Genomic DNA, 115,343 nt, shown 5'->3' with positions numbered 1-115,343 from the left:
TGTCGCACTCGGCTGCACAGAAACTCGCATCAGCAATCCCGGAGATCCTTGAGAAGCTCCATTCTGAAGGAAGAATGGAGGCATATACTCCTCAGAAGGAGCAGGAAAGGGAGCTTTGAGGAGTAAAAACAGGCCAATGCTGACAAAAGCATTGTCTCAGGAGTATCTTTTCTTTTCGAGGGAGTGTAACCCTGCATACGATCAGATTTTGGCAGGAGTGTAATCATGCATACTGTGTGGAGTGGAGAGAGGAGGAGGGGTTTCTTACCAATGAATATATCATATCACAAAAAAAAGGAAAAGTATGCCCACCCCGGCAGCAGATGAGCCGAGGATCTCCCTCCTGTATGTTGATGACGAGCCCGCCCTCCTTGAGATAGCCCGGCTCTTTCTTGAGCGGACCGGCAATTATTCAGTTTCCACCTGTGATAATCCCCATGATGCCCTGAAGATCATCTCTCAGGATTCCTTTGATGCAATCATCTCCGATTACCAGATGCCGGAATGTGATGGTATTTCGTTCCTCAGATATCTCAGGAAGATCGGGAATAAGACTCCGTTTATCATCTTCACCGGGAAAGGGCGGGAGGAGGTCGTCATCCAGGCGCTGAATGAAGGCGCCGACTTCTATCTCCAGAAAGGAGGAGACCCGAAATCGCAGTTTGCCGAACTCTCGAATAAGGTACGGTATGCCGTCGCCCGGAAGCGGGGGGAAGAAGCTCTGCAGGGGAGTGAAGAGCGGTATCGGGCAATATTTGAACATACCGAAGCGCCGACCGTGATCCTTGAGGAGGATACCAGCATCTCGCTGGTAAATAGTGCGTTTGCGGAGATTTCCGGGTATTCACAGGAAGAGTTGATCGGCAGAAGCTGGACGGAGTTTGTCAGCAAACCCGATCTCGACCGTATGCTTGCACACCACCGTGCCAGGAGGGAGGAGGGGGCGGATGCGCCCACCAGGTACGAGTTCACGTTTCTCAATCGCCATGGCGAGGCTCATGAGATATCTCTCACCGTCGGGATGATCCCCGGTACACGACAGTCGGTTGCATCGTTCCATGATCTCACCGATGTGAAACTGGGGGAGAAGGCAGTCCGGGAGAGTGAGGAGCGGTACCGCCGGATCGTCGATACCTCGGCTGAAGGGATCTGGCAACTGGACCCGCTGTTTCGGATCACCTATGTGAACCGCCAGATGGCGGAGATGCTCGGCTACTCACCGGACGAGATGATCGGCATGGATGCTAACTCATTCATCCCTCCTGATGAACAGGCGGACGTTGAAATGAGAAAAGCCGGTGTGCGGAGAGGAGAGGTTGAGCACTTTGAGAGGCGCTTCATCAGGAGGGATGAAAGCAGCCTCTGGGCACAGGTTGCCCTCACCCCGATTATTGATGCAGATGGCGTGTACCAGGGCTCCTTTGCGATGATCACCAACATCACAGACCGGAAAGCGGCAGAGGAGGAGCTGCGAAAGCTCGCTTTGGTCGTTAAATACTCATCTGAGCTGATAAACCTCTCCTCGGCTGATGGAAGAATGATCTTTCTGAACGAAGCAGGCTCCAGGATGCTGGGCATCTCACCCGATAATGTGGAACAGCACCTCATTTGGGATGTCATTCCGGAGAAACTACAGCAGCTGGTTCAGAATGAGCTTCTTCCTGCTCTCATTGAGAAAAGCACCTGGGAAGGCAACCTGCAATACCGCAATCTCATGACCAATGCCCTGACCGATGTACATGCCCAGTGCTTTGGGATCAGGGATGAGAAGACAGGGGCTCCCCTCTTTATGGCGAATGTCTCACTCGACATCACGGACCAAAAAGCGGCAGAGGAGGCGCTTCTCCAGAAGAACGAAGAGCTCACCGCTGCCGAGGAGGAGCTCAGGCAACAGTTGGAGAAGCTTGAAGATACCAGACGTGCGATTGAGGAGAGGGAGGAGCAGCTACGGACGGTGAGCAATAATATCCCCGGCGGCATTGTGTACCGGATTGTGACAGATCCGGCAGGCAATCGTAGATTCATCTACGTCAGCGCCGCAATAGAGCGTATTCTTGGCATTACACAGGCAGAGGCGCTTGATGATGTGCAGAAGGTGTATGGCCTTGTTCTGGATGAGGACAGAGAAAAACTGATTGAAGCCGAAGAGATGGCAATTCGGACCCTTGATCCGTTCATATCTGAAGTACGGTTCCAGAAGCCAGATTCCACGATACGATGCGTGCAGATCCAGTCGGCACTGAAAGAATTACCGGATGGGAGCATCATTGGCGATGGAATCATTCTCGATATCACCGACAGGAAAGCGGCAGAAGTGGCGCTCAGGGAGAGCGAGGAGCGGTACCATTCCCTGTTTGACCAGTCGATGGAAGGCGTCTATCTTCATGATCCGCAAGGGCGTATTCTGGATATCAACAGGATGGCGTGCATTCAATCAGGTTATTCCAGAGAGGAGTGGCTTGAACGCACTATTTTTGACGGGCATCCGGAGAGTAGCAGATTGAACCCTCCCAAAGATGAGATCATCCGTAAATGGAGGGAGTGGGAGCCGGGGCAGCGATTCTTTTTCGAATCAGTTCATCAGCGCAAGGATGGCACAATCTATCCTGTCGAGATTTCAACGGGTCTGGTCCGCTATGGTAACCAGGATGCATTTCTCGCCATTGTCAGGGACATCACCGAACGGAAAGCTGCGGAACAGAGGCTGGTTGAGTCAGAGAACAGATTCAGGGTACTCTTTGAGGGGAGCCCCCAGGGAATCCTTGTGGCAGATGCCGGGACAAAACAATTCCTGTATGCCAACCCCGCCATCTGCAGCATGCTGGGATACTCAGAAGATGAACTGGCAGGGCTTGGGGTGCCGGATATTCACCCGGAGGAGTCGCTGGAGAGCGTGGCGTCTGAATTCGAGTCGCTCGTGCGGGCTGAGAAGACGCTGGCTCCGGACATTCCATGCCTGCGCAAAGACAAAACAGTCTTCTATGCCGATATCCACGCTGGAGCTATCGTCATTGAAGGCAGGAATCTCTTCGTTGCCTTCTTCGAGGACATCACCGAACGAAAAGCTGCGGAAGCTGTTCTCCGGGAGAGCGAACAGCGATACCGCGAGATCTTCAACTCCGTGAACAATGCAATCTGGATCCATGATATCTCGACATTTCGGTTTGTCTATGCCAATACCACAGTGGAGGAGCTGTTCGGGTACACACCTGACGAAAGTGTGGGCCTGAAGATATCAGCCATCAGTTCGAATGAGCCGCCATTCACGGAGGAGACGGGCATAGCGTTTCTCAAAAAAGCTGCCTCCGGCGAGCCACAGATCTTCGACTGGCACTGCCGGCACAAGGACGGCCACCTCTTCTGGAGCGAGATCAATCTCCGGCGTGGGACCATAGCAGGGAAGGAGTACATCTTCGCCATCCACCGCGATATCACCGACCGGAAAGCGGCAGAGGAGGCGATCCGGAAGAATGAAGAGCGTTTCAGCCGTGCGATCGCTGCGACAGGGGCAGGGCTGTGGGACTGGGACATGATCAATGACAGGGTGTTCTACTCGCACCAGTGGAAGAGCATGCTGGGGTATGATGATCATGAGATAGAGAATACATTCTCTGGCTGGAAGAGCCTCTGGCATCCTGATGACGCTTCCCGTATCGAGAGGGCAGTGAACGACTACCTGGAGGGAAGAACAAAAAGCTACGAGGTTGAGCACCGCCTCCGCCACAAGGACGGAAGCTGGCGCTGGATACTTACCCGCGGCGACATCGAAAGGGATGCAGAAAGAAGGCCTGTTCGCTGGACAGGAACCAATATCGACATCACCGAGCAGAAAACGCAGTCAGAGGAACTGGAAAACTTCTTCAGAGTCAATCTTGATCTGCTCTGCATCGCTGATCTTGAGGGGAACTTCATTAAGATCAATGAGACCTGGAGCGCTATTCTTGGGTATTCAACAGAAGAGCTGAATAAACGGAAGTTCCTTGAATTTGTGCATCCCGATGATATGCAGGCCACTCTCGATACCATTGCCTGTCTCGGGCAGGGCGAAGATGTCCTGAACTTCACCAACCGCTACCGCTGTAAAGATGGATCGTACCGCTCTATCGAGTGGCGCTCTCATCCAAAAGGCAACCTGATTTATGCGGCGGCACGGGATATTACCGAACGAAAAGCAGCAGAAGAGGCAATACAGACTGCAAACAAAAAGCTCCAGCTCCTCTCAAGCATCACCCGGCACGACATCCTGAACAAGATCATGACACTCCAGGGATACCTCGATCTGGCCATGCCTGAGATTCACGATCCCAGACTCTCCAGGTATCTCTCTGAAGCAGACAAAGCAGCCACTGCCATCCAGACACAGATCGATTTTACGAAGGTTTATCAGACCCTCGGTGTTCACGCCCCCACCTGGCAACCGCTATCACCTCTCATTGAGGCGATCGATGATTCAGAGCTCCCGATCCAACATGACTGTGGGGAGTTCGCTGTGTATGCCGATCCGATGCTTGAAAAGGTTCTCCATAACCTCTACGATAACACCATCCGGCACGCCGAGGGGGCAGACTGCGTCAGTATCCGGTGTGAGGAACGTGATTCTGATCTCATCATCATCTGGGAGGATAACGGCCCCGGCATCCCGGATGAACAGAAGAAGCGGATATTCGATAAGGGAGTCGGGAAGAATACCGGCCTTGGGCTTTTCCTCTCACGCGAGATCCTTTCGATCACGGGGATTGCCATCTCCGAGACCGGAGTGTATGGCGAGGGGGCACGGTTTGAGATTTCGGTTCCAGCAGGTGGATTCAGGGTCGCCTAAGGTTTCTGGTCAGGATGTTTCCGGGAGTAGAGAAAGGAATAACAGGTGAATTGTGCGTATTTTGGAGTCATCAGGGCGATAAAAGAAAAAGAGTGGGAACCGGGTATTTTCCAAGGTTTTAATCAGAATCCAGGCATTTTTCTCTATCCTCTCCATGGGATTCACGGGTGAAGTATTCAGTGAGGAGAAGGTTGATGAGGTCTGATGCAGATCCCCCCTCTCCCTCATACGCATTTATCATCGGGAGCAACTCATCGGGGAGATCAAGTACAAGATCAAATGCCATTCAGATCACACCTCCTTTCTTCTCTATTCCTGTTTCCAATGTCAGCCCCATCCCTGCTCCATCCCCCTTCACTCTGAGAAGCCCCGGAACTTCCTCAGCAATCATTCCAAGCACCCCGGATACTGGTACCACGAGCCGATCGGAGAGTGACTGTGCCCGGCTCCGGATGACCGCATCCGGGTCAAAGCCGTCGATCCTCAGGTCGGTTCTCCATCCATGTGGATTGTCGGTTGCATCAGCAAACTCGGCCCGGATCAGTGTTCTTTGCTCCTCTTGTATCGCCGCCTCTTTCCTCATCTGCTCCTCCTTTCTCTTTTGAGCTGACACAACGAGGGCAGAAAGGCGGTTCAGCTCGGCCTGTTCTTCTTCGATCTTTGCTTCCAGAAAGGAGAAACGGGCATATTCATCATCCACTCTGATCCCTCCTTCAAAGTAGAGGGAGAGAAGGCGGGAGGCAAGGGCTGAGGGATTGCCTCCATTCTTCCGGTAGTGCTCAATGGGCTCTGCAAGGGCAGGGATAAGGCTGAAGGTGACCCGGTACCGCCCCTTCTGAGGGGGGAGGGAGTATCCGTTCCCTGCTGAGGAGGAAGGCTGGGATCTGCATGATGTTTCCGGGCGAACCCCTATCATCTCTGTTTCAGAATGCCGGACGGTTGTCTTTTTGGTCATCTGTGGCATTAATCCAGTCAGCTGGTATGCCATCTTTTCAGAAGCAAGTGATTCCATGCAGAATAGATAATCCAGCCAGGGGTATCTATCTTTACCGTGCGGTCTGTGAGTGTTTTATCGGGAAGGGTTACATGGTGGCGAGAGAACGCTTCACGTGAAGAGAGCTTCTCCGGGTCAGGTTACCTCAAAGAAAAAAAAGCTCTAGTACCTATCCGGAGTATGATCTGTATGATGAGTATGATCGTTCATACGGGGAGAGAAGAATGGAGAAAATACAAAAAAAACACTTTCAGACCGGACAGCTTCCCTTAATATATATCCTCAAATAAACCAGAACACAGGAGTCTGAAGAAGAAGAGAAAGAAGAGTGGATACTCTATCTTTCCTGTTTCAGAAACATTTTGTATGATCTTTCATACTCGTCATATTCGTCATATGTACTAACCCCCCATAGAGTTTTTTTTGGGAGGTTTTTGTCCTTTTGGGAATCTTCAAACCCGGACTGAGGATCGTTCCGGTCACAAATACCCTTGAATTTTGGATCAGACCGGCATAAGAAGCCAGAAAAACGATGGGGTGAGTAGAGTTAATCCAATGAATATCCCTGCAACTGCCGCCTGCCTGTGATTCTGAGCTGTCAATACGAGGGCCATGAGGGAAGGGATCAGAAGGCCCAGGAGGAATCCTCCGAGGTGGGCATACACATTCACCCATCCCAGATGCAGCTCAGAGAAGATCTGGCAGATAACAAGGGTCAGTGTCAGAAAGGTTCCAGAAAAAAGAAGAAACATCGACCGGGAGGTCATATCCGATCTGCGCTTGAGTACTCTTCGATACACAAGTGAGAGCATCAGGAAGAAGAAGAGGCCAAGGAATGCATAGGTAATCCCGGAGAATCCCGAAGACCACTCTTTTCCCATGACAGGGGCGGACAATATCGAGATTCCTGAGATAGAGAACGGAAGTGCCAGGAGAAATACGAGGAATGTCGCAGGAAAGAATTTCGGAGGCATCGGAGATCCAAGGGCCGGCAGAATGACTGTACCGAGAATGAAGATGCAGATGATCAGAAGATAGGTCGAATAGAGATTATTCGTGATATGCGAGGAGTCCAGGGGATTATGCATGTAATTGCTGAGAAACATGGACGTGAGGTTCGGATCGTTCACATTGAGGTAGATATGCCGGAGGGTGAACTCAACTGGAATTACATGGATGATCGCATACTGAAAACAGAGTAAAAGGCTGAATAGAACTGCCAGAAAGATGAGATAGAGCAAAAAAATAGATTTTGGAATAGTTCTGGCATAGGAGAGGATTGTAGCTGGTGGGGGAGATGGTGGAGTGCCGTTTGCCATTCTACTTCAATCGATCACCATCTGCATAAGGATTCCCATCCAGTCGCCAGCACACCCCCACCATCGTCTGAATGAAGAACGCTGATCGGGGAGGGATGCCAGTCAAAATGAGGAGGAAAGAGATGAAGAGGAAATGAAATGAGGAGGAAAAGATCTCCTCAGTTCAGTCTATTGAGATCTCTTATGCTTCAGCTCAGTGACACAACCGTGTCTGCCCAGTCCTCGACGGCATCAAGGATCGCGTCATCCTCGTAGCCGGTGAGCCGGACGGCCTTTCTCCCAAACGTGAGCGTATAGGTCTCGCCGTTTGGATCATGGCACTTCAGCTGGCACGAGTAGGAATCCTTATTCGCATCACGCTGCGGGGTGCCGCCGACGGCTCCTGTGAGTGCGGCATCTGCGAGGACAGCATCAGCTGCTGCATTCATCCCGGCGGTTGTCCCGGCAGTGACGGTGGCTGCACCGACTTTTTTGCCGTCACCGTCCAGGTACACGATCCGGGCAGTATACTGCTCGCGGCCCCGGACCACGCCCGGGATCGTCTCGCCGCCGGACTCATAGGCGACACAGCCGAAGGGGTTGTCTGCAAGGATTGATCCGACCACAGCCTCAAGGGCCGCGGTATCTGCAAGCGGTGCCGGGAGGTTCCGGACCGCTGTTTTGTTGTTTCGTATCTGTTCGAAATCTACTGCCATTAGTGGTGGCTCCTGCCGGGCGGGGGGCTTCTGCACACAGAGGCAGCCCGCCCCCCTGCTCCGGCACATCATATGTCGGAGACAATGGCAATGGGGCTGAGCGGAGTCTGCGGGCCGGGAGTGTTTTTGTGGGGAATTAGGGGAGGGGGAGAGAAGGGAAGATCGTGATTCGTCGAGATCAACTATCGTGAGATATGAATATCGTGAAAAGTGAATATCGTGAAAAGCAAATATGATGGGGAGGGGGAAGGGAGAGGAGGTGTTTGGGGTCCGGGGGACCATTCCTGGAAAAGCGGGTACATTCAGAAATTCGGATTCATTTGGAGAGGGTTTATCACGCCAGCCAATTATCTGATAAGGCTGAGAAGATCCTCAATCATATTGTGTACAGCTTCCCGATCCATATGTCCGTACATCTGGATGGCATCCCGGTCATGAGGGATTATTGAAAGCACCTCTAAAAGAAACGGATATTCCTGCATCATTGAACCCAGATACATAAGATCAAGTTCCTTCCCCCCATGATGAGGATCGATCAGGGAGAGGATATCCGCCCGATCTTTCCTGAGCTTGCCTTTCTCCCAGTCTTCGTTGTCTGAGGTGTGCTGATGTAGCCTGTATGCACGATCCCATGCAGCTTTCACCTTTAAGAGCAACAGAAGCGTGCGTTCAGGGATGGTGACAGGTGAATCCGTAGATAGTGCTATTTCAATTGTTCTGCCATTCAGCAGAGTCATCGGGCAGGATTCATTCCGGCCCTCGAAACAATTCCTCTCATCCCGTGAGATGAAGTCGATGATGATCTCGCCTTTTTGAGGAGTGACCTTCACAATACTGTTCCGAAACGGAGGATTGCGCCTCCTGATGAAACCACAGGTCTCCACCAGATGACGCATAAGATGCTGTCTTGTTCTCGAATTTGTAACCAGATCAATATCGATTGACCCATACCACGGATTATAGCAGTACACTGCCCATCCTCCGATCAGAACCGTGACAGGATTGTTAGGATCTTCCCGATCATTAACCCAGCGATAGATCGCTGCGAGCTCCGCTAAAGACGCTTCGATCAGAGAACGGGGAACTTCATAAGCTGGCATAGTCCTCCACGAGTCGCAAGGTCAGGTCACGGCCACCATAGCCCATCCCAGCCAGATCAAGCAGAGCCTGTCCCGGTGATACAAGACGGATATCATCTATTTTTCGTGTATCAGAGAAGACATCCCGATCCGGCTTGTATACCCTTACATTAATTCCCTGCACATTTGCAGTCTCAAATGAATCAAGGAACTGATCGAGGTGTTCCTTCTGGATATAGACGTATACCGAGTCATGGCGGAACCCATAGTGTGTATAGATCCCTCCTGCCGTAAAACCCGTGAACCCGCACCCGACATTCTGGGAATCACACATACGTGTGATCGTCTGTGCAGCTAAGGTAGCATCAGTCTCCGGGAGAACTCTCTCATCATAAAATAACTTCTCAAATGGGCGTTCCCAGGCGATGCCGTTGAGCAGTTTGGGAAAATCGTTGATCTGGATATCGTTCTTTCCAATGACAATCCCTTTCGCAATCAGGCTCTTCACGGTAGCATGAGCCCAACCGTACGAGACGTTCGCTTTCATGGCGAGCTGCCGGATGGAAGTCCCCTTACAGGTGAGGAGTGTTGTCACGATCCTCCAGGACTTTGCGGAGCTGATCTTTTCGATCCGGCGTATATCTGATTTTTCATTTTTTGTGTCGATCTTTGAACGGTATGGTAATGTGATGATCCGGATGTCACAGGAGTTGGCAATCTTCTCGATCTCCGAAGGTATCAGCTTGCTGGCGATGATAAATTCCATGTTTTTTATATCGGGTTCTGTCGAGCCCAGAAGTTTTTTCAGGATCACCTGACGTCCGATGGTATCGATGGAGAGCCTGGGCGTGATCTCTATGATGTATTTTTTCGATGAATCCTCAATAACCATATCTGCTCTGAACGGGAATCCCTCCAAAACCAGAACATCCCATGTAATGGATGCGTTATCACTGAGCTCCAGTGTACGCTTTATATGGTTTAGTATCTGATCCTCGTCGCTGGTTATCATGCTGTTATGCTATCACTATAATGCGATAACCATATAAATGTATCAGTGATAATTGGAATGATAGAGATTATCGCATTTCAGTGATAGTATAATAAAGGTATCAGTGATAATTGAAGTAAAGAATTTGGGTTAGGGGAGAGGGGGTAGTGTGTGTGGGAGGTGAGAGGGGATGGAAGACGCGGATCGAAATTAAATGGTCGGATCACATTTCAGTGGGCGTATACAAGTGAAAAGATCAGTTGGCGAAAAGACCCGCCCTTTGAGAGCTGAAAGAAGTCAGAACCAACCATACCGTTTGTGAGCCTGCTCGATCGACATCACGGCAAGAATATGGACTTCCTTCTCCGGTTCATGGATGCGATAGAACGCCGTGAATGTCCGGCTGATGTGAAGCCGATAGGTATCTTCACGCCCGTGAACATATAGGCGTTCTTTGTCGCTATTACTGCGGGTTCCGCTGCCGCCAGCTCCGGGATATGGATCTTCCTGCAGGGTTTTCAGCTTCTCCTTAACTATCCACTGGCTCTTTTCACTCAGGCTATGGATACTCGCAAGGGTCTTCTTGTCAATCAGTATCCGAAACGTCAAAGTCCAACTCCACAAAATCCCCGTTGGCCTCGATGCGATCCATATCCTCAATGAAACGGCGTTTTTTCTCCTGCTCTGCCATAGAAGAGAGGAGGTCGTCGAAGGTCTGGCCGGGGTACTTCAGCTCAGAGATCTCCGCCCATACTCCTTCCGAGACGGGGATCCTTTTCGTTGCAGCCATACACTTATTGTAAGTATTTATTATATTTACAATGTTGCACGCGGCAAGTGGGGGTGGGGCAGAGGCAGATCACGTTTTGGTGAGGCAGATGGAGGACAATGAAATGGGCGGAAACAGGCGGCATACATGTATGTTTCGATGGGTTGTAACCCGTTGAAAAGTGTTGTTTTTGATGGGTTATAATCCGATGAAAGTATTCATCTCAATTTTGGTCTGCTTTTCACCGATTTCGTCGGGATAAAATTCCCCTGTTATGTCGGGATAAAAATACCCAAATTAGTCGGAATAAAAATCCCCAATGTGCAACCAGAGAGCATACGGAATTCATAGCCTCTCCACAATCTCTTTCATTGTGAGAGAGGAATCTGCCTGTATCAGCGTGACGATCTTCTCTCCGGTTTCTTCCCTGGCTTCTTCCCTATTACCCGCTGATCTTCCTTCCCTTACTGTGGGGTTATACATAGAATAACCACAATTTTCCGGGTAATTATCCTGGTACTTATCCGGGTACTTATCCGGGTACTTTTTGGGAACGTAATTGGGATGCTTTCAGGAGGATCTCCTTTATACATCATCGGTACGATCGATATTGTACCATCACATGCAAGGGTGCATTATGATGAGAAGCCTGAATTATCGTATTCTCCTCCGAAGAGAGCCTGAAGGCGGGTATACCGTCACCGTTCCAACGCTTCCCGGCTGTGTCACCTTCGGAGAGATCATCGAGGAAGCAATAACAATGGTACGAGAGGCAATCGAACTGTATCTTGAGGATTGTGCTGCTAATTCTGATTATCGTAAAGATGATCATTAATACATGATGAGACAGGGACCTGAGCCCCTTATCTACACACTATGGCAGGATACAGGGCAAATTTAAATTTTTCAGAAGATTATTTAGTTACCAATAAAACCATGGATTCATTTGAAAAAATACGTGAAATGGTGCATAGGCTTACCGGATTTGTGAATGTGGACAGGATCCAGGAAGGCTATTCTGATGAGCAGAAATACGTTCTCAGCCTGCAGAGCGGCGAAAAACGTCTCCTCCGGATCACCAGTCAGGCCGATGATGCGACCATCTGTAGAAAGCAGACCGAATTCAACGTTATTGGGGATCTCAGGCACTATTCGGATAAAATTCCAAAGACGCAATGCTTCGGAACATCCAAAGACAATACGCTCTGTTTCATGGTTTTACACTTCATCGAGGGGATGAATGCGGAGGAGTGCCTGCCTGATCTTTCAAACGACATCCAGTATTCTATAGGCGTTGCTGCCGGAGAAGAGCTGAAAAGAATGCATGCCATGAAAGCGCCTGCATGGTATCCGGGGTGGCATGAGGTGAAAACACGGAAACATTCATACTACCTCCGGTCGCTTGACGAGTGTACGACGATGCCACATGGTGTTGATCCTGATACTATCCAGGCGTACATCGAATCAGGTATGGATCTGATGAGGAATGTCGAATCGACATTTCAGCACGATGATTATCATCCCGGCAACATTATTATTCAAAATGGATCATTCGCCGGTGTGATCGATTTCAACCGCTACGACTGGGGAGATCCTATCCACGACTTCTATAAGGTGGCACACTTTTCACGGAATGTCAGCGTTCCGTTTTCTGCAGGGCAGATCGACGGGTATTTCGGGGGATGCATTCCGAATTCGTTCTGGAGGAGATACGCCTTATATGTTGCAATGAGCATCGTTGCAGATTCCGTCTGGTCATATCGCTACTCAATCCGCACCGGCACCACCGACCAGATTGAACGATCCCAGAAGACAATTCAAACGATCTGGCGTGACCATGATGGCTTTGAATCGGATGTGCCGCTCTGGTATCTTGAATTCGGAGAAAACCAGAGGACGTACTATAGGGATGACCACCCGATAACGATATAACTGATTCAAAGCCTCATTGCCATTTCTTCCCTGGTTTCTTCCCTAGTTTTTCCCAGGTAATCACCCTAGTTTCTTCCCTGGTTTCTTCCCAGGTAATCATCCCCCTCCAGCAGCCATCTCCAGAGTGGGATATACTCAATCATTCCATCAGTTCCCTGTGTATCCTTTGTGAGGAGCAGGCACCGGCTCACCTTCGATCCAAACTCTTCTGCGAACTCACGCAGGGCGTCTGTCTCACGCTGGTGAATCTGATCGGTGTACGTGACATTGATCGCCATTACGCTGGCATCTCTCATCTTCAGGACGAAATCCACCTCACCGTTATTCTTCCAGTAATAGGGTGTATACCCACGCCTACGCAGTTCTATATAGACAAGATTTTCGGCACAGCGTCCTGTATCTTTTGAGAATGAGAACGATACTGCGTTCCTGAGTCCATTGTCGATACAGTAGATCTTTTTGTTGTTTCGTGCCTGCACATTCAGCGAGTAGCTGAAGAACTGGACCTCAAAGAGGATCTGTGCCATCTCTGCATATCGTATATATTCCTTGATGGTCTCCGGATCAATACCGAGGAGATCAACCAGTTTTCGGTATGAGTATGGGGACGTGATATTCGCCATCAGGTACGCCAGAAGATCACCCAATGCCCGATGGTTTCTCACGTCGTTCTCCCGGATGATATCACGGTAGACGATACTGTCATAGTATGCCCTGAGCTGATCCTCCCTGACCAGCTCGTCCTCCCGGAGGGCTGTCTGCGGAAACCCGCCTTCATAGAGATATCGATGGAAAAGTTCCAGAACCTCATATTTTCTGCTGGCAAGTGTAACAGGATCGGCTATCCCGTCAATGTTGTGAAAGAGGAGATACTCTGAGAAATCAAGTGGATAGACGTGTAAAGAGAGGTATCTGCCACTGATCAGCTGTGATACCTTTGAGTCAAGAAGATAGGAGGATGAGCCCGATATAGCCAGCCTGAACTGTTTCCGATCATAGACGGCCTTTATCCACCGCTCCCATCCTTCAATTGTCTGGATTTCATCAAAGACGAGGGTTGCACCCTCCCGGCTGTATACCTCTTTCCGATAGGTATCCAGCACCATTTCAAGCGGATTCGCAAGCTGTGCAATTGCAGGCTCATCACAGTTGACAAAGAGAATCGAACGCGGATCGGCCCCCCTCTCATTGATTAAGTCCTGGATCATCTGCATGAGGAGGGTGGTCTTGCCGGAACGCCGCACCCCGTTTATGACCACGATCTCGCCGGAGTCGTAATATGCCCGGATCTTTTTGAAGTAGCGGTCACGGCAGATACCTGCCTGCGCTGAGAAATCCCGCCCACTCCACCAGGGGTTTTGAGCGGCAAGGATATCAAGGAGCGGAGGAGTGCCAGCGGGTGGAGGGGCGCCAGAAGAGCCCGGAGGCCGGTTGGAGCCGGGGTTGCCGGAGGAAGTTGGGGTTGGAGGGAGGAGGGGCATGATATTTTGATTGGTTGTAACCCAGCATAAAGGTATGTTTTCGATGGGTTGTAACCCGTTGAAAATTGTTGATTTTGATGGGTTATAATCCGGTGAAAGTATTCGTCTCAATTTTGGTGTGCTTTTCCCCAGTTTCGTCGGGATAAAAATACCCAAATTCGTCGGGATAAAATTCCCCTGGTGTGTCGGAATAAAAATACCCAATGTGCAACCAGAGAGTATACGGGATTCATAGCCTCTCTACAATCTCTTTCACTGTGAGAGAAGAATCTGTCTGTATCAGCGTGATGATCTTCTCTCCGGTTTCTTCCCTGGTTATCCCCCTCGTTTCTTCCCTAGTTATCACCCTGGCTTCTTCCCTGGCACCCGCTGATCTTCCTTCGCTCACTGTGGGGTTATGCATATAATAGCCACAATTTTACGGGTAATTATCCGGGTACTTTTCCGGGTACTTTTATGAACGTAATTGGGATGCTATCAGGACGGATCTCCTTTATACATCATCGGTAAGATCGGTAATGTACCATCACATGTAAGGGTGAATTATGATCAGAAACCTGAATTAACGTATCCTCCTCCGAAAAGAGTCAGAAGGCGGGTATACCATCACCGTGCCAACGCTTCCCGGCTGCGTCACCTTCGGGGAGACCATCGAGGAGGCAATAAAGATGGCAAAGGAGGCCATTGAGTTGTATCTTGAGGATTGTTCTGCCACTCCTGATTGACATAGGATCTTTTCCCTCATCAGGTTACACTCATCTGTTCGCTCAAAAGGTGAGCACTTTCAGACCGCCACACGTGAGCATTTTTACACCGCCATTGACACACGACATTGGATTGAGATCTCAATCTGACCTGAGAGAAGTTATTTAAGTTTCAAGAGAGTATTTTGCAGTGTTATATTCGCTATTGTTCCTTTGTTGGGACGATAGTCTCTTCTTATTATCTCTCCATTTACAATGAGATTACAGAGATGCGCTATTTTACGAATACTGGCAACCCATCCAAAGTGACATATATCGGAGACTCTTGGAATCTATCGATCCTGTCGGATTATCTCCTTTTCTCAGAGCGACCATATACAAGCGAGAGTATCGTTTGACTTCACCTGTGACTACACCTGTAACTTCACCTGTCACTTCACCTGTGACTTCACCTGTGACTTCATCTGACTTCTTCGATGGAATGATTCCATCATCTTCCCTTTAGAATCTATTATCCCCCATGTAAACTCTCAAATCGTCTGCGGAGTATTCCATTCTATGGCACGTGAGGGAGAGACGAACACAATACGCCATGAAACACGGATGAAACTATTGTAACTATTCAGGCTGCGAAAGGATGGGCAGTCGTATGATTCCCTGATTTCCATGATGGCTGATCAGTTTCTCCAATTATCAGAAAGTGATGAAGAATTGGATACTGAATGGGATGTGGAGTGGGATGTGGAAAAGATAGAAGGCGATATGAACGCCATTTGGAAGACAAACGCGTTCACACCACTCAAAGCTCTTTTACGCAGGTGATGTTTTGATATGATAATCGGCAATTGTGCAACAAGCTGTTGCAGAAATGGAATATAAAATAGCCCTTATGAACACAAAGGCCAGATAACCGGATTGTGGGGCGCATCGAAAAAGAAAACATAGCATGATAATTTCAGGAGGCACGAGAAATTCCATCCGCCATTGACAGGGATCATTCCTCCCAGTATTCCTCTGTCAATGGAACCTCCTTCAGCCCTTCCTTGTGATGCCTCCATCCCGGCATGAAACCGTCCATCAGTTCCCTGAACCGTTCATTATGCCGCCTTTCGAGGAGATGCACCATCTCATGCACGATGATGTACTCAAGGCAGAGCGGATGCCGCTTCACAAGTTCGAGATTCAGCCAGATCCGGTGGGCATCTGCATTGCATGAACCCCAACGTGTCTTCATCCGTTTGACACCCCATGCCTGGACAGAAACACCAATTATCTCTTCCCATTTTGTGATGAGCGGTGGGATCTGCTCTTTGAGCTGCCCCCGGTACCATTCATAGAGGATCTCCTCCCGCCTCTCCCGGTTGGTTCCTGGCCGGACTCGCAGCTCCATTGTGGCAGTTCCTCTCAGGCATACCCGTGGAGGCTGATCTGCTTCGATGACATCCAGCCGGTAGCGCCTGCCCCTGAAGAAGTGGGTCTCACCGGTGATCATCTCCCGTTCGGACTGCCGATCCTGTTCAAGGAACTTCCTCTGATGCTTTTTGATCCACTTCAGGCGGGAGATGATGGCAAGACGTATCGCCTCATCATCAAGGAAGAGCGGTGCGGAGACCCGAACCCGTCCCTCAGGGGGATAAACCCCAAGGTGGAGGTTCTTGATCTTCTTCCTGATGATCTCAACAGGTATCCCGGAGACTTCGATCAGATGCTTCTCAGTAGTCACGCTGATTCTTCACTATCTCAAAGATTCGCTCGATCATCTGTTCATCGTCACCGAGGACCTGCCGGATGACTCGTTGCACTTCCCGCTCTTTGTACAGGTTCCCACGCCATCCCGCTTTTTTTGTCTCCCTGATGGCTTTGTCAAGGGCAAGAGCTGTCGCTGCACGGGGGTTTTCAGCCCTCCGGTTACCATACGGCGCAATCTCGCTCATCGCCTGATTCTCGCCTGTCACAAGATTATCGTACAGAGCCCGGAGTGCCGGAGTGGTGAGAGCTGACGGGTAGGACACCTCGTTTTCAGGCTGGCTCACCTTCCGTGCAAGCTCGACTATTCTTTTCAGATATATCCTGTAGTCCAGTGCATGCTGCTTCCGTTCATGGATCAGAGAGTCTAGGAGCTCGGACATCTTCTCATAGTACTTCGGATTGACCGGCATCTCATCGAGGATGATCTTCCGGACATTATTTTCGATCGTCTCAGCAACCGCCCCCTGATCCTTCCTGATATCTTCAGGAAGTGTCTCGATTGCTGCTTCTCCCCGGATCGTGATCAGCTGCACAAGCGTCATATCATCAAATGTTGAGACCACTTCGCTCTCCTCTGCCCGGATATAGGTATCAAGGAGATGGCGCATCGCCGGTTCATACCGTTTCAGGTCGATATAATCCCCGCTTGCCCGCATGATCTCCTCACGGACTTTCTCGTAATGCGCAACTTCGCTTCTGATAGTCCGTGCCTCCTGATCGGTATATCCTGCCTCACGCATCTCCCCGGCAAGATCCGCGTATCTTCTGACAAATGTTCCAACCCGCTTATAGAGATCAACACGCAGTGGCTCGGTTCGTTTCAGGGCAATGGGATCATCACTTGAACCACAGAAGTACCGGATATAGTCCCGGCTCGCCTTGGGCGGCTCAACCGGCTCGCAGAGTGCCTTGATCGCTTCACGTATCTCTTCAAGGCTTTCACGCCCTTTTTCAAGTCGATCTTTCAGGAGACCGCTGACATCATCCTTATCAAAATCCTCGAATGCTCCGCCGGTATAGTCTTTGATCGATCGTTCAAGGGACATGAAGAGATCTTTATAGTCGATGATATGGCCGTACTCCTTATCCTCCCCATCCAGCCGGTTCACCCGGCAGATCGCCTGAAAGAGCCCATGATCCCGCATCTGCTTATCGATATAGAGGTAGGTTGCAGGTGGCGCATCAAAGCCGGTCAGCAGCTTGTCAACGACGATTAAGAGCTTCATCTGCCCTGGGGTTTCGATGAACCGCTTCTTCACCGCTTTCTCAAAAGTCTCGACTTTGTACATCGCCGTATCTTCGGGTTCATCAAAGAAATCGGCGAGCATCTTCCGATAGACATCATATTGCAGCAGCTTCTCAGTGAGCCCTTCGCCTGTTTCTTCGCCCTTGATATCCGCAGGTGAAGGTTTGTACGACGTGATGATGGCACACTTTCCTTTGAGGTCGGTCTTCTGGAACATCTCAAAGAACCGGCATGCCGAGTAGATGCTCCCCGAAACAAGCATCGCATTTCCGTGGCCGCTTCTCAGACGATCCCTCGTCTCCATATCGAGGAGAATGTCGGCTACGATCTTTTCGAGTCGATCCTGCGAACTGAGGACCTTCTTCATCGTGCCCCAGCGTTTTTTGAGTTCGGCCCGTGCGAAGTCGGTGAGACCTCTGGTTTTAATCTCAAACCACTGGTCGATCTTCTCCTGGGAGGTAATATTCTGGTCGATGTCCCGTGCCTCATACCGGAGATCGAGGACGACTCCATCACGAACGGCCTCATCATACTTGTAGGTGTGAATGTACGTGCCGAAGATCTCAATGCTCTTTTTCTTGTCTTTCTTTAAAAGCGGTGTTCCGGTGAACCCAATCATCATCGCGTTCGGGAGAAGGGCTTTGACCGCCTCATGGAGCACACCCGACTGCGTCCGGTGGCATTCATCGATGAAGACGAAGATCTCCCCTTTTGCACGGAAGTTCTGGGGGAGGTGTGCCTGTATATTCCGGATATATTCATCGACATCCTGCCGGGTTAGATCCTCGCCTCGTCCGAATTTATGAATCAGCGAGCAGATCAGCCATTCTTCGTTTGTATTGAGGAGCTTGACGAGATCTGATCCGCTCTTTGCCCGGTAGATCGCCTCGCTGACCCCGGTGAAAACGCCCTCGATCTGTTCATCCAGTTCAATTCTATCAGTGACCAGGAGAACCCGGGCATTTTCGATATGCTCACGAATCCATTTCGCAAGCCAGACCATCGTCAGGCTCTTCCCGCTCCCCTGAGTATGCCAGATGATCCCGCCTTCACGCTGCTTCACCCGCTCCTGTGCGGCTTTTACCCCAAAGTACTGGTTGTGGCGGCAGGTCTTCTTGGTCCCGGCATCAAAGACGATGAAATCATGAATAAGCTCAAGGAGGCGCTCTTTATTACAGAGCTGGCCGAGTTCCCGGAGGAGAGGATTGTCGGCGGCAGCGGGGTGTGCATCGGCTTCTTTCCACCGGAGATAGTACTTCTCCGGCGTTTCGATGGTGCCATACCGCATCCCTTCGGTCTCGTTGCCTGCCATCACCAGTTGAATCGTTGCATAGAACGGCCGGATGAATTCTTTCTTCTGGTTATCGAGATTCTGCCGGATGCCTTCTGTCACCGAGACGGTGGAGCGTTTCAGTTCCAGAACCGAAAGGGCGATGCCATTGACATAGAGGACGATATCCGGGCGCTTGGTGTTCTCCCCGACGATGGTGACCTCTTCTGCGATGGCAAAGTCATTCTTTCCTGGGTTTTTCCAGTCGATTGGCCAGATGGTGATATGCTGCTCTCCGATTGAGGGGCTTACCTTCACGCCGTACCTGAGAAGGCTGTAGAATTCACGGTTTGCATCATAGAGGGAGCGAACACCCCCGACAGTCGTTGCTTTCCCAAGTTCAAAGAGGACTTTTTCGATGATCCGATCATCATGCCCCTGCCGCAGAAGCCAGTCTTTGAGCAGGTTCTCTTCGATGTTGCTGTTCTCTGTTCTATCCTTCAGATTACCAAGGTAGGTATAGCCAAGTGCTTCCGAAAAGAAGCCGATCACCCGCCCCTGTGTCCGTATCTCACGCTCACCGACGCCTGTCATTGTCATACCTCATTCCTCCTTCCTCATTGCGGCCAGCAGATCACGGCCCTTCTTTGTCAGGCGGTATTTTTGCAGCCGGCTTGTGGGTTTCTCCGGGATTGTCATCTCAACGAGACCAGCATCCGTTGCAGGTTTGAGATACAATGTGCGGAAATTTGCTTCACTTTTTAATCCAAGATTTTTCTGGAGTTCAGAGCGTGATAATTCCTGCTTCATCACTGCCAATAGTGATCTGACTTCACCTGTGACTTCACCTGTGACTTCACCTGTGACTTCACCTGTGACTTCACCTGTGACTTGATCTGCCTTCTTCGGGGGAATGATTTCATCTGTTTTACTACGCCTGATGGTGGTCATGAACCCGTCAGTGACCTCAAATTCAGGCTCTGGCAACCCGGCATCCACACACCGCCTGATCATGTCCCTTGTCCCGGTTCCCATTCGTTCGATATACCGCGTCAGGTTAAAAGTGGTGATCCTCTCTCCAGTTTCTTCCCTAGCTATCACCCTAGTTTCTTCCCTAGTACCCGCCGATCTCTCTTCCAATCTATATGGAAACTCCACCCAGAGACCGGAATCATCCATTTCAATATCGAGCCTGCCACCCTGTGCATTGGCAAACCCACAGATCCATTTGAGATATTCGTCCCGCCAGGACTGTTTGTACTCGATGGATTCTGTTTCGGTCATGGTTGTGCTTCTGCTCCACTCTGTCCGATACCTGATCCCTCCGGGGCAACCAGCCGTACCTTCCCGGTCAGGAGCTGCTGCATCATCCCCTGCTTGATCTCCTTCGCCTTATCACGGCGGCGCTCCAATGTGACTGTACTGAGAGTTGAAATAATAGAGTTTGATTGCATAAAAACTCATGAATCAGCTTGTTTCTTTGAATTTGTTTCATATAACGTTTCAGTTATTGCACCACGAAATATTTCCTCGTTCAAAAATTGTAGTAAACGCTTTGCCTCTGAACGCTCTTTCGGAAAAATTAATCGATTACCTTCAAGTCTAATTTCGACATCATAGTCTTGTGAATGACGATAAATATCTTGAGCTGAATAACGATCAAGAATCCCAGAATCTCTAACCATTGCGATTCTTTTACGGAACCATTGGTTTGATCCAACTGCGATTGCGTCGGGATCTTCAGCTGCAAATATCGGATGATTTAATATTTCTCGAATCTCTTCTTCAGAGGCTTCTTGATAATAATCAGCAAGAGATAAAAAGGAATTTACTTTGCTAAGATTACGGAAAAGCAGTTTCCTTTCATCGGTAAAATAAACAGCACTTAATGATGTACCAAGTGTGAGGCCGGGGCGTTCTGTAGTTTTATAAGTGTCATTATCAAGAAAAAGAAAATGACCTGGACGAATTACATGTGAGCGACTGAAATTTTGGAATAACATCAATTCATTATCTTGCTCATTTCGTGCAAAACCAACAATACCTGTTATCGATGAAATGATGACATCATCTTTACCTATGACTTCACAATTTCGTATAGTTTCACAATTAACATTTCTTAACCAATCAGGCGGACAATAATTCATAATGCGGAAACGCTCATCTCCATCAGGATTATAGCCTGGATTGAAGGAAATTTCACGTATATTACTTGAGAATGAATTATATTGACTGAACCAAACATGAGCAAGTTTATTCTGTAATCCTTGGTGAAGAGGAATTCTGAAAAGTCCGAAATTATTACCTTTTTTTACGATAGCTGCAAGTTGAAATTGTTTAAGCATGTCTACCTCCAACATGTAAATTAATATTATATGCTAACTGAACTACTTCGATCTCAGTTCCGGGTCTTCGTAACTTATCTTTACTAATTAAAAGGGATGATACACCCTCTGTATCCTTAACTGCATAGAAATGATAACCAAATAATCCCATAACAGGATTAAAGTGAAAAGCTTCAGCGTGGGTGATAACCAAAAGAATAATTGCGAAAATGTATAGCCCAGTTAACCATTCGTCGATGAAAGCCATATTACTTGTGGAGATAAAGGGAAGGAAATAGGCAAGTAAAAAAGCAAGCATCTCTTTATCAGTATTTTCAAACTCTTTAACGGTAAATGGAAACGTTTGCAGATTCCTCTCAGCATATTGAAGTAAAAACCAGCATAAAAAAACTAATAAAATGGCAGCTATCAGCCATGGAACCCAATTTATCCATAATTTATCATTAGAAAACCGATTGACAGCGATAGCGCCTAGTATTGGAGATAAGGACGTGGAAACTAACAGAAATTTTGCCCGTCTATTATACATTAACTTTACAACCTTGATGATTTGACATTATCAATCTTATCTTCCCGGTCAGGAGCTGCTGCATCATCCCCTGCTTGATCTCCTTCACCTTATCCCGGCGGCGTTCTAGGGCTGTGATCTCGGCGTCCATGTCAAGAAGAAGCTTACTTATTGCTAATTGCTCATCTATCGAAGGTAGCTCGACTTCAATTTGAGATAGACTGCGTGTACTTATATGAACTATTGCATCGCCTTGAGCCATACGTGCTTTTTGTATTGTCACACTTTCATGATTCATTAAATGACCAAGGTATATTGGATTCATCCCCTCAGGTGTGAAAACAATAATATCCCCCCCAGCATATGCTTGCTCAGGACCAATGTAAGCAGCACATTGACCAATCTCTTCAGCCGTCTCTCCAGATCCCGCAAAGAGCAAATCTCCATGTTTTATCTGCAAAGCGTCGGAGGCTACTGAAGGTGGTATCCTTGATACAGGAGATCGAATATAGTTTTTATATGTCGTATATAATTCCCCATATCTGATACAAGCTAAGCCAGTATCAGACACATCATCCCTTTTAATTCCCCTGCCTTTTGTAAATGTCCCTAAGGCTCCAACCTTTACTGTAAGCCACTCCCCCTCAAACCCCGGCAGCCTCGTCCTCCCTGTAAGAAGCTGCTGCATGGCGGCCTGCTTCATATCCCGCTTCTTGGCGATGAGGGCATCCAGCGCCCCGATCAGTCCATCAACATCGGAGAGGGCGGCGGCGATGGCGTGTTGTTCGGGGAGAGGTGGGAAAGGTACAACAATTGAACGAATTATATGAAGGTTAAGACCGCCTCGACCGCCATCACCTGTTGACATTGAACGCAACTCATGATATCTATTATCGAGATTATAATATAGATAATTAACATAATAAGATGAATTTGGCAATATAGCGGCAATAGACTGATTAGTACACAATTCCACCATATTCATCGCGACAGTTCCACGGGTTTTTCCTTGCCCAGCAAGTCCAATTAGGACACACCTTGAGGGAATAAGTTTTGTACTCGAATTATCTAGCCCATTTTTTGTGATTCTCCCTTCAACATCATGAACTATTTTAAGATTTAATTCACCTGAATTCATCCATCTGATCGTTCCACCCCAATAATCATTGCTTTGAGTACTGGGTGTCCCTCCTGCGGTACAATACGCAAAAGAACCAATATTTTTTGTCACCCAATCCTCTGGAATTACACCAACCTCCGTCCGCTTATATCCCGGCGGCACAGCATCCTGATCGGTCATCTTCCGCCCCCTTTGGCAAGAATACGTTGATTGATTACCGGATGTGTCACATTAGCCATTCCTCGCAATTGTGCCACCGCTGGGGTCACGTTTCCTGTTTCGTCCGGTAAGCCAGCAAACCATTCATCCAACCAGCTCATACTCAAAGTCCATTGTTCCAGGATAGCCCCAGCTCCAATAGAGCGGCGGTATCCTGAGGCAATACCGGAGAGTATGGTTCGCTTCTTTGAACGAGGATGTTCGAGTAGACTTTCTGCAACAAGCTGTTGCAGATAAGGAGTTATTTTATACCAAATCACAAAAAACTGAGTAATTGGCATAGTAATTGATGAGAAGCCCTTCATTCCCGGATAACCATTATGTAAGTGAGCTGTGGGCACGTCGCTTCGTTCTCTCTGTTCTTTTATCATGCCATCCTCATCCTCAAGCTCCTTCATTAAGCTGCTGAGCGGTCCTGTACCCCTGAAGTGGATGATGGCGAACATTCTTGTACTTCGCTTCAATCCTACCATCTTCCAGCATTGGATTGATATAGTGATTTCGGAGTGAATCCTTGCTACGTTTCAACAGAACTGCTAGCTCTTCAAGTGTCAGATATCGATCATTGCAAAGTTGAAGAATAGTCGCCTCAACAACCTCTTTCGACATTTTTCGCTTAGAACTAACTTTTTCAGCGACCGCACGCAATGTATCTTCCTGTATTGATTCGGATATCAAATGTTCGGAGCTCGAAGCCAAATGTTCGGAGCTCCCCGTCAAATGTTCGAACCTCCCTGTCAAATGTTCGGAGTTCAACTTCGAACAAACCTCATCAGCCCCAAACATTTCATTTCCCATTGGATGGTGCCCGGGTCGATAATAGAAGGTGTTTCTCCCCTTTCCTTCGCTTAAAAGGAGTCCTTTTTCGACAAGCCCATGGAAGGCAATAGTGATGTCATGAGAATGCTCTTTGGTTAGCTGTTTTAGCCTTCCATGATTCACACATTCCTCACAGTGGGCAGTCACAAGAGCAAGCTTTTCAATCTCCCTTAAATCATTGAATGCAACTCCAATTTCATCTTTAAGAACATCAATAGCCTCTTCTGGAACCAAACTGATCATCTTCAGAATTAATACCGTTTGATTGCTCTCGAATCGTTCTTCGAGCACCGGTTCACGCCACTGTTGTAGTTTCCAGTTACGGTAAATCTTTGGAAATCCTGAGCCTGCCTGTTCACCAAGCCCGATGAGCTGAAACATCTTTTGAAGATTCCTATTCCTACAATCGCTCACGCCACCCCGAATCGCTTCAAGCTTTGGGATCCTCATCAAGCCTGGATTCCTGAATCCATATAGATCCGGGCGTTTCACTACAAGAATCGAACAACTTCCTGAATAATCAGCATGGATGAGAGTATTTACGAGGGCTTCCCGGAGGGCTTCCATGACCGGCGTCTCCTCAACTCTCTCATCTCCTGCAAGTTTGAAAGGCACTTTCAGGTCTGTTGAGAGTTTTTTCATGACAAACCTGTAGAAATCATACAAACACCCAGACCATGTTCCATCAAGTGTGATTCGATCAATCCACCGGGTTTCTGTACCTTCCCGTTCCTGATAATCTACAATGTAATTGGGAACAGCATCAAGAATTGAACGGAACCTCCCAAACATGAGCAATCCTGCAAGAGTGAGCCCCTCCTTTTCAGTATGCCGATCACGTGCCCATCCACCAATCTGGCGTAAAAATTCCAAGTCGCCATATTCATTGAATGGATGATCAGGTTTACGATTCGAAAAATGTTGGCGGTATACTCGAAAAGATTCTTTATCAATATCATTAAACCCGAAATTTTCGAGAATAACAGCGTCTTTTGTATCATTTGTTTGTTCTCCGAGCATTCGTTTAACAAGTTCCGGGGGACATTTGAAATCACCTTCATTATGTCTTTGATATGTACCGTTGAGTGGATTTGTCCCAATATATACCGGACGCTGTTTTCTGGATGCCTGTGGTATATGAACAAGAATGCAGGTTTTTCCTTGAATTTCAATTGGTTGTATATCCTTATTGTGGAGAAGATTTACACTGACCTTATTTGAGTTATTTAGAGAATTCCAGATATCCTGAATTACTTGTTTATATTCTGGTAAATCATGAATTGCTATCAGTTTTCCATTTTCTTTGCTCTCTTTTTCTTCAGCACCAAGGAGAATATATCCTCCTTCAGTATTTGCCATTGCAGAATATGTCTCCCAGAATGAATCCGGAACCTGTCCCTTCTTATTCCTCCCTAATGCTGTTTTAAATTCAACATCATACCTCTCTTGGAGAGATTCCAGATCGAAGAAATCCTCAGGTGCAGTATTCAAGATCAGCACCACCTACAATGATCGAATCCAGCCCAGAAATATTCTTTTTCATCCCCACTCAACCCCCATCCTCTTCAGATGCTCCTCGACCTTTGCCGCATACTCCTCCACCTCATGCTCAAGCTCCGGCAGCGGGCGGGCATACCGCTCGTCCAGCTCCTTTACACGGCTTGCGAGCCGCTGGGTCGCCTGCTGGACTTCACCCTCGATGGCTGAACAGATGGAGGCGAACCACTTGTCGTTAATGACGAGTACCTTGATCGCATCCTCGTTGAGTTTCGGGTACATGGCGAGCACCGCTGCATCAAGCTTCGCCTGGGCCGTTTTGACCGCCTTCGTCGCATCTGATTCTGCATCCATCAGGGCAAGGCAACGTTTCAGGGCATCGCGTTCATCGGCATCCTCGGGATCACGGCCGATCTCTTTGAGCTTTTGGCTGAGATCGCCTTTTGTGATCTTCCCGCTCTCGCCCTTTGCATCCTCAAGAAGCCCCTCCTCGCCGGTGTTCTCCTCGATGAACTCCTCAAGCTCACGGGCAGCTTGCTCCTGCTCCATCCGAAGATGGTCGATTCTCTCCTGCTCATCGGTGAAATATCGTGATACAATCAGATTCGGAGAAACAAGATCCATCTTGAACTTATTCCGGTTGACGACCAGATCCGGCGTCTCCTTGATCTTCCGCTCCTTATCCTCGATGATCCCACGAGGCCGTGCTGCCTCCACCCATCCATCGGCGATGATCATCCCGACATCATCCTGCATCACCTCAGCCCAGTAATCCATCAGCCGCTGATAGACATCATACCTGCTAAGGAGCGGGAGGTTGGCATACCGCTTCAGGAGATCTTCTGAGAGGGTATGGATCACCTCTTTCGTCTTATGCTCAGGTGAAAGGCCGTTCAGCAGAGGCTCATCAGAGGAACGCCATTCCCTGAAGATCTCCGCAATCCGGGATGCATACCCCTTAAACTCAGGATGAACGAGGATCACCCCCCTCACCTCGCGGGCTTCGATCTTCGGCTCAGAGTACCCGGGTCTCCCATTGCCCTTGAAGAGTTCATTCCTGAGCGAGGGGAATACTGCCCAGTACTCCTCCAGGGCATCGATATCGCGGTTTGGGATGCCGCCGTTCATATGAGCATTAAGATCATGGAGATCCTCCGGATCACTTGCATCGATATAGCGGGGGATATTCAGATTGTAATCGTTTGCCGGATCGGCAATCTCTGCAACCGGCACCATCCGGGAGTAGCCGGGAAGATCAATCTGATGGTTGAAAACATCCACAATCTTATGGATATCCTGCGACCGGAGCCGGTTCTTGTTCCCGTCCTTTGCATAGCCCTTTGAGGCATCGATCATGAAGATGCCGGTCCGCGCATGGGCGTTCTCCTTATCGATAACGATGATACAGGCAGGGATGCCGGTTCCATAGAAGAGGTTTGCAGGCAGACCGATGATCCCCTTGATCAGGCCCCGTTTGATGAGGTTTCTCCTGATGTCGCCCTCCTTATTCCCCCGGAAGAGGACGCCGTGAGGGAGGATGATCGCCCCCTTCCCGCTGCTTTTCAGAGACTTGATCAGGTGGAGGAGGAAAGCATAATCGCCATTCTTTGATGGTGGCACCCCGAGATCGAAGCGGCCAAACTCATCATCTTCAGGTTTAAGGCCGCTTGTCCATGCCTTTGATGAGAATGGCGGATTGGCGACGGCAAAGTCAAAGGTCTTCAGGCCGCCGTCGCTGTTTTTGTAGTGAGGAGAGGAGAGGGTGTTTCCCCGCCATATTTCATGGGTCGGGTTGTTGTGGAGGAACATATTCATTCGGGCAAGCGACCAGGTGGCATTATCCATCTCCTGTCCATAGATTGAGATGCCACGGGGGGCTTCCTCGGCCGCCTTCAGGAGCAGTGAACCGGAGCCGCAGGTTGGATCATAGATCGTCTGATCCTGGCGGGTGTCGGGGCCGATTCCAACCACCTTCGCAATGATCCGTGAGACCTCAGCCGGGGTATAGAACTGCCCTTTGCTCTTGCCGGACTCAGTTGCGAAGTTCCGCATCAGGTATTCGTAGGCATCTCCGAGGAGATCGTCTCCTTCGGCACCATTGGCACTGAAATCGAGCGAATCAAAGATCGCAATCAGTTTTGAGAGCCGGTCCTGCATCTCCTTGCCGGTACCGAGTTTGGATTCGTCATTGAAGTCGGCGAGATCGATGACGCCTTTGAGATCGTTTGCTTCGGCGAGCTTGCCGATGATCTTGTTGATCTTATCCCCGATCTCCTTGTCCCCTTTCAGCCGGACCATATCGGAAAAGCTTCCGCCTTCAGGGACTTTGATAACCGAACTCCGATCGCGCTCGCTCTTATCAGAGACATATTTCATGAAGAGGAGCGTCAGGATGTAATCCTTGTACTGCGAGGCATCCATCCCTCCACGGAGTTCATCGCAGCTCTGCCAGAGTGAGCTATAGAGTTGGGTCTTTTTGAGTGCCATGGTGAGACCGTCGTTATCAGTAGATAGGTGATCTCTTCTTTTGAGGCAGGATTATTGTTTCGGAATTGATGCGGTGATTCAAAAGGAGAGGGGAGAATTGTAAAAGTATCTGAACCTGATTTGGTCTGTTTCGCTCAATGATTGAAGAGAGGCGGGTCGAAGCCGCTTACAGCTCCGTACATTTCATAGTGATGGAATTATCTAGAATCGGTCACTCAGCATTCAGCTTCCTTAGCGCCTCACGTGCGGCATCAATTGCTGCTTTTTGCTTTTTTGTGCCAGAACCTTCACCACATTTCGTTTTGCCAATCATGACGCTAGCGGTCCATGTTGGTGCATGATCCTGACCAGACTTCACATAGCTATATTCCGGTCTACTCATTTTATGCGATAGACAATATTCCTGAAGTAACCCTTTTGCGTTTTTATCCCCGGAAACCTTTTCTATTTCAGTGGGAAATATCCGAATTATCACTTCTCTGGCTTTTTCCAGACCTAGGTTGATATATATAGCTCCAATAAAGGCTTCAAAGGTATCAGCAATAATTGAATCTTTCAGTATTGTTCCTTTTGACAATAATACGGCGTCATCTAGCCCCAAATCATATTCCATAACAATGTGAGCCAGATTGTAATTTTCTGTCACCTCTAAACGCCTCTTCATCTCCCCTACAGGATGGCTTGTAGAAGAATACAGGTGCTCTGCAATGACAAAATCCAGGAAGTAGTTCCCAAAGAATTCCAATCGCTCGTAATCTTCACACTCCATCCCCTGCTGTTTCATTTCATTAGCGAGTGAACTATGTGTGAGTGCAGTGTCATAGAGAGCGAGGGCTTCTTCAGTGGTTTTCTCAATTCTGAAGTAAGGACCATTGAGGATATCAAGAAGCTGCTGTTTACGTGACTCTTCCATAGAAACCGATGTACTTGTAGCGAGTTAATCTTTGGGTTAAAATATTTATATTTGCCATTGAGAAGAGCCGATATCATGCTTGTATGACTCCGCCGGGTCGATGCCCTCCTTCAATTCGCAGATCGGATCGAAGCCCGGGTCACTGCTGCACAGGAGCACACCGAACAGCTCCGGCAGTCGATTCTTGAACAGGCGTTCTCGGGGCGGTTGGTGAGCAAGGACTTCGGAAATTAAAAGAGATGATAGGAAGGGTGCCATAGAACCCTCATTCTACCCCCTCACAGATCCTCTTCACATCAGCTGCCGGGTACCGGAGCGTGATCTCGCTCGTCCGCCCCTTCGCCTGCCGGACCGAGATCCTGATGAGGGCATAGGTGGCAAGCGACCTGAGCTGCTCGTGGAAGGAGGTATAGGAGATGGTTGGCACCTGATCCTGCCTTCGGCCATCCTTTCCTTCAGGGCTTTTGTCACGCCCATATCCCGGCTCGGGCTCGGCACATACCGCCGGTTCCACTGGTCGCTGATCCCCTGATCGCAGATCTCCGGCTCCCTGCTCCATGGCTTGCGGTTCGCGGGTTTGCTGTCCCCCGGCTCGCTGCTCCATGGCTCGCTGCTGCTTTTCCGATTGCTCGGCTGCCATCACCTCCAGGAGCCGGGAATAGAGCCTTCCTGAGGTCGGGGGCACCGGCTCCCCGCACTCGCCATACTCCTTCCCGCCATACTCCTTCCTGCTATACTCCTTCTCACGAGCCTCTTCTCCCTCCTCTACCATACCGGCAATCACCGAGAGGAGCCTCCGCTCTTTTTCAGTGAGGACCGAGACGAGGCCCCGGAGGTGGGTGAGGCGGGCATCCCCGTAGGCGGCGGCAACATCCTCGTCGGTGACAGCAGGCCGCCCCGCCCGCTCTGCCCTGAGAATGGAACGTTTCAGGAGATCGATCCCGACCCTGAGATCGCCGGTCACTGTTGATGCCGTCATGTCAGTGACGAGATCAAGGATCTCAGGGGAGATCACTGACGGATAGACCGCCTGCCGTGCTCTCTCCTGCAGGATGCCCCGGATCTGGGCGGCGGAATAGGGGGCAAAGAAGACCTCTTCCATGCAGAGGCTGGAGAAAACGGATCGATCCAGCCTGCGGGAGATATCGAGTGCGAGATCGCTCTCGACCAGAATAACTGAAGCACGGCAGCCGGGATAGTCGAGATAGATCCTGAGAAGTGAGGAGAGGATCTGGGTATCGGTTCCCTCATGAATCAGGTGGTGGATATCGTCGAGGCAGACCAGGAGGACGGTTCTCTCGGATTCTCTCCGTGATTGAAGCGCCTTTGCGACGGCATCCATCAGCCGCCGGAGCGGAATGCCGGAGCTGGGCGGAGCATGGCCGACCAGTTCCCGGTAGATTGTTGAGAAGACAGCAAATGCTGATCTGTTCTGCTGGCAGTTCACGTACACCGGGATCAGGGTATTTGAGACATCCCGGATCTCGCCAAAGAGGTGCTGGATACAGGTCGTCTTCCCGGTGGCGGGGAGCCCCCGGCAGAGGATGTTGGCTGGCCGCTGGCCCCGGAGCCCCGGTTTGATCAGGAATGCCAGCTCCTTGAGCTCGGCATCGCGGAAGAGAACCTGGTCGGGAACGTGATCGCACTCGAGGATATCGGCGTCCCGAAAGAGCGGCTTATCGGAAAAAGTGAAGTTACGTGAGACAATCTGCGAACTACTTTCTGAATTCATACCATAAAGAACGCGGTCGGAGTAATAAGAGGTGAACCGTGCATGGTGAAAGTGAATTGGGGGGGGAGTGGGAGGATACGAAAGTGGGGATTTCTAGACCGACGTTGATAATTCAATGTTTTTCATTATAAAGACCTTCAATAAATGATGTTTAATAATTATTACTATTCAATATTCGTCGAGAAATATGAGAATATTTTTTGATTCTGAGCTTTTGTGGAGGCAACATGTCTACTAAATAATTTCATTGCATCATTAACTTTATCCTTATTTTGAATGCTACTAATTGCAGCCGGTTTTAACGCATCGCAATAAGGTATCGTTGCTTCAACTATTGGCATCCAATAATTAATTCCATCTATATAAGAAACGCCACTACTAAATGACAGAGCAAATTTATTCGGTACAGGTCTATCAACAATAACCTCAATACTGCTGGCAATTGCTCCTAAAAGGAGGAGTATTGACCCACGCTCTCGGAGGAATTTTAATTCTTCTTTTTCAATTTCCTTTAATCCTATTGTCTGATCATTTTGTTTTAATAATGACTTAAATTTCTCAATTGAACGTAATAATGAATAAACAAACACTATATGTTTCGCACTAGTAGAGTCATTAAATATCTCATTATATTTCAGATCATCTTCCCATAATGCAGATTTTTTATTATAAGCATCAGTTGGATTTCCATGAAAGGAGGCTAATGATTGAGCCACTGCATCAGATGGCATTAAATTTGTAGGCCTTCGAATGATATCTTGCGAGCTACCTCTCCTTCCACCATTATATTCAGTATTAGGAATTTCTTTAAATTCATCGCGTAACCTTTTTTGGATCCTATCATGGCTACGAAAATCAGATGGTTTAATTTTATTTTGAGTATTATTATATTCAATAATTTTCATCAAAATGTCTTGATTTGTACAATGAACAAAACGAGTTGGAACTAATACATTCGCATCTGGGGAAGTATCCAATGATCCTATTGATCCAGAGGTTTGTGCTCCGTTTAAGATTGACACACCGGATATCTGCATCTGATGATTGGATAAAATTGTATAATTATTCACAAGTGCAGTAATTCCATTATTATAAATAAAAAAATTTTCGGGATCAGAAATTGCCGTAAATTTAATATTGCTATTTATATTTTTATCACTATTTCTGCTGCCTAAATAATCCCGAATGTTCGCTGAAAATAAATCCGTTTTATGTTTTTGATATAATTCAAATAGAATTTTAGCAGGAATAGCTGTGATATAACTTTTCCAAGATTCTGTATTAATTTCATAACCACCCTTAATATCAATTAATAGATTGTCATTAACTAGAATGGGTGTATTTAGTGCATGATACCATTCTTCAAGAGTATTAATGCCAATCTCTAATGAAATAACCTGAACATCGTTTTCTAAAAAATATTGATCTAAAAGAGATTTTGCGGTTCTCTCAACATTCTTTAACTCGGATTTTATTTGATCTGATTCATTACAATTATGTACATACCATATGTAAAAATATTTAATATGATTATTTATAATAGCAGTTTTTAAGCTTCTAGTTGCCGGGATTAATCGTTCTGGCAATTCGGCTTCATTTGAAGATAATATCCAAGAAACTGCACCATTCAAATCAGTGGCTTTATTTCCAGGTGCACTATGAGAGCCATAATTCTGACCTTCATAGGATTGTGCGATTATTGCCGTTTTATTTTCTATATTAATATATACCATATCGCATTTCCTATCATCAGGTCCATCTGTTAAACATTCAGCAGCTACTGAGTCAATATCCTCTATTTGATATTTTATTTGCAATGCAAATAATAGACGGGAATTATTAGTATAATTGCGAATTAGATCATGGTTCTCTCGATATGCAGCTTCAGAAGGAAATATATTAGCCATATAAATCCTTAAGAGATTATGTAACTTATAGTTATCTATATCAAAATATTTTGAAATATGTCGGAGTATTTACCTTACTTTCCAATTATAGATTAAGATAACATACCTTTCTTTCTGTAGGCAGACAACTCCATCAAACTAACCTACCATCCAACCCATAGAACAACCATTTTATACATAGAACGATAATTCTCTCTATCGAATGATTCCTGAGTTCAATACCTTTGCCGGTAACAAAATCCTCCAATGGCTTCTGATGAATCCTGATTCCAGGTTTCATATCAATGAGCTGGCCCGGGAACTGGGCATCTCTCCATCAACAGTATTGCGATATGCCAATGTATTCCAGAAGGCCGGGATTGTAACCATAGAGAAAATCGGAACCGCCCACCAGATCATCCTCAGGAACGAAAAGCCAGTTGTAAAGGAATTGAAAAAGTGTGCCATACTCTTTATGCTGATTGAATACGGTATCGAAGAGATAGCCAGAGATAGAACAGATCGTACCGAGGATAGTATAGATCGTACCGGGGAGATGTCTGAAGAGACCACCGGAAGAAAAGAAACAAATGTTGTAGCAGAGACTGCTGAATCCACCTATGCAGTATCAGGTCACAAGGGCTTTCCGGGATCTCCGAATATACTATCGGTTGCACTGTACGGGAGTGCTGCATCAGGCACCTTCAATGATAAGAGTGATCTGGATATCCTGATCATTGGTGAAGCCGACCAGGTGGATAAGGATAAGATCCTCAGTATTCAGGAGAAAATTGGAAAACCAATACAGCTCACCGTCATTCCCTGGCACAGATTTGAAAGGAAGAAGAAAGAAGGCGACCCTTTTGTAAAAAGCGTTCTTGAAAACCACATACTTCTCTTTGGGGCAGAGTTATGAAATTTGAGGAGTGCCTCGCAAAAGGGCTGATCAGGAAGGATGAATCGGCGAAAGGGAGGGTGATCACATCCATCGAGTCATCAAGGCGATTGCGAAATTTACCGGGTAAATGTGTCCAAGGGAGGAATAATGACATGAAAAGGAAAAACGTAATAGCGGGTAGATATTATTTATATTGTGGGTTGGTGACTAATTAGTGGGTCGCTCGAAAAAAAACACTGGATTCTTTGTAAGGAAAACCAATTGCCAAAAAGCTAAAGAATATCTTAAAAAACTTCACCTTGATACAAATAGAGTTCAAAACTCAGCTTTTTCTAATAATCCACTCGTAAACAATTACCTTCAGACAGCCTCAAATGATCTTAAAGCAGCTCAAGCAGTTTTTTTGGTTGAGATATACCCTCAGGCCATTTTTAATCTCCAACAATCAATTGAAAAAACAACAAAAGCATATGCACTTTTCAATGGATATATTGATGAGGAAGCATCCCGCTTACTTTCCCATGATCTTACATGTATTTTTGATATAATTCATACAACGGCTCTTGAACATTGGAATACACACAACAATTATTTTATTGAAAATAGTAAACAAAATCTATACTATTTTGCAGGACATGAAGATAATTTGAGAAAAACCATCGAAGATTTAGAGTTTTTTCGATTGGAATTAATGCGTCAAAAAGAGGTGACAAAGAAATATTCGTTGTCAATTGAAGAAATAAATGAGTATCTGACTGTACTTGATCAGTGTGTTATTGATTGGAACGTTGTTTTAAGATCAGCAAAAGATGCAATGCCCGGATTCAAAGAGTTTATGAAACAGTATTTCGCCTTAATTTCAAGTCCAGAGAAGATGAAGGATTTTATTATACAAAATACAAAAAATGAAATGATCAATAATATAATATGCACATCTGAACATCCTGATAACAACGATCGAATATTGACAGATATAGATAATTTTACTCAAGGTTTTCAGGATCTGAGTGATTTTGAACAGGAACAAATGAAATATATAGCTCAAAAAAAAATACCTGAGGTTTTTTTATCCGGTTTAGCTTTGAATATGCTCGATCAAGCTCTTATAATACGTCTTTTAAACCTGACAATTCCAATTTCCAGACATGCAACCCTTAGTAGGTATCCAAAAAATGGGGGATCATTTAATCCAAATGATTTCTATTCTGTCGAAAATCCATTAATTACATTATTCCCACAAATTGCACATCACACAGAATTGACAATCCGATATTTGGAAACTTTTCTCGAAGAAATGAGCGAATTTCAAAAGAATGGTTCATTACAATTTGATGATATCGCATGATTATTGTCAATTACGAATCAATTAATGCCCTCCATTTAATTGGATAAAATGACTGATATAATTGGTTTACTTCATCCGAAAAGAATATAGTTGGTCGTAAACCATTTAAAAGGCGGATTTCCTGATTGCGATATGAAAAAACCTCAACCTGTTTTTTCGACAATAGATAATTACCACTAATTGTCTCTCTTTTTTCTCCATGATAATGCAAAATATAAGTTAAAAGATCTGGGTTTAATTTTTGTAAGATTGGACTTATCGGATTTTTAGTATTGAATTGGTTTATCAGTGAATAGAGGTGAAATCCGATTTCAGTTTCAGTCATCTTTTCCTGTAGGGCAATGAGATGATTAATATGTGATCTTTCACACAATATGTTAGTTTTTATATTAATATATGAATGCACATACAAAGGAAGGATTAGCCAGCTAATATATTGTTCAAATGGTTCAAGCATATCAGGATTTAGAATAGATCCATTTGTGGCAATGGCAACAGTTAGATTATTCGTCCATGCATTTTTACAGAACTCAAGTAAGTTTGGATGATACGCAGGATCACTTCCTGAAAAAATTATTCTTCTGTAACCCATTTTTTTAATTTTTTTAACTAATTGAAAAACCTCGTCTTTTTCTGCAATATTTTTTTTATTTATGTCGTTTGTTCTACAGAAGGTCGATTGATGCGAATTTGATGATATTATTGATACTTCTGCAACATGAGAGGAATAAAGACAACCATATCCAGGATGCATAATAAGACCTATAAAGTATTTTTATGTGATAAAAATAGTTGATTTATTCTTTGTATTTACCACTCATATAGTCCACCTCTTCCAAGATACTGCTGTTCATTTACATATGCAGAAACTCCAAAACTGAGGACATCATCTAAAGAATGCTTCCGAATTATCTGCCCATCATCAGTTTTTACATGTCCTGAAGGAGTGAGCATAAAGTATGAGCTTTCGATCATATGAGCAGATTCAAAAACCGGCTTATGGCCATCATGAAGGAAAATTGATTTATGCTTATCGATAAAAAATTGAAACTCTTCATCTTTTATCGAGAGATCGGCGACTGCATCATCATTCTCTCCTTGAATATGAAGCATCTGAAGAACCTTCCAGCGATCCGGGTACGTTCGTTGGATAAAATCTGTCATATCATCCTTCCATGAAAGTGCAGTGACGGTGGTATTAATCTTCAGTTTGATGCCCTGTTCCTTGATAGCATCTGAAATAGCTATACAATGACTGACATGGTTTCCATTACCTCTTCCAAGTTTTTTCTCTGTTTGTTCTGATGCAGAATCGACTGAAAGAGCTATCCAGTCGATATTGTCTCTTTGATTTTGAATCATGTTAGCATTCAGCCGTGATCCATTCGTTGTGATAGATACTGTCATTCCGAGGTCTTTCGCAAAATGGCAGTAATCAAACAGATGGGGATGAAGAAGTGGTTCACCCCCTGCAAAATTGATCTTCTCCATGCCAGCATCAGCTAGTCTGGTTAGAATCCGGCAACCCTCAGCATAATTTACTGGTTTTTCACCAAGATTCTGTGCAAAACAGAACCTGCATGAGTAATTACATGCAGAAATCAGGTGCCAGTTCACTGACCGAATAGCAGATGGTTGTGCCATATAATAGGGTATGAGTGATTTGTATATCCAAATTATTGGAAATTGTTTCTCTATAATGGAAACATTAAATTTGATAGGGCTCGAATATTTCAATGATATCATGCATCTTCATATTATCAGCGCTGGTGAGAGCATTCATGGAACATTTCCTACAGCATTAAAGAATCTTGAACGAATCACTCATGTTGCTGTTGTAGTTGAGAAGGACATCTATTCAGAAAAAATTGATGATTCTTTATATCTTAAAAAAACAAAGCCAAAAATCCAGGAATCTATCAGCAAGGTCAAAGTCCAGTGTAAAACCATCGCTGTTACATTCTCTGAGGTCAAAATTGAGGATACTTCCCTAATATCCGTTCGGAATGCAATTCTAGAGTTAATCACCCATTATAATCCCGAAAATTTGCGTCTTTCGTTTAACCTGAGTGGAGGAACAAAGCAACTTTCTCTCTCCCTATTTGTCATGGCTATTTGGCTGGATGGCGAGGTATATCTCACACCTGAAGAAGAGAGTATCAAACACTTTTCTATACCGAAAATGTATCTCAGAGATATCAGAAAAAATCCAAATTATGTGCAAGCTCTGGTAATTCTTGGAGATTATATGGGTCTAAAAATGAATACAAATAACAAGAATAAATGGATGCCTGGAAAAGCCTTTGCTAAAGAGATGATATCAACATACACAACGATCAGATTTAAAGACGATAAAAAACAAGAGAGAACTCCGCATCGTGGAACAATCACAAAGATTCTCAGCCCATTGATAGAGTGGGAACTTGTTGAAGAACGCCAGCGTCCGAATAATAAAAGAGAGAAAGAATATCGTCTTACGCAGGATGGAATATTCGCATTGTCAATACTTTGCTCAGAAGGTCGGTCACTGCCCATCACAAATGTTGATAATTAGGGAAACAATTTCCAATTTTTACTATATCTTTTCACTGCGAGGTATGTTTACAAACATTAGGAGGTATGACATGACCAAGAAGTCACCAATGACATCTGGTGCGGCCAGACGAATTCAGTCGGCAGCAGATCGCAGTGGGACAAATCAGGGCTTTAAATCCCGTTCAACGTCCTCAGCGGCAAAAAAGGGGAAGTAATTTCCCCTATATCTCTTCTTTTTAATTGATGCTATTCATGATTGGAATTTTTTTTAGTCAAACAATGGCAATATAGGGATATTTACCCCAATAATCCATCTAACTTTCTCTCACAAATCCTCCTCACATCAGCTGCCGCACATCTAGGGCAGAGTTTTATATATAAATAACATTAATTCTAAAATAATTGTTATTGACAATTACTCGCTGTTTAATATCAGGAGTATTAGAAAATACACAAATTATAATTAATGAATAAAATGTCAAAGAAGAACTCCAAGAATAGAAAAGATTGGCTCACTACAGCTTTTTTATTAATACTGTTCTTTAGTTTATTATACACCATCCATTATATTCATTTTAATCAATCTACTGAACAGCTTGACTCTTACTTTTCTATTCAATATGACAATCAAATTCATCCAATTGGTGAGCGTGAAATATCCTTTATTTTGAACAAAACCGACACTATTGATAATGATACCGAAAAGTTAGAGGCAATAGCAGAATGGGTATCCCAAAATTTTACCTACTTCCTTTTTGAAGAGAAGTACTTCAATCCAAATTATACAACAAAATATTTGGACTATCCAATTAATCGTTATTTATACGATTCATATGGTAAAATACGGCCAGAAGTGCATTCATTTATCTCTCTAGTTTTTTGCATACCCAGTAAATATGCGAATAATCCACAATGGATTGCTTATTATAAAATGGGTGGTTGTGGAGAACTTGCAGTTTTATTTGAAGATGTCGCGAATAAATCAGGTTATAATACAAGACCCATAAGAGCTACATTAACTGAAAATAATCATGCCTGGGTAGAGGTTGAAGTAGATGCTCAATGGTATTTTTTTGATCCAACTAATTATTATATTTACCATATAATGAAAGTAGAGGGATATAACAATACATGGTTTGGAAAACCTGAGCAGTATTCCATTTTTTCTGCAAATCAAATCCGTAGTATTGTTGATGCTAACACTAGAGAAAAGGTAATCGAACGTTACCCGCAACTCAAAAAAGAGACGAGAATAATTATCAAATCTATCAATCAGAAGAAATTTGAGGGGATATCGATTCCAAATTCAACCGAGATCATCAAACTAGTAAACAAACAATCTTCCTAAAAACAAAAATGGACCGAGCGGGAATTGAACCCGCGGCCTCTACCATGCCAAGGTAGCGATCTACCCCTGATCTATCGGCCCAACGATATAAGCCAGGTGACACCCATTTTGCCCAGCGACAAAATGCTCACTGACCTTATACTATTCGCAGGAGTCGCATAAATAGATTGTTTATTGGATGTATAGGGAATGTGTATTGGATGTAAAATTGGATACCAACGTACCCGCCATTCAGCGGCGGCACTCGCCCATCCTCCGACACTCCCCCGCCCTTCGCATCTCTTCCATCCCTTGCATCTCACTCATCCTTCGCACTTCTTTCGTCCTTCGCATTTCCCCTGTCCATCACTTCTCTTCCGTCGCTCCTATCTCTTCCCCGCTTCACATCCCTTCCCTGCTCCGCATCTCCTCTGCCGCCCGCCGCCGCGATTCCTCGGTGCTGACGGTGGCGGTGGCAACCGGGCGGCCGGCCCTGATGAGCTCCACAAGAAGGGGGGCCGCCCCGGCGGGTGGTGTCTGGGTGTGGGGGAGGACGCGGCGGCCGGCCCGGGAATTGCCCAGGTGGCTTCCGGCCGGGCTGCTCTCTCCTATGCCTCTGCCGCCGGCCGGGCCGCTGTCTTCCTCGCCCCGGCCATCGAGCCGCCAGATCTGCTTTCGTCCGCTCCTTCGGCCGCGTTTGGCGATAGGTGTGCCGTCTTTTTCGACGATGTCCGCCGAGAAGTCGATGACGGGTGCATTGGCGATGGCGCCGCCGACCCCGAAGGAATCGACGATATCGCGGAGGGCGGCGATGTCGGCTGCCGTGACCCCGCCGGAGAGGAAGATCTTCACATCCTGGTATCCGTGAGTGTCGAGCTCCCATCTGACTTCGCCGATGATGGAGCGGATATCGCCCCGGCGTGACCGGGGGGTGTCGAGCCGGACCGCCGAGCAGCCGATCCGGGCGGCGGCAAGGGCCTCGGCCTTCTCATCTGAGAGCGTATCGCAGAGCATGATCCGGGGCACATCGGGATCCGCATACTCCGCATATGCCGCCCACGCCGATTCAGGGCTATCAAAGGAGAGGACATAGGCGTGGGGCATCGTCCCTGCAAGCGGAATCCCGGCGGGGGCGGCCGTATTGCTTACTCCGGCAACACCCCCGATCCAGGCAGCCCGCTCGATCATGGGGGCGATCGCCGGGTGCTGCCGCCGGGAGCCGAACGAGAAGACGGGCCGCCCGGCTGCCACTGAGACGATATGGGCGGCGGCAGTCGCAATCCCAGAGGCATGGCAGAGGAAGCCGAGGAGCGCCGTCTCAAAACGGGCGATATCTAGGTAGTAGCCCTCGATCACCATCACCGGCTCGCCTTCATAGAAGATCGACCCCTCGGGAAGAGCCGACACAGAAACCGGCTTTCCGGAAAAGAGTTCCATCACCGAATCAAGCCCCGCCAGAATGCCAAAGCCGAGCGGAAGCGACGCAACCGAGACCTCAATCACAACAGACGGGTTCAAACCCGCCTTCTCAAGCACCGCCTCGCAGCGGGGGAAGTAGATATCGGTACATCCGCCGCTCTGTATCAGATCTGGATCAAGACTCCCAAACCGGCTCATGAAAGTATAGATGAACGTGAATCGATAGAAAGATTGCGAAGAGTGATGGATGCATCCCCCATAAGGATGCGTCCCGGACGAAAGAGCGGGATGGTCGAACGGTCATCGGCCATCCCGGCAGTAGAATCAAGAAGCAGGCAGATGAGGATTGAGATAAAAAGAAGACCTGATTCTTTTATGATGAGTTGGGATAATGTCCATATCAGCGAGGGGAGACCATGAATGAAGGGGGGAGACAATGAGTGAAGGGGGGAGACCGTGAGTGAAGAAGAGATACAGAACGAAGATGCGATATTTACCCGTCAGCTAGAGCTCTTCGTCTCCTCCTCAACCGAAAAGGGAATTGAGCTTCTGGTCATCGGTGACGTGATCGCCGGACTTCCCGACAGACGGAGATTTCTTGATGTTGGTGCAGGAGGAGGAGATCTCACCGTCCCGATATCCCAGCTCTTTGGGGAGACCGTTGTTGTCGAGCCAAACCCCCTTCAGGCAAGGGCATTCCGGCGGCGGCACCCTGAGTTTACCGTCGTCGAAGCGGGATGGGAATCAGTAGATCAGGAGAAAGATCTGGGAGGAAACGTATTTGACCTCATCCTTTGCTCCCATGTCCTCTATTACATACCAACAGGAGATTGGGATACGCTCGTATACCGGATGTACAAGCTCCTCTCACCCGGCGGGTGCCTGGCGATCGTGCTGCAATCTCCCCTTGGGGAAGTGGCTGATTTTTTCAACCGGTTCACCCGCTATGATGTAGCGATCCTGGAACTTGCAGGAGACCTGATCTCACAGTACGGAGACGACAAAATCGGTCTGCAGTACTTCCAGAACCAGATCATCACAGACAGCCTTGAGGAGATGACCGAGATCGGCCTCTTCCTGCTGATTGATCCGAAATTCAGGGAACAAAGCAGACAAATTGCCCGGTACTTTCAGGAACACCATCAGATCGGGGAGAGTTATCGTCTGAAGCAGGATGAGATACTGCTCACCGTCTGGAGAAGGGAGTAAGTATCTGGGTGGGCTATTGGCCAACCACCACCCAACTACCAATGAACTACTTATCACTACTAAATTAGTAGTTTACTATAGCGATTCGCAGGCGAGTATAGATCTCCCTCATCATCAACGAGACCACAAGAACAAATATGCTCACGCTCGTGGAAAGAGGATTTATTCTGAAAGAGAATAATGGTCTCTAGAAATATCTGCTGGCGTGCACCTTCCACAAGGTGTTCTATTAAAATCTCTATCAAAGGAGACAAGTCTCAAATTCGATTCAAGTGACGCAGTATATTGATAAGCATCATCAAAGTCGAGATGATACATCTCCATTGCTTCAACAAGAGAATTCATCTGAGAAGGTTTTAAAGCGATAATGAAAACCGAACCATTGATTACCAAATCCGAAATAAAATCACAGAATACCGGGATACTTCCAAGTCTTCCAAGAATAACTCCGATGGAATGAAGTGAAAAATCAGTTATACAAAGCATCTCAGATGGAACTGATAAAAGAAAATCCTTAACTTCATGAGCATGCTCTCGATCAAGAAGTAATTCGAGCCAGATATTTGTATCCAGAAGATACATCATTCACTTCGCCAGGATAAGGACTGTTCCTGAAGCTCAAGAGCGGTATACGTACTACGATATCGCCTGAGAGCTCCGGCCCACGAAAGGCGAAGCGGTTTCCCCTCTCCGGTTTTCTGTTTTCGAAGGAGCAAAGCAATAAAATCCTTTACCTCTTTTTTATTATCCGGCGAGAGTTCCTGTATAAGCTCTTCAATTTCTGTCATATGATGTTCAATTCCTGAATATATTACTACATGAAGTCACTTGCCACTTCCAAATGACATACTTCTGAATTGTATGTATTGGTTATTATCACAAGAATGTTTCCCTTATCCCTGTGTACTCTATCCGATCATCACCGCCCCAACTACTAACAACTACTAATCACTACCAAATTAGTAGTTAACTACCCTCACCCAAACCGAGAGAGCCAGCGCAAATACCAATAAATACTAATTACCACTAAATTAGTAGTTGGCAGGAAGAGCACACAATGAAAAAACTTCAAAAACCTCCTCCGGAGAGTGCTTCGCCATCATCCCGAAATGCCGCAGCCATCGACGGGGATGAGGAACTCCAGAACGAGGTGGCCGAATATAACCGCAGGTACCTCTCCTGGGACGAATTAATTCACAGGGTGCCAGATCAGAAGAGAAGAGAGCTCATCTGGCACCTGATGAAGGCTCACCGGAGACTTCAGTACGAGACGATCCCGTACCCTCCGATCCCGCTCATCTACTCCCTCACTCCCGAGATCGCAAAGAACCTGCATACCTATGACCGGTACCTCTCCGACACACTCAGGATCAATAAGAGGGAGATCCGTCTTGAAAAATCCTATATCATCAATTCGATGATGGAAGAGGCGATCGCATCAAGCATCCTTGAAGGAGCCGTGACGACCCGGAAGAAGGCTCAGGAGCTGTTGATCTCAAAGAGAAAGCCAAAAAGCACCGATGAGCAGATGGTGATCAATAACTTCCAGGCGATGCAGTATATCCTTCAACAGAAGGATGAGCCTATCTCCCGCGAGATGATCTGCGACATTCAGGAGATCGTCACCAACAAAACCATCAATGAAAAGGAGGTCGGAGTATTCCGGGACAACAACGAGATCGTCGTTGCCGATGCCGCAACCGGAGAGATCCAGCATACACCCCCCGACCACCAGAAGATCGAAGAGATGATCGCAGCCTTCTGCCGGTTTGCAAATGAGGATGAGGACGAATCAGGAAAAACAGCCATTACCTCCATCCACCCGATCATCAAGGGGATCATCCTCCACTATCTCATCGGGTATATCCACCCGTTTGCAGATGGCAACGGGAGGACCGCGAGAACCGTCTTCTATTGGTATCTCCTCTCAAGGGGGTACTGGCTCTTTGAATATATGGCGATCTCACGGGCCATCCAGAGATCAAAAAAGCGCTACTCACTCGCCTATCTGCATACCAGATACGATGAGATGGATCTGACCTACTTCATCAACTACAATATATCCTGCATCAATGAAGCCCTCCAGGATCTGCTCCACTATATTGAAGAGAAGCAGTCAGAACAGAAGAGGGCACGAACCATCAGCCGGAAGGTGCCGGGGATCAATGAGCGGCAGGCAGATATTCTCCGCACCATGATGGAGCAGGCAGACGAATATTTCACCATCCGCCAGATCATGCAGATGCATGCCGTCGTCTACGAGACCGCACGAACAGATCTGCTCACGCTTCATGAGAGAGGATTTATCCGGAAAACGAAGAGAGGAAAGGAATTCGCCTTCATCTTCAATGAGGAGAGCGGCCTTCTGAAAGGAAACGATCAAAGGAATTGATCAAGCATCTGCTGACAGGAGAAAACGGCCCTGAACATAACACTCGACAAAGAGGCTGATGCAGTGTATATGCGGCTGTAGGAAACCCAAAAGCATTCAGACGTATTCAAGAGAGACAGTAACCCCAACCGCTTCTTCACGGCTCAGTCTTCAGAGGAGGGATCCAAAGGATAAGGATCCACATACTTAGCCATCAGGCTGATACCCCCTTCAAGCCCCTGAAAGAAACAGACGCCATTGTATGAAAACGCATCATAGGCAAGGTACCCTATGCCGGAAAAACCACACCTCTCAAATGCCCGGCGTGACCGTGCACTTGTGCAGTCTGTTACCACCTGCCGGTACCCCAGCTCCCCGGCGTGGCGAAGCACCTGCCGAATCAGGGCAGTGGCGATCCCCCGTCCCCGGTATGGTCTGCCGACACCTATCTGGTAGATATGCAGAACAGACCCCTTTTCAACCCCTGATCTCTTCAGGAACATATCTTCAAGTTCATCGATCATCGAGATAGCCTCAGGAAAATGACGGGATAGGGCAGCCATCGGTGCACCATCAGATGTCGGATCGTCGAGGAGGTCAAAACAGAAGATGAACCCTGCGATTCCCCCTGATTCCCCATCCCGTGCAATGAAGCTCAGGCCATTCTCCGCAAGCGCCAGAACATACCCCAGTGCATCCTGATAAGCAGCGATTCTGTCCGGGGCGATCGCACGGGATGTCGGCTCATCATCAAGAAAGACATCCATATAGAGCTGTGTGACCTCATCGATATCAGAACTGGTGAGAAGAGAGTAGATCTTCCTGGGATGAGGTGTATCTGCCTCGAACGTCTCATTCGTCAACGAATCATGCAATCCCTGCTCCATTGCTCTGCCTCCGGTTCATGATCGTTTTAAATATCACATCCATCAGAAGAACGTGGGGTACCTGTCCAATAATGCTGCACCTGTATCACCATTTTGGATCATAATCTGATGAGAGAAAACAAACAGGGGAAAAAGCCCGCCCCGCCAGATGGTGAAGGTGACCAAAACCATCGGCCGCATTGAGCACAGGAGCAAAAAGCCTCCCCTGATAGGAGATTATCGTTCTCTGTATAAGAGGTTATGCATCACCTTCATTACTGCGAAAAGTGAGCATACAACAGTCGGATGAAGGAATTACACACCCTATGGCTGCCTGCCTGTCGGGAAAAGCAGGTAGAGAGCCGCTTCCCTGAGAGTGATTAACCTAATACCCAAAGAGCACCAGAGATCCATCTGCACCATTATGACAATAGGGGGAGGAAAAATATGGCAGCATTTACAGAATGGGCTGATGCACGGATGAAGAAACTCAGCTGGATTGATATGGGGCTCGTGAAGCTCAGCGTCTTTGCCTTTGCGCTCATGATTGCAAAACTCTGGGAGCCGATCCTGAGTCTTGAGTGGTACTGGTATGCGATCATCTTCGTTCTGGCGGCGATTCCCCCGATGATTCGGATCTTCAGGCAGGGATAGGGGCCGGTTAAGTGTAAAGCCCGAGAGATTGAACAGCCCGGCTGGGATGGGAGGAAGAGCGGTGCAGGAAGCAGCAAGACACTCATAGAACCAGCATGGATTCGTATGCACCACCAGAAAGGAGGGGAATTCAGCCTTCTCAGCCGTCGAGAACCTTCTTCATCAGGTATATCTCCAGATCGCAATGCGCCAATGGCCGCCGTCCGCCTATTGTATAGCTGCTGAGAGAGATGCTGTTTATGCTCCTGAATCCGGCTTTCTCATGCAGCATCCGGGATGCCGGGTTGGCGCATTCAGAAAAAGCATACCGAAACCCCCGGCTTGTCGCATCCTGAAGGGCAGCCTGCAACAGCCGGAATGCAATTCCCCGGCCCTTATATTCATGGAGCACGCCGATTGCAGCCACATGCAGGCAGACGCCTTCCCCCTCCCCGAAGAGCTCCTGCATGGGGCGGCTCACCTCTTCCAGCACACCTGCTACAACCGAGATCTTCTCAGCATCCTCACCGGTAAGATCCTGGGGCATCTCCAGTTCCCCTGCGGCAACCGGATCATCACAGGCGATGATGCCGACGGGACGGCTCTCCTTGCTGCGATCCCGGGCAATCCAGCAGAGATCCTGGGAGAGGAGATTCTTCTCTCCGCAATAGAGGTTCTTAGTGATATACTCCATCTGCTCCCGGCTTAAGCCGACGCAATTCCCCAACGGCTCATGCTCATAAAAAATATCAATATAGAATTGTATGTAAGGATCGAAATCAACGCCTGAAAAACGGTCTATTGTGATTCCACTGGCAATCGGATTATGCTCTCTCGTCATCGAATGGTGCTCCTGCTCGTGCCCGTTCAAAAAAAAACAGAGCACACCTGCGCCTTCATATGTTCGCAAGAGACCTGATAAAGCCCTCATCCCCTGATAAACGTCCCCATCCGGTATTCAGTGAGCGCCTGCCTGACCTCATCCTGTGTATTCATCACAATCGGCCCGCCCCAGGCAATCGGCTCCCCGAGAGGAATGCCTGAGAAGAAGAGAAAACGGCATCCTTCATCCAGAGCCTGAACAGAGATCTCCGATCCCCCCTCGCCAAAGAGGATCATCGTCCGGTTCGGATATACATCGCGTGCATCAGGATGGAAGCGTCCGGCACCCCCAAACACATATGCTGCTGCCATATGATCGTCCTTCACCGGATGGGAGAACCGTGATCCCGGCTCAAGCATCACATCAAGGTACTCCGGATCGGCCATCAGGTCGCGGACGGGGCCAGAAACCCCGGCAACCTCCCCACAGATCACCCTGACAGACGCCCCTCCGGGTAAGGCAACCTGAGGAATCTCATCTGCTGCGATCTCCTGGTACCGGGGATTCATCATCTTGTGGCTTTTCGGAAGATTCACCCAGAGCTGGAATCCCCCCATCCGTCCGTTGACCGGTTTTGGCATCTCCTGGTGGATGATCCCTGAACCCGCAGTCATCCACTGGACACCCCCGGCAGGCACATCGCCTGCATGCCCCATGCTGTCGACATGCTCGACCCGCCCTTCCAGCATGTACGTCACCGTCTCGATCCCCCGGTGGGGATGCCAGGGGAAGCCAGCGAGATAATCCGCCGGATCATCGCCCCGGAAATCATCAAACATCAGGAAGGGATCAAAGAGCGGAATCTCAGAGTGTCCGAATGCCCGGTGGAGCCGGACGCCAGCTCCTTCCATCGTCTGGCGGGCAGAGAATGTTCTGGCAACAGATTTTGGATCTCCCATCATTGCATCTCCCATGGGTGATAGATACCGGGAAGAGTGTATAAAGATAATCCAGCAATGATCACACAGCCAGAGACAGAGAGTATACAAAAACCATCTCATTCAATAATCCTGAAGTAAAACACTACTTCAGATGGCAGGATACCTGGGGAAGGAGCAGAGATCATGCTCGGAATAATCGGGGGAACAAGCCTCCTCTTTGCGGACCTCCCACCGCTTGAAGAGAAGGTAATTGCAACACCGTACGGAAAAGCAACCGTCCATTGCGGGGAGATCTGCATGGTGCCTCGCCACCAGAACACCCTTCCGCCACATAAGATCAATCACCGTGCACATATGGCGGCACTGAAGATCATGGGGGTTGACCGGATCGTGGCATTTGGTTCAGTAGGCTCACTGAAGCTGGAGTATCCCCCCGGCTCGATCGTCGTCCCAAAGGACTTCATCAGCTGGGGCGGAATACCGACATTCCATGACACCACCATCACCCACGTGATGCCGGGCTTTGATCAGGATCTGATCATCGGCCTCAGCACAATCCATCCGGACGTTAAAATCGGCGGCACCTACATCCAGACGATAGGGCCGAGGCTTGAGACACATGCAGAGGTACGGGCACTGGCAAAGATTGCAGATATCGTCGGGATGACCGTTGCCAGCGAAGCCACCCTGGCAGCAGAACTGGACATCCAGATAGCTGCCATCTGCACCGTTGACAATTATGCAAACGGGATCGGCGACGATGAAGTCAGCTATGAGACCATCGTTGCTGCTGCAAAAGAGGGAAGTAGAAGAATAAGCATCATCCTTGAAAGGATTGTAAAAGAATTGGGATAAGCATGATACCCTATAACAAACGAACATCAATTCTGATCAAAGGCGCCACCCACAACTGTAGAAAGACGGACATCTTCATCGACGACGGAAAGATCCAGGCAGTTGGTGAGGGTATCAGATCAGAGTTCAAAAGCAGTGCGGACTTTGAGATCGATGCGGGAGGCGATGTCCTCCTGCCGGGTCTTGTGAACACCCACACCCATGCGGCAATGAGCCTGCTCAGAGGATATGCAGATGACATGATCCTCTTTGAATGGCTTTCACAGAAGATCTGGCCGCTTGAGGCACACCTCAATGGGGACGATGTCTACTGGGGCACCCGGCTTGCCTGTCTTGAGATGATCAAATCCGGAACGGTCGCCTTCAATGACATGTACTTCTTCATGGACCGGGCAGCCGATGCCGTCGAAGAAGCAGGAATGCGGGCATGCCTCTCGCATGGCTTCATCGACCTCTTTACAGAAGAGAAGCGTGAAGCCGAGATCAAGGCAACTATCAATCTCCACAACCACATTAAATCCAGAAACAACCCAAAACTCACCTTCGCCACCGGACCCCATGCCCTCTATACCGTCTCGCCCGAGGGGCTCACCTGGTGTGCAGAGTATGCAACGGAAAACGACGCCGGCATCCATATCCACCTCTCAGAGACTCAACAGGAGGTTGACGACTGCGTCAAAAACAACGGCATCACCCCGGCAGCCCACCTTGACAAATACGGCATCCTGACTGAGAGAACCGTTGCCGCCCACTGCTGCTATCTCGATGATTCCGAATGCGAACTGCTTGGAAAGAGAAAGACCGCAGCATCCCACAATCCCGCAAGCAACATGAAGCTCGCAGGCGGAAGAGCAATCCCCTATTCGGCACTGAAGAATGCAGGCGCACCCGTGTGCCTTGGAACCGATGGCTGCGCCTCGAACAACAACCTCGACCTCTTTGAGGAGATGAAGATAGCAGCACTCCTCCAGAAGTTCACAACAGGCGATCCGACCATCCTCCCCGCAGCAGAAGCAATCGATATTGCATCCAGAACCGGTGCAGAAGCGCTCAGAACAGGCGGCGGCACCATCGCACCCGGGTTTGCCGCCGACATCATCCTGGTAGACAGGAACGCAATCTGCCAGGCGCCCTTCCACAACCCGATCTCAAATATCGTCTATGCATGCGGCGGCAATGCTGTCAGATCTGTCATCTGCGACGGCGCCATCCTGATGCATGACCGCGAGATCCCGGGAGAAGACGCAATCCTCGCCGGAGCAGAGGCAGCAGCAACGTCGCTTGTGGCACGGAGAGAGGAAGAGATCAGGAATCAGTCCTGAAATAGATCATAATTCTTTTTTTACAGCAGAAACTGGAGAGAATAGAACGAAACGACAATCTCTCCCACATACGAAGGACAATGTCATTTCTGGCTCTTTTCCCTCATGAGAATCACCCCAGCCAGATAGAGGAAGAGCGATATGAGAGCCATCTGGATAAAAAGGCCTATTGAAAGGGCAATTATGAACCAGATACCATATCCGGTTTCCCCGGCAGTTTCAAAGAGCCCGGCAATCGCATCAAAGAGTATGCCCGGAAGCGGCAGCCGGTCTGCAAAGAGTGGGAGCGGGCCTCCGTCCCGGATTTCAGGGTTAACAAAGAAGGCAAAAAGAAGCGGAATCTGAAGAACAGATCCAATGGAGAGTACAGTCAGGCATATCTTTTGGGGAAGCTGCTCCCAAAAGAGAATATAGGGAAGAAGAAGTGCAGTTACAGAGATCAGTCCATATGATCCGATAATGCCAAGAGTCAGCCCCATATCGGCCGGGCCCTGTGGATACAGCATATCTGCCAGAAGACTGCCGCCAATTGTGCCGAGGAATGCCAGAAGAAGAACGGCCAGGTACACAATCTGTCGGGAACGCATCTGCTCAACCATACCGAAGAGTCGATAGAGCAGAAACGGAGAGAGGAGAATCGCGGCGAGTGCAAAGAGAAGACGATAGGCCATCCCAATCATCACCCCTGACCGAAGAGCCACCGGTATGAGAAGAAGAGCAGTACTGCTCCTGTTGCAAGCGAGACAAAGGCCGCCCGGTCGATTGAAACCGAATGGAACACCCGGATGCCACAGAACGTCAGCAGCACAAAGACGATGATCAGAAGAGCAGTCAGGGGAATATTCGGAATGAGAAGGGCTGCCCAGGCCAGTGGAAACACAATCGCAAGAGTATAGACTGCCGTTTTCATCGTCATCTCAAAGCTTCTTTTCACATCAACAAAGAGCAGGAAGAACTGTTCGATGAGGCTGGTTCCAAGCAGGACAACCGCACCGGTTAGAAGCCCGCCTGCGAGGACAATTGTCAAAGGAAGAAGAAACACAACACCAAAAGCAGCACCACCCTCACAGAGCATCATCAGGAATGATGCGCAGTAGACAAGGATCACAATCCCGAAGTACAGGAGGAGATCGTCCCGCAGGGGTTTTCCTTCAAGCTGCTGAAATGAACGGATGGTTGTGTTGAATATGGTTTTCGATGACATACGAGTACTCCAAAACCACATTCAGGACTTCAGGTAAGATTCAAGCTTCACCATCATCAAGCTCCCAACCATGCCAAGCACGGCACCCACATAAAACACCATCCCTGCAAATCCCGGCTTTGCACCTTCCTCCCATCTCCCGATGAAAATATAAATGACTCCTATGAATAACAGGAAAGACATCGCAACGAGACCATTTATCAGACGCTTACGATCCATGAAACACCTCCAATGTACCCTTATACACGCGAAAAGCCACCATTATTCTCGCCGCCCCTGTGAATCCTTCAATCTCCAGAGCCCGTATATGCAGAAGATCAGGATAAAGCCAACAGTATTTGGTACTATCCCCTCCATCAGCCAGCCTAAATCCAGCTGCAACAGAAACACACCTATCAGGAAGACAGACCAGATGAGATAGCCATAAAAACTGCTCTTCAGTAATGTCTCATTATTGACAGTGCGGCCAAAGATATCCTCTCTCTTCCGATTGAGAATTCCAAAGAACCCGACAATAAAAGGAATCCATCCATAAAGAAGCCAGCTGATAAACGGGGAGGGCGAGACTACCTCATAGGGACCATGAGTCGTAAAGATCGTATTGAAGAGGATCAGAACCAGCACCAGAAATCCAACGAGGAAAACCCCATACAGGAGAGCAACCCTCCTCTCCGGATCCTGTGTCTCCTCTCTTCCATCAACGGGAGCCGCCTGATTGGAATCAGGCATCTGCATCCCTCATAGAGATCATATACTAAAGCCTTGATTTGAACTCTATTATACGTTCTGTCCCAATCATCAAACAGGATATTTCCCTTCGATAATCTCCCGCAGCACCGCAAGCGTCTCCCCTGGCGTTCCCTTCCTCCCGACAAGGAGCACCTCCACCCGCTCGAGGAGCTGCCGATAGTACTGCTGCCGGAGCTGTGCCTTGTACCCGCTCTTTACCAGCAGATGAGGGTTGAAGTAGGAGTGTGTCTCAAGCAGAAACAGCGCCTCTTCGGTGGAGAGACGCCGGACCCCCTCTGCATCCGGTGTCAGCACCAGAAGACGGCGAAGCGTCGTCAGGGGGAAGATCCGGCCTTTTCCAATAGCCCACCTGAGATCCACGACCGCCCGGCCCTCGGCATCATAGTCTGATCGTTCCAGGAGCGGGGCAAACCCGGGCCAGGCAGCGGCGAGATCGGATCGGATATAGAAGTTCTTCTCACTCGAGTACGCCAGAGCCTCCTCACCGAAGATCCGAAAGAAGAACCAGTCATCTGCAATCGCCCGGACCGCTCGATCAAGGAGGAACCCGTATGTCTGGGTTGTCTTCCCCGCACCCGATGTTCCTACAATTGCAAACCCTTCTCCCCGGCGGTCAAGGCAGGCTCCATGGCAGGAGGCGATCCCGTGGCCATCCTCGAGGATATCGCCGGCAAGTGCGAGGGCAATTGATTTGATCCACCCGTAATAGGTCATATTGAAGAGGAACGCAGTCTTTGAGGCGGGATCGTACCGCACAGCATTCTCCGGGAATGCCGCATTATACAGCACAAACAATCGGCCGTGCGATCGGATCGACTGCGATGCAAAGAAGAAATTCTCGGAAAACCGAAGCCTCACATCATTGGAATCCGTGAGCAGCTTGATACAGCAGCCATAGATCTCAGACCGGACTTCATACAGCTTTGAGCGGTCCAGAGCAGTTAACAAAGAATCCTTCTCTGCCGAATCAATCAGAACAATCTCATACCCCATGGTGAGGTAGTTGAGCCCTCAATTGATATGAATCTCCCTCCCGATAAGAAAAATAAACACTACCCACTAAATGTTCGCCAGATAAAATCCCTAAGAGCAGTCAACCACACATGGATGCACAGGAGCTTGGAAACCGGGAGATAGAGAAAGAGATGGTGGGTGAAAGGGACTCCCTAATCCATAGATTTCCGCTCTATGTATGCAGTTTCAACGGAGAGAATCCAGAAGACATGAAATCTATTAGGGTATAGATCCCCTGTCTCCCGCATTACATGGAGTAGGACAGCCTTCAGGCCGTCTCAACCTTCTCGGCATCCTGGAGGCCGAGCTCTTCAACTGCCTGCTGCCGCATCTTGAACTTCTGGATCTTGCCTGAGATGGTCATCGGGAAGCTGTCGACGAACTTGTAGTACCTCGGCACCTTGTAATGGGCGATTTTTCCCTTGCAGAACGCCCGGATATCATCCTCGGTGAGGGTATTGCCGTTCTCCACCTTCACCCAGGCCATCAGCTCCTCGCCGTATTTAATATCAGGCACCCCGATGACATATGCATCGTCAATCTTTGGGTGATGATGAAGAAACTCCTCGATCTCACGGGGATAGATATTCTCGCCGCCCCGGATCACCATCTCCTTCAGACGGCCGACGATCCGGATATAGCCTTCCTCATCCATCACACCGAGATCCCCCGTATGGTTCCAGCCATTCGGATCGATTGTGGAGTGGGTGGCGCTTGGATTATTGTAATAACACTTCATCACCATGTAGCCGCGTGCGCAGATCTCTCCCGGCTCACCACGGGCCACGAGCCGCCGTGTCTGAGGATCGACGATCTTCAGCTCGGTATGGGGCATCACCCGGCCGACGGTCGAGACACGCCGTATCAGCGGATCGTCAACAGTGGACATCGTCACACCGGGCGAGGTCTCGGTCTGGCCATAAACGATGACGATCTCGGACATATGCATCCGTGTATTCACCTCTTTCATCACCTCGATCGGGCAGGGAGAGCCTGCCATGATCCCGGTTCTGAGTGAATCAAGCTTATATGAATCAAAGTCAGGGAGCGAGAGCTCGGCAATGAACATCGTCGGAACACCGTGGAGTGCGGTGCACCGCTCATCCTGGACAGCCTTCAGCACCGCCTCGGCATTGAAGACCGGGGCCGGGAGCACCATCGTTGAGCCGTGAGTCACGCAGGCGAGGTTTGAGAGGACCATCCCGAAGCAATGGTAGAACGGCACCGGGATACAGAGCCGGTCTTTCTCAGAAAACCGCATCCCTTCCCCGATCACAAACCCGTTATTCATGATACTGTGATGGGAGAGGACGACCCCCTTCGGGTACCCCGTCGTTCCCGAGGTATACTGGATATTAATCGGATCATCAAACTCCAGCACCTCTTCCCGCTCACTCAGCTCTCCAGGGGAGATATCCTCTGCCATCTCATGGATCTCCTTCCAGAGGAACATCCCATCCTGCGGAGTATCCCCAAGGAAGATCACATTCTTCAGGTACGGGAAAGTATCCGAATTGATCCGGCCCGGCCGCGATGATGCCGCCTCAGGGCAGGCCTCATAGAACATCCCGATGTAATCTGAGGTCTTGAACTGCCCCTGGATGATCAGGGTCTGCACCTCGGACTGCTTCAGGGCATACTCAAGCTCATAGGTCCGGTATGCCGGGTTGATGTTCACCATGATCGCACCGATCTTGGCTGTTGCGAACTGAACAATCACCCATTCCGCATAATTGAGCGACCAGATCGCCACACGATTCCCGCGCTCCACCCCAAGGGCCATCAGGCCGCGGGCAACGACCTCAACCTCTTCAAGGAATTCATGGTACGTATATCGGAGACCCTGGTGAACTGAGACAAGTGCCTCGTTATCCGGGTATTTTGCCGCGATCTGATTGAGCATTGCGCCAATCGTCTCTCCTCGCAGGGGTATCTCTGACACCCCGCATGTATAGCTGCCTTCCACCATTCCTTAAAACGTACCGGCTACTGAGGAAAAAAGATATCGAAATGCGAGTTCGCAATGTATAAATTACGATACATCCATTTATTACAAGACAGGATCGGGGTCGTGGCCTAGTCCGGTATGGCGACGGGCTCCAGCGGTCTTGGCGTATGATGAACAATCGGGTCTGCTGATTGATTGAGATGATGACCCGTTGGAGCGCTGATGCTGAAGTATCCGCTCATACGCTTGTCGGAGAGACCCGTCGATCGTGAGTTCAAATCTCACCGACCCCACCTTTCATTCTTCTGAAAAGCGCTTGTCATTTTATAGATCTTCGATCCATAGTTATGAGCAAGGCAGGAACTTTTGTATGTATTCAATAGGTGAAGCTTTAGTTGGCGATGGGCCCGAACTTGCGCACATCGACCTGTTAGTCGGAGACAAAAACGGGCCTGTAGGAACAGCATTTGCAAATGCACTCTCACAGCTCTCGGCAGGGCACACCCCTCTGCTCGCAGTGATCAGGCCAAACCTCCTGACAAAGCCCGCAACCGTCATCATCCCGAAGGTCACCCTGAAGAAGGGCGAACAGGTAAAAGAGATGTTTGGGCCTGTGCAGGCGGCAGTGGCAAAGGCCGTTGCAGACAGTCTCGAAGAAGGGCTCTTCAATGGCATCAACATCGATGATATCGTCATCATTGCAAGCGTCTACCTTGCACCGGATGCAGAAGACTACAACCGGATCTACCGGTACAACTACGGGGCCATGAAACTCTCACTCTCACGGGCATTCGAATCCTTCCCGGACGAAAAGACGATCCTCCACGAGAAGGACCGGGCAGCACACGGCGTCATGGGCTTCAAGGTCCAGCGGCTCTGGAACCCTCCATACCTCCAGGTTGCCATGGATCTCGTTGACATGAACCAGGTCGAGCGTGTCTTAACAGAACTTCCACAGAACGACCACCTGATCATCGAGGCAGGCACACCGCTGATCAAACAGTTCGGCCTCTCGGTCATCGGAGAGATCAGGAAGATGAGGCCAAACGCCTTCATCATCGCAGACCTAAAGACCCTCGACACCGGGAACCTCGAGACCCGGATGTGTGCAAATGCATCCGCTGACGCCGTTGTGATCTCCGGCCTCGCCCCCATCTCAACCATCGAGAAGGCAGTCCTTGAGGCACGGAAGACCGGCATCTACGCAGTCGTCGATATGCTCAATGTCGAATCACCATTAAACCTTGTAAAGGCGCTTGCCAAGATCAATGCTCTCCCGCATGTCGTTGAGATGCACCGTGCAATCGACGCAGAAGGAAGCGACTATGCCTGGGGTGACATCCCCGCAATCAAGAAGGCAGCAGGCGGAAAGATCCTTGTTGCAACCGCAGGCGGCATCCGCGTCAATGTGGCAAAGAAAGCACTCGCGTCCGGAGCTGACATCCTCGTCGTCGGCCGTGCCATCACCGCAAGCAAGAACATCCAGCACGCGGCAGAAGAGTTCCTCGAAGAGATTAATTCAGAAGAGATCGATCAGTTCCGTATCATGACGGACTTCTAAATCCCCATTTTGCAAAACCCCAAAAATCCTTTTTTTCAAGAATTGGCGCCTTAAACAAGAGGCACAAAGAGCTCCGGAAAATCATTACAGAATGAGAAAGGTTCAAAAAATAGCAGGAAATATATTCCCTAAAATGAGGGATAGTCCCTCACTTCACTCTTTAATCTCAACGAGGGTTACTTCAAAGACGAGCGTCTTTCCGGCAAGCGGGTGGTTTGCATCAAGCGTCACCATATCATCGGTGATCCCGGTGACACCCACTTCAATAACCTGATCTTCGCCGACCTGCACATGGAAGCGGTCGCCGACATTCGGGGTGATCTCAGGTGGGAACTGGTCCTTTGGCACCGGGAAAATGAGTTCTTCATTCCGCTCCCCATACGCCTGGTCTGCAGGGATCTCAAGCCGCCGTGACTCGCCGGCAACCATGCCCTCAACACCCTGATCGAATCCGGGGATCACCTGTCCGGCACCTATTTCAAACTCGAGCGGCTCACGTTCAAGCGAGGAGTCAAAAACCTCGCCATCTTCGAGCGTCCCTGTATAGTGGATAGACACAATGTCTCCAATTGCTGCTGCTGTCATACCTGAAGGCGTTTGGGTCGATATTATAAGTAAGAATCGGTCAGGAAACATCACTTCAAAGAGAAGAATAGATAATCGATGACCGCAATTCTCTCACTATGGAGAAGAATCCCCTGCTGGTGCAGCATACAACCGCCCATGATTACCGGGAGAACCCCTTCGATCTGGCAATCCTCCCGCTCGGATCGCTTGAGAGCCATGGCGGCCACCTCCCCTTTGCAACCGACGCCTATACCGCCGCCATCCTGGCAGAAGAAGTAGCAAAGCAGATACCGGGCACAGCCGTCCTCCCGGTCGTTCCCTACGGGGTATCCGAACACTACCGGGACTTTTCCTTCACCATCTCGCTCAGGTTCGAAACAGAGATCGCCATCATCGAGGATATTCTTGAATCTGTGTACCGCGAAGGAATACGAAAAGTCTTCATCTTAAATGGCCATGACGGGAACATTGCACCGATCGAGATCGCATCGAGAAAAGTAAAAGTCGCCCACCCGGAGATGAAGATCGCCACCCTTGGTGCCTGGTGGGAATCTATCGCCCCCCTCCTCCCCGACGGCTTCTTCGAGGTCTGGGGGGGTCTTGGCCATGGCGGCGAAGGAGAGATGTCGATTGGCCTTGCACTCTTCGAGGAGCTCTGCCAGCCTGAACATGCAGCAGGGAGAGTTCCCGGCCTCCCGGAATTTGGCGAGATCAAATGGCTCTTTTCTGAGATAACCGATACCGGCGCAACCGGCGACCCGACGAAAGGAAGCCGTGAAAAAGGGCTTGTTATGAAGAAGGTACTGGTAGATGCAATCGTTGCAATGCTCAGAAAACTCAATGAAACAGACTGGAGTTATGGGTACAGGTCCTGAGATCAGATTCCGATGCCGGGGTTGAGGAGCACTTCATCCCCGCATCCATGCAGCGAGACGGCAGCCAGCGCACCGATCACTCCCCGGCCGCCTGCAATCCGGATTCCCATCTCCGCAGCATAGCCTTGCGCCTCATCAAGACTGATCCGCTCGGTTCTCGCCTTTGCACCATAGGCGAGGAGACCCTCAGGCCGGGAGAGGCCGATCTTCACCGCAATCCCCCAGTGCGGCGATGAAGACTCCCCGGCAACAAACGAGACAGCCCGATCGATGATCACAGGCAGCTGTTCTTCGTCTGCTGCAAACTCGATCAGGCTGCATGAGTTGCCTGCCGTCTTCTCGTCGATCCCTGGCGAGAGCATCGCAACATGATGGGCAATCGGCATCACACCATCCATCCTGCCCAGGAGCTGGAGAAGGGCATAGGCAAGTGCAAATGTTGCCCCGCTCCCCTCCGAATCGGTATCATCAATCCCGATCGCAACAAGCCTGAGCGCTTTTGTATAGACATCCCCCTCGACGATATTGCCATTCCGACGGGTATGTACCGCCAGCACACCGCGCGCACGGGACATCATCTCGGTCAGGGAGTATGATGGCCCGCCAAACGACCGGATCGTCTGGACGATATGATCACCCTCCCTCCGGATCGCGACAACACTCACCGCAGGGAGGGGAGACAGGCCGACATCTGCTGCAACAGCGCCGAAACGCCCGCGTTCACGGAGAAGGGTGCCATCCCTTCTGACCGTGGAGAGGGCGCCGCCCGCACGGCCGTGGTGATGGCGGCAGAAAGCGGCACAGCCCGCGCTCATGCACTCATGGTAGATCTCGACGAGATCCTCATCACAGGTCGTGAAGATCCGTTTGCAGAGCGTCCGGGGAAGGGCGGTTCTGGCGACATACCGTGCAGGCTCCCTCCCTCTCCCGGGAGCGTCGAGAAGAATACATTCTTCCTGAACAAGCCGGTTCGTCCAGTCCTGTGCTGTTGTCCTCGGAATACCAATCCGGCGGGCGATCTGCCCGACAGTAAAAGAGCCTTCATCCAGCGTTATTCGACGCATCAGGGAGAGGATTTTATTCCTCTTCTCAAGCACCCCGGTCATAGGAATCCCTGATGAAGTTGAGATCGGCGAGGATCGCACTGGCTGTCGGGTAGGGGCCGGCTCCTTTACCGATAAAGGTCACCGGTCCCGCCAGATCGCAGCAGACTGAGATCGCATTGAGTGTCCCGTCCACAACAAGCGGATGATCAAGCGGGATCACGCGTGGCGAGACACGCACCTGGTTTCTCTCAGGCAGGATTTCACCGATCAGGCGGATCGTCGCACCTTCAGACTCGGCAAGGCTGAGCGCTTCGAGCGTGATCGAGTCGATCCCGGTGATATCAACATCTGATAGCCGGATATCCATTCCAAGAAGCGTATTTGCCAGGATCACGAGCTTGATTGCAGCATCGATCCCCTTCACATCATAGGTCGGATCCGCCTCGGCATACCCGAGATCGCGGGCCTCCTGAAGCGCCTGTGGATAGGTGAGCCCCTCATCCCGCATCCGGGTCAGGATATAGTTGCAGGTCCCGTTCAGGATGCCGTGGAGCGACCTGACTGTATTACCGGCAAGCCCATGCCTGAGCCCGGAGACGATCGGCACTGCACCGGCAACGGTCGCCTCGTACCCGAGCATCACGCCATTTATGTCTGCTAGCGCCTTCAGCTCATGGTATGCACAGGCGATCGGTCCCTTATTCGAGGTGACAACATGTTTTCCCATCGCAAGTGCAGATCTGATCGTCGAGAGGGCGGGCTCACCGGTCTCAGCATTCGTCGGGGAGACCTCAACAAGGATATCAAATGCACCTGATGAGAGAATATCAGCAATACCAATGCCTGCACTCCCGCAGAGTCCACTCTCCTCCTTCCGGGCGAGCACCTCAGGGAGATCGAGGCCGTCCTTGTTGATGCAGGCCGAACGCGAATCCGCAACAGCGGTGACGGTAAAGCCCGTATCAGCAAGCACTCGGGCAAGCCCCTGCCCGACCGCACCAAACCCGATGATCGCGATCCTCATTCCGCACCCCCGAGCGGTTCGAGAATGAGAATATCCTTCTGTGCCGCAACCTCGCGGAGGATCCGCACAGCATGGAGCATATCCTCCGGTGAGATCGCACGGATTGTGATCTTGGCAGTTGAAGGCTCATCGATTGCGGGCATCACCATGTGCAGTTCTGAAACTTCCGCAAAACCAGTCTGATCGATCCGGTCAACAGTATCGGTGAGATCGGTATGCATCAGGTGTCCGATCATAATCAGCGACTGCTTCTGGAGAAGGCGCTCCTTGCCGACCCGGATCACCCCGCATCCCCGTTCGCGAAGGGCATCGATGAGGGCATCAAGCTTCTTTTCGGGGAGCTCGAGTACGATATCCACCGTCAGGGTGTTCTCGGCAGTCGTCTGATCCCGCTGATGGATGATCGTAATGATATTCCCGCCGATATCCGAGATCGGTTTCAATGCGCCGAGCAGCTGGCCCGGAGTATCCTTCAACTCAAGCTTCATCGAGATCTGCAAGCTCATCCCACCTGTTTCTGTACTACTCGCCTGCTGGTGATAAGAAGGATTCGGAGATCAAAAAGGGGTTATTTCTTAGAGCCGGGAGCACCGACAACGATCGGGATCGAATCCGCTATCTCACCAAGCAGCTCACCGGGGAGGCCCATCACCATCTCGCCATCGGCAATCCCAGAGAACTTCCGTGAACCGTCACATCCAAGGGAGATATTCGGCTTTCCGCTCATGTACACCGTTGCAGTCGCATCGGAACAGACCGACTGGATCCCGGACATCTCAGAATAGATCCTCCCGCCCATCCTGAACAGAACGCTCTGAGCCAGTTTCAGCATCGAACGCGGCTCGGCTATGATCAGCACCACATGCGGCGTAAAAGGTGTCGATTCCAGTGGCGAATACAGTGTGGCATAGGTATCGCCGGAGGGGAGGTGCGGGACATTCTGGATTGTCCGGCGGCAGGCTGCCCAGCTCTCGTACTTACCAAGGGCAAAATAAAACTCGCCGGATTTGAGGGAGGAGGTGAGTTCCCGGAGCCCGAGCGCCCAGGCACCGCCCATACAGTTGTGTTTATTGGTGGTCGCATAGAAACACTTCCCTTCATTCCGTGCAAGTGAGACCATCTGGCAATGCCTCATCTGTTCGGCAGCCTCTTCCATCCCCTCCGGGATCTCCTTTTCTGATCCCGCCAGCTTAATCGCAACCGGGGAGCCTTTCAGGCCAAGTTGTTCTTTGAGCAGTGCAGATATCGCAGCAAAATCAAGATCGGTTCGCATCTGATCCATATTCGTTCACACTCCATTACTCTCTGCAAGACCCTATTTATCCATTCAACGATAAACCTGATGATCAGAGACGTCGCAGTTTCTGCTCGACTTTCTCAAAGAAAGTCCGTTCGCTTTTAATGAAGAGTGACGGCTCAGTCGATCTCGATACCCGGATCGATCCCGAGAAGCCAAGCGGCTCCACCTCAACCCCGTCGATAACAAGGTTTGCTGGCTTTGTGCTCTCAAGATGTATTTCGATCTGCCGGTCGGTCGAGATGATATGGGGCCGGGACGAGAGCATATACGGTGCGAGTGGGACCACAAGCACGCCATCGATCCAGGGATCAACGATCGGCCCTCCTGCACTCATCGCATACGCAGTCGAGCCGGTCGGTGTGCTGAGGATGATCCCATCGGCCCGGAATGTCTCGGCCACTTCCCCATCTATTATAATCGAGAACCGAAGCATCTTTGCAGGACGGGAAGTGACGATCAATGCCTCATTGAGTGCATCGCCGATCGGCCCGTGATCGCTCTCAAAAGAGAGGCGCATCCTTTTTTCCACAGGAAATCCCGGCTTGAGCGATGCGAGGAAGTCGAGTGCATGGCCCCGTTCGAGATCAGCGAGGAACCCGACTTCGCCCCAGTTCACCCCGATCACCGGGATCTGCACCTGCATCTTTGAGACTGCCCGGAGCACAGTTCCGTCTCCCCCGACTGCAACAACGACATCCGCCTGCCCAGGGAGATCGTCAAAGGAGACACCGCCGTCCAGCTTCAGAGTATCGGCAGTATCGCTTTCAAAGATCACCGTATGGCCGGCCTTCCTGAGCCCGCCTGCAAGACTGCCAGCAAACGCAACCGCTTCATCGCGATCGATTCGCGAGACGATGAAATACCGCATCCTTCACCTGAGATATTCGATCACTTTCCGGTGGATCACCGCATTCGTCGCAACCATACACCTTCCCGCTCTGACATCATCAGGGAAGCTGACCACACCACCATCCGGTGCCGATACAACTCCTCCGGCTTCTGTGCAGATGAGCATTCCGGCGGCTGCATCGGTGATCCTGAGCGTATTCCTGAGATCAACAAAACCATCTATCCGGCCGCAGGCAACATAGCAGAGTTCAAGTGCCGATGCACCAAAGAGCCGCCACCTCCGGATCTCACTGCCAAGCCGTATGATACGGAGGGGATCGAACTTCTTCCCGTACAGGCTCATCGCACTCGTATGCAATGATGAAACCGTGGATACGCTGATCGGTTGCCCGTCCAGGAATGCACCGCTGCCACGAGCCGCATAGAACTCCTCTCCCGAGGCAAGATCCATAACATACCCTTCACTCATCTGCCCGTCCCGGGCATATGCAAGGGAGAGGGCATAGAAGGGGATCCCGGCAACCGCATTATAGGTGCCATCGATCGGATCGAGATAGACCGTCCCCTCCCCACCGAAAAGATCAATTACCCCCGCCTCCTCGCTGATCACTCTCTGACAGATGCCCGCTTCCCTGAGATGATCAAGCACAAGCGACTCGGCAATATCATCAATCATCTCGGTCGGGGTCTGGTCAGCACCCATCCTGATCTCCGCTCCACCCTGCTCGGTACCGACAAGATCACGGATTGCTTCACGGAGCGTAGCCGAGATTGTGCGGCTTGCATCAAGGAAGGGATTGTCTGCCATCACTGCGTTGTCTTTATGTTCTTTAGATTCAATAAATTACTCCTGCGAGTATTCATTATGAAAGAACAGACAGAAGTTGGGAAACTTAAAGAAGGCCGCTACATGGTCATAGACGACGAACCATGCAAGATTCAGAGCATCTCCACCTCAAAACCCGGGAAGCATGGTGCCGCAAAGGCACGGATTGATGCGGTCGGGATCTTCGATGGCATGAAGCGCTCTGTTGTTTCACCGGTCGGAGCAAAGGTCTATGCGCCGATCGTCGAGCGAAAGAGCGCACAGGTTATCTCCATCGCTGCAAATACCGTCTCCTTCATGGATATGAAGGATTTCACAAACTTCGAGCTTCAGGTAGAGGATGCACAGCTGGCGCAGATCGAGCCAGGCAAAGAGATCCCCTATATCGAGTCCCTCGGTAAGCGGAAACTTGACATCTGAATATGCAATCCTTTTCAAACTCTCTTTTTGCCGATGCCGAAGCCTCGTATGAGGATGCCCGGTACGTGATATTCGGTGTTCCCTATGACGGAACGACATCATACAAGCCAGGCACCCGTGCCGCACCAAACGCAATCCGTGCGATATCATATAATTTTGAGCCGTTCATGCCGGAGTATGGAATCGAGCTCACCGGGGTTCCCTTTACCGATCTCGGAGATATCTACCCGGAGGTGGATCCAGAGACCGTAGCAGCCCAGGTTGAGGATACCGTCTCGATGATCCTCGCTGACGGCAAGGTGCCGGTGATGCTCGGCGGTGAGCATTCGATCACCATTGGCGCAGTGCGCGCTGCCATGCCGAAATGGTATGTCGTCTGTGACGCACATCTTGATTTTCAGGAGGAATACAGGGGATCCCGGTATAACCACGACTGTGTCTCTGCACGGATCCATGATCTCGGTATTCAGAATATCATCATCATCGGTGCGCGGAGCGGATCAAAGGAGGAATTTGAAGCAGCGGCACGCCACCGGGTCTATACCGCAGACGAAGTTCATGACCGGGGCATCGCAGCGATCCTCGACGAGGTGAAAGCCGCCATCGGGGACGATCCCATCTATCTCTCGATCGATGCGGATGCCGTCGACTCTTGCCTGACGCCGGGGCTTGGGACACCGGATCCCTTCGGAATCACCCACTGGGATCTCCGGTCGATCATCAGGGCGCTGGCCCCCCGTGCGGTTGCATTCGATTATGTCGAGGTGCTCCCAAACGATTCCGAACAGACCGCTGCAGTTGCCGCAAAGATGATCCGTGAGTTCATAGGCAGCCGTGAATACGGGCTTCTGAAGAGAGCGTGATGAACTGATGAGCCAGACTGGAAGAAACACGGATTTTGAAGTTCCGGGGACGATTGGAACTGTTGTTTACCGGTCTGAATCAAGACCTTTTTATTCTTAAAATTCCTTGTAAGAGTGGTGTCTTGTGAGTTTACGAGACTGGATTATTCCAAACGATCATGTATTCTATGATATCTTCGAGCAGCTCGCAGATACAACAACAGAAGCCGCCCGTCTCCTTGTCGATCTTGTTGACGACTATACCAATATCGAAGAGAAAGTCAGGAAGATAAAAAAACTCGAACACCAGGGAGATGCGCTGGCTCACCGTGCATATGCAGAGCTGAACCGGAGTTTCATAACGCCGCTTGAGCCGGAGGAGATCTCCCGGCTGACAACTGCTTTAGATGACACGCTTGATTTTGTCGATGGCACCGCCAGGAAGATGCTCACCTATGGAATCGAGGCGACAGACCCCTACATGAAGGAGTTTGCCAAGATCATCTACCTTCAGGCAGGCGAGGTCGCAACTGCAGTGAGGGAGGTCAGAAACCTGAAAAACCCCGAGACGCTTGAGAAGAAATGCATCGAGATCAACAGGCTCGAAAACCTTGCCGATGATGTCCTCGCCCACGCGATCACCGACCTCTTCGACAGTGAGGATGCAATCAAAATCATCAAGCTCAAGGGCATCTACGAGAGCCTTGAAGAGGCAACCGATAAAAGCGAGGATGCGGCAAATGTCCTTGCAGATATTGCAATCCGGCATTCGTGAGTATCTATGGAGCTTCTTATCATTGCGGGGATCGGACTTGCCCTCCTCTTTAACTTTGTAAACGGCTTAAATGACGCGGCAAACTCAATTGCAACCGTCATCGCCACCAAGGTGCTCACCCCGCTCCAGGCCGTCGGACTAGCCGCCTTTTTTAATCTCGTGGGCCCGTTCCTCTTCTCAACTGCCATTGCAAAGACGATAGGAAAAGGGATCGTCGATCCCGCAATACTCACTCCTTTTGTACTTGTCACCGGTCTCGTCGGATCGGTTTTCTGGGTCTTTTTCTGTTCTCATTTTGGCATACCGGTTTCAAGCAGCCATTCTCTTGTCGGGGGGATCATGGGTGCCGGGATCGGGGCGGCAGGCTTCTTTGCAGTGATCTGGCCGGACTGGCAGACCATCGCCCTGACAATAGAAATCGCACTCTTTGGCGCAGTGGCAGGCGCATTATTATTTGGAGCAATTGCATATTATGCAGGAGACAGAAAACCGGTCTATTTCGGTCTTGGCTCGATCATCGGGGTTGCGATCATCATACCTGTCTCGATGTTCCTTGAGATCGTCCAGATCAAGGGAATCCTGGCAATCATCTTATTCATCGTGGTCTCGCCAACCCTCGGGTTCATTGCTGCGTATGCATTCGCCGCCTTTATTATGAGATACCTGAGCAGGGCAGGCACACCGCAAAAGATGAATTACATCTTCAGGAAACTCCAGATCGTCTCGGCATCCTTCCACGCGATCGGGCATGGAAGCAATGATGCACAGAACGCAATGGGGATAATCACCGCCATACTCTTTGCAGGAGGATTTATCACGGTCTTTGAGGTGCCGCTCTGGGTGATATTCGCCTCCTGTGCCGCAATATCTCTCGGGACGCTCCTTGGAGGGTGGCGTGTCATCGACAAGCTGGCAAACAGGATCACCAGGATCACCCCTTACCAGGGGTTCTCTGCATCTACATCCGGAGGGCTCGTCTTATCAGCGATGACGATGCTCGGCATCCCGGTCTCGACGACCCACGCAATGAGCGGGGCAATCATGGGTGTTGGGACCACACAGGGATCGGCTGCGGTGCGGTGGGGAGTGGTACGCGAGATTATCATCGCCTGGATCATCACGATACCGGCAGCGGCTCTCGTCTCCTACTGCTTCTTTGCGATAGCCTCACCCCTTTTCTTCTGAATGGACAAAACGGCAGAGGTCCCGGATCACGCAGGTTTCACACTGCGGCTTTCTGGCAGGGCAGATCTCCCGTCCATGCCGGATCAACAGGTACGTGATATCGCCCCAGTGGGAACGGGGGAAGAGCGCAATCATATCCTGCTCGATTTTGTCCGGGTTTGCCGAGTCTGAGAACCCGATACGCTGCGCAAGCCGCCGGACATGCGTATCAACAGCGATCCCCTCATCGATCCCAAAGGCATGGTTTAAGACGATATTTGCAGTCTTCCTTCCGACACCCGGGATCGTCAGGAGCTCGACCATCGTAGCCGGTACTCTGCCTCCAAACCGCTCCACAATAGCCCTCGCCGCACCGGTGATATGCCGGGCCTTGGCATGGTAAAAGCCGGTTCTGTGGATGATTATCTCCACCTCCTCCAGATCCGCAGCGGCAAGAGATTCCGGTGTCGGGAACCGTGCAAAGAGAGACGGCGCAACCAGATTCACTGTCGCGTCGGTCGTCTGGGCAGAGAGGATCGTCAGGACCAGGCACTGGAAGGGATCCTGGAAATGCAGAAAATGGGTCTCCGTATGAGGATAGCGATCATTCAGGCGTGAATAGATAAGAAAAGCTGTCTTTGAGTCCATCTCAAAAATGGGGTAGCGCAGATTCGAACTGCGGTCAAAGCGTCCCAAACGCTCTAGGATGGACCAGGCTACCCTACTACCCCGTGACCTTACTAAATTGAGGTTCTATCTAAAAAAGGGTATCGTTTTATCCGCATCTCAGAGGGGGAGAACGGAATCCGGCTTCTCTGCAACAAGGGTGCCATTGAATGTCCCTACTTTGAGCGCAGTTACGATATCGCCGGGTTTTCTCCCATCCATCACGATGAAGGGGATACCACTCCGCTCAACGATTTTTGCTGCCACCAGGTCGACGATCATGTTCGATCCCGCGCCCATCCGCTCACGCATGATGATCTGGATCAGATCAGCCGGGGTGATCATCGAGAACCGCTCGGCCGATGCGTCCTTCCTGGGATCAGACGAGTAGATAGCGTCCACCGCCGTTGCATTTATCAGCAGATCTGCGCCGACCTCCTCTGCAAGGACTGCTGAGACCGCATCTGTCGTCTGACCGGGTGTCACCCCTCCCATGACGACGATTCTCCCATGGAGCGCTGCCTGCTTTGCCTCACGGTATGTTGCCGGGACAGTCGGATAGGCGGCATCACCGAGTGCCGCGATCAAAAGGAACGCATTCATCCGCGTCACCATGATCCCGAGTTCGTCTGCGGTGCCTTCATCAATTCCAAGGCTCCGGCAGACCGATATGTACCGGCGTGCCTCGCCTCCCCCTCCACAGACGCAGAAGACGGAATAGTCCTGCTGAATCTCCCGGAGCGCTGCCACCCATGCATCGAGATTATGTGACTCGAGTGTAGGTACAAGAACCGATCCGCCGACCGAGATAACTACCTTCTTCATGTTACCTTAAACATTTCATCATGGATCACATATAATGCCGCATTACACAGAGTGAAATACACAAGGGAACCGGGAGATTTGAGAGGCGATGATAGAAGCACGGATGTGGAAGAAGGAAGATGATGCGATACGATGCGGCCTCTGCCCGCATGGATGCCTGATCCGGGAGAGAGGACAGGGTATCTGCGGGGTTCGCGGGAACCGGGACGGAAGGCTCTATGCACTGACATATGGAAAGGTCGTCTCTGCAGCACTCGATCCAATCGAGAAGAAGCCGCTTTTCCATTTTCTCCCCGGAACCACCACCTATTCGCTCGGCGGGATTGGGTGCACCTTCCGGTGCCGGCACTGCCAGAACTGGGAGATATCACAGGCAAAGATTGACGAACTCCCGCTCCGTGAAATTCAGCCGGAAGAGGGTGTGGCACAGGCAGAGCGATCCGGTGCTGCCAGCATCACCTGGACCTATAATGAACCGACGATCTGGCATGAATATGCCCTTGATATGGGCAGAATAGGACGGAAACGCAACCTGAAGACGATCTATGTGACAAACGGCTACATCACCGAAGAGGCATTGAATGAACTATCACCGATGCTCTCTGCGTTCCGGGTGGATATCAAGGCATTTAATGACGAATTCTACAAACAGATCTGCGGGGGCCGCCTCCAGCCGGTACTGGATGCCACGATCCGCGCACACGAGCTCGGCATGCATATCGAGACAGTAACGCTGGTAATTCCCGGCTTGAATGATGATCCGGCCGAAATCGATACAATGATCCGCTGGGTGATCGAGCATCTGGGCCCGGAGACTCCGATGCATTTCACCCGCTACCATCCCGATTACCAGATGAATGATCCGCCCGCAACCCCGCTTGCCACTCTGGAGCGGATCTATTCCCGGGCACAGGAGCTCGGGCTCAAGTATCCATACCTCGGAAATATCCCCGGTTCACCTTATGAAGATACCCGGTGCCCCTCCTGTGGGGCGGAGCTGATCCGGAGAAGAGGATTTTCTGCGGATAATGTAGGACTTGATGGAGACCGGTGCGGACGCTGTGGTGAGCGGATACCGCTTATACTTTCATGAAACCTGAACCCCGGTTCCTGGTGGACCGGATGCTTGGCACCCTGATGAGGCACCTCAGGCTCCTTGGCTACGATACCGCAAGTGCCGACACTCTCCCGCCAGGCAACCCGAAGGAAGATACCAAACTCCTCCTCTGGGCAGAAAGGGAAGGGAGGATCCTCCTCACCAGGGATCGCGAACTCGCCGGGCGGGCCGGGGATCAGGGAGTCTATGTCCGTGAGAAGGAGATCCTCGATCAGCTCTCATTCCTGAAGGAGAGCGGGCTGATCGACCCCTCTGTCCGGCTGATCCGCTGCTCGATCTGTAACACGCTCCTCGAAGATGCTCCTGAAGAGGAGATCCGGGAGGCGGATTATGCTCCCGTCGATGAGAAAGGACACACCTTCCGCTGGTGCCCCTCATGCAGGCGACTCTACTGGATGGGGTCCCATACCGATGATATTATCAGGCGGATAGAGAGGCTTAATCACCGATCCGAAAATGCGCCCTGATTCTCCCAGTACTCATACTCGGACTTCCAGGCATCCCTGTTGAAGCGGACGAGCTCGATCATATGTTCCCGCCGGATCCGGTGCTCTTCTTCCTGCTCGGGATACTTCCGCTGCTCGCGTATGGCGGCTACGAGATCGGCCCCGAGTGCCTTTGCAGCCGGGATTTTCGCATCCACTGCACCGGGATCACCCATGATATCCACACCGACCGCTCCGACAGTGGTGCCTCCGAGCATCCTGATCACGCCGTTCTGGTACTCAGCCACCTCCTCTGCAAGCGCTCCCCCGGCAGTTGAGAGGCTGCACCCGTATTTCCCGGAGAGACGCTGGCAATGCACGGCATCTGCGAGGCGGTCAAAGAATGTTTTCAGCTGGGCAGTCACGGAATTGATGTAGACGGGGGAGGAGAAGATGATCCCGTCTGCTTCCAGGAATGGTATGTAAACAGATTCAAAATCATCGTCAAGGACACAGGCGCCGGTATTATAGCAGCTTCCACAGGCATTGCAATACCCGATATCCAGCTCGCAGATATCGATGGCGCTGGTTTTTGCACCTGCTTCTTCTGCACCCTCACAGGCGGCGAGAAGGAGCCGCCGTGTTGAGCTCTGGGACCCCCTCGGGCTCCCGTTGAATGCAAGGATCTTCATGAAGGAGAGATTCAGGTTCTGTCAATATAGAGGTTTGCATTCATTAATTATTTAAGTTGAAGGATGGAAGTACACTACCATCATGAAGAGAACCCATCTGTTATCTTTCGCAGACGCACTTGAAGATGGCATCCTGATTTCAGATGGGAATACAATCGCCTACGCAAACGATACATTCAGGAGGCTTGCCGGAGAGGGAAGTGATGGTTCCGGTACAGGCGAGATGATCCGATCCCTGCTCACGAAGAACGGGATTGTGGATCAGGCTGTGATTGCAGAGGTAATGGATGCTCTCACCTCAAAGATTCCGCTCAAGGGAAAGGAGCTCATGCTGCAATCGCCATCCGGTGAGCGGCACTGGTATGAACTCTCTGTCAGGGAGGTGGAAGGTGGCAGAACGCTCTGGTTCTTCCGGCAGATCACCCGATGGAAGCAGGCGGAAGCAAGGCTCAGGGAGAGCGGGGAGCAGTACCGCCTTCTCTTCCATGGGGGGAATGACGGAATCCTCGTCTATACCATCAGCAGAACAGGCGAGCCGGAGGCATTCATCGAGGTGAACGATATCGCCTGCGAGCGGCTTGGGTACTCGCGGGACGAGCTCCTCTTTCGATCCCCGCTTGATATCGTCCCTCCCGGGCGTGTGGGGAAGATCCTGAGGGAGGTGAAGAAGCTGCTGGTCTCGGATCAGATCCTCTTTGAGACCGAACAGGCGAGATCTGACGGATCCCTCTGCCCGGTTGAGATCAATGCCCATGGGATGATGCTCGGCGGCAGAAGGGTGATCGTCTCCATCTCACGGGATATAACCGAGCGGAGACGGAACCTTGAGATCAAACAGGCGGCATACCGCCAGATCGAGGAGAATATCGAACAGTTCGCCGTCCTCGGTGACCATATCCGAAACCCGCTCACCGTGATCCTCGGCTATGCAGGATGCGGGGATGAGGCGATCGCAGAAGAGATCCGTTTGCAGGTGGAGATCATCCGTGGCTACCTCGACCAGCTTGACCGGGGATGGATCGAGTCTGAGAAGGTGAGATCATTCCTGAGGCGCCACGACCGTTGACAGCATCTCTATACCTAATACCACCCATGATCAACAGGTACACCACTGATGAAAGACCTCATTGTTCGTGGAGCACGGGAGCATAACCTGAAGGATATCACCGTTATCCTCCCGCGGGACCAGCTGATCGTTATCACCGGCGTCTCCGGTTCAGGGAAGTCCACGCTCGCCTTTGATACTATCTACGCAGAAGGGCAGCGGCGGTATGTCGAATCCCTCTCGGCATATGCCCGCCAGTTCCTTGGCCAGATGAATAAGCCCGATGTCGATGCAATCGAAGGGCTCTCCCCCGCAATATCGATAGAACAGAAGACAACCTCGAAGAATCCGAGGAGCACCGTTGGAACCGTCACTGAGATCTATGATTATCTCAGGCTCCTCTTCGCACGGGTCGGAGTGCCGCACTGCCCGGAACACGAAATTGCAATCGAGTCCAGATCCCCGCAACAGATCGCAGACGCAATCGCGGCACAGGGGAGCGGGATGGTCACCATCCTGGCACCGGTCGTCAGGCAGAAGAAGGGGACCTATGCAAAGATCATAAAAGATCTCGATTCTGAAGGCTTCTCCCGCGTCAGGGTGGATGGGATCATCCACAGGACCGACGAGGAGATCCCGCTTGAGCGGTACGTGAAACATGACATCGAGATCGTCATAGACCGGCTGGATCCAGCCGAAACCTCCCGGCTCGCAGAGGCATGCGAGACTGCCGTGAAGCGATCAGGTGGGCTTGTGATTGCATCCTTTGAGGACGGGGCAGAAGAGACCTACTCTGCCACGATGGCATGCCCGATCTGCGGCTTCTCGGTAGAAGAGCTCCAGCCCCGTTTCTTCTCATTCAACAGCCCGTTTGGGGCATGCGAGACCTGCAATGGGCTTGGATTTCAGATGCGTTTTGATCCGGACCTCATATTACCGGATAAGAACCTGAGCATCGCAGACGGCGCGGTGGCATTGTACCGGAACTACCTTGACGGGTACCGGATGCAGTACCTCGGATCTGTTGCAGAACATGCAGGGTACTCGATCCATTCACCGATCCGGGACTTAACCGATGCGCAGCTCCATACCCTGCTCTATGGGTCAGACGACCAGATCCGGTTCTCGATGAAGATGAAACGGTGGGATGCCGAATGGTCGCATAAAGGCGCCTGGGAGGGGCTGATCCCCCAGTCGGAACGGCTGTACCGGGAGACGAAGTCCGAGTACCGGCGGGAAGAACTTGAGAAGTTCATGCGGGTCACCCCCTGCCCCTCCTGTGGAGGCTTGCGGCTGAAGAAGGAGGTGCTCGCTGTGAAGATTCATGGATACTCGATAGCGGATGTAACCGACCTCTCGGTTGGAAAAGCACTCGCCTTCTTCACCGATCTCCCTCTTACGCCAAAAGAGGAGGAGATCGCACGGCAGGTGAAAAAGGAGATCCGATCCCGCCTCCTCTTCCTTGAACGGGTGGGATTGTCATACCTCACCCTCTCCAGGAACGCTGGCACCCTCTCGGGAGGCGAAGCACAGCGGATCCGGCTTGCCACCCAGATCGGATCAAACCTGATGGGCGTCCTCTATGTGCTGGACGAGCCCTCAATCGGCCTCCATCAGCGGGACAACCACCGCTTAATCGAGACCTTAAAACATCTCCGGGATCTCGGCAACACCGTCCTCGTCGTCGAACATGACGAGGATACGATCAGGCATGCAGACTGTATCGTGGATATGGGGCCGGGTGCAGGGATCCATGGCGGCGGGATCATCGCGCTTGGCTCCCTTGACGATATCATCAACGCAGACGATTCCCTCACCGGCCAGTACCTCTCAGGAAAGATCACGATCCCGGTTCCAAAAACCCGCAGAGCGATTGGCCCCTGTATCAGGCTCACCGGCTGCACCGAGCATAACCTGAAGGATATCAGCTGCGAGATCCCGCTTGGCCTCTTCACCGTCATCACCGGAGTCTCGGGATCCGGGAAATCGACCCTCATCTACGAGACCCTGTACCCGGCACTGATGAATACGATCCACGGCTCCCGGAAGGATACGGGCGTTTTTCGATCCCTCACGGCAGACGAGGAGATCGACAAGGTGATCGTGATCGACCAGAGCCCGATCGGGCGGACGCCCCGGTCCAATCCCGCCACCTACACGAAAGTCTTTGACGAGATCAGGAAGATCTTTGCCGAGACGAAAGAGGCGAAGATGCGGGGATACAAGCCGGGGCGTTTCTCCTTTAATGTCAAAGGCGGCCGGTGCGAGGCATGCCAGGGGGACGGCACCATCAAGATCGAGATGCACTTCCTCCCCGATGTCTTCGTCGAGTGCGAGGAGTGCAAGGGAGAGCGGTATAACCGTGAGACGCTGGAAGTCCGGTACCGGGGGAAGACGATCGCGGATGTCCTCGCAATGAGTGTCGAAGAGGCTCGGAACCTCTTTGAGAACATACCGGCAATCAGGCAGAAGCTTGAGACCCTCTGCCGGGTGGGGCTTGGGTACATCAAGCTCGGCCAGAGCGCCACCACACTCTCCGGCGGTGAGGCGCAGCGGATCAAGATCACCCGCGAACTTGCAAAACGGGCCACAGGCCAGACCCTCTATCTCCTGGATGAGCCGACAACCGGCCTCCACTTCCATGATGTCAGCAAGCTGATCGCGGTGCTTGACGATCTTGTGGAAAAAGGGAACACGGTTGTTGTGATCGAGCATAACCTGGATGTGATCAAATCCGCAGACCACATCATCGATCTGGGACCCGAGGGCGGGGATGGCGGTGGGGAGATCATCGCAGCAGGGACGCCTGAAGAGATCGCCCGTGTACCGGAGAGCCATACCGGCCGGTTCCTCGGGCCATTGCTTGAACAATGATCGATACCACCATTATTCCCGAGGAGCCGGGATCGTACCTGTTCAGGGATGAATCCGGCACTGTCATCTATGTCGGCAAGGCAAAGAACCTCAGGAAGCGGGTGCAGAGCTATTTCAAGAAGAAGGGGCTGGATCCAAAGACTGCGGTGCTGGTTGAGGCGATCAGGTCAGTTGATTTCATCGCCACAGTAAATGAGACAGAAGCTCTTATTTTAGAGAACACGCTGATCAAGCGGTATCAGCCGAAGTACAACATCGACCTGAAGGATGCAAAAAGCTTTGCGTTCATTCATATCTCAGATAATCCATTCCCCAGGATAGGAATTGCCAGGAAGATGGGGATGGAAGGGAGGTACTTCGGTCCCTTCGTCTCAGCCCGTGAGCGTGATCGGCTGCTGGCGATGGTGAAGAAGATCTTCGGCCTCCGTTCATGCAGGCGGCTCCCAAAACGTGCCTGCCTCCGGTACCATATCGGCACCTGCCCTGCACCCTGCATCGGGAAGATATCAGAAGAGGCATATGCAGAACGGGTGCGGCAGGCAGAAGAGGTCTTAAAAGGCAGGACAAAAGAGCTGATCGCTGATCTGAACGATGAGATGGAGCGGCTATCAGGAATCTGCGAATTTGAGTCTGCGATTCTGATCAGGGAAACTATCTGCGCCCTTGAACATCTCGCCGGAAGGAGGATGGCTGCCCGGAAGTTCGCAAGCGAGGGGGACGTGATCCAGTACCGGATCACAGGCGGCGAGGTCTTCCTCCTCCTCTTCCACCAGAGAAACGGGACACTGGTCGAAAAAGAGGAGTTCCGGTTCAATGAGGCACCCGGTTTCCTCTCCGAGTTTCTTGTTCAGTATTACAGCGACCACGAGGTGCCGGGGGAGGTGATCCTCCCTGAAACAGTGGATGAGGCAATCGCCGCGTACCTGGCAGCACTCCGGGGGAAGAGCGTTGCCATAACCGTCCCGAAGCAGGGGGCAAAGCGGGAACTTCTGAATCTGGCTGCAAAGAACGTCGATCTCACCTGGTTTGCGGGGAGCGAACGGGTGAAGGCACTGAGGAGGGCACTCAGGCTGGCATCTGATCCCGAGGTGATCGAGTGTTTCGACATCTCCCACCTCTCTGGCACCGCCGCTGTCGGGGGGATGGTCAGGTTCGTCGGCGGGAAGCCGGATAAACGGGGGTACCGGCGGTTCTCCCTGAAGAGCGCCGTCGGAGGGGATGATCCCGGATCGATCCGGGAGGTGGTTTCGCGGCGGTACTCCCGCCTGATCGCAGAAGACGGGGAGCTGCCCGATCTGATCGTGATCGATGGCGGGAAAGCCCAGCTCTCGGCTGCATATGCAGAACTGAACAAGCTCGATCTCAATATCCCCGTCATAGCGCTTGCCAAACGGGAGGAGGAAATCTATCTCCCAAAACTCCCCTACCCCCTCCCGGTGCCATCTGATGATCCTGCCTCACTCCTCATCCAGGAGATCCGGGACGAGGCGCACCGGTTCGCCGTCAGTTATAACAGGATCAAGCGAAGAAAGAAGGTGATCCCATGAACTTCACCCTCCACGCAGACTTCAAGCCTGCAGGCTCACAGCCCGATGCCATCAGGGGCTTAACCAGTGGTTTCTCTGAGGGGATGGCAAAACAGACCCTCCTCGGAGTGACGGGATCAGGGAAGACCTTCACGATCGCAAACCTGATCACAGAGCTTGGGATGCCGACGCTCGTGCTTGCGCATAACAAGACGCTGGCAGCACAGCTCTATAATGAGTTCCTTGACTTCTTCCCTGAGAACCGGGTGGAGTATTTCGTCTCCTACTATGACTACTACCAGCCTGAGTCCTATCTCCCACGGAAAGACCAGTACATCGAGAAAGATGCGGATATAAACCCGAAGATCGAGCAGATGCGCCTCTCTGCTACCGCCTCACTCCTCTCGCGGAACGATACCATCATCGTCTCCTCGGTCTCCTGCATCTACGGCCTTGGAAATCCCGAGCATTTCCAGAACCTCGGGTTTGAGCTCCGGTGCGGTGAGAAGGCAAGGCAGCGGGAGATCATCGAGCGGCTGGTCGAGATCCAGTTCGAGCGCAACGACACCGAACTGATGCCGGGGAGGTTCCGGGTGCGGGGCGATACCATCGAGATCATCCCCGGCTACTTCAACGATATCATCAGGATCGAGCTCTTCGGCGACACGGTCGACCGGATCTTTGAGATCGAGAAGACGAGCGGCCGGCGGCTCTCCACAATGGAGTACTTCCATATCTACCCCGCCCGCCATTTCGTCACCCCCGAAGACGAGCGGAAGCGGGCGGTTGAATCAATCCGTGCCGAGCTTGACGAGGTGCTCCCGACACTCGGGATGATCGAGGCCCACCGGCTCCGCCAGCGTACCCTCTTTGATATCGAGATGATCGAGGAGACCGGGAGCTGCAAGGGGATCGAGAACTATTCCCGCCATTTTGACGGGAGATCCGCCGGAATGAAGCCGTACTGCCTCCTCGACTATTTCCCAGGTGATTTCCTCCTGATCATCGACGAGAGCCACCAGACCCTGCCGCAGGTGCGGGGGATGTTCAATGGCGATTATGCACGGAAGAAGAACCTGGTCGAATACGGGTTCCGCCTCCCAAGCGCATATGATAACCGCCCCCTGAAGTTCCATGAGTTTGAGGAGTACATGAAACATGTCGTCTTCGTCTCGGCAACGCCCGGAAGCTACGAAGCAGAGCATGCGGAACAGGTGATCGAGCAGATCATCAGGCCGACCGGCCTTGTCGACCCGGTGGTGGAGGTCAGGCCGATTGAAGGGCAGACAGAGGATCTGGAGAAGGAGATTCTCCGCACCATCGAACAGGGCGACCGGGTGCTGGTCACGACACTCACCAAAAAACTCGCAGAGGAGTTCACGGATTACTTAATCGGGAGGGGCATTAAGACCCGGTACCTCCATTCCGAGATCATCACGCTTGAGCGGACCGAGATCATCAGGCAGCTCCGGCTCGGCACCTTTGATGTGCTGGTCGGGATCAACCTGCTCAGGGAGGGGCTTGATATCCCCGAGGTCGGGTTCGTCGGTATCCTGGATGCAGACAAGGAAGGGTTCCTCAGAAACGAAAAGAGCCTGATCCAGACGATTGGAAGGGCGGCACGGAACGCCAACTCCCGTGTTGTCCTCTATGCAGACAAAATGACCGACTCGATCAGGCGGGCGCTTGCCGAGACAGAACGGAGGCGGAAGCTCCAGCTCGCATTCAATGAAGAGCACGGGATTGTGCCGGAGACGATCAGAAAGCCGATCCGGGAGAAGGAGGTCGAGGGTGTAGAGCTTGCAGAGATCCCGCAGGACGAAATTCCAAACCTTATAATTCAGCTCGAGTCAGAGATGCGTGCCGCTGCCGAATCACTTGATTTTGAGCATGCCATCGAGCTGCGGGAGCAGATCCGGAAGGCAAAAGAGAAGATGAGGTGATTTTGGCTATTCGCCGGAATAGGTATCACTCTTCTTCTCTCCATCCTCTTCAGGGATGATGATTAAGGCGAGGATATAGAGGATGATGCCCGGAAATGCCGGGATGAATGAAAGGACGATCCAGCCTATCCTGACGAGCGAGGGATCCCATCCATAGTATTCTGCAATCCCTCCGCATACGCCAGCCAGGAGCCGGTTTGTCTTTGATCGTGTCAGACGCTTCTCTTCAGCCATTGTCGGATCAGAATGGTTGCTCTTCTCTCTTGTATCTTTTCACGGCATCATACACCATGGCGGCTGCAGATCGCTATTAAGGAAAAGAGGATCACCGGAGGGGATAGATCCCCTCGTCCCGTGCATACCCGATATCAATCAGCCGGTACTCTTTGGCATCGGGATTCTCGAAGTCATTGAATAAATCCCAGTCTTTCCCAAGCTGCTCATTACCATAGGCAACCGCCTCTCCGAATTCATAGTCGCCGATCATCGTCGTCTCAAGTGCTGTGAGATCATCGGGGTTGAGGAGCGGGAGTCCGTCCGGATTCTCATAGCCGGGGGTGTTTGCAGGGCTGGGATCATGTTTCCATGCTACATAGGCGTGGGTGGGGAGGGAGATGATGTATGCATCGATACCCATTGCTTCGAGGGCTGATGCAAAGAGAACAGATCCATCCACGCAGTTTGCGGATGTGGAACGGAGTGACTCTTCAGGCGTGTTCACCCGCTGGACATACCCCTGGGTTCCGAAGCTAACCGTCATGTCAAGGTACCGGACATCATAGGTGTATCTGAGGGCATTATAGACCGCCTTTGCATGGAGGCCGGTATGAATATACCATGCCTCATCCGGAAGGTCGCCGAACTGGTACCCGGCAAGAGTCCTGGAGAGGCCGAGTGTTTCGTACATCGGATCATAGGCAGGATCCACATACTCCTTTGACGCAACCAGCAGTTCACGCACCGCCGGTGCCTGTGGTGTGACAAAGACGGCGATATATTCGGTCGTATCGATGCTGCCACCCTCACCATCTGAAATCTCCCAGACCATCGTATCCATCGGGTAGACTTCGATCGGGGCGGTCCCTTCCTCAATAATCTGCCAGTAATCCCCGTCCCATTCCTCGACAACCCAGGCGAGGTTAAAGAGGGTGGTTGTAGTGATCGCCCGGACTTTCTCCTCGTTGAGGACGATCATCACATCGAGCTCGACCGTCTCATCCGGAGGAATCTCAACAGTTGTAATGGCCTTTGAGCTGTACTCGTCATACCAGGCAGATGCCCGGATGATCCGTTCATCAGTGCCGTAATTCGTGAGTGTGAAGGTGATATCGGATATCCCCTGCGAATAGAAGCTTGTGTGGAAGGCAAGGGGATAGGGTTCGCGGATAGCTATCTGATCCCCGGCTTCTTCTCCGTAATCAGCGATGGATGTACAGCCCAGTGAGAGCGCAAAAAGGGCGATAAGGGCTACAGAAAGGATGCGATACATATTTTCCTTTGAACGGGAGTGGTAATAGAACTGACGAAGCACAATCCGGTCTTCCATATCCTCAGGATAAAAAAATGGGTAAAAGAAGAGTTATCTGATGCTTAACCGACCATTACCTCAAGGGTGAATGTATCAGCTGGCTCGCCATCTGCTTCCCAGGGCCGGATGTACTTCCCTTCAACCACGTATTCACCGGGTTTATCCCCCTGGATAAGCCAGACATGCGTGCCGGGAGCACCCATCAGTTCGGTATCGGGGGCGATGAACTCATCGGAGACGAGGGTGAGCCCCTCGGGAACGGCCATATCCCAGGAGTACCCGGTCGTCGGGTTCTCGACAAGCGTAATTTTGAACTGCATTCCTGGATCAAAGCCGATCATACCGCCATTGTTTGTCTCATCAACCTCAAGTACCCGTGAAACAGGTGCCGGGGCCGCGTCTGCCTCAACAATGATCGTCAGGGTGAAGGTCTCTGCCGGCTCGGCATCTGTCTCCCAGGGACGGACATACTTTCCTTCAACTGTGTAGGTGCCTGGAGCGCCAGCCTCAAACTCCCAGACATGCATGCCGGGGGCTCCTGCCATTTCGGTCTCCGGGGCGATGAACTCATCCCTCTTCAGGGTGAGCCCCTCGGGAACGGCCATATCCCAGGAGTACCCGGTTGTCGGGTTCTCGACAAGCTTGATCTGGATAAACTCGCCGGTCCAGAAGGTATAGGATTCTCCATTATTGGTTGCATCAAACATATGCAGCGATACTGGCGGTGCCGGGGTTTCCGGCGGTGCCTCTGGCTCTTCAGCCACACAGCCCGCTGTTACGAGCAGAGCTGTGGCTATCAGCAGAATTAAGAGAGCGTTCCTGATCATCAGTTCACACCATTACAAAAAATGTCATTGAATGGTATAACCTTACTGGTTGTAAATCGTTATTTTTCTGGAACAGGAAGTATCTCAAAGGTGCAGCAGGGATCCCCGGCTGCATAGCACTCCCGTTCCAACGCTTCCATCGGCCTGCCGGACTGCCGGGAGAAGAGGAGGGAGAGGAGGCCGGAATCAAACGAGCATGCAGGTTTGCCGAGGAATGGGAGTTCGACGCATTCAAAGCAGTCATAAATCGAGAAATAGATTGGATCGAGCGTCAGATTTTCTATATTGCCGAGATGGTGCTGCTCCCAGAAACCGGCAAGGTTCGTGCAGAATCCATCCATATCCTTTGCCGCAAGCGCCGGGTAGATGGCATTACCGACTGTTTCACCAGCTCGTTTCAGGAGCGGATCAATCGAGATCCCCTCCATCAGGAGGGAAACACGGAATGTCCGGTAGACGAGCCGGTAGAATGCAAAAGGATCGACTGCCCCCTCCCGGTAATCAAAGGCATAGTCGCTGATCTCATCTGCGATCCGATCCCCGGGCGAGAGTTCGCCGATGAAGTGGGATGTTAAAAAGAAGTATTTCTTCCGTTCATCATCATCCCCGGGACGGGAACCTATGATCCCCTCGTCGACAAGGGCGGAGAGATGTGCGGAGACGGTCGATTTGGCCCGCCCGGAAGATGAGACGATTGATTCAAAACTCATCTCACCACCTTCAAGGAGCTGAAGGATATGCCGTCGTACGGGATTGCGCACAGCCCGCACGCCGGTTGCGGTTCCAAACAAAGATAGATCCGATCTCCCAATAGCCCTCATATGGTATTCCTGTAGTATAGAAGATCGTACACAATTATATATTGTTCGCTTATTTGAGAATAATCGATCATATCTTATACTTCAGGAGGGATCTCTTCTCTATGGTGCAGATCTATTCGGTCACGGAAGGGAGGCTCATCGATCAGGAGCCAATAGAAAAAAGTGAGAGCACATGGAAAGCTATACTCGATCCGATCACCTTTGAAGTGGCACGGAGAGGGGGAACCGAGCCGCCGTTTACCGGAAGATACCACAACTGCCATTTGAATGGGATATATCTCTGTGCCTGTTGTGAAACTGATCTCTTCTATTCTGAGGATAAATTTGATTCAGGTACCGGATGGCCGAGTTTCACAAAAGCCGTTTCAGAAAACAATATCCACATTAAGGTGGACAGATCAGCTGGTATGATCAGGGACGAGGTGCTCTGCGCCCTCTGCGGTGCCCATCTTGGTCATGTCTTCAATGACGGCCCACCTCCGGCGGGTCGGCGGTTCTGCATGAATTCAGCCTCACTCAGGCTGAGATCCAAATAGGCGGTTTATAAATAGTATAAAATATCTACTCTATGTGGATACCTCATGTCTGCAACAGATAGTTGTATGGGTCTGGCCCTTGCATTCGTAGCAGACAACTTCTTTTTCTTCTTTAGATAGGGAGACCGCTGTATTGTTCGGTCTCCCGTGCAGTTGCTGAGGTACCGGAGGTTATCATTATGTTTGGTATTCCTGATCCCTACATCTGGATTGCATATCTGCTTGCAATTGGCTTCGCAGGCTTGTGTGTACTGTATGGTTTGTTGAACTGGAACAACGGAGACGCAGAACATGGCAGTTGATGTATTAACCCTCTCGATTGTGGTTGCGATCTATTTGCTCCTGATCGTCGGAATCGGGTACTATGGGTACAAGAAGACGAAAGTAGCCGAAGACTACATGGTTGCCGGAAGAAACACCCATCCGGTTGTCATCGCGCTCTCGTACGGAGCAACCTTCATCTCAACATCAGCAATTGTCGGGTTCGGGGGTGTGGCGGCAAACCTCGGCATGGGGCTGATCTGGCTCACCGTCTTAAATATCGGGGTAGGTATCTTCATCGCGTTCGTCTTCTTCGGAAAGAAGATCCGTGAAACCGGGAAACGGCTCTCCGCGTACACATTCCCTGACCTGATGGGAAAATGCTACAATTCCCCGTTCCTCCAGTACATTAGCGGCATCATCATCATCCTCTCGATGCCGATCTACACCGCCGCCATCCTGATCGGCGGAGCCCGGTTCATTGAGGTCACGCTCTCAATCCCGTACGAAACAGCACTCCTCGGATTTGCCTTGATCGTCGGGGCATATGTCGTCTTCGGAGGGCTCATCGCCGTGATGCATACCGATGCATTGCAGGGTGCGATCATGCTGATCGGTATGACCGCGTTATTGCTCCTCACCTATATCCATCTTGGTGGTGTCGTGGCAGCAAATACCGCACTCACCAATATGGCACACCTTGTTCCAGAAGGCCTTGCTGCTGCAGGGCATACCGGGTGGACGTCAATGCCGACCTTCGGATCCCCGATATGGATGACGCTTATCACCACGATGGTGCTCGGTGTCGGTATCGGTGTGCTTGCCCAGCCGCAGCTGATCGTCCGGTTCATGACCGCAAAGGACGACAAATCACTGCACCGTGCAACCCTGATCGGCGGCCCCTTCATCCTGATGATGACCGGTGTGGCATTCACCGTCGGAGCACTGACAAACGTCTACTTCTACCAGCAGAGCGGACAGATTGCGGTGACTGCCGCCGGCGGCAATATCGATTCGATCATCCCGCTCTTCATTACACAGTCGATGCCGGATGTCTTTGTGATCATCTTTATGCTGACACTCCTCTGTGCGGCGATGTCTACCTTAAGCTCGCTCTATCATACGATGGGAACCGCCCTTGCCTGTGATGTCTGGGGCCGGGGACGGGAGTGTGCATTGTCACTTACCGCAAACAAGCGGGGCATCATGATCATGATGGTCATCTCCATCTTAGTTGCCTTCCTGCTGCCCGGCAGCATCATCGCACGGGCAACCGTCATCTTCATGGGGCTCTGCGCATCGGCCTTCCTGCCCGCATTTGTAAACGGGATCACCTCGAAATCCCCCTGCGTCATCGGTGCAAAGGCATCGCTCCTCGCAGGAGCCTTCGTCTGGTTCATCTGGACGGTCTTTGTGCATGCAGCCGAATCAAGTGTCCTTGGACTCTCCCAGTTCATCTTCGGTGTGCCATCCATCCTCAGCCAGCCCTGGAGTGCCTGCAATCCGCTGGTGATCGCCCTTCCGGTATCACTCATCGTGATGGTGCTCTTCCAGATCCGGCACAACCGGAGAATGGCCTGACCATCACCTCTTTTTTCGCTCTTCGTTCTTCTGGTGCGGTGTGCAATAGGGAGCGAGTCATTCATCCGGCTATCGGGTGTTCGAATCATGCATTCGGATCTGTTCATTCAGATGCTTCGCAGGGAGGTTGAACGGGTAACCGCAGATGCTGCGCGGGAGGGGCGGGAATGCTTCAAACGACCCAATTGGAGTTGCGGGGCGGCTCTTTTTCATCTGTGGTACGGCTCGCCCCGGATGATCCGAAATCCCCGGTATACCTGTTCAAGAAGAAGAAGGCGGGCCATTGTATGAGTAAACGTCATCTCTGATAGCGAGAGAATGAGATCGGCACGGGCACGCACCTCTTCAGACAAGCCGTCTGCACCACCGATACAGAACGCAATATCACCTCTTCCGGAGATCTCGTGGTTTCGGAGGAGAGCGGCAAATGTCTCGCTCGGCATCATACGGCCGGCGGGATCGAGTGCGATAAAAAGAGCGGGATCCTTTGCTGCTGCGAGGAGAGAGGCCCCCTCTTTCCGTATAGCAGAAGGCTGTTCGCCAGCTGAAGAATATTTCTGATCCGGCACCTCGGTGATGGTGATGGTGGCATAGGGAGAGAGGCGGCGGATCAGATCCGCAATCCCCTCCTTCTGCCAGTTCTCTTTCACCTTCCCAACAGCAATTATCCTGATCTGCATAGGTCAGAGATCGGGATCGATATCAAGGGCGCGTGAGAGGCAGCCCAGTGCCTCCTTCCGCTCGCCGATGCTGTCATAGATCCTGGATTTCTGGTACCAGGCGAGTGCATGCCCAGGATCCTCCTCTGTGACATGATCGAAACAGGACATCGCCTGCTCCTTCTTCCCCACATAATTCAGGACAAGCCCCTTGCAGTACCAGGCATTGATCTCATTCTGGGAGAGGTCGAGTGCACGGTCATATGACTTCAGCGCATCATTGTACCTGCCAAGGGCTACCATGATCGAACCCCGTGCACTCCAGAGCGGCCCGTTCTTCGAGTCGATGGAAAGGGCTTTTTCATACAAGTCAACCGCTTCTCCGAAATGCCCGAGCCGCTCTGCGATTGATCCACGGCGGATGATCGCTGCCACATCATCCGGATGTTCAGCCAGGATCTGGTCATAGGTTCTGGCTGCTTCACGATACTTGCCCAGATGCGTCAGAAGCGAGCCGATCGAATAGATCGTCGAAGTAAGAGTTGGCTCTGCCTTCTGGAGATCTGAGTAGATCCCAACCGCTTCATGGTATCTTCCGGAAGATTCGAGTGCTGAGGCATAACCACGTATAAGCTGATGATCGTCCTTCCTGACCCTGAGGGCACGTGAGTAGCTGTCAATCGCCTCCTCGTACTGCCCCATACTGAGGAAGAGGGAGGCAGAGAACCTGAGATACTCGATATTGTCGGGATCTTCCCCGATGAGCGTCTCGATCTGCTGGAGTGCCCGCTCACCATCGCCGAGGAGTGCGAGCACCCGTGCATATGCAAAGGGTGCTCCCGGAAGGTCTGCTGCTTTATGATATGCTTTCCCTGCCATCCTGAGATCCCCGACTGATTCTGCAAGGCTGCCAAGCTCGAACCAGGTGGCGAGATCACGCTCCTCTTTCTGGAGATATTCTGAGAGGGCATCGCATGCCTCTTTCCATTTGCCTGAGAGCATGAGTGCCCGTGCCCGGCCCCGGTATACCTCTGAGGGGGCATCTTCAGTTGCGATGGCCCGATCATATGCCCGGACCGCATGTGCATATTCGGAGTCGGCAGTCAGGACATCACCCATCGCTTGCCAGATCCGTGCGTCATCGGGATGCACTTCACCGGCATGCTTTAAGTGTTCGAGCGCCTCCTTCCGGGCATCCACCTTCATGAGCGCATCGGTTGCAGCGATGAGCAGCAGCGGATCGTCCGGTGTTTCACGGAGAGCTTTTTGGTATGCATCGGCTGCCTCGGCCGATCTCCCAAGAAGGGTCATCAGCTCGCCGAGCCGCCGGTTCATCATAGGGATATTCGGGTGCTGCCTGGTAATGGCAAGGCAGATCTCTGCTGCGTCATCCGGCCGCCCGAGCCGTGAGAGGATACCTTCCATTGCAATGAGGAGTGCAGGACTCTCTGCACCCTGGTTCATCGCCTCCTGGTATGCATCGCCTGCCTCCCCGTCACGTCCAAGGTGTTCGTATGCAGATGCCCTGCTGCACCATCCCCCTATATCTTCGGGATGGCTCTCGCAGAACGCTCCCAGCACTGTTTCGGCTTCACCATATTCACCAGTTGCATTCAGGAGCGATCCGAGGCGATACTGTGCATCGGGGATTGAATCTGATACCTTCTGGTAGTGTGCAATGGCAGTCTGGTACTTTCCGAGATGTTCGGCAGCCATTCCGGCGAGGTAGAGGGCGATCTGATCATCGGGATGGGAAGCTGTGTAGCTCTCGAAATGTGAAAGGGCTTCCTGGTACCGTCCTGAACGTATAAGCGCCTCGGCAGCGAGCGAGAGTGAGAGATCGCATTCTGATCTCCTGAACGCATCTGCTGCCTCCTCATATCGTGAACGTTGCATCAGGATGCTGCCGCTGATAGCATGCAGATGGAGAGATTTCGGATTTATTGAGAGGGCAGCGTTTATGTCCGCAAGTGCGGGCTCAGCATGCCCAATGTGCCTGAATGCCTCTGCCCGTCCGATCAGTGCAGATGGGTTTTTCTGGTTGAAGGAGAGGGCTTCGGTGTATGCATCGGCTGCTTCCTCATAGTCGCCGATTGCGGAGAGGATAGTGGCATGCCAGAGGGCGATGCCGCCGGATGACACTGACTTTTCGTTCAGCTTCCCGATGAGCATCTGTGCATAGGTGAGATCACCCGTCCTGTATGCAAGGGTGGCGGCATGAAGAAGAGCGCCTGCATCTTCAGAATTTTCTAGAACAGCCTTTAATTCTTTTAAGGCATCTTCCATCTTCCCGGACAAATCGAAAGCATATGCCCGCATCATCCGGATGGATGGATCTGTCCGGAGCTTCTCGGGAAGGGTCTCAAGGAGGGCTATGGATCCTGCTGCATCCCCGGTGAGGGAGAGAAGTTCAGAACGGAGGATAATCGCCTGCCAGTCAGTTGGGGAGAGTTCGATGAGTGTTTTGAGATCCTCTGCCGCATCTGCATTGGCTCCAAGCCTCATCACTGCTTCTGCCCGCCTGCGGAGTGCCCGGATATCATCGGGTTCATCTGAGAGGATCTCACTGAAGATCTCAGCAGCTTCCCTGTATCTCTGGTTCTTCATCAGGATCTCCGCATACAGGCGCCTTGATTCGGAGACTGCCTTCGGATCATTTCTGAGTGCTTCGATATGCTGCATTGCAGCGGCATAATTGCCAAGCGCCGCTTCTGCCTCGGCCGAGATCAGCTGGATCTGCGTGCTCTTCTTCTCTTCTGAGGGGAGGCGGGCGATCATCTTCAGTGCATCCTCATACTGCCCGACACCAGCAAGCGATCGTGCCTGGAGGCCGATTAAGACGATATTCTTCGCATCGATCTCGATCGGCTCCCTGGCTGTGCCGCTCTGATCATAGGATCTCCCAAAGAGGCTCATCTCGCCGTCGCTTGTCACCCAGGCCACTTTTTTGGTGCCATCGGGGTGCTGCATCCTCCGGAAACTCTCCAGTGCCTCCTTGTACCGCCCGAGGCTCATCATGGCAAGGCCCCGGCGGTACCAGCCGTTTGTGTTGGCGGGGTCGTGTTTTAAGAGCTTATCAAAACATTCTGCTGCCCGTTTCACCCGTCCGAGCCGCTCTGCCGTGACGCCGAGCAGGTACCAGGCCGGGTAGTACTCCGGGTTCTTCGTGACAATCTTCTCAAAGCCGGTAAATGCTTCATCGTACTGGCCAGCCATGAAGAGACAGTGTGATCTGGCAACACCCGCTGCACTATCATCAGTTACCCCCCGCATTACTTCGGCATAGGAGGCGGCTGCGGCAGCATAGTCGCCATCTGATTCTTCGATCCGTGCCCGTGCATACCAGGTGCCAGGATCGTCGTTCTTTAGGGAGAGGGCTTCCCGGTATGCCGCAAGTGCGCCTTTTAGATCCCCGGTTCCTTCCAGGGCACGCCCTCTCCGGGCATGCATCTCAGCAGGTCTGAACCCGAGCGAGATCGCAGACCCGATTGCGGTGATCGCGTCTGCATATTTACCAAGCCGCATCAGGAGATCGATCCGCCATGCAAGGTTTTCCCCGTCTTCGGGGGATTCAGCGACGATCTCTTTCAGCAGCTGTTCCGCTTCCTCATACCTGCCGAGCGCTTCGAGCCACTCGGCTTTCCTGATCAGAAGATCACGGCGTTTTGCATCAGATGCGGGAATGCGGTCGATACTTGCGACCGCATCTGCAAACCTGCCGCACCGGGAATAGATTCCTGCCATTGCGATCCAGATGGCAGGATCGTCTGGAGAGAGTGCTGATGCCTTTGTAAATGCCTCCAGTGCCAAAGTGGTGTGGCCGAGGAATCGTTCACCGGAACCGATCAGGTACCAGGCCTGTGCATTGCCCGGTTCGATCTCAACTGCACGCCTGCACTGCCTGACCCCATCATCAACCTTTCCCTTCTCAAAGAGCGCCTCGGCTTTCTGGATGTACGGAGCAGCTGTCTCACTTTTTCCAAGTATGTTTCCAAAAAGATCCATCGTAACCTCTCTAGTAATAGAGGTTGCTCTTCAAGAAGAAGGGTGTTGTGATCAATGGATCACGGGGCAGTTTTTGGAGATGCTGGCTGCCACCAGTGCCGGGGATATGGTTGCGATCAAAGACTGTTGTGTATGAAAAAAATTGAAATGAGGTTACCTTCTTCTCATTCCGATGAAGATGATGAAGAGAGCTCCACACAATGCGGGGAGAGGGAAGGGCGCCGGTGTCGGCTGTGGCAGGGGGCTGAGTGTCGGTGAGAGATCCAGTGTCTCGCCGCTGGCAATTGATACCATGCCGCTCCAGGGGCTGTATCCCGCTAGTGAGATGGTGACCTGGTGGGGGCCGGTTGCGAGATCAGGAATGGTGACCGGGGTGATGCCATAGAACTGGTCGCCGACGTTCACATTCGCCCCTGCAGGGCTCGAGATGACCCGGAGTGAGCCGGTGGGTGGCGGGAGAGGTGTTGCACCAGTAGTTGCCGGTGCTCCCGGAGAGACGAGATCGGCAACGAGCATCTCGGTTTTGCCAGGATAGACCGTAACAGACCGCTTCCAGTTGTTGTATCCTGGCGCCCTCAGTTCAACGATCTGAAGCCCGGTTGTCAGGCCCGTGATGGTGCCGGGGGTGCTAGTCCCGGTATTTGCACCGTTGATGATGATTGGATAGCCTGAAGGAGAGGAGGTGACAGAGACCGAGCCGGTCTTTGGTAAGGCCCGGGGGTTTGCATTGATTATCACGGTTGCACCTTCCGAGACGGCAACACGCTCAGACCACGAGTAGTACGAGCCGGATTTAAGTTCGATGACCCGGATGCCGGTACTGACACCCCTCAGAACTGATGGAGTTGCCCCCATGGGGACGCCATCCAGCAGGATTGTCAGGCCGGAGGTAGCCCTGATATCGATATCACCCATCTTTGTTGATGGCGTGGATTGTACAACCGGAAGGGAGAGCAGCACCGTAATCGTGTCATAGGCGCACCCGGTGCATTTCTTAAGTGCACCGGCATGCTGCGGGGTGTCCGAGGCATAGAGTGTATACGTCCCGGCAGAGAGCCCGGATTTTCCACTGATCCCCTGCGTATACCAGGTATATTCCCAGCTGCCTGCCGGTGTGACATAGGCCTTCACCATGTTCCCGGTCTCAGCGAGCGCCTGCCTGTCATTGAGCGAGACGCCAGTTGGATTGAGGCCGGGACCGGTCATGAAGAGGTAGATGACGGTGGTGTGTTCAGCAGTCCCGGTGAGGGTGATGGGATCTCCGAGTGTGAGATCAACTGGTGATGGGGTCGAAAACGATACGGCGGCTGATGCCGGGAGGGCGAGGAGTGCAAGCCCGAGCAGTAGATAGATGATCTTGTTCATGTCTTTTTACACCTGCCTGATCTCGATGATGACACCATAGGCATATGGTCTGGAGGGATAAAAAAGCCCGGCGGGTGAGCTACGCTCCGGCACCTGTTCATTATGGGTGAGGATGTTCTCTGAATAGAGGTGCAATGAGCGTGTCTTGTACGGTATAGCGGAGTTTCTGACCTCGTCAGCAGTTGACGGTGCATATCCTGGTGCAAACTGGTCGGTATTGTATACGAAGAAGGTGAGGATCAGCGGGTAGCCCCCGGTTGGAATCTGTCTCTGCCGTCCCCGTGCATTCATCTCAAAGGTGAGGTAGAGGGCATGATCGGTTTGTAGTGGGATTGCCGAGAGCGTAACTGGTGTTCCTGCCAGTTCAGGGGGGAGTACGATGACGGGCGATTCTACAGATACAACCGGCACAGGGGCGGGGGTCGGTGTGAGGGGGTCAGGGGATGTATCGACCCCGGTACAGCCGGAGAAGAACGGCAGCATCAGGCAGAGGAGAAGGAGGATGGCGATACGTTTCATGATAGATGGATGATCGCCTCGGGATAAAAAATGGTATCATGACAGACCCTGTTCCATCCGGGATGCAGAAAGGACAGTATTTATTGCCTATTCATCCATTAGTAGATCATATGACGGATGAGGGTTACCCGACAGCGAACGTACAGGGAAAGGAGATACCATACGATCCAGAGACGCTCCGAAGAATCAAGGAGCATCCCTGCTTTTCCGAGAAGGCATGCCATGCATTCGGCAGGGCCCATCTTGCGGTTGCACCGAAATGCAATATCCAGTGCAATTACTGTGTCCGGGATTTCGACTGCGTGAATGAGTCGCGTCCCGGCGTGACAAGCGAGGTCCTCAGCCCGGGTGACGGGGTTGCCCGTGTCAGGGAAGTGATGGAGAAGTTCCCGTACGTGAAGGTGATCGGGATCGCAGGGCCCGGCGAGCCGCTCGCAAACCCGGAGACGCTTGAGACGATGCGGCTTGTGCATGAGGAGTTTCCCCACCTGATCCTCTGCCTGAGCACAAACGGCCTGATGCTCCCCGAATATATCGACGAGCTGGTGAAGTACGATGTCTACAACCTGACGGTGACCTTAAATGCGATTGATCCGGAAATCGGGGCGAAGATCTACTCGCATGTCACCTACAAGGGAAAGAAGTACGAAGGAGTGGAGGGTGCAAAGATCCTCCTCGAACAGCAGCTGAAAGGGATTCAGATGGCGGTTGAGCGGAAGATGATCGTGAAGATCAACACCGTCTATATCCCCGGCGTCAATGATGAGCATATCCCCGAGATCGCAAAGAAGGTCGGCGCAATGGGCGTCTACAACTTCAATATCATCCCCCTCATCCCGCAGTACAAGTTCGAGGGAGTCACCCCGCCGACACCGGCAATGAAGCGGGCGATGCATGACCGTTGCGCACCGTACGTGAAGCAGATGAAGCACTGCCAGCGGTGCCGGGCGGATGCGGTCGGGAAGCTCGGCCAGGATATGCAGTCCTGCCTTTCACATGGATGCGGCGAAAAGAAAGAAGAGTAATCCAGGAAAAACCATATTTTGAGCCGATGAGCAAAATTGTGCTTGTTGACGAAGAGAACGGGCAGCGGGTCCGCCACCCGCTCAGGACGCTGAAGGAGGCGGATGAGCAGCGGGAGTGGTATGAGCGGACGACCGGCCGTAAGTTCCGGGTGGTGAAGGTCTTCAGATCCGGGATCGGGGCTGAGCGGATTGATGCGAAATAAGGTATCAGATAGACATTCAATGGGACGATGAACCCGATAATCTTCCAATACTTTTTCTGGATGGACGGCACATTCTATTACGGCGCGAGGGTAGCCAAGCCCGGCCAACGGCGTCGGACTTAAGATCCGATCCCGCAGGGGTCCGCCGGTTCGAATCCGGCCTCTCGCATACAGCTCCTTTTTATTTACTGAACTGACAGAATGAATTCGCTCAGGTTCTTTTGCCATCTCTTTTGAATTACTCTTCCATGATGACAATTAGAACCTGTTCCCTGAACGAGAACGTATGTATAATCCTCAGAAAAGGTGAGTGTTCATAGAACAGATTTTATATTTCAGAAATCGCAATACTACATTACCGAATAAGATGAGCGGTCCGTACCTAAATTATCAAATTGGTGAGATAAGGTCATATGAAATTCAGAGTGATAATTGAAGTCGACGAAGATGGGATCTTTGTCGCCGAATGTCCGTCCCTTCCGGGTTGTATATCCCAGGGGAAAACCAGAGCTGAAGCCTTGGAAAATATACACGATGCTGCAACAGGGTACCTGGCAAGCCTCAAGAAGCATAATGAGCCAATCCCCCCGTCAATATATGAAGATACTGTAGAGATAACCGCCTGATATGCCTAAATTGCCAATATTGTCTTATCTTGAAGTAATAAAAGCACTTAATAAGATAGGCTACTCTGTTGACCATCAAACAGGTAGCCATATTATCCTCAGACAGGAGAAAGAACCTCATCGAAGGCTTACTATTCCAAACCACAAGGAAATTTCAAAAGGAACGATTCAAAGCATCATCAGACATGCGGGGCTCACAAAAGATGAGTTCATACAATTATTATAGCGAAAAACTGAAAAGAACAAATGCGGGTATAATTACATAATCAGGAAACTTCTAAACAATTTTTTTTCCCAATAACCACATCCATCCGCGTGATAACAATCTCTCTGTGAATGCAATAGACATAAGATCCAAACCCCTGAAGATCTATCGGTTCGAATCCGGCCTCTCGCATTTATCTGTGACAACACCGCTACTATGGAAATTGGTTGCCTTGAATAACCAAAAACCATTTTGTGAATGTTGTGGCATGCCCGGTGCGGGACATATCTCTGGATCTGTTTTATCGAGCGTCCAGGCTCAAATATGAAGAGAGCAGACAGTATCAGCAACCGGAAACCTCCTAGCTCCTCGCCCCGGTCGGCGAGAAGCCTATAAGAGAATGCCCGTCGATGTAGTAGTCAGCCACATTCACCATGATCGAGAGCCAGAACATTGAATTCAAGGAGTCCTGGAAGGACGAGTATCTCAAGACCCTCTGTGCATTTGCAAATACAAACGGCGGTATAACTGCTATGGACTATGCATCGATTGTGCCGGAGGTATCGGAGAAGACCCGGTACCGTGATCTTCTCGATCTCGTCCATCGTGGCTTGCTGGAAGCATTCGGTGCGAAAAAGGGCAGAAAATACGTTTTAACCAGGCCACATTCCGGGAAAGCCTGATGGGTCGAGAGTATATCTTGCAAGATAACGGACATTTATCGGACATTATCGGACATCTTCTGTTTTTGGGGTGTCTGATATCTGGCGTGTTCACCTCACCCTCACCCAGATAATTATCTTAAACCCATATCAATGACAGCCACGAAGGATATAATCCAATTATCACCTAATGTACTCAAAGGAGTTTTTTCCATTGGACATACCACGTATCTTTACTATTTCAGAAAGCGCTCACCGGATTCATAACCCGTTCACACCGGAAAACCTCGCCACTCTCGGCAGAGCGTTGCGCCTGGAGCCGGGGGCCCGTCTGCTCGATCTCGGCAGTGGTTCGGGCGAGATGCTCTGCACCTGGGCACGCGATTTTGGAATCACCGGTGTCGGCATCGATATGAGCCCGCTGTTCACAGAGCAGGCGAAACTCCGTGCTGAAGAGCTCGGAGTCGCAGATCGGATCAGGTTCATCCACGGCGACGCTGCCGGCTACATCGCCGACGAAAAGGTCGATGTAGCAGCCTGTCTCGGCGCCACCTGGATTGGCGGGGGAGTTGCCGGCACCATCGATCTTCTGGCAAAGAGCCTCAACCCCAAAGGGATCATCCTCATCGGCGAGCCCTACTGGAGGCAGCTGCCGCCAACAGAGGACGTTGCCAGGGAATGCGATGCCAATTCCATCTCGGATTTCCTCATGCTCCCGGATCTTCTCGCGTCTTTTAATGATCTCAACTACGATGTGGTGGAGATGGTGCTGGCAAACCAGGATGGCTGGGACAGGTATGAGGCGGCCAAGTGGCTCACCATGCGCCGATGGCTCGAAGCGAATCCAGACGACGGCTTCGCAGAGGAAATGAGGGGCATGCTGACGTCGGAACCAAAACGCTACGCCGCCTATACGAGAGAATATGTTGGCTGGGGTGTCTTCGCCCTGATGGCGAGGTGATTGAGGAGGCACGGCAAGGTGAGGGGCGGGCGAATGCGGTTGTTCGATCTGATCCTGTAGGAACAGGGCCGGGCTGAGGTTTTGGCAGGGTGATGGTGCGTATTCTGGATCATCACTACATTTAACCTTTCAAAAAAAGTTTATATAGATTATAACTTCTCACAAATAAACACATAGGTTAAATCTGTGAAAACCAGACTTGGATTTCAGGCCTGAAGACTCCCAGCACCACCCCCCTGGAAACTGACGCAACCAATAAAAGACCATTTCAGGCAGTATACTTTATATAAAGATAGTATTTGCCGATTTGAAGATTTCGCGCGTTATGAGCTCCAATCTCAATTCGAAAGGTTTTTTCATCTCCGTTTCCAGTATCAGTAGTATGCATAAGCGGCGCCTGGCGGTTTATGTACACTATCTGAGGTGTTAATTTGGGAATTGAAAAATTTTTACTAGGGAACATGAAGTTCAGGGAGTCGGATTTCACTCCCAACATAGACCATTACATGGAGCTGACGGGAAGCCAGCATCCGGAGACGCTCTGGATTGGCTGCTCGGATTCCCGGCTCCAGACAGGACATATTACGCAGGCGAAAGCCGGCGAGCTTTTCATCCAGCGGAATATCGGAAACATCGTGCCTATCCATGACTGGAACTTTGCAACCGTACTCGAGTATGCGGTTCTTCACCTGAAGGTCAAGGACGTAGTCATCTGCGGGCACTCGAACTGCGGGGCGATCCGTGCCCTTGACAAGGAGAGCACGGATTCATACATCCCGCTCTGGCTCAACAATGCCCGCGAGGCAAAGGAGCGGGTGGATGCAAAAATCAAGCCCCCGACGACACTTGCCGAAAAGGATGAGCGTTACCGGTTAATCGAGCACGAGAATGTGCGGCTCCAGATTGAGCACCTGTACACGTACCCGCTGCTCAAAAAGGCTGTTGACGAGAAGAGGGTAGAAGTGCACGGGCTCTACTACGATCTTACAAACGGGCTGCTGAGCCGGGTGAAATAGGCACCCTTTTCTTTTATTATAACTGCCCGATCCGAAAGGTTCTCTCCCCAGTCATTTTGGAATTTCCGGGTATTTTAGAGACATAACCGTCCGGGACGGAGGTGGCATCACGCCCGGGTATCATGAATCCGGGGCGGGCGAATGCGGTTGTTCGATCTGATCCTGTAGGAGCAGGGTTGGCAGGTCGAATCTGGTCTCTCACATTATTTTATTGCCTGTAGCTATTTTGCAAGAAGATCAGGAGTCGCCTTGCGCTTCTTCATGAGCATATCGATAGCTTGCTCCTCCTCCTCCTTTTCTTCAGCAATGATCTGGCTGATCAAGGCATTGTTCATGCTCTCGAGCGCCCGGACTATTGGCGATGATGGATTGATTGAGTACCGGGGAATCTTCCTATTGCTGGCATTGAGGATTCCCCATGCAACAAACTTCTTCACCACCCTGCCAACCGTCACCCGGCTGACACCGACTTCGTCTGATAGTTCTGTGACATTGAATTCCATTCCCTCAAGCGGCAGCAGGAATTCAAGCATCCGCAATTCACAGGTATTTCCAAAGACTCCTTCAAATGGACGGGGCATATGCATCACGATTTCCGGATCATTGTTATTGATGATATCAACTTCTACCCATAGCAGAGCGAAGTGATAACTTATTTTATCACATATGATAAAAATATTTTGCATTCGTTGGAGGAGTTACAATAAGCCGTCATCGGAGATGTATCCATGACTTCTTAGCGCTTTAATTGCACCATTAATATTAGATATATAGAATTTATCCTCTGCCTTTTTTATAACAGTGATATATCCGGCATTCTTTAGATTTTTTATTGCGTCCTTATATGGCAGATATCGTTTTTCTGGAAATCTTTTATTGTACAAATCTCTTAATTTTTCAGAGTGAAATCCTCGATGAGGACTGAGATTTCTCCGTTTATAGAGGACGTTCAGAATAAAAAGGGCCTCTTCAGAGAATTGAATAACCATAGTAGCAAGAGAGATTTTAATTCCAGATTATAAATATCGAGTGAGCGCAGGGTGAAAGTGTATTTCTCCCAGCAATTCCTTAGACGTGAGTCAAAGGTCAGCAATATCCTCCATACAGATCATTGAAAACCCACACCTTAACCCTCCAAACCTTTTTCTCATCACCCCCGAATATCCTTCATCAGGAGAATAACATGCCCGTTCCCGGTTTTCAACCAATGATGTTGCCTGTCCTGAGATATATTGCTGAAGAAAAAGATGATACACGGAGATAATCCCACCATGAGACACATTCCATTCCTTCTCACACTCGCGATTATTGTCTGCGCCCTCCTGGCTTCGGGCTGTACCGGATCCGGTGAGGCGCCAGCACCCGCTGCCCCGGAGATTACCATGACCGTTCCTGTTGAACCCATCCCGGTCATGAGCAGCGGGGGGATGAACCTTGCCTATGAACTCGAATTCCACCCGTCCGGCAATGAGACGATCACGCCGGAGAAGGTCGAGGTGATCGATCCCAGGACCGGTGCTGTTCTGATAACCCTGCAAGGGGATGACCTCGACCAGCTCTGGCATCCGGCATCCTCTCCACCGCCAACCCAGGAGGAGATTGATACATTCACCAGTAAGATGCCGATGTCGCGGGTCTCTGTCTGGCTCGTCGTGAACCCGGAATCTGTCCCGGACCGGCTCATCCACCGGGTCACCCTGAACCGGAATGCAGACGGACTGCCCCCGGCCATTCTGGAAGGGGGGGAGGTGGCAGTGAGGAAGGATTGTGAGCCGATTGTGATCGCCTCCCCGGTCCGCGGTCCCGGGTGGCTGATCATCGAGACCACGTATCCATATACCCACCACTTCCGGGCACAGATTACAACAAACGGAGCGACACGGGTTCCGCAGCGGTACGCACAGGATCTGATCGGGGCCGACCCGGAGACGGGCCGCCTTGCCTCTGAGAACATAACGGACATTCACAGCTGGTATGGATATGGAAAGGAGCTCTATGCAGTCGCAGACGCGACCGTTGCAGAAACGCTTGACGGGCTGCCGGACATCCCGACCATCTACTCCACCCCTCCGGCCGACATCACGACCGCAGCCGGCAACTACGTCATCCTCGATCTCGGGGATGATAAGTATGCCTGCTACGGCCACATGATTCCCGGATCACTTACCGTGAAAAAGGGTGATACGGTGAAAGAGGGGCAGGTGATCGGCCTTGTCGGGAACAGCGGCAACTCAGATGTGCCGCACCTCCACTTCCAGATCGTGACCGGCACCCCGTCCTTCCTCGGTGCGGAAGGATACCCCCACGTGTACCGGTCGTTTGAGTCAATAGGAAAGGCGGACCAGGCACTCATCGACACGAAAACCTCACAGGAGGATTTCTCCGGCCTTCAGTTCTGGGAAGAGTATCCCGACTTTATAGCATGGTATGAGACGCCCATCCCCCGTGAGGCGATGCTGCCGGATAACCATAATGTGATCCGGCTATCGTAGTTTTTTTGAGGGGGCGGCGGGAGTGATAAAAGAGGGTGAAAGCTTTGGGATCAGGTGGTTATTCCGCCGCTCTGTCTTCCTGTATCCCGGTTCGGCTGCTGTCCCTCTTGCCGGAGATGCTCATCACGGCACCGATGTCCGGGTTAATCAGGCATACCGGGAAGTACCCGAATAATGACCTGTAGTCGATCTTCAGCATCCGGTGCCGGATGAGATCGATCCCGATCTTTTTTAAACTGCCCTTCATCTGCGGGGTTACGCCCTCATCTGCGGGTGCCGTCTCGAGGGTTGAGATGGCCGGGAGGATCTCCTCCCGGATAGCCACGATCTTCGATTTCAAGAGGGTTTCCGCGAGCGTCCTGCTGTATCTCCCCTGAAAATGCCGAACAGCAATCATCTGCGAGAGGAAGATCAGGGCAAAGATCCCTATGTTGATGTGGACATCGGCTTCGGCAGATGTGAAACTGCCGTAGGTGATCCCGGGGAGGACGAGCGCTGCTATGAGAAGGATACCGGTGACGGTGATCAGGACAGCGGCGGTGAGTGCGAATTTCAGTCCCTTGCTCCAGGCTTCTTCATAATGCTCTTTGAAGGTGGAATGGATGCCGAGCACTTCCGAGAAAAAGCCACTGGAATACGGCTTCACATGCACAATCGCGATATAGAACACGATTAATGCAATGGACTGGACGGTGATGATGATGGAGGAGAACGCCTCGAACTGGCCGAAGACTGCCCAGCCTGCGAGTGCAAAAGCAGCGGAGAGGGCAAAGAGCATGAGAAAGCCCGGTGCCAGCGGCTGGCAGTTGATGAAGAAGAGGTTCCAGCCGAGTTCGAGGAGGTAGTTCCTCTGCCGGGTAAGCCCTTTGATCGTCTCGGTTGTGTCGGCAATACCGATGCTGCTTTTTCCGGAGGTCTCTTTTCCCGAAGCCTCTTTTCCCGAGGTCTCTTCGCCCGCGATCCCATCCCGGCTCTTTCTCTCACGCACTGTGAGTTCCCTGACTTTGAGTTCCCTGATGTACCCTATATACATCTTTAAGTCTGCCATATCGGTCGGAAGCATGGTGAGGAAGGGGTTCACCATCAGGAACACGAAGGCCGCCATAATCCAGTACAGGTAGAACTTCCAGGTGAATGCAAACATGAGCCCCAGGTTGATTACGAGCGCCGCCCCGAGGATGAGCGAGGTATATTTAAGGCTCCATTTCGTCTCATCGAGGCGTTTCAGATCGTCTTCTGCGTTGCTGCAGATCGCTTCCGCTTCAGCCCGGGACAGTGTGAGATTCTGAAAAAACTCCTCACGCGAGATCTCCGGGAGATCTTCCTTATTGCGTCTTATGAATTTGTTCAGGTAGGGAAGTTCCATCAAGGATGGTTTCGTTACGATTGCTAATATAGGTGCATCTTCTGCACGAACCGGGGGGTGGGGGAGCCGATCTCCCGGATTTCATGCCCTCTGTGGTTGCCGGTTGATAAAAGAGCATGACAGTATCGATGGTTATGCTGGATCAGCCACACTCAAATAAAGGTACTTGGGAACCGATCCCGGTATCATACTCGGGCATATACAAGTTCGTGTTCCGCTGCCGGGTCGGACGAGTACTGGAATCCTGATTTGAATGTCTTTGCCTGTGGATCCAGGGTGATGGATTCCAACCTGTGATCGGAAGCGGTACTCGATACAAGGTCATACGTTTGGTTTCCCCGGTACTCCCACGAACCCCGGTCCTGGACGTTATCCCTGTTGCCCATCATATCGTAATTGAACGTATACATCCCGTCCTCTTTGAATTCGTACCAGATCTTCGCACCGTTCCCCCGGTTGGTCTGTTCCCAGCGGCCGAGAACCGATGAATAATGTTCACTCCATTCCGTTCCCACCTCGTTTGTTTCCGCAGTCAGATGGTCTGCGATTATCCACCCGGCATAGGACTGTCCATCCGTTGTTCTGAGGGTAATACGGCTCCAGGTATCCCGCATCACTTTCTTCTCCCAGATAGTAACAGAAAGATTTTCGCAGGCGGGGAATGTTGCTACTATTGTCTGGTCCGCCTTCTCATCGCTGTTGCCCGGGGATGTCCAGAGAATAACTTCTGGTATTTGGGATGAGTCAGCAAGCGCCGGATTAGCGATGCAGAGGTTCACGGACCCTTTTCCAATCGGTGCTGCCGGGGACCCTGCCGTAGTACACCCGGAGACCATGATTATTGACACTATAGCGAATAAAAATATGATTTGTCTCATAATTGTATGAGTGTACCTCTACAATGTCACATTAACCCAGCATATTCTCTGCCCCCATCCCACCACCAACCCACTTCAGCAAAACCACCTCTCCCAAAACCCTACCACAGAGAAATTGAGCTCATGCACTTATTCTGCTGTTACCCTCTCTTCTTAAGAATGTTTATTCATTAATATGCAAATGAAAAAGCTGAATGAAAGGTCGCATACTTCTGGCATCTTGTTCAGAGCATTATACTTCCGAAGGAGGCAGGTTTGATGAGAATGCCTTTGGAAATTGACACCCACATGTTTGCACCGTGCGGTATGAATTGCATGGTTTGCTATAAACACTGTCAACCGAAAAAAACAAAATTCCCTTGTCCCGGTTGTTTTACAGAGATGGTAGATATGGCAGATATAGGAGATATAGCAGATAAGCCAAAGCATTGTCGTGATTGTAAAATCAAAAACTGTGCCACAGAGAAAGAGATAAGGCATTGTTTTGAATGTACTGGCTTTCCATGCAGGCTAATAACCTGAACTCCCGGAAAACATAGTCACATGATCCCAAGTGCCTCAAGAATGAGCCGCTGTTTCTTTGTCATCTCAGTTGTCATCACCTGCCCATCTGCAAGAGTGATTTTTTTGAGCATATTGAGCTCCAGCAAGAGGCTCTTGACAGAATAGTGCTTCAGCAACCCTGCATCCTTCATCATTCCCAGCAATCTGGTGCGGATAATTAACGCCACAAACACAACAAAGATGAAACCGCTTGTGGTACTGTCCTTATGTGTATTCAGTGGGAGAACATCCAAATCCGACTTCATCATCTCTATCTCCTTCTCGATCTCATCACGTTCCCTGTACAGGGACAGAGCAGTCAACCAGTCAACATCTCCTGAATAAAAAACCATGAACTTCCCCATTCTGTTCATCCGTTGTGCAACAGCATTCTGCCGAATGGTTGCCTCAATCCGATCATCAACCACATCCCAATCGAAAAAATTCTTAAGCTTGCCAGCTATCTCATAAAACCTGATATATGCAGGTTTTTCCTTCTTCAGCCTGACAGTGGCCAGTTTATCTCTGATATCAATCAGGCGGCTGGTGAGTGATTCTTTCTCCTCGAGTTCCCGTTTTGGATCATAGAAGAGATACCCTTTCAATTGAGAGGACTCAAGCGGGAGTGTCACTGGCTTTGCGTAGAGCGTCCTGTCTTTGAACTTCTGCAGGTATTCAACATTGGTGATATCCCGCTGAGCTTCGGTGAGAAGGAGTTTCACTTCCTTCAGCTGGATCGTTGCAGCGATAATGAATGAAATCTGTTGTTCCAGCATCTCCAGAAGGTTATGCTGGCTGAAGAATCCACGATCCATAATGGCGGTATACTCTTTCACGCCATATGCGGCAATTTTCTTCAGGGTTCCAGTGAGCGTTGTGACATCAGTAATACTCCCGGGATAGAGATCGTACATCACCGGGATACCAAGTTCCTTGTCCATGATGAGTGAGAGATTAATCTGGGGAAGTGACACGCCATCCCTGTTATAACCGTATTCAAGGAGGTTCATCAGGGAAGAATGGCTGGAGAGACTGGTTATATCATAGATCAGTGTTCGTTTCGTCCTGTTCTCTTCCAGGAGTCTTGCCATCAGTTGCTGCGGAACAGTACTGGTTCCGATTCGAGCAAGCAGTTCACTGATCCTCTGGCCGGTAATAGACCTCTGTGGTGAATCAAGGGCAAGGGTGGTTCCGACATACCATGTCCCGACATCTTTCATTGCCATTGGTCGGACAATACGGTTCATTGCAAGTGCAGTCACCATTGCCGCATCGGAGTCGTTGAGGATCTCATGAAGGTACTGATCCAGTTTCAGGTCATGCATGATCTGCGTAAGGAGCATGATTGAGCCGTGATCATAGGCAGATCGGATCGTTATGGGTTGGGTATTTTTCTTGAGCTTATCTTTGACTTCTTGTGGTGCATCCCGCATACGAACGGGTTTTCCATCGATATTCCGACCCAGATATTTGGAGTTCTTGTATCGAGTCTGCTTTGATACCGGGTCGTAGTATGGTGTTTCTTCGTACCAGTATTCTCTTCCGCCAGATTTTTTGATCCTTCGAATAGGCTCCATGGCGTGCCCACACAATATAGGCACATGATAGTATAAATTACTTTCGATTAAAAGCCCAGATCGAGGATAAATTGATGAAATAGATGGTTATGTGAGATCCTATTGTGATCCAGTGCCTATAAACAGCGGGAGTTCAGGTAATAACAAATCTTGAAAAAAGCTATAACAAACGATATGGGGAAAGCCTCATAGACAATAGCATAATCGCCAAAGCGCAGGGAATAGGACACCTGATGAAAGTACACAATACAAAGTACCGGTGTCCACTATGCGGCGGGATCATATCTCTGCATGACAAGGCATGTAGCGAGTGTGAGGAAAAAGCGTAAATCCATACCGCCCGAGGAATAATAAACAAACCGTTGTCTCGGCGGCAATGTTTCTGTACCTCATATTCTCCCCCGAAAATCACAAGTATGATGCGTTTTTACCGCCCCTCCCTCTTCCCCGCAGATCCTCACATCAGCTGCCCGGTACCGGAGCGTGATCTCGCTTGTCCTTCATTTCACCTGCCGGAGCGAGATCCTGATGAGAGCATACGTAGCGAGCGACCTGAGAGGTTCATAGAAGGAGGGATAGGAAATGGTTGGTATTTGGTCCTGTGAGGGATCAGGTCAAGGATCTCAGGCAATTCTGGCCGGGGGTTTGCGGTTCCGCTTTGGATCGTCATGGCAGGCCGGACTGACATGAGCCTGGCATTCATCTTATTTTTTCATCTTGTTCATGATGTTCTCAAATCTCTTGTTGCTGATCGGATGATGGCTGATGACCTCGCCATTGTATACAATGCAGAACGTCCCGAATGCACAGGGAGATTCCTGAACATCGGCCGCTTCTTTTAGATCAACCAGCCGGGCGTTCAGACCATACTTGTTCTTTGCAGTCTCCATAATGGTAGCAACGTTCTTCTCGGTATATGGGCACTGGGCCGAGCGCAGGACTGTTAAACCGTATGGATATTTTTCAACGTTCTTTGCCAGATTTTGCTTGAACTTGGGATCGGGTGCATTCAAATGGAATTTTAAGCCAAGCATTTCGAAGTCGGGAGCTGCCGTGTCCGTAACGATAAATCCCTGTTTCACAAAAATCTCCTTATTTGCCATAAACGGGCCTTTCCTTGTTACAACGGCAACACCATCCATGTCGGCCAGTTTTGCATCAGCAATACATGCATTGATCAGGGTCGAAGCATATCCCTTTCCCTTGAATTCATTCCTGAAACCGACGAAGATACAATGGATGAACATATAACCGTCTGCATCCACAGGGCGATGGGCATATTTTCCCGGGATATATTCAAGCATACCCTGGTAACCGGCACTCCCGGAAAACAAGACTTTTATCCGCAGTCCTTTTGGGTAATACCGGTTGAACCAGTTTATTTTATTTCTGAGTTCCAGATGCTTCCTGACATCCTTATACCCGCAGACCCCATAGTCGGCGATATTGTCTGGGGTAAGATCGATGATTTCAATATCACTCATAATTTGTATTCTGGGATACTCTGATATAAACCACCCTCCTTTTATGTTTCATTCCTATTCTTATGTTTCATTCCTATTCTTAGCCCGATTCGATGACCATTGCATCCAACATTCTCACCAACTCATAACGAGGCTGGCGGCTCACGGGAAGATGCAGGGCAGGCGGTTGGCCTTGTCGGGAACAGCGGGAACCCGGATGTGCCGCACCTCCACTTCCAGAGCATCTCCAGTTCCAGATCGTAACCGGTGCTCCGTCCTTCCCTGGCTCCGTCCTTCCCCGGTGCGGAAGGATACCCCCACATGAACAAGTCGTTTGAGGCGATAGGAAAGGCGGACCAGGCACTCATCGACACGAAAATAGACCTCACAGAAGGATTTCTCCGGCCCTCGGTTCCGGGAAGACAATCCCGATTTCCTCGCATGGTATGAATGATATGACACGCCCATCCCCTGTGAGGCGATGCTGCCGGATAACTAAAATGTGATCCGGCTATCGTATTTTTTTGAGGGTGTGGAGAGGGTGCGGAAAATACAAAACCTAGCGAGGAAAATCATTGTGGGTCTGAACATTAAAATGATTGCACTAGTTCACTGCAATGATCCCTTTCTACCTGCTTATAATAAATAGCCACTCAAAATTATTGATAAATTAAAAGGAAATTGCTCATTTTTTTAATTGACATATCAATTAATTTTATTTTTTGCTTCTTTTACCCCTTTTAAAAATCTGTGATAATCTTCTGCAAGCTTAATTAGATCTAAGTATTCGTACTGGTTAGAAAACACAATTGGATATGTATTATAGATAAGTTTCTTAAACTCCGAAAAGGTCTTATCTTTCGTCTTTTCAATAACGAAATCAATTATTCCAGCATCTTCATCTGGAATATTAGCTATATATCTTAGATTGTTTAGTTTGATTTCCTTTTTCTTTCCACCAAAAGCATTTTGTGTGTTCCTAACAGTAAAAAGGGACGGATTTTCATTGGCAGTTTCAATTATATCATCAACATATGGCCCATAATTATCAAAGTACCATTTAATATCAGTAACAGTATCGCCACTTTTAACAGCTTTTTTCCAATCTGCAAGATATATCATCTTCGTTAGTCTTGCATCGGAGAGATCGTTACAGTCGGGATATTTCTTGAGAATATATGCAATGACATCTTTTAAACTTGCTTTAATTCTCATAATCCAACCCCATTTCTTCAGAGGACTCCATCAGGTCTCTATAAAGTGTTTTAAGTTCTCCAACTTTACTATACACTTCACCTTTTGAATGTCCACAGGTATTAATTATCCGGTACACCTCATCATCATTAAAACGCCCCTTTTTATTAGATTCAATGACAAGTAATCCGTAGAATAGATCTTGTCCTTTGTCGAGCCTACATGCAATCACTTGTTGTGGGTGCATAGTAAGGTTAATGACCAATTCTCTTTCGAGACCGTCTTTCTCATATAGCTCTTTAATATATCCTTCGGGATCCTCGTCATAACGGTGGTTGTAAGATCTTGATGCCTTACCATGTTGCCATGCCTCTTGTATGACGCCGATTGAATCTGGATAAGTACGACGACCTGTCTTTTGCAATTCGGGATTCTTTGAAAATCTATAGAATAGCATGAAGGCATTGAGTTCATCTAAATGTAAGTATAGAGTGATTCTGTCTTCATATTTCTCTTGATAACAGAATTCTAATCGGTTTTCTGCCAGATTTATTATGTAATGTTTTACTTCTTCTCTCTTATGGAGAATATCATCATTCAACTGAAATTCTAATTGTTTAATTTTCTCTTCTTGCTGGTTTGAAAGCCGTTGTAACTCTGAATAGCGTTTTTTAGAGAGTCCGCTGTAAGCTATGACAAATACAGTGCCACCTAATATAAAAAGGAAAAGATAGATGCCAAGCTCACCAATAAAAAGGTCACTATATATACCCATAACCGCTAGTGAGACTATCAAGCCTAATTGTATCTCATCGATATAATCAATTAAATACTGCCTCGTTGTCTGTATCTTAAAAATAAGGATGATTATTGGCATTAAACAAAAAGATACGATAATAATTTTCCAATACCAATAATTGATAAGATCCGGCCAAAGAGAATTGATTATCGAGAATACCAATAGACTGATGCCCCCAAGATAAAAGTATATGATTTTATCAATAGGGAGTAAGGAGTTGTTTATATATCCCATAAGGTAATATTGCTTTATTGTCTGAAACAGTAATAAATTATTTCATATGATCTCTGATTAGCATCACCTAATTAATTTCTTCGATTAATCTAACCAATAACAAAGGATTTCGGATTATTTTTTTACATCGGAAGTTTTTGATTGACTGAAAACGATTATATTTCCCCAACGGTGCACCCTACCATTTCCTGTAGAGAGAGGAAACCGCTAAGGTAGATAAATGTGTGAATGCTTGAATTATTTAAAACCCATATAGATACCAATATAAAAATAAAATTAAGAGGCATTTTATTAATAATATAGTTTTTATACACAATAACGCCTCAATAAGATGAGTCAGCTTGGGACATAATGACATCTTTTTTTATATATTTCAGAATCCGCACCCCATTCACAATTCACATTTAATTATATTTTCATTTAACAATGTACCAACTAGTACAACTATTATCCAACATAATGATTAACTATAAATTCATCCTCATTCTATATCCATCATGCCGAAACAGAGGGAGAAGAATGGCCAGACCAAAATGGATCGCCTCTATCCGAAAACCAAAATGAGTGTAACCGATCCGATCAAAGAAATCAGGAATCTGGTGGATCGTATACCGGAATCACCCTCTCCAACACAGATAACCCCACTCATTGCCTTGGTTGTTCGGTCAATCCTCGACCAAGTCGGGTTTGTTGACCTGGTAAACAAAACGGTATCCTGGGATCAAAATCAGTGTTCGATCAGCCCGGGAAACAGAGCACTCGCCCTGGTTCTGCTGCCTTTTATCTCCACCCACCAGCGGGTTGCACTAGTCCATGTGAGCCAGCAGCTCGAAGATATCGACACAGAACTGATCTTTGGTTCAGCCATACCTGCCACATCGTTTACTGACGATTGTCTCGGAAGGTTCCTTGACAAGTTCGCAGATGCCTGTCCCTCAAACTTCTTTCAACAGCTCTCTCTCCGGGCCTATGCCATCTATGATATCCCACAATCACTCATCCTCCACAGCGATGTCACATCACATGAGGTCTGTGGCGAGTATGATCTTGAGGAAACACCAGATGTTCATGGTCCAACAATCTGTTTTGGCCTCAACAAAACCGGCCGAAGGGATCGCAGGATCTTTCAGACAGGAGCCGTCTCAGATGGCAATGGACTGATCCGGTATTGCAAAACCATGAATGGAAATCATGCAGACTCCGTCTGGAATATGGAAGCGCTCACCGTTCTTCAGGAGATTTTCGGGGAAGAGTTCAAAGACCATACCTACATTGCAGATTCAAAACTCATCAACCGTCCCAATCTGGAGGTTTTAAACCGGCAAGGATCTGAAGTGCGGTTTATATCACATATTCCAGCGAATTTCGCAGGGAAACTTGCTGAACGATACAGATCGATTGCCCGTGAACGGAATCAGTGGACAGACCTTGGTCAATGTTGTACCGAGGAGGAGGCGCACGATAAACGGGCAACCTACCGTTCACAGAGATTTGAGGTTGATCTCTATGGATTACCCTATACACTTGTCGTCTATGAAACATCGGCAGCAGATGAGAGGGTGCAGAGCCAGATAAAGACTGATACAACTACGTTGGAGGAATTGATCAAGGAGAAGAAGTTCAAAACTCCATTTGCCTGTGAACCTGATGCATTGAGGGCAATTGAAGAGCTGCACGAACAGTCCAGGAAACTGCTTGTCCAACCGGTGATCGAGATCGAATCCGAGAAAAAACAACGATGGCCACGGGGACGGAGGGGAGAGGAGACGAAACCTCTTGAAGAGTGGACGGTCTACCATGTCCGGGTGAAGGAGATCAGTCTGCACGAGGACCGGGTGAGAAAGTTCAGAGAGAAGAAGGAGACATTCGCTCTCCTGACAAATCATTTCGAATCGGAGATGGATGACAGGTCCGTGCTCCGCCATTACAAACAGCAGCATATTGTCGAGAACATTTTCCGAACAATGAAATGGTCAATCATGGCAGACCGGATCTATCTGAATAATCCAAAACGGATCGATGCCATGATGATGATACTGTATGTCTCGTATCTTGTGATGGGAATTCTACAGATGGTTGCACGGATGAACATCAGGAAACTGCCGGAGCCGCCCAGAATCTATATCGATAATAAACCCCTGAAATCTCCAACAGCGGCGTTTCTGATACAGTCACTTGGCTCATTCAATATTCTCACCGAAGAGGGAAACCGCCAGATCACGGGTATTAATGAACGGAACAAGTATCGCCTGGCGATCCTGCTCTATCTTATTGGTATGGGATCGGTGGTAGGGGATCAGTTTGGATCGGCGAAGTGCAAATCGGCGTAGTGCTTCCTGACACCTCCTGATCGCTATCTGGAAATTTGGTGAACCTTGGCAGCGAGCAGCATCGATATTCTGCAGGATTGAGAGGAGGGAAGAGTGACCTGGATTGTGGGAGCGATATATCTCTTACAAGAAGAGGGGGGAATAGGGGATCTAATGTCGGAGCTATCGGTTCAATTTTCTCTTAAATGGTGCTAATTCAGCTTTTTTGCTTCAAGAGGTGCGGATTGTGAAATATATTGACAATGCAAAGTAATTTAATTATTAGTGGAATATATTTGTTAAAGATGAGATTTAAACAGATATACATCGAGGACTAATAGTATGAGAATCTGGATAGAAGTAGCGAGTGGTAATTGGGCTTGGGAGAATAAATTAAAAGACGCACAAACAGGTGAAAAAATCGGATTGAAAGCACCAGCTACAACAAGATACTTCAATTTATTAAAAGATGTCCGTGACGGAGATATACTTTTTACTCATCTAACACACAGCTTAACATCTAAAAAAGAGTGGAGAGGGGCGATAGTAGGGATATCATCCATCGCGTCATCCGTTTATAATGACAACAAAATGATACGAGTGGATACAAATAAAAATATTACACTACCCATACCGATAAGATTTGCTGAATATAAAGATATTGAGACCATTTCAGAAAACTTTTTAAAAATTATCAAACGAAGCATGCAAAAGTACCTGTTCGAGATCACAGGGGATGATTTTCAAACATTGATACATCTCCACGAGGAAAACGCCAATTTTCTCAAGAAGACCGAATATTCTATGATGATCGAAGCTTTTGATTAGCCAATTCACTCTAGCAGTTTGCTACTGTTTAACGGAATATGTACGATGAAAAAGAGTACAATAAAACCGCTGAGGAACCATATAATTTAAAAAACCCACCTCCCGCCTCTTCTTCAACTGTCAAAAAAGTGATGAGATCAATGAAGACTAAAGACACGAAGGCGGAAGTCACTCTACGAAAAGCGCTTCGTGAGATAGGACTTTCTGGATATAGAAAGAACTGGGAGAAAGCCTTGGGCAAGCCAGATATTACCTACCCAGGAAAGAAAGTCGCGATATTCGTACACGGGTGTTTTTGGCACGGGTGTCCGAAATGTGGAAAACAAACACCTAAGACCCATTCACAATTCTGGATAGAGAAGATATCGCGGAACAGGCAAAGGGACACCAATATCATCCTAAAACTGGAAGAAAGTGGCTGGAAAGTTTTCGTTTTCTGGGAGTGTGAGATTAACAAAGATGTACAGACTCTCGCCAAAGATGTCGCCGAGTTTATTCAGAGGACGGATAGATCGATCTATTAAAGTACGAGAGACATATCGAAGATATAAGACATGTATATATCAAGCGAGACGGTAAAAAATTCCATCGAATATTTTAAAAGAGGGCGATGGACCGATGCCCAACATAAGATGGAATTCTTCTCTATATTTTTAGTTATGAAGAGGATGGGAATATCAGTCTCCAATCCTATCCCAGATGTTTACTTAAACACAGAATCCCCAAGGCAGAGAGAAAACTTTTTAGAATCCTTAAAAATGACCTGCGGCTTATTCGGCCCGGGTGAAAAACCCGGGAAAAGGTGTTGTCTCGATCCGTTTGCTTTTGATAACACGAATTATTTGACACAAAGTGTTATATATAAATATAATAATGCAAGTACTGTTTGGAATTATTTGCCCGCAAGGGTAAAAGATACTATTGATAATACGTTGCGAGACTATTATTTCGATCGAGATCTTGAAAACAATGGGCTGAAAATATTTTCTTTGAAACAGGACTACTTAGATATCTTAACAGGGAAACACTTCCTCGATGGGCGAAAGATAAATGTATATCATTTAGCGATCTGGGTTTACCGCTTTCACCAGTTCGAAGAATTGGAGAATACCTCTCAGTACGCTCAATTATCCTTCCTACGAGATCTATTTTATCAGGACTTCAAAATTTCGGAGGCCGAAATAAATCGAATGTTCGAGGAAGAAGCTATATCGATAACATTATCCTCATTCCCGATAACCGGTGAACAGGTAAGAGATGCTTTACCAGATAATGAATCCGAGGTTGATTATCAGAATTACGTAAAATATCCAATACCGATTTTCGAATTTAAGGATTACCGTTTACTTACAAAGGAGGCAACTATGAACACAGACGAGGTATATCAAGTCTTGAGAGAGTGGAATCAGGCTATCTTATACGGCCCCCCAGGGACCGGGAAGTCATATATAGCCGGTAAAGTCGCCGAGAAGGGGCAAGAAGGCAAACCCTTTTTCAAACGTGAAAACGTTTACAGAATCCAATTTCACCCGTCTTTCAGATATGAAGACTTTATCGGCGGGACAAGATGGGACGAACAAAAGAATCAACCCGTCACGAAGCCCGGTCCTTTCGTTGAATGGTGTAAGAAGGCCAATCAAAACAAAGACGATAATTATCTCTTAATCATCGAGGAAATAAACCGCGGTAATCTGTCAAACATCTTCGGTGAGACAATACAGGCACTTGACAGAGACTATCGTCTAAAAGTGAAACCCGAATTCGAAGTTAGTGAGGGAGATTTTTACATCCCGAAGAACCTATACATCCTTGGAACGATGAATTCAACCGATCGTAGTATCGCGCTGGTAGACTACGCTTTACGGCGGCGCTTCGCGTTTATACGATTCAATTTCGACAAAAACATTTTAGAAGACTTTTTTCAAAGCGAAGAAAGGTCACCTGAGATTATTCTTGATGTAAAAGGGCCTGAACCTCAAAATATTAATTTAGTTAACTTCGCTGCAGCCTTAAATAAGAGGATTATTGAACACCTTGGTACGGAAATGGTAATCGGCCACACATATTTCATACCCCCTAATGGCGAGAAGTGGAGGATCGATGAGTTTCGAAGGCAATATAACTATAAGATACTACCAATGCTCGAAGAATATACGTTCGGAAAAGAGGGGACATTAAATCGGATTTTAGGCGATTTGAATACTCGTTTTGATGATGACAATGAATTCATCAATGCCATAAAAAAATATATTTAGTGAAGGATAAGTTGATGGAAAGCGAAATTAGGGGTTTAAAGATCAAACAGGGAATACCTTTTCGATATAGTGAAGAGGAATATCCCGCACTTCATATTTCCTTGTCAGAAACGCTTTCACCTGAGAGCTTTTCATTATCAGAAGGCGTATGTTCAATTAATAGTTCTTATGTCGGACATATCGAACTTCCTAACAGGAAGGTAGAAATTGTCCCGAGGTTCGAAGAGATCGGCATGAGACAAGTTGAATATATGTACTTCTTCGTGAATTCCCGGCAGTCCGAGCTTTCGAATATTATGGATCTTTTCGATGTAGGGGAAGGAGTCCTCGATACGGAAATAGCACGAAAGTTTATCACCGAGTTAAACAGCGTAATCGGGAAGGGGCTCCCACATCTTTTCATCGTCAAAGAAGAGAATTCGGATTATCAAAAAGGTCATATAAATTGGGAGGAGACAGCAATCCGACTCTATGAACGAAAGAGAAAGCCGTTTAATTGTGTTTATGATGAGACATCCATCAACAACCCCGTCTCACGTATTCTTGGTGCCGCTCTTTATAAATTAGAATTTTTAATAACAGATGATTTCGTTCGCCTCGCTCGTTTTCTACCTTATTGTTCTGTTGACGAGGGAAAACTCCTTTCGGAAAAATACGCCGATTCAACGATTTATTTTGAATATTCAGAGGCTCTGTACTGGGCGAAAGTAGTGCTCTTCGATCTTAACGTAATCTCTTTTAAGGATGGTAGAGCTGGCTCATGCTTTATGGTTAACTTCGATCTATTATTTCAGGATTTTTGCACGAAAGTCTTGCAAGTATCGAGTGATTTGTTTTCGATCGATCAGGGACTACAAACTGAATCAATATCCTTTCCACCCGATACAAACATCCGGTATGCGGAGATTTCAAAGGAGTCGACTAATTCTCCCAAATCAATCGAACCGGATATCCTTTACCGATATGACCCTGAGCAAAGAACCGCCAAGGTAGTTTTGGATTGTAAATGTAAAGAACGCGTATTCCTTCCCGAAGATATCTACCAAATTGAGTTTTATGCCACCTGTCTTTTAGCTGAAAAGGCAATCTTAATTTATCCGAAGAACAGCCAGAATACAGACTGCTTGACTATATTCATTGATAATAGTTATCGGCGAGTGTATTTGAAAAAAGTGGACGCGGTATTCATCGACCTTTCAGCAACCACTTCGGAGGAATTCAAGGACAACATTGAAAAATTTTATAGAAGTGTGCTTAAGATTGTTATCCCGAACGGTTCATAATTTAGTTATATTTTTATATAAATTATAAATCATCATATTTTTAAATATTTCATAACCCCTTCTCCCCCCGCATCATCAAAATTCATAATTGGAAAAGCCATGGCATTCTTCTAACGAAGGATATTTGTTTGGGTTTTGAAAAAAAATGGAGAATAATCGTTATATCCGACAACTTAAACTCTTTGATGTAGTGGAATATTTAACAGAACATATCGGCATTTCATCTTCACCCAGGAGAGACTCTTTCAAAGTACACGCAACTACATACGCTAGTACGGGTGGGACAGCATTTCCGATCACCTTATACTCTTGTTGAACATTTCGAGCTTTAAAAATAAACTTATCAGGGAAGGATTGGATTCTAGCAACTTCTCTTATCGTAAAGCGTCGCTTCTGTTTTATATCTGGATGTAAAATTCCGCAATTTTCCGGTTGAGCTGAAGCTGTTATCGTTCCTGCGATCTCATCCCATGAGAACCTGCGGTAAAAGTTCGGTGCCCGGTATCTCTTGATTTGGTCACGTATCCGCTTAAATCTGTCTGGTAGAAGTTCGTATGGGACATCCTTCCAAGACCTTATTATATGCTCGACCATTATCTTCTGCTGCGGTGAGAAATCCCATATCTCATCTTGGTTAGGAAGTCCTTCTACAGAAGTGAGAACGTCTTTCAACCTTCTATTAGATATTGATTCTTTTCGCACGTATTTGTGCATTTTTTCGAAATAAAATGGCTCCAAACCATCTCTTACCGCCACTATAACAACCCTATACCTCTGTTGAGGAACGCCATAGTCAGAGGCTTTTAATAATCTTGGTGGTGATACCTTATACCGAATCAGCTCACCATCATCTGTTTTCACTTCGGCGATTCTTTTACTAATTTCCTCAGTGACTGGTGTACCATCAGGCATCTTCGAGCTTAATATTCCCCTGACATTTTCCAAAACGATCGCAAGGGGCTTTTTATGTTGGATAAAGCGTTCAACCTCTTCGAAAAGGTTTCCTCGACCATGCTTATCAGAATAGCCTTCTCTATTGCCTGCGCTCGAGAAAGGTTGGCAAGGGAAACCTGCGGTTAGTACATCAAAGTCTGGAATTTGATCAAAATCAGTAATTACCCTTACATCACGATCATCATAAGAGTGATCGCCTAAGAAAGATCGATTTGCAAGATACGTCATCCTAGCATCTGGGTCGAAATCATTTGCGAAGACGATACGGAAACCGGTTTTGGGGTAATATGTGCCAAGATGACTAAAACCACCAATGAAACCAAGATCCATTCCTCCACAACCAGTAAAAAGGGAACAGACTCTAAGTATTTTATCTGGTTTTGGAGGTTTCATATCAGAGCAAGTGTCTGTGAAATCTGATAAATTTGATATCATGTAATCAACCTATTAGGTTCACTTAAATCTAATTAGTCGTTGTCATGCTTATATAAACCGTTTTTGACCGTGGTGTGAAAGTGTTTATCAAGGGATGATTTCTATCATAAGCTTGTAATGATCCTATTATTTTAACCAGTTATTAAGCCACCTTTACGTAATAATCTCACAATATCGTCAATAAAGCTGATTTTCTATTTTCAATGATGCTTATCTATACAATGTCGCATTAACCCAGCATATTCCCTGCCCCCACCACAAACACCTCTCCCAAAAATGTCAATGGCGGTGTAAAAATGCTCACTTGTGGCGCTCCGAAAAGAGCATCACCTGAACGTTGCCGTTGCTCGATAGAGAAAGAGGGAGAGAGACACGAGAGCTGCCCGGTTGCCATCTTCATGTCACAGCTGCAAAGGGGTATTGGTCAGTGGAACATCCATGAGCCATCCAAAGGTCTTAAATTACTGCCATCGAGACGTAAATCGAGGGCACTGTGCCGTTCAATCATTGTTGATAGGAGATACTGAATATTTGATATTGGATACTGGACACGGGATTTTTTACTAGAGATAATCAGATCACAGAATTGCGATATATAGGTTAATTTTAAGTAGAATGGAAAATTACGATATATCAATTACGAGAAGAAGAACAATGATAGATAAAAATGAATTTCAATATTTTGGAAGTAAGCAAGAGCGAGTTTATAGAGTATTACTCAGCGATAAAATAAAAAACCATCAGGATATAGAGTCGCATAATTAGCAGAAGTGAGCTATCCATATGTCCATACAATTCTAAATGATTTAGAAAGAGAGGGTATTTTAAAAGATCGTCAAATTTTTGCAAAAAACCTTGTTGGAGGCTATTTATTCCCGAGATCGTATGAATTATACATCAAGGACTATGAATTTGAGCAGTGGGATAATTATTTGTTGGAATCCGGATATTTGGGAAAAGGGAATGTTAAGATATTTTGTTCCGATCACCACGTTTTTTTTGAGAAACAAATTGTAGAAGGTTGGCCGGTTGTATCAGCTCAACAGCTTATTGTAGATTTAATCAGAGAAGGTGCGGATTGTGGAATCAATTCGGATCGGCGCAATGGAATGTGCTCCCACAAGTGCCAGTTGTACTGGAGATGATGGGCAAGAGGTCGCTGGGAATGGCTGATTGTTGATTCTGAGGGAGAAAATTCAACGGGTTATGGGAGAGGTCTCGCAAAGTGAGGTATAGGTCATACCCATTTAAATGAGGATATAAATATAATGGTGAGTGAAAAATATTTTTATTTAGAGTATTTACTAATAATAAAATTTAGTTCTTTTTTTCCTTCCTCACAAATTATCATTTCATCTTTTTTCCCATTGAATCTAATTCGTTTACTACGGAGTATTTTTAGATCGTTAGGTGAGCGAACACTTTCATATAAAAAAATCGGATAAAATACAAACTTTTTACCCGAACCAACATACTCATTAAAAATTTTTTCACACTCATAAGAACCATTTGAAATTTTTTCAAATACATCATCAATGCTAAAATTTTTGGATTTAATTTCACAAACAACTACAATAAAAAAATTATCTTTAATAAAAATAAAGCAATCACACATTTTTTTATTAGGACATAAATTGTCAGATTTTATAATTACTCTATTCTCACGTTTAAAGCCCTGAAGTTGTAATTTTACTTTTTGTCCACGATCTTTGCATTGATCGATACAAACTGCATGATGTGTTTGTTTTATCCGCACTATTTCAGTCATAAAATCTCATTATTTATTAATCTCTCTTCGAATCATCACCGACTGGTCATACAATTCTTTAGTAATCCTTAAAAATTCATCCTGAGAAATGCCCTCATTTTCATCAATAGGGACAGACGATATGGTATTACCATTTTTTTTATCATAAGTAAAAATATGGGTGGCAATCTCATCAGGTTTTAAATAATCTTCTTTATCTAACATATATTCAGAAATCCGCCTATTTTCATTAATTTTACTCAATAAAATATAATTATTTAACTGCTCCAATAGATAATCACTATGAGTTGTAATTAATACCCGAACATTTTTACGAACCAATCGAACAATTAACTTTGCAAAAATACGTTGATTTTCAGGATGTAAATGTGCTTCCGGTTCCTCAATGATTAATAGTCCTCCAGATCCAACCCAGTGCTTTAAGGACAGGAATATTGGTGCTAATTCTGACACAGTAGATGAGCATAGATGAATAGGTAATTCTTCTCCCAGATAAGTATATTGAATTTCTGGATATGAGGATTCTTCTTTTTTCTCTTTCAAGGATATTTTGCCATAAATTAATTCGCGTTCAAAATCCGTTGATAAATCAAATAATTCCTCTTTTTCATCTTTTAAAAAAACAAGTTTATTAATGAAGTCTGAAATAACTCCAGATAAAGCAGGAAGAGATAATTGCTCCATTCCAGCATAAGGAGCAAGACGATTCAAACTTGCAGATAAGGCTTTATGACCTTGAAGAATACCAGAACGTGCTGCAGGTAAATAGAGAGAGGAACGAGATCTTGGTCTAGAGAAGAGTTTAACAAACTGTTGATCCATTTCATACATGTATGGTAAATATTTAAGGGTTCGTTCAAGATCCTTTTTTTCAGATTTCTTACTAATAACATTAGAATCTGATACCGCAACAAAAAATTTTTCTAAAATGGTATAGTCATCACCCTTTGCCTTTGCGATTTTCATATTTAAATCGCTTAATTCTGTCAATTGAAAAACTCCTTTCCGGATGTTTATTTTTTCATAAAAATCTCCATAATCTATACGAACATACGATATTCTTTTATTGATACTTTTTAGTCTCTCAATTTGAGTTGCAAAGACTCTTGATATTTCATCATTTATTAATTTTAGATGAATTCTTTTGAAAGCTATTTTACATAGATGTTGAAAATCATCCTTGTTTACATTTGGATCATTTGTATCAATAAATTTATCAATTACATCATATAATTTATTTTTTTCATTTTTTGTTAATCTGGAGTCAAATGAATAATACGGTGTTTTTTGAGTAGCGATTCGAGAATTTGTTCGATAAATTGAATATATTAAAGCAGATGCATATGATTTTCCAGATTGGTTAGGTCCGATAAATATTGTCAGAGGTTTGAGAATAATATTTCCTTCAGTAATTGGACCAAAATTTTTTATTTCTAAAGTAAAGTCAATTTTTTCTTTTTGGAATAATGCTTTGTTTTCCTCAAAAGAATGATTTTTTTTATTTGATGACATAATTTAACACCATTATAAATCAAAGGATCGTGAAGATAATTAATTTTTCTATTTTTATTTTTATTGATATGAAGTCATTAAACCAATGTTTCAGACTATTACATCCCCGCCATATGTCAGAGTATTTAACTTTGGTCAAACCATATGGAATCGAGGATGCACTAATGCCTGTTGCTGGAGAAGATACCAAATCCCTATTAAACGCCTGGAAGAAAACCAATGAACAAGAACTCTTCAATAACCTCAAAATCGACTAT

Annotated in this window: 113 protein-coding genes and 4 tRNA genes (1 of these 117 running past the window's edge); 47 read left to right on the top strand and 70 right to left on the bottom strand. The window is 49.2% G+C overall.

Features of this window, described 5'->3' with window-relative positions; all coding sequences use genetic code 11:
- Both FTO68_RS02480 and FTO68_RS02475 read left to right on the top strand, forming a co-directional pair.
- Window positions 1-119 carry the 3' portion of a DUF3467 domain-containing protein gene (locus FTO68_RS02480; RefSeq protein ID WP_255331782.1) on the top strand. 283 nt of this gene lie to the left of the window's left edge, so 119 of the gene's 402 nt are visible here — the last part of the coding sequence; its start codon lies off the left edge, out of view; it ends in the stop codon at window positions 117-119.
- A 185-nt stretch (window positions 120-304) separates the two neighbouring features.
- A complete protein-coding gene (locus tag FTO68_RS02475; RefSeq protein ID WP_255331781.1) occupies window positions 305-4,819 on the top strand; it encodes a response regulator in 4,515 nt (1,504 codons plus the stop codon).
- Between the two features lie 118 nt (window positions 4,820-4,937).
- Here the strand turns inward: FTO68_RS02475 and FTO68_RS02470 are convergent, their stop codons facing one another.
- From FTO68_RS02470 to FTO68_RS02430, 9 genes are all read right to left on the bottom strand, one after another.
- Window positions 4,938-5,105, bottom strand: coding sequence for a hypothetical protein (locus tag FTO68_RS02470; RefSeq protein WP_255331780.1), 168 nt, complete (start codon window positions 5,103-5,105; stop codon window positions 4,938-4,940).
- Window positions 5,106-5,831 carry a hypothetical protein gene (locus tag FTO68_RS02465; RefSeq protein WP_255331779.1) on the bottom strand — a complete coding sequence of 242 codons (726 nt, stop codon included), beginning with the start codon at window positions 5,829-5,831 and terminating at the stop codon, window positions 5,106-5,108. It abuts the gene before it with no gap.
- Window positions 5,832-6,316: 485 nt separating this feature from the next.
- A complete protein-coding gene (locus FTO68_RS02460; protein ID WP_255331778.1) occupies window positions 6,317-7,132 on the bottom strand; it encodes a hypothetical protein in 816 nt (271 codons plus the stop codon).
- 188 nt (window positions 7,133-7,320) lie between these two features.
- Window positions 7,321-7,827, bottom strand: coding sequence for a hypothetical protein (locus FTO68_RS02455; RefSeq protein WP_255331777.1), 507 nt, complete (start codon window positions 7,825-7,827; stop codon window positions 7,321-7,323).
- A gap of 347 nt (window positions 7,828-8,174) precedes the next feature.
- Window positions 8,175-8,927, bottom strand: coding sequence for a hypothetical protein (locus tag FTO68_RS02450; RefSeq protein WP_255331776.1), 753 nt, complete (start codon window positions 8,925-8,927; stop codon window positions 8,175-8,177).
- The gene (locus FTO68_RS02445; RefSeq protein ID WP_255331774.1) at window positions 8,914-9,798 is read right to left on the bottom strand and encodes a hypothetical protein; all 885 of its coding nucleotides are present in this window, start codon (window positions 9,796-9,798) and stop codon (window positions 8,914-8,916) included. The genes FTO68_RS02450 and FTO68_RS02445 overlap by 14 nt, the downstream gene beginning before the upstream one ends.
- Before the next feature lie 396 nt (window positions 9,799-10,194).
- Window positions 10,195-10,506, bottom strand: a complete 312-nt coding sequence (locus FTO68_RS02440; RefSeq protein WP_255331773.1) for a hypothetical protein — start codon at window positions 10,504-10,506, stop codon at window positions 10,195-10,197.
- Window positions 10,484-10,687 (bottom strand): hypothetical protein, encoded by a 204-nt coding sequence (locus FTO68_RS02435; RefSeq protein WP_255331772.1) that lies wholly within the window; start codon window positions 10,685-10,687, stop codon window positions 10,484-10,486. Before FTO68_RS02435 ends, FTO68_RS02440 begins: the two co-directional genes overlap by 23 nt.
- 324 nt (window positions 10,688-11,011) lie before the next feature.
- Window positions 11,012-11,149 carry a hypothetical protein gene (locus FTO68_RS02430; protein WP_255331771.1) on the bottom strand — a complete coding sequence of 46 codons (138 nt, stop codon included), beginning with the start codon at window positions 11,147-11,149 and terminating at the stop codon, window positions 11,012-11,014.
- 154 nt (window positions 11,150-11,303) lie between these two features.
- Here FTO68_RS02430 and FTO68_RS02425 point away from each other — a divergent pair, with 154 nt between their 5' ends.
- Window positions 11,304-11,501 (top strand): type II toxin-antitoxin system HicB family antitoxin, encoded by a 198-nt coding sequence (locus FTO68_RS02425; RefSeq protein WP_255331770.1) that lies wholly within the window; start codon window positions 11,304-11,306, stop codon window positions 11,499-11,501.
- A 128-nt stretch (window positions 11,502-11,629) separates the two neighbouring features.
- Window positions 11,630-12,598 carry a phosphotransferase family protein gene (locus tag FTO68_RS02420; protein WP_255331769.1) on the top strand — a complete coding sequence of 323 codons (969 nt, stop codon included), beginning with the start codon at window positions 11,630-11,632 and terminating at the stop codon, window positions 12,596-12,598.
- A 65-nt stretch (window positions 12,599-12,663) separates the two neighbouring features.
- Here the strand turns inward: FTO68_RS02420 and FTO68_RS02415 are convergent, their stop codons facing one another.
- Together FTO68_RS02415 and FTO68_RS02410 are read right to left on the bottom strand one after the other, a co-directional pair.
- Entirely contained in the window at window positions 12,664-14,079 is a 1,416-nt protein-coding gene (locus FTO68_RS02415) for an ATP-binding protein (RefSeq protein WP_255331768.1), read from the bottom strand.
- A 229-nt stretch (window positions 14,080-14,308) separates the two neighbouring features.
- A complete protein-coding gene (locus tag FTO68_RS02410; protein ID WP_255331767.1) occupies window positions 14,309-14,482 on the bottom strand; it encodes a hypothetical protein in 174 nt (57 codons plus the stop codon).
- A gap of 166 nt (window positions 14,483-14,648) precedes the next feature.
- Between FTO68_RS02410 and FTO68_RS02405 the strand changes: the two genes are divergently transcribed.
- Together FTO68_RS02405 and FTO68_RS02400 are read left to right on the top strand one after the other, a co-directional pair.
- Entirely contained in the window at window positions 14,649-14,804 is a 156-nt protein-coding gene (locus tag FTO68_RS02405; RefSeq protein ID WP_255331810.1) for a type II toxin-antitoxin system HicB family antitoxin, read from the top strand.
- 645 nt (window positions 14,805-15,449) lie between these two features.
- Entirely contained in the window at window positions 15,450-15,605 is a 156-nt protein-coding gene (locus FTO68_RS02400; RefSeq protein ID WP_255331766.1) for a hypothetical protein, read from the top strand.
- A gap of 172 nt (window positions 15,606-15,777) precedes the next feature.
- On the opposite strand, the gene FTO68_RS02395 is transcribed toward FTO68_RS02400, so the two are convergent.
- The 13 genes from FTO68_RS02395 to FTO68_RS02335 form a co-directional block, all read right to left on the bottom strand.
- A complete protein-coding gene (locus FTO68_RS02395; protein ID WP_255331765.1) occupies window positions 15,778-16,506 on the bottom strand; it encodes a M48 family metallopeptidase in 729 nt (242 codons plus the stop codon).
- Window positions 16,496-19,648, bottom strand: coding sequence for a type I restriction endonuclease subunit R (locus FTO68_RS02390; protein ID WP_255331764.1), 3,153 nt, complete (start codon window positions 19,646-19,648; stop codon window positions 16,496-16,498). Before FTO68_RS02390 ends, FTO68_RS02395 begins: the two co-directional genes overlap by 11 nt.
- Before the next feature lie 3 nt (window positions 19,649-19,651).
- Window positions 19,652-20,332: a Fic family protein gene (locus FTO68_RS02385; RefSeq protein WP_255331763.1), complete on the bottom strand. Its 681-nt coding sequence runs from the start codon at window positions 20,330-20,332 to the stop codon at window positions 19,652-19,654.
- Complete coding sequence (locus FTO68_RS02380) at window positions 20,329-20,502, bottom strand: hypothetical protein (RefSeq protein ID WP_255331762.1); 174 nt, start codon at window positions 20,500-20,502, stop codon at window positions 20,329-20,331. The genes FTO68_RS02385 and FTO68_RS02380 overlap by 4 nt, the downstream gene beginning before the upstream one ends.
- A gap of 6 nt (window positions 20,503-20,508) precedes the next feature.
- On the bottom strand, window positions 20,509-21,393 hold the full coding sequence (locus tag FTO68_RS02375) for a hypothetical protein (RefSeq protein ID WP_255331761.1): 885 nt from the start codon (window positions 21,391-21,393) through the stop codon (window positions 20,509-20,511).
- A complete protein-coding gene (locus FTO68_RS02370) occupies window positions 21,386-21,922 on the bottom strand; it encodes a KwaA family protein (RefSeq protein ID WP_255331760.1) in 537 nt (178 codons plus the stop codon). The genes FTO68_RS02375 and FTO68_RS02370 overlap by 8 nt, the downstream gene beginning before the upstream one ends.
- A complete protein-coding gene (locus FTO68_RS02365; RefSeq protein ID WP_255331759.1) occupies window positions 21,915-23,201 on the bottom strand; it encodes a restriction endonuclease subunit S in 1,287 nt (428 codons plus the stop codon). Before FTO68_RS02365 ends, FTO68_RS02370 begins: the two co-directional genes overlap by 8 nt.
- Entirely contained in the window at window positions 23,198-23,638 is a 441-nt protein-coding gene (locus tag FTO68_RS02360) for a hypothetical protein (protein WP_255331758.1), read from the bottom strand. The genes FTO68_RS02365 and FTO68_RS02360 overlap by 4 nt, the downstream gene beginning before the upstream one ends.
- On the bottom strand, window positions 23,625-25,562 hold the full coding sequence (locus FTO68_RS02355) for an RNA/DNA-binding domain-containing protein (RefSeq protein WP_255331757.1): 1,938 nt from the start codon (window positions 25,560-25,562) through the stop codon (window positions 23,625-23,627). Before FTO68_RS02355 ends, FTO68_RS02360 begins: the two co-directional genes overlap by 14 nt.
- 36 nt (window positions 25,563-25,598) lie before the next feature.
- A complete protein-coding gene (locus FTO68_RS02350) occupies window positions 25,599-28,043 on the bottom strand; it encodes a type I restriction-modification system subunit M (RefSeq protein WP_255331756.1) in 2,445 nt (814 codons plus the stop codon).
- Window positions 28,044-28,254: 211 nt separating this feature from the next.
- Entirely contained in the window at window positions 28,255-28,956 is a 702-nt protein-coding gene (locus FTO68_RS02345) for a ribonuclease III family protein (RefSeq protein WP_255331755.1), read from the bottom strand.
- Between the two features lie 265 nt (window positions 28,957-29,221).
- Window positions 29,222-30,688 (bottom strand): AAA family ATPase, encoded by a 1,467-nt coding sequence (locus FTO68_RS02340; RefSeq protein ID WP_255331754.1) that lies wholly within the window; start codon window positions 30,686-30,688, stop codon window positions 29,222-29,224.
- Between the two features lie 164 nt (window positions 30,689-30,852).
- Window positions 30,853-32,595 carry an AIPR family protein gene (locus FTO68_RS02335; RefSeq protein ID WP_255331753.1) on the bottom strand — a complete coding sequence of 581 codons (1,743 nt, stop codon included), beginning with the start codon at window positions 32,593-32,595 and terminating at the stop codon, window positions 30,853-30,855.
- Between the two features lie 202 nt (window positions 32,596-32,797).
- On the opposite strand from FTO68_RS02335, the gene FTO68_RS02330 reads away from it, so the two are divergent.
- Together FTO68_RS02330 and FTO68_RS02325 are read left to right on the top strand one after the other, a co-directional pair.
- Complete coding sequence (locus FTO68_RS02330) at window positions 32,798-33,490, top strand: nucleotidyltransferase domain-containing protein (RefSeq protein WP_255331752.1); 693 nt, start codon at window positions 32,798-32,800, stop codon at window positions 33,488-33,490.
- A gap of 196 nt (window positions 33,491-33,686) precedes the next feature.
- Window positions 33,687-34,817 (top strand): HEPN domain-containing protein, encoded by a 1,131-nt coding sequence (locus FTO68_RS02325; protein WP_255331751.1) that lies wholly within the window; start codon window positions 33,687-33,689, stop codon window positions 34,815-34,817.
- Window positions 34,818-34,827: 10 nt separating this feature from the next.
- Here the strand turns inward: FTO68_RS02325 and FTO68_RS02320 are convergent, their stop codons facing one another.
- Window positions 34,828-35,571 carry a radical SAM protein gene (locus FTO68_RS02320; protein WP_255331750.1) on the bottom strand — a complete coding sequence of 248 codons (744 nt, stop codon included), beginning with the start codon at window positions 35,569-35,571 and terminating at the stop codon, window positions 34,828-34,830.
- A 56-nt stretch (window positions 35,572-35,627) separates the two neighbouring features.
- Window positions 35,628-36,461 carry a viperin family antiviral radical SAM protein gene (locus FTO68_RS02315; RefSeq protein WP_255331749.1) on the bottom strand — a complete coding sequence of 278 codons (834 nt, stop codon included), beginning with the start codon at window positions 36,459-36,461 and terminating at the stop codon, window positions 35,628-35,630.
- 100 nt (window positions 36,462-36,561) lie between these two features.
- Here FTO68_RS02315 and FTO68_RS02310 point away from each other — a divergent pair, with 100 nt between their 5' ends.
- Together FTO68_RS02310 and FTO68_RS02305 are read left to right on the top strand one after the other, a co-directional pair.
- The gene (locus FTO68_RS02310; protein ID WP_255331748.1) at window positions 36,562-37,371 is read left to right on the top strand and encodes a helix-turn-helix domain-containing protein; all 810 of its coding nucleotides are present in this window, start codon (window positions 36,562-36,564) and stop codon (window positions 37,369-37,371) included.
- A 456-nt stretch (window positions 37,372-37,827) separates the two neighbouring features.
- Window positions 37,828-38,700: a transglutaminase domain-containing protein gene (locus tag FTO68_RS02305; RefSeq protein WP_255331747.1), complete on the top strand. Its 873-nt coding sequence runs from the start codon at window positions 37,828-37,830 to the stop codon at window positions 38,698-38,700.
- Window positions 38,701-38,709: 9 nt separating this feature from the next.
- Here FTO68_RS02305 and FTO68_RS02300 read toward each other — a convergent pair.
- Both FTO68_RS02300 and FTO68_RS02295 read right to left on the bottom strand, forming a co-directional pair.
- Window positions 38,710-38,781: transfer RNA gene (locus tag FTO68_RS02300), tRNA-Ala, on the bottom strand.
- 300 nt (window positions 38,782-39,081) lie between these two features.
- The gene (locus FTO68_RS02295; protein WP_255331746.1) at window positions 39,082-40,296 is read right to left on the bottom strand and encodes a nicotinate phosphoribosyltransferase; all 1,215 of its coding nucleotides are present in this window, start codon (window positions 40,294-40,296) and stop codon (window positions 39,082-39,084) included.
- A gap of 258 nt (window positions 40,297-40,554) precedes the next feature.
- Here FTO68_RS02295 and FTO68_RS02290 point away from each other — a divergent pair, with 258 nt between their 5' ends.
- Window positions 40,555-41,307: a class I SAM-dependent methyltransferase gene (locus FTO68_RS02290; RefSeq protein ID WP_255331745.1), complete on the top strand. Its 753-nt coding sequence runs from the start codon at window positions 40,555-40,557 to the stop codon at window positions 41,305-41,307.
- A 162-nt stretch (window positions 41,308-41,469) separates the two neighbouring features.
- On the opposite strand, the gene FTO68_RS02285 is transcribed toward FTO68_RS02290, so the two are convergent.
- Together FTO68_RS02285 and FTO68_RS02280 are read right to left on the bottom strand one after the other, a co-directional pair.
- Entirely contained in the window at window positions 41,470-41,892 is a 423-nt protein-coding gene (locus tag FTO68_RS02285; RefSeq protein ID WP_255331744.1) for a type II toxin-antitoxin system VapC family toxin, read from the bottom strand.
- Window positions 41,889-42,095 (bottom strand): DUF2281 domain-containing protein, encoded by a 207-nt coding sequence (locus FTO68_RS02280; protein WP_255331743.1) that lies wholly within the window; start codon window positions 42,093-42,095, stop codon window positions 41,889-41,891. The genes FTO68_RS02285 and FTO68_RS02280 overlap by 4 nt, the downstream gene beginning before the upstream one ends.
- A gap of 269 nt (window positions 42,096-42,364) precedes the next feature.
- Here FTO68_RS02280 and FTO68_RS02275 point away from each other — a divergent pair, with 269 nt between their 5' ends.
- On the top strand, window positions 42,365-43,699 hold the full coding sequence (locus FTO68_RS02275; protein WP_255331742.1) for a Fic family protein: 1,335 nt from the start codon (window positions 42,365-42,367) through the stop codon (window positions 43,697-43,699).
- Window positions 43,700-43,842: 143 nt separating this feature from the next.
- On the opposite strand, the gene FTO68_RS02270 is transcribed toward FTO68_RS02275, so the two are convergent.
- On the bottom strand, window positions 43,843-44,565 hold the full coding sequence (locus tag FTO68_RS02270) for a GNAT family N-acetyltransferase (RefSeq protein WP_255331741.1): 723 nt from the start codon (window positions 44,563-44,565) through the stop codon (window positions 43,843-43,845).
- A 426-nt stretch (window positions 44,566-44,991) separates the two neighbouring features.
- Between FTO68_RS02270 and FTO68_RS02265 the strand changes: the two genes are divergently transcribed.
- Entirely contained in the window at window positions 44,992-45,198 is a 207-nt protein-coding gene (locus FTO68_RS02265; protein ID WP_255331739.1) for a hypothetical protein, read from the top strand.
- A gap of 139 nt (window positions 45,199-45,337) precedes the next feature.
- Here FTO68_RS02265 and FTO68_RS02260 read toward each other — a convergent pair whose 3' ends face one another.
- Together FTO68_RS02260 and FTO68_RS02255 are read right to left on the bottom strand one after the other, a co-directional pair.
- Entirely contained in the window at window positions 45,338-46,087 is a 750-nt protein-coding gene (locus FTO68_RS02260) for a GNAT family N-acetyltransferase (protein WP_255331738.1), read from the bottom strand.
- A 17-nt stretch (window positions 46,088-46,104) separates the two neighbouring features.
- On the bottom strand, window positions 46,105-46,974 hold the full coding sequence (locus FTO68_RS02255; RefSeq protein WP_255331737.1) for a pirin family protein: 870 nt from the start codon (window positions 46,972-46,974) through the stop codon (window positions 46,105-46,107).
- Window positions 46,975-47,124: 150 nt separating this feature from the next.
- On the opposite strand from FTO68_RS02255, the gene FTO68_RS02250 reads away from it, so the two are divergent.
- On the top strand, window positions 47,125-47,796 hold the full coding sequence (locus FTO68_RS02250; RefSeq protein ID WP_255331736.1) for an MTAP family purine nucleoside phosphorylase: 672 nt from the start codon (window positions 47,125-47,127) through the stop codon (window positions 47,794-47,796).
- 2 nt (window positions 47,797-47,798) lie between these two features.
- Window positions 47,799-49,118, top strand: coding sequence for an amidohydrolase (locus tag FTO68_RS02245; protein WP_255331735.1), 1,320 nt, complete (start codon window positions 47,799-47,801; stop codon window positions 49,116-49,118).
- A gap of 83 nt (window positions 49,119-49,201) precedes the next feature.
- Here FTO68_RS02245 and FTO68_RS02240 read toward each other — a convergent pair whose 3' ends face one another.
- The 6 genes from FTO68_RS02240 to FTO68_RS02215 all read right to left on the bottom strand — a co-directional run bounded on the left by FTO68_RS02240 (window position 49,202) and on the right by FTO68_RS02215 (window position 54,055).
- A complete protein-coding gene (locus FTO68_RS02240) occupies window positions 49,202-49,789 on the bottom strand; it encodes a hypothetical protein (protein WP_255331734.1) in 588 nt (195 codons plus the stop codon).
- Window positions 49,790-49,797: 8 nt separating this feature from the next.
- Entirely contained in the window at window positions 49,798-50,322 is a 525-nt protein-coding gene (locus FTO68_RS02235) for a hypothetical protein (RefSeq protein WP_255331733.1), read from the bottom strand.
- A 21-nt stretch (window positions 50,323-50,343) separates the two neighbouring features.
- Window positions 50,344-50,541, bottom strand: coding sequence for a hypothetical protein (locus tag FTO68_RS02230; RefSeq protein WP_255331732.1), 198 nt, complete (start codon window positions 50,539-50,541; stop codon window positions 50,344-50,346).
- Between the two features lie 42 nt (window positions 50,542-50,583).
- Window positions 50,584-51,051: a hypothetical protein gene (locus FTO68_RS02225; RefSeq protein WP_255331731.1), complete on the bottom strand. Its 468-nt coding sequence runs from the start codon at window positions 51,049-51,051 to the stop codon at window positions 50,584-50,586.
- A 69-nt stretch (window positions 51,052-51,120) separates the two neighbouring features.
- Window positions 51,121-52,065 carry a phosphoenolpyruvate carboxykinase (ATP) gene (locus tag FTO68_RS02220; RefSeq protein WP_255331730.1) on the bottom strand — a complete coding sequence of 315 codons (945 nt, stop codon included), beginning with the start codon at window positions 52,063-52,065 and terminating at the stop codon, window positions 51,121-51,123.
- Window positions 52,066-52,354: 289 nt separating this feature from the next.
- Complete coding sequence (locus tag FTO68_RS02215) at window positions 52,355-54,055, bottom strand: AMP-binding protein (RefSeq protein ID WP_255331729.1); 1,701 nt, start codon at window positions 54,053-54,055, stop codon at window positions 52,355-52,357.
- 96 nt (window positions 54,056-54,151) lie between these two features.
- Between FTO68_RS02215 and FTO68_RS02210 the strand changes: the two genes are divergently transcribed.
- Both FTO68_RS02210 and FTO68_RS02205 read left to right on the top strand, forming a co-directional pair.
- A tRNA-Trp gene (locus FTO68_RS02210) sits at window positions 54,152-54,327 on the top strand.
- Between the two features lie 77 nt (window positions 54,328-54,404).
- On the top strand, window positions 54,405-55,595 hold the full coding sequence (locus tag FTO68_RS02205; RefSeq protein ID WP_255331728.1) for a bifunctional 5,6,7,8-tetrahydromethanopterin hydro-lyase/3-hexulose-6-phosphate synthase: 1,191 nt from the start codon (window positions 54,405-54,407) through the stop codon (window positions 55,593-55,595).
- A 153-nt stretch (window positions 55,596-55,748) separates the two neighbouring features.
- On the opposite strand, the gene FTO68_RS02200 is transcribed toward FTO68_RS02205, so the two are convergent.
- Complete coding sequence (locus FTO68_RS02200) at window positions 55,749-56,180, bottom strand: FKBP-type peptidyl-prolyl cis-trans isomerase (RefSeq protein ID WP_255331727.1); 432 nt, start codon at window positions 56,178-56,180, stop codon at window positions 55,749-55,751.
- 98 nt (window positions 56,181-56,278) lie between these two features.
- Here FTO68_RS02200 and FTO68_RS02195 point away from each other — a divergent pair, with 98 nt between their 5' ends.
- Window positions 56,279-57,037 (top strand): creatininase family protein, encoded by a 759-nt coding sequence (locus FTO68_RS02195; RefSeq protein WP_255331726.1) that lies wholly within the window; start codon window positions 56,279-56,281, stop codon window positions 57,035-57,037.
- Between the two features lie 2 nt (window positions 57,038-57,039).
- Here FTO68_RS02195 and FTO68_RS02190 read toward each other — a convergent pair whose 3' ends face one another.
- The 6 genes from FTO68_RS02190 to FTO68_RS02165 form a co-directional block, all read right to left on the bottom strand.
- Entirely contained in the window at window positions 57,040-58,143 is a 1,104-nt protein-coding gene (locus FTO68_RS02190; RefSeq protein ID WP_255331725.1) for a sugar-specific transcriptional regulator TrmB, read from the bottom strand.
- On the bottom strand, window positions 58,127-59,107 hold the full coding sequence (locus FTO68_RS02185) for a homoserine dehydrogenase (protein WP_255331724.1): 981 nt from the start codon (window positions 59,105-59,107) through the stop codon (window positions 58,127-58,129). The genes FTO68_RS02190 and FTO68_RS02185 overlap by 17 nt, the downstream gene beginning before the upstream one ends.
- Window positions 59,104-59,595 (bottom strand): amino acid-binding protein, encoded by a 492-nt coding sequence (locus tag FTO68_RS02180; RefSeq protein ID WP_255331723.1) that lies wholly within the window; start codon window positions 59,593-59,595, stop codon window positions 59,104-59,106. Before FTO68_RS02180 ends, FTO68_RS02185 begins: the two co-directional genes overlap by 4 nt.
- An 80-nt stretch (window positions 59,596-59,675) precedes the next feature.
- Window positions 59,676-60,389, bottom strand: a complete 714-nt coding sequence (locus tag FTO68_RS02175) for a DUF169 domain-containing protein (protein WP_255331722.1) — start codon at window positions 60,387-60,389, stop codon at window positions 59,676-59,678.
- Window positions 60,390-60,453: 64 nt separating this feature from the next.
- Complete coding sequence (locus tag FTO68_RS02170) at window positions 60,454-61,275, bottom strand: NAD(+)/NADH kinase (protein ID WP_255331721.1); 822 nt, start codon at window positions 61,273-61,275, stop codon at window positions 60,454-60,456.
- A 3-nt stretch (window positions 61,276-61,278) separates the two neighbouring features.
- Window positions 61,279-62,064: a bifunctional fructose-bisphosphatase/inositol-phosphate phosphatase gene (locus FTO68_RS02165; RefSeq protein WP_255331720.1), complete on the bottom strand. Its 786-nt coding sequence runs from the start codon at window positions 62,062-62,064 to the stop codon at window positions 61,279-61,281.
- 57 nt (window positions 62,065-62,121) lie between these two features.
- On the opposite strand from FTO68_RS02165, the gene FTO68_RS02160 reads away from it, so the two are divergent.
- The 4 genes from FTO68_RS02160 (at window position 62,122) to FTO68_RS02145 (ending at window position 65,304) form a co-directional block, all read left to right on the top strand.
- The gene (locus tag FTO68_RS02160; protein ID WP_255331719.1) at window positions 62,122-62,502 is read left to right on the top strand and encodes a translation initiation factor IF-5A; all 381 of its coding nucleotides are present in this window, start codon (window positions 62,122-62,124) and stop codon (window positions 62,500-62,502) included.
- Window positions 62,503-62,504: 2 nt separating this feature from the next.
- Window positions 62,505-63,365 (top strand): agmatinase, encoded by an 861-nt coding sequence (speB, locus tag FTO68_RS02155; RefSeq protein WP_255331718.1) that lies wholly within the window; start codon window positions 62,505-62,507, stop codon window positions 63,363-63,365.
- 124 nt (window positions 63,366-63,489) lie between these two features.
- A complete protein-coding gene (locus FTO68_RS02150; RefSeq protein WP_255331717.1) occupies window positions 63,490-64,119 on the top strand; it encodes a DUF47 domain-containing protein in 630 nt (209 codons plus the stop codon).
- Window positions 64,120-64,125: 6 nt separating this feature from the next.
- Window positions 64,126-65,304 (top strand): inorganic phosphate transporter, encoded by a 1,179-nt coding sequence (locus FTO68_RS02145; protein ID WP_255331716.1) that lies wholly within the window; start codon window positions 64,126-64,128, stop codon window positions 65,302-65,304.
- Here FTO68_RS02145 and nth read toward each other — a convergent pair.
- From nth to pyrH, 3 genes are all read right to left on the bottom strand, one after another.
- Window positions 65,287-65,931: an endonuclease III gene (gene nth, locus FTO68_RS02140; RefSeq protein ID WP_255331715.1), complete on the bottom strand. Its 645-nt coding sequence runs from the start codon at window positions 65,929-65,931 to the stop codon at window positions 65,287-65,289. The genes FTO68_RS02145 and nth overlap by 18 nt on opposite strands.
- A gap of 8 nt (window positions 65,932-65,939) precedes the next feature.
- Window positions 65,940-66,014 (bottom strand) — tRNA-Pro (locus FTO68_RS02135).
- 55 nt (window positions 66,015-66,069) lie between these two features.
- The gene (pyrH, locus tag FTO68_RS02130; RefSeq protein ID WP_255331714.1) at window positions 66,070-66,774 is read right to left on the bottom strand and encodes a UMP kinase; all 705 of its coding nucleotides are present in this window, start codon (window positions 66,772-66,774) and stop codon (window positions 66,070-66,072) included.
- Between the two features lie 88 nt (window positions 66,775-66,862).
- Here pyrH and amrS point away from each other — a divergent pair, with 88 nt between their 5' ends.
- Both amrS and FTO68_RS02120 read left to right on the top strand, forming a co-directional pair.
- On the top strand, window positions 66,863-67,867 hold the full coding sequence (gene amrS / locus FTO68_RS02125) for an AmmeMemoRadiSam system radical SAM enzyme (RefSeq protein ID WP_255331713.1): 1,005 nt from the start codon (window positions 66,863-66,865) through the stop codon (window positions 67,865-67,867).
- Window positions 67,864-68,358: a Mut7-C RNAse domain-containing protein gene (locus tag FTO68_RS02120; RefSeq protein WP_255331712.1), complete on the top strand. Its 495-nt coding sequence runs from the start codon at window positions 67,864-67,866 to the stop codon at window positions 68,356-68,358. Before amrS ends, FTO68_RS02120 begins: the two co-directional genes overlap by 4 nt.
- On the opposite strand, the gene FTO68_RS02115 is transcribed toward FTO68_RS02120, so the two are convergent.
- Window positions 68,334-69,008: a flavodoxin family protein gene (locus tag FTO68_RS02115; protein WP_255331711.1), complete on the bottom strand. Its 675-nt coding sequence runs from the start codon at window positions 69,006-69,008 to the stop codon at window positions 68,334-68,336. The two genes, FTO68_RS02120 and FTO68_RS02115, sit on opposite strands and share 25 nt — an antisense overlap.
- Window positions 69,009-69,090: 82 nt before the next feature.
- Between FTO68_RS02115 and FTO68_RS02110 the strand changes: the two genes are divergently transcribed.
- Genes FTO68_RS02110 through uvrB form a run of 4 tightly spaced genes read left to right on the top strand, consistent with a single transcriptional unit; the run spans window position 69,091 to window position 76,396 of the window.
- Window positions 69,091-70,074 carry a PAS domain S-box protein gene (locus FTO68_RS02110; protein ID WP_255331710.1) on the top strand — a complete coding sequence of 328 codons (984 nt, stop codon included), beginning with the start codon at window positions 69,091-69,093 and terminating at the stop codon, window positions 70,072-70,074.
- Between the two features lie 48 nt (window positions 70,075-70,122).
- Entirely contained in the window at window positions 70,123-72,927 is a 2,805-nt protein-coding gene (gene uvrA, locus FTO68_RS02105) for an excinuclease ABC subunit UvrA (RefSeq protein ID WP_255331709.1), read from the top strand.
- On the top strand, window positions 72,924-74,474 hold the full coding sequence (uvrC, locus tag FTO68_RS02100; RefSeq protein WP_255331708.1) for an excinuclease ABC subunit UvrC: 1,551 nt from the start codon (window positions 72,924-72,926) through the stop codon (window positions 74,472-74,474). Before uvrA ends, uvrC begins: the two co-directional genes overlap by 4 nt.
- The gene (gene uvrB / locus FTO68_RS02095; protein ID WP_255331707.1) at window positions 74,471-76,396 is read left to right on the top strand and encodes an excinuclease ABC subunit UvrB; all 1,926 of its coding nucleotides are present in this window, start codon (window positions 74,471-74,473) and stop codon (window positions 76,394-76,396) included. Before uvrC ends, uvrB begins: the two co-directional genes overlap by 4 nt.
- 6 nt (window positions 76,397-76,402) lie before the next feature.
- Here the strand turns inward: uvrB and FTO68_RS02090 are convergent, their stop codons facing one another.
- The 4 genes from FTO68_RS02090 to msvR all read right to left on the bottom strand — a co-directional run bounded on the left by FTO68_RS02090 (window position 76,403) and on the right by msvR (window position 79,542).
- Entirely contained in the window at window positions 76,403-76,630 is a 228-nt protein-coding gene (locus FTO68_RS02090; protein ID WP_255331706.1) for a PspC domain-containing protein, read from the bottom strand.
- 91 nt (window positions 76,631-76,721) lie between these two features.
- On the bottom strand, window positions 76,722-77,942 hold the full coding sequence (locus FTO68_RS02085; RefSeq protein ID WP_255331705.1) for a transglutaminase-like domain-containing protein: 1,221 nt from the start codon (window positions 77,940-77,942) through the stop codon (window positions 76,722-76,724).
- A 44-nt stretch (window positions 77,943-77,986) separates the two neighbouring features.
- Entirely contained in the window at window positions 77,987-78,751 is a 765-nt protein-coding gene (locus tag FTO68_RS02080) for a protease inhibitor I42 family protein (protein WP_255331704.1), read from the bottom strand.
- A gap of 59 nt (window positions 78,752-78,810) precedes the next feature.
- Complete coding sequence (gene msvR / locus FTO68_RS02075) at window positions 78,811-79,542, bottom strand: transcriptional factor MsvR (RefSeq protein ID WP_255331703.1); 732 nt, start codon at window positions 79,540-79,542, stop codon at window positions 78,811-78,813.
- Window positions 79,543-79,673: 131 nt separating this feature from the next.
- On the opposite strand from msvR, the gene msrB reads away from it, so the two are divergent.
- The 3 genes from msrB (at window position 79,674) to FTO68_RS02060 (ending at window position 81,950) form a co-directional block, all read left to right on the top strand.
- Complete coding sequence (msrB, locus tag FTO68_RS02070) at window positions 79,674-80,108, top strand: peptide-methionine (R)-S-oxide reductase MsrB (protein ID WP_255331702.1); 435 nt, start codon at window positions 79,674-79,676, stop codon at window positions 80,106-80,108.
- A gap of 179 nt (window positions 80,109-80,287) precedes the next feature.
- The gene (locus FTO68_RS02065; protein WP_255331701.1) at window positions 80,288-80,410 is read left to right on the top strand and encodes a symporter small accessory protein; all 123 of its coding nucleotides are present in this window, start codon (window positions 80,288-80,290) and stop codon (window positions 80,408-80,410) included.
- Window positions 80,400-81,950, top strand: a complete 1,551-nt coding sequence (locus tag FTO68_RS02060; RefSeq protein ID WP_255331700.1) for a sodium:solute symporter family protein — start codon at window positions 80,400-80,402, stop codon at window positions 81,948-81,950. The genes FTO68_RS02065 and FTO68_RS02060 overlap by 11 nt, the downstream gene beginning before the upstream one ends.
- A 209-nt stretch (window positions 81,951-82,159) precedes the next feature.
- Here FTO68_RS02060 and FTO68_RS02055 read toward each other — a convergent pair whose 3' ends face one another.
- The 4 genes from FTO68_RS02055 to FTO68_RS02040 form a co-directional block, all read right to left on the bottom strand.
- A complete protein-coding gene (locus FTO68_RS02055; RefSeq protein WP_255331699.1) occupies window positions 82,160-82,630 on the bottom strand; it encodes a 23S rRNA (pseudouridine(1915)-N(3))-methyltransferase RlmH in 471 nt (156 codons plus the stop codon).
- A 3-nt stretch (window positions 82,631-82,633) separates the two neighbouring features.
- A complete protein-coding gene (locus FTO68_RS02050; protein ID WP_255331698.1) occupies window positions 82,634-86,614 on the bottom strand; it encodes a tetratricopeptide repeat protein in 3,981 nt (1,326 codons plus the stop codon).
- Window positions 86,615-86,767: 153 nt separating this feature from the next.
- Window positions 86,768-87,979, bottom strand: a complete 1,212-nt coding sequence (locus FTO68_RS02045) for a PEGA domain-containing protein (protein ID WP_255331697.1) — start codon at window positions 87,977-87,979, stop codon at window positions 86,768-86,770.
- Between the two features lie 6 nt (window positions 87,980-87,985).
- Window positions 87,986-88,498: a hypothetical protein gene (locus FTO68_RS02040; protein WP_255331696.1), complete on the bottom strand. Its 513-nt coding sequence runs from the start codon at window positions 88,496-88,498 to the stop codon at window positions 87,986-87,988.
- A gap of 110 nt (window positions 88,499-88,608) precedes the next feature.
- On the opposite strand from FTO68_RS02040, the gene nifB reads away from it, so the two are divergent.
- The 8 genes from nifB (at window position 88,609) to FTO68_RS02000 (ending at window position 93,196) form a co-directional block, all read left to right on the top strand.
- Window positions 88,609-89,523, top strand: coding sequence for a nitrogenase cofactor biosynthesis protein NifB (gene nifB / locus FTO68_RS02035; RefSeq protein WP_255331695.1), 915 nt, complete (start codon window positions 88,609-88,611; stop codon window positions 89,521-89,523).
- Window positions 89,524-89,549: 26 nt separating this feature from the next.
- On the top strand, window positions 89,550-89,726 hold the full coding sequence (locus tag FTO68_RS02030; protein WP_255331694.1) for a hypothetical protein: 177 nt from the start codon (window positions 89,550-89,552) through the stop codon (window positions 89,724-89,726).
- Between the two features lie 84 nt (window positions 89,727-89,810).
- A tRNA-Leu gene (locus tag FTO68_RS02025) sits at window positions 89,811-89,895 on the top strand.
- A 244-nt stretch (window positions 89,896-90,139) separates the two neighbouring features.
- Window positions 90,140-90,352, top strand: a complete 213-nt coding sequence (locus FTO68_RS02020) for a type II toxin-antitoxin system HicB family antitoxin (RefSeq protein WP_255331693.1) — start codon at window positions 90,140-90,142, stop codon at window positions 90,350-90,352.
- 1 nt (window position 90,353) lies between these two features.
- Window positions 90,354-90,578, top strand: coding sequence for a type II toxin-antitoxin system HicA family toxin (locus FTO68_RS02015; RefSeq protein WP_255331692.1), 225 nt, complete (start codon window positions 90,354-90,356; stop codon window positions 90,576-90,578).
- Window positions 90,579-90,991: 413 nt separating this feature from the next.
- Window positions 90,992-91,240 carry an AlbA family DNA-binding domain-containing protein gene (locus FTO68_RS02010; protein ID WP_255331691.1) on the top strand — a complete coding sequence of 83 codons (249 nt, stop codon included), beginning with the start codon at window positions 90,992-90,994 and terminating at the stop codon, window positions 91,238-91,240.
- Between the two features lie 169 nt (window positions 91,241-91,409).
- Window positions 91,410-92,180, top strand: coding sequence for an SAM-dependent methyltransferase (locus FTO68_RS02005; protein ID WP_255331689.1), 771 nt, complete (start codon window positions 91,410-91,412; stop codon window positions 92,178-92,180).
- A gap of 506 nt (window positions 92,181-92,686) precedes the next feature.
- Entirely contained in the window at window positions 92,687-93,196 is a 510-nt protein-coding gene (locus FTO68_RS02000) for a carbonic anhydrase (protein WP_368659866.1), read from the top strand.
- Between the two features lie 221 nt (window positions 93,197-93,417).
- Here the strand turns inward: FTO68_RS02000 and FTO68_RS01995 are convergent, their stop codons facing one another.
- Window positions 93,418-93,783 (bottom strand): winged helix-turn-helix domain-containing protein, encoded by a 366-nt coding sequence (locus tag FTO68_RS01995; protein ID WP_255331687.1) that lies wholly within the window; start codon window positions 93,781-93,783, stop codon window positions 93,418-93,420.
- Window positions 93,784-93,894: 111 nt separating this feature from the next.
- On the bottom strand, window positions 93,895-94,185 hold the full coding sequence (locus tag FTO68_RS01990; protein WP_255331686.1) for a hypothetical protein: 291 nt from the start codon (window positions 94,183-94,185) through the stop codon (window positions 93,895-93,897).
- A 282-nt stretch (window positions 94,186-94,467) separates the two neighbouring features.
- Between FTO68_RS01990 and FTO68_RS01985 the strand changes: the two genes are divergently transcribed.
- Window positions 94,468-95,688, top strand: coding sequence for a M23 family metallopeptidase (locus FTO68_RS01985; RefSeq protein WP_255331685.1), 1,221 nt, complete (start codon window positions 94,468-94,470; stop codon window positions 95,686-95,688).
- A 58-nt stretch (window positions 95,689-95,746) separates the two neighbouring features.
- Here FTO68_RS01985 and FTO68_RS01980 read toward each other — a convergent pair whose 3' ends face one another.
- Window positions 95,747-97,054 (bottom strand): hypothetical protein, encoded by a 1,308-nt coding sequence (locus FTO68_RS01980; RefSeq protein WP_255331684.1) that lies wholly within the window; start codon window positions 97,052-97,054, stop codon window positions 95,747-95,749.
- A 185-nt stretch (window positions 97,055-97,239) separates the two neighbouring features.
- Window positions 97,240-97,890 carry a hypothetical protein gene (locus FTO68_RS01975; protein WP_255331683.1) on the bottom strand — a complete coding sequence of 217 codons (651 nt, stop codon included), beginning with the start codon at window positions 97,888-97,890 and terminating at the stop codon, window positions 97,240-97,242.
- Window positions 97,891-98,190: 300 nt separating this feature from the next.
- Between FTO68_RS01975 and FTO68_RS11915 the strand changes: the two genes are divergently transcribed.
- Window positions 98,191-98,454, top strand: a complete 264-nt coding sequence (locus tag FTO68_RS11915) for a DUF3795 domain-containing protein (protein ID WP_368659865.1) — start codon at window positions 98,191-98,193, stop codon at window positions 98,452-98,454.
- Between the two features lie 17 nt (window positions 98,455-98,471).
- On the opposite strand, the gene FTO68_RS01970 is transcribed toward FTO68_RS11915, so the two are convergent.
- From FTO68_RS01970 to FTO68_RS01950, 5 genes are all read right to left on the bottom strand, one after another.
- Entirely contained in the window at window positions 98,472-100,052 is a 1,581-nt protein-coding gene (locus FTO68_RS01970; protein WP_255331682.1) for an IS1634 family transposase, read from the bottom strand.
- A gap of 704 nt (window positions 100,053-100,756) precedes the next feature.
- Window positions 100,757-101,536 (bottom strand): YoaP domain-containing protein, encoded by a 780-nt coding sequence (locus FTO68_RS01965; protein WP_255331681.1) that lies wholly within the window; start codon window positions 101,534-101,536, stop codon window positions 100,757-100,759.
- Window positions 101,537-101,658: 122 nt separating this feature from the next.
- Entirely contained in the window at window positions 101,659-101,883 is a 225-nt protein-coding gene (locus tag FTO68_RS01960; protein ID WP_255331680.1) for a hypothetical protein, read from the bottom strand.
- Window positions 101,884-102,220: 337 nt separating this feature from the next.
- On the bottom strand, window positions 102,221-102,730 hold the full coding sequence (locus tag FTO68_RS01955; RefSeq protein ID WP_255331679.1) for a Panacea domain-containing protein: 510 nt from the start codon (window positions 102,728-102,730) through the stop codon (window positions 102,221-102,223).
- Complete coding sequence (locus tag FTO68_RS01950) at window positions 102,720-103,586, bottom strand: hypothetical protein (protein ID WP_255331678.1); 867 nt, start codon at window positions 103,584-103,586, stop codon at window positions 102,720-102,722. The genes FTO68_RS01955 and FTO68_RS01950 overlap by 11 nt, the downstream gene beginning before the upstream one ends.
- Before the next feature lie 653 nt (window positions 103,587-104,239).
- On the opposite strand from FTO68_RS01950, the gene FTO68_RS01945 reads away from it, so the two are divergent.
- The 5 genes from FTO68_RS01945 to FTO68_RS01925 all read left to right on the top strand — a co-directional run bounded on the left by FTO68_RS01945 (window position 104,240) and on the right by FTO68_RS01925 (window position 110,417).
- Window positions 104,240-106,072 carry an IS1634 family transposase gene (locus FTO68_RS01945; protein ID WP_255331677.1) on the top strand — a complete coding sequence of 611 codons (1,833 nt, stop codon included), beginning with the start codon at window positions 104,240-104,242 and terminating at the stop codon, window positions 106,070-106,072.
- Between the two features lie 321 nt (window positions 106,073-106,393).
- Window positions 106,394-106,879, top strand: a complete 486-nt coding sequence (locus FTO68_RS01940) for an EVE domain-containing protein (protein ID WP_255331676.1) — start codon at window positions 106,394-106,396, stop codon at window positions 106,877-106,879.
- Between the two features lie 38 nt (window positions 106,880-106,917).
- Complete coding sequence (locus tag FTO68_RS01935) at window positions 106,918-107,403, top strand: very short patch repair endonuclease (protein WP_255331675.1); 486 nt, start codon at window positions 106,918-106,920, stop codon at window positions 107,401-107,403.
- Window positions 107,404-107,511: 108 nt separating this feature from the next.
- Complete coding sequence (locus FTO68_RS01930) at window positions 107,512-109,134, top strand: McrB family protein (protein ID WP_255331674.1); 1,623 nt, start codon at window positions 107,512-107,514, stop codon at window positions 109,132-109,134.
- Window positions 109,134-110,417 (top strand): 5-methylcytosine restriction system specificity protein McrC, encoded by a 1,284-nt coding sequence (locus tag FTO68_RS01925; RefSeq protein ID WP_255331673.1) that lies wholly within the window; start codon window positions 109,134-109,136, stop codon window positions 110,415-110,417. The genes FTO68_RS01930 and FTO68_RS01925 overlap by 1 nt, the downstream gene beginning before the upstream one ends.
- A gap of 159 nt (window positions 110,418-110,576) precedes the next feature.
- Here FTO68_RS01925 and FTO68_RS01920 read toward each other — a convergent pair whose 3' ends face one another.
- Window positions 110,577-111,764 carry a DNA cytosine methyltransferase gene (locus FTO68_RS01920; RefSeq protein ID WP_255331672.1) on the bottom strand — a complete coding sequence of 396 codons (1,188 nt, stop codon included), beginning with the start codon at window positions 111,762-111,764 and terminating at the stop codon, window positions 110,577-110,579.
- Between the two features lie 812 nt (window positions 111,765-112,576).
- On the opposite strand from FTO68_RS01920, the gene FTO68_RS01915 reads away from it, so the two are divergent.
- Entirely contained in the window at window positions 112,577-112,951 is a 375-nt protein-coding gene (locus FTO68_RS01915) for a hypothetical protein (protein ID WP_255331671.1), read from the top strand.
- Window positions 112,952-113,094: 143 nt separating this feature from the next.
- Here FTO68_RS01915 and FTO68_RS01910 read toward each other — a convergent pair whose 3' ends face one another.
- Together FTO68_RS01910 and FTO68_RS01905 are read right to left on the bottom strand one after the other, a co-directional pair.
- On the bottom strand, window positions 113,095-113,574 hold the full coding sequence (locus FTO68_RS01910; protein ID WP_255331670.1) for a hypothetical protein: 480 nt from the start codon (window positions 113,572-113,574) through the stop codon (window positions 113,095-113,097).
- Between the two features lie 9 nt (window positions 113,575-113,583).
- On the bottom strand, window positions 113,584-115,086 hold the full coding sequence (locus tag FTO68_RS01905) for an AAA family ATPase (RefSeq protein WP_255331669.1): 1,503 nt from the start codon (window positions 115,084-115,086) through the stop codon (window positions 113,584-113,586).
- Window positions 115,087-115,343 lie beyond the last annotated feature (257 nt).

The organism is Methanocalculus taiwanensis, from assembly GCF_024372745.1.
Lineage (GTDB): Archaea > Halobacteriota > Methanomicrobia > Methanomicrobiales > Methanocorpusculaceae > Methanocalculus > Methanocalculus taiwanensis.
This window is presented reverse-complemented; position numbering and strand designations above follow the sequence as displayed.

Coding starts and splice junctions, on each gene's coding strand:
- FTO68_RS02475 (WP_255331781.1), top strand. CDS start 305: ATGCCCACCCCGGCAGCAGATGAGCCGAGGATCTCCCTCCTGTATGTT.
- FTO68_RS02470 (WP_255331780.1), bottom strand. CDS start 5,105: ATGGCATTTGATCTTGTACTTGATCTCCCCGATGAGTTGCTCCCGATG.
- FTO68_RS02465 (WP_255331779.1), bottom strand. CDS start 5,831: ATGGAATCACTTGCTTCTGAAAAGATGGCATACCAGCTGACTGGATTA.
- FTO68_RS02460 (WP_255331778.1), bottom strand. CDS start 7,132: ATGGCAAACGGCACTCCACCATCTCCCCCACCAGCTACAATCCTCTCC.
- FTO68_RS02455 (WP_255331777.1), bottom strand. CDS start 7,827: ATGGCAGTAGATTTCGAACAGATACGAAACAACAAAACAGCGGTCCGG.
- FTO68_RS02450 (WP_255331776.1), bottom strand. CDS start 8,927: ATGCCAGCTTATGAAGTTCCCCGTTCTCTGATCGAAGCGTCTTTAGCG.
- FTO68_RS02445 (WP_255331774.1), bottom strand. CDS start 9,798: ATGGTTATTGAGGATTCATCGAAAAAATACATCATAGAGATCACGCCC.
- FTO68_RS02435 (WP_255331772.1), bottom strand. CDS start 10,687: ATGGCTGCAACGAAAAGGATCCCCGTCTCGGAAGGAGTATGGGCGGAG.
- FTO68_RS02430 (WP_255331771.1), bottom strand. CDS start 11,149: ATGTATAACCCCACAGTAAGGGAAGGAAGATCAGCGGGTAATAGGGAA.
- FTO68_RS02425 (WP_255331770.1), top strand. CDS start 11,304: ATGATGAGAAGCCTGAATTATCGTATTCTCCTCCGAAGAGAGCCTGAA.
- FTO68_RS02420 (WP_255331769.1), top strand. CDS start 11,630: ATGGTGCATAGGCTTACCGGATTTGTGAATGTGGACAGGATCCAGGAA.
- FTO68_RS02415 (WP_255331768.1), bottom strand. CDS start 14,079: ATGCCCCTCCTCCCTCCAACCCCAACTTCCTCCGGCAACCCCGGCTCC.
- FTO68_RS02410 (WP_255331767.1), bottom strand. CDS start 14,482: ATGCATAACCCCACAGTGAGCGAAGGAAGATCAGCGGGTGCCAGGGAA.
- FTO68_RS02400 (WP_255331766.1), top strand. CDS start 15,450: ATGATGGCTGATCAGTTTCTCCAATTATCAGAAAGTGATGAAGAATTG.
- FTO68_RS02390 (WP_255331764.1), bottom strand. CDS start 19,648: ATGACAATGACAGGCGTCGGTGAGCGTGAGATACGGACACAGGGGCGG.
- FTO68_RS02385 (WP_255331763.1), bottom strand. CDS start 20,332: ATGACCGAAACAGAATCCATCGAGTACAAACAGTCCTGGCGGGACGAA.
- FTO68_RS02380 (WP_255331762.1), bottom strand. CDS start 20,502: ATGCAATCAAACTCTATTATTTCAACTCTCAGTACAGTCACATTGGAG.
- FTO68_RS02375 (WP_255331761.1), bottom strand. CDS start 21,393: ATGCTTAAACAATTTCAACTTGCAGCTATCGTAAAAAAAGGTAATAAT.
- FTO68_RS02370 (WP_255331760.1), bottom strand. CDS start 21,922: ATGTATAATAGACGGGCAAAATTTCTGTTAGTTTCCACGTCCTTATCT.
- FTO68_RS02365 (WP_255331759.1), bottom strand. CDS start 23,201: ATGACCGATCAGGATGCTGTGCCGCCGGGATATAAGCGGACGGAGGTT.
- FTO68_RS02360 (WP_255331758.1), bottom strand. CDS start 23,638: ATGAAGGAGCTTGAGGATGAGGATGGCATGATAAAAGAACAGAGAGAA.
- FTO68_RS02350 (WP_255331756.1), bottom strand. CDS start 28,043: ATGGCACTCAAAAAGACCCAACTCTATAGCTCACTCTGGCAGAGCTGC.
- FTO68_RS02345 (WP_255331755.1), bottom strand. CDS start 28,956: ATGGAAGAGTCACGTAAACAGCAGCTTCTTGATATCCTCAATGGTCCT.
- FTO68_RS02340 (WP_255331754.1), bottom strand. CDS start 30,688: ATGAATTCAGAAAGTAGTTCGCAGATTGTCTCACGTAACTTCACTTTT.
- FTO68_RS02335 (WP_255331753.1), bottom strand. CDS start 32,595: ATGGCTAATATATTTCCTTCTGAAGCTGCATATCGAGAGAACCATGAT.
- FTO68_RS02330 (WP_255331752.1), top strand. CDS start 32,798: ATGATTCCTGAGTTCAATACCTTTGCCGGTAACAAAATCCTCCAATGG.
- FTO68_RS02320 (WP_255331750.1), bottom strand. CDS start 35,571: ATGCATCCTGGATATGGTTGTCTTTATTCCTCTCATGTTGCAGAAGTA.
- FTO68_RS02315 (WP_255331749.1), bottom strand. CDS start 36,461: ATGGCACAACCATCTGCTATTCGGTCAGTGAACTGGCACCTGATTTCT.
- FTO68_RS02310 (WP_255331748.1), top strand. CDS start 36,562: ATGCATCTTCATATTATCAGCGCTGGTGAGAGCATTCATGGAACATTT.
- FTO68_RS02305 (WP_255331747.1), top strand. CDS start 37,828: ATGTCAAAGAAGAACTCCAAGAATAGAAAAGATTGGCTCACTACAGCT.
- FTO68_RS02295 (WP_255331746.1), bottom strand. CDS start 40,296: ATGAGCCGGTTTGGGAGTCTTGATCCAGATCTGATACAGAGCGGCGGA.
- FTO68_RS02285 (WP_255331744.1), bottom strand. CDS start 41,892: ATGATGTATCTTCTGGATACAAATATCTGGCTCGAATTACTTCTTGAT.
- FTO68_RS02280 (WP_255331743.1), bottom strand. CDS start 42,095: ATGACAGAAATTGAAGAGCTTATACAGGAACTCTCGCCGGATAATAAA.
- FTO68_RS02275 (WP_255331742.1), top strand. CDS start 42,365: ATGAAAAAACTTCAAAAACCTCCTCCGGAGAGTGCTTCGCCATCATCC.
- FTO68_RS02270 (WP_255331741.1), bottom strand. CDS start 44,565: ATGGAGCAGGGATTGCATGATTCGTTGACGAATGAGACGTTCGAGGCA.
- FTO68_RS02265 (WP_255331739.1), top strand. CDS start 44,992: ATGGCAGCATTTACAGAATGGGCTGATGCACGGATGAAGAAACTCAGC.
- FTO68_RS02255 (WP_255331737.1), bottom strand. CDS start 46,974: ATGGGAGATGCAATGATGGGAGATCCAAAATCTGTTGCCAGAACATTC.
- FTO68_RS02250 (WP_255331736.1), top strand. CDS start 47,125: ATGCTCGGAATAATCGGGGGAACAAGCCTCCTCTTTGCGGACCTCCCA.
- FTO68_RS02245 (WP_255331735.1), top strand. CDS start 47,799: ATGATACCCTATAACAAACGAACATCAATTCTGATCAAAGGCGCCACC.
- FTO68_RS02240 (WP_255331734.1), bottom strand. CDS start 49,789: ATGGCCTATCGTCTTCTCTTTGCACTCGCCGCGATTCTCCTCTCTCCG.
- FTO68_RS02235 (WP_255331733.1), bottom strand. CDS start 50,322: ATGTCATCGAAAACCATATTCAACACAACCATCCGTTCATTTCAGCAG.
- FTO68_RS02230 (WP_255331732.1), bottom strand. CDS start 50,541: ATGGATCGTAAGCGTCTGATAAATGGTCTCGTTGCGATGTCTTTCCTG.
- FTO68_RS02225 (WP_255331731.1), bottom strand. CDS start 51,051: ATGCCTGATTCCAATCAGGCGGCTCCCGTTGATGGAAGAGAGGAGACA.
- FTO68_RS02220 (WP_255331730.1), bottom strand. CDS start 52,065: ATGGGGTATGAGATTGTTCTGATTGATTCGGCAGAGAAGGATTCTTTG.
- FTO68_RS02215 (WP_255331729.1), bottom strand. CDS start 54,055: ATGGTGGAAGGCAGCTATACATGCGGGGTGTCAGAGATACCCCTGCGA.
- FTO68_RS02205 (WP_255331728.1), top strand. CDS start 54,405: ATGTATTCAATAGGTGAAGCTTTAGTTGGCGATGGGCCCGAACTTGCG.
- FTO68_RS02200 (WP_255331727.1), bottom strand. CDS start 56,180: ATGACAGCAGCAGCAATTGGAGACATTGTGTCTATCCACTATACAGGG.
- FTO68_RS02195 (WP_255331726.1), top strand. CDS start 56,279: ATGGAGAAGAATCCCCTGCTGGTGCAGCATACAACCGCCCATGATTAC.
- FTO68_RS02190 (WP_255331725.1), bottom strand. CDS start 58,143: ATGACCGGGGTGCTTGAGAAGAGGAATAAAATCCTCTCCCTGATGCGT.
- FTO68_RS02185 (WP_255331724.1), bottom strand. CDS start 59,107: ATGAGGATCGCGATCATCGGGTTTGGTGCGGTCGGGCAGGGGCTTGCC.
- FTO68_RS02180 (WP_255331723.1), bottom strand. CDS start 59,595: ATGAAGCTTGAGTTGAAGGATACTCCGGGCCAGCTGCTCGGCGCATTG.
- FTO68_RS02175 (WP_255331722.1), bottom strand. CDS start 60,389: ATGGATCAGATGCGAACCGATCTTGATTTTGCTGCGATATCTGCACTG.
- FTO68_RS02170 (WP_255331721.1), bottom strand. CDS start 61,275: ATGCGGTATTTCATCGTCTCGCGAATCGATCGCGATGAAGCGGTTGCG.
- FTO68_RS02165 (WP_255331720.1), bottom strand. CDS start 62,064: ATGGCAGACAATCCCTTCCTTGATGCAAGCCGCACAATCTCGGCTACG.
- FTO68_RS02160 (WP_255331719.1), top strand. CDS start 62,122: ATGAAAGAACAGACAGAAGTTGGGAAACTTAAAGAAGGCCGCTACATG.
- speB (WP_255331718.1), top strand. CDS start 62,505: ATGCAATCCTTTTCAAACTCTCTTTTTGCCGATGCCGAAGCCTCGTAT.
- FTO68_RS02145 (WP_255331716.1), top strand. CDS start 64,126: ATGGAGCTTCTTATCATTGCGGGGATCGGACTTGCCCTCCTCTTTAAC.
- nth (WP_255331715.1), bottom strand. CDS start 65,931: ATGGACTCAAAGACAGCTTTTCTTATCTATTCACGCCTGAATGATCGC.
- pyrH (WP_255331714.1), bottom strand. CDS start 66,774: ATGAAGAAGGTAGTTATCTCGGTCGGCGGATCGGTTCTTGTACCTACA.
- amrS (WP_255331713.1), top strand. CDS start 66,863: ATGATAGAAGCACGGATGTGGAAGAAGGAAGATGATGCGATACGATGC.
- FTO68_RS02120 (WP_255331712.1), top strand. CDS start 67,864: ATGAAACCTGAACCCCGGTTCCTGGTGGACCGGATGCTTGGCACCCTG.
- FTO68_RS02115 (WP_255331711.1), bottom strand. CDS start 69,008: ATGAAGATCCTTGCATTCAACGGGAGCCCGAGGGGGTCCCAGAGCTCA.
- FTO68_RS02110 (WP_255331710.1), top strand. CDS start 69,091: ATGAAGAGAACCCATCTGTTATCTTTCGCAGACGCACTTGAAGATGGC.
- uvrA (WP_255331709.1), top strand. CDS start 70,123: ATGAAAGACCTCATTGTTCGTGGAGCACGGGAGCATAACCTGAAGGAT.
- uvrC (WP_255331708.1), top strand. CDS start 72,924: ATGATCGATACCACCATTATTCCCGAGGAGCCGGGATCGTACCTGTTC.
- uvrB (WP_255331707.1), top strand. CDS start 74,471: ATGAACTTCACCCTCCACGCAGACTTCAAGCCTGCAGGCTCACAGCCC.
- FTO68_RS02090 (WP_255331706.1), bottom strand. CDS start 76,630: ATGGCTGAAGAGAAGCGTCTGACACGATCAAAGACAAACCGGCTCCTG.
- FTO68_RS02085 (WP_255331705.1), bottom strand. CDS start 77,942: ATGGAAGACCGGATTGTGCTTCGTCAGTTCTATTACCACTCCCGTTCA.
- FTO68_RS02080 (WP_255331704.1), bottom strand. CDS start 78,751: ATGATCAGGAACGCTCTCTTAATTCTGCTGATAGCCACAGCTCTGCTC.
- msrB (WP_255331702.1), top strand. CDS start 79,674: ATGGTGCAGATCTATTCGGTCACGGAAGGGAGGCTCATCGATCAGGAG.
- FTO68_RS02065 (WP_255331701.1), top strand. CDS start 80,288: ATGTTTGGTATTCCTGATCCCTACATCTGGATTGCATATCTGCTTGCA.
- FTO68_RS02060 (WP_255331700.1), top strand. CDS start 80,400: ATGGCAGTTGATGTATTAACCCTCTCGATTGTGGTTGCGATCTATTTG.
- FTO68_RS02055 (WP_255331699.1), bottom strand. CDS start 82,630: ATGCAGATCAGGATAATTGCTGTTGGGAAGGTGAAAGAGAACTGGCAG.
- FTO68_RS02050 (WP_255331698.1), bottom strand. CDS start 86,614: ATGGATCTTTTTGGAAACATACTTGGAAAAAGTGAGACAGCTGCTCCG.
- FTO68_RS02045 (WP_255331697.1), bottom strand. CDS start 87,979: ATGAACAAGATCATCTATCTACTGCTCGGGCTTGCACTCCTCGCCCTC.
- FTO68_RS02040 (WP_255331696.1), bottom strand. CDS start 88,498: ATGAAACGTATCGCCATCCTCCTTCTCCTCTGCCTGATGCTGCCGTTC.
- nifB (WP_255331695.1), top strand. CDS start 88,609: ATGACGGATGAGGGTTACCCGACAGCGAACGTACAGGGAAAGGAGATA.
- FTO68_RS02030 (WP_255331694.1), top strand. CDS start 89,550: ATGAGCAAAATTGTGCTTGTTGACGAAGAGAACGGGCAGCGGGTCCGC.
- FTO68_RS02020 (WP_255331693.1), top strand. CDS start 90,140: ATGAAATTCAGAGTGATAATTGAAGTCGACGAAGATGGGATCTTTGTC.
- FTO68_RS02015 (WP_255331692.1), top strand. CDS start 90,354: ATGCCTAAATTGCCAATATTGTCTTATCTTGAAGTAATAAAAGCACTT.
- FTO68_RS02010 (WP_255331691.1), top strand. CDS start 90,992: ATGATCGAGAGCCAGAACATTGAATTCAAGGAGTCCTGGAAGGACGAG.
- FTO68_RS02005 (WP_255331689.1), top strand. CDS start 91,410: ATGTACTCAAAGGAGTTTTTTCCATTGGACATACCACGTATCTTTACT.
- FTO68_RS02000 (WP_368659866.1), top strand. CDS start 92,687: ATGGAGCTGACGGGAAGCCAGCATCCGGAGACGCTCTGGATTGGCTGC.
- FTO68_RS01995 (WP_255331687.1), bottom strand. CDS start 93,783: ATGCATATGCCCCGTCCATTTGAAGGAGTCTTTGGAAATACCTGTGAA.
- FTO68_RS01990 (WP_255331686.1), bottom strand. CDS start 94,185: ATGGTTATTCAATTCTCTGAAGAGGCCCTTTTTATTCTGAACGTCCTC.
- FTO68_RS01985 (WP_255331685.1), top strand. CDS start 94,468: ATGAGACACATTCCATTCCTTCTCACACTCGCGATTATTGTCTGCGCC.
- FTO68_RS01980 (WP_255331684.1), bottom strand. CDS start 97,054: ATGGAACTTCCCTACCTGAACAAATTCATAAGACGCAATAAGGAAGAT.
- FTO68_RS01975 (WP_255331683.1), bottom strand. CDS start 97,890: ATGGTCTCCGGGTGTACTACGGCAGGGTCCCCGGCAGCACCGATTGGA.
- FTO68_RS11915 (WP_368659865.1), top strand. CDS start 98,191: ATGAGAATGCCTTTGGAAATTGACACCCACATGTTTGCACCGTGCGGT.
- FTO68_RS01970 (WP_255331682.1), bottom strand. CDS start 100,052: ATGGAGCCTATTCGAAGGATCAAAAAATCTGGCGGAAGAGAATACTGG.
- FTO68_RS01965 (WP_255331681.1), bottom strand. CDS start 101,536: ATGAGTGATATTGAAATCATCGATCTTACCCCAGACAATATCGCCGAC.
- FTO68_RS01960 (WP_255331680.1), bottom strand. CDS start 101,883: ATGAGTGCCTGGTCCGCCTTTCCTATCGCCTCAAACGACTTGTTCATG.
- FTO68_RS01955 (WP_255331679.1), bottom strand. CDS start 102,730: ATGAGAATTAAAGCAAGTTTAAAAGATGTCATTGCATATATTCTCAAG.
- FTO68_RS01950 (WP_255331678.1), bottom strand. CDS start 103,586: ATGCCAATAATCATCCTTATTTTTAAGATACAGACAACGAGGCAGTAT.
- FTO68_RS01945 (WP_255331677.1), top strand. CDS start 104,240: ATGCCGAAACAGAGGGAGAAGAATGGCCAGACCAAAATGGATCGCCTC.
- FTO68_RS01940 (WP_255331676.1), top strand. CDS start 106,394: ATGAGAATCTGGATAGAAGTAGCGAGTGGTAATTGGGCTTGGGAGAAT.
- FTO68_RS01935 (WP_255331675.1), top strand. CDS start 106,918: ATGTACGATGAAAAAGAGTACAATAAAACCGCTGAGGAACCATATAAT.
- FTO68_RS01930 (WP_255331674.1), top strand. CDS start 107,512: ATGGAATTCTTCTCTATATTTTTAGTTATGAAGAGGATGGGAATATCA.
- FTO68_RS01920 (WP_255331672.1), bottom strand. CDS start 111,764: ATGAAACCTCCAAAACCAGATAAAATACTTAGAGTCTGTTCCCTTTTT.
- FTO68_RS01910 (WP_255331670.1), bottom strand. CDS start 113,574: ATGACTGAAATAGTGCGGATAAAACAAACACATCATGCAGTTTGTATC.
- FTO68_RS01905 (WP_255331669.1), bottom strand. CDS start 115,086: ATGTCATCAAATAAAAAAAATCATTCTTTTGAGGAAAACAAAGCATTA.